Below are 114,537 nucleotides of genomic sequence, written 5' to 3' on the forward strand. Positions count from 1 at the left end.
GACGCGGTCATCCTGATCGCGCTTGCTGCTCTCGCCGCGAACTCGACGGATGCCGTCGACATCGCGACGAAGCTGCAGGAGGTCTCCGGTGGCTCCGGCAACGGCGAGAAGGTGACCGACTTCGCGTCGGCCGCCCAGGTGATCATCGATGGCGGCACGGTCGACTACGACGGTGCTTCCGGACCGATCACGTTCGACGACGCCGGTGACCCGACCGAAGCTACCATCGGTATCTTCCAGTACGGTGACGACAACATGCACACCCGCATCAACTAAGACGCGGTAGGTACAGGAAGGGCCCCGACTTCGGTCGGGGCCCTTCCCATGTCGTGGGGGCGTGGGAGAGGAGTTCTTCCTCCTCAGCTCAGACATTGAGGGTGTTCGACGGCCGCGAGGGCCGCCGAACACCCTCAAAACTCGACACCCCGGAAGAACTCCTCTCCCACACCCTAGTCACCGTTCCGACCGAAGTCGGGGGGAGAGAGGGACGGTGTTAGGCGGCGTCCTCGCCGAGGGTTCCGAGGTAGAGGTTGATGACCTTGGGGTCGTTCAGCAGCTCGCGCCCGGAGCCCGTGTAGGCATCCGTGCCCTGATCGAGCACGTAGCCGCGGTCGCAGATCTGCAGGCAGCGCCGGGCGTTCTGCTCGACCATGATGGTCGTCACGCCGGCCTTGTTGATCTCCGAGACCCGGATGAACGCCTCATCCTGTCGAACCGGCGAAAGCCCGGCAGAGGGTTCGTCGAGCAGCAGCACGTGCGGGTCCATCATGAGGGCGCGTGACATCGCGACCATCTGCCGCTCACCACCGGAGAGCGAGCCCGCGCGCTGTTTGAGCCGCGACGACAGCTCGCCGAAGATCGAGGTGATGAACTCGAGCCGCTCGGCATAGATGCGCGGGTTCTGGAACAACCCCATCTGCAGGTTCTCCTCGATCGTGAGCGAAGGGAACACGTTGTTGTTCTGTGGAACCATGCCCACACCCTTGGCGACGAGTCGGTAGGCCGCGAGCCCCGTGATGTCTTCGCCGAACAGGGAGATGGAGCCGCTCCGGATGTTCACCTGACCGAAGATCGCCTTGAGGAGGGTCGACTTGCCGGCGCCGTTGGGGCCGATGATGCCGATGAGCTCGCCCTCGCCGACGGCGATGCTGCAACTGTTGAGGATGTCGATCCCCGGCAGGTAGCCCGCCGTCAGATCGGTGACCTCCAGGACGGAGCGCGGTGCGGTACCGGTGGTCATTTCGTGCCCTTCTTCGAAGCCTTCTCGGCGGGAGTCGGCAGCTCGATTCGACCGGTGACGACACCGAGATCGACATCCTGGTGGCTGCCCAGGTAGGCGTCGATGACCGCCGGGTCCTTCATGACGATCGCGGGCGGGCCTTCGGCGACGATCCTGCCCTCGGCCATGACCACCACCCAGTCGGCGATGTGGCTCACCATCTGCATGTCGTGCTCGACGAAGAGCACGCTCATGCCCTGCTCCTTGAGTCCGAAGATGTGGTCGAGCAGCGACTGGGTCAGCGCCGGGTTGACACCGGCCATGGGCTCGTCGAGCATCACCAGGGTCGGATCGCTCATGAGGGCCCTGGCCATCTCCAGGAGTTTCCGCTGCCCGCCGGAGAGGCTGGCGGCGAAGTCGTCCGCTTTCGCATCCAGCTTGAAGCGCGCGAGCAGTTCCATCGCCTTGGACTCGATCTCATCGTCCTGAGCACGCCACAGCCAGGGGAACATCGCCGACCAAAGATGCTCCCCGAACTGGTCCTTGGCCCCGAGCTTCATGTTCTCCATGACGGAGAGCATGCTCAGCGCCTTGGTGAGCTGGAAGGTACGGATCTGGCCCAGCTGGGAGACCTTGAAGGAGGGGATCCCGGCGAGCGCGATCCCGTCGAACGACCAGGTCCCGGTGTTCGGTTTGTCGAAACCGGAGAGGAGGTTGAACAGTGTCGTCTTGCCTGCGCCGTTCGGCCCGATGAGCGCGGTGATGACCCCGCGCTGGATCTCCAGATGATCGACGTCGACGGCCGTGAGCCCGCCGAAGTGACGGGTCACATTGTCGGCGACCATGATCGGGTCGGTCTTCGAGACCCCGGGGACGAAGTCCCCCGTTGTGATCCCGGTCGACTTCTCGCGTGCGTTATTTGCGGGCATTGAATGACAGCTCCCTCTTGTCGCCGAGTATGCCTTGCGGGCGGTAGATCACGATGAGCATGAGCGCGAGCCCGATGAGGACGAAGCGCAGGATGCCGGCCTGCGACGGCGTGATCCCCGGCAGCCAGCCCGCGGCGGACAGGGCGGGGAGGAAGAGGCCGAGGAAGGCGTAGATCATCCAGAAGATGCCCGTGCCGAGCACCGGTCCCCAGATCGTCGCCGCGCCGCCCAGGAGCAGGATCGTCCAGAGGAAGAAGGTGAGCGACGGCAGATAGACCTGCGGCACGACCGCGGAGGGGAGAACCAGGACGACGCCGCCGAAGGTTCCCAGAATGCCGCCGATGATGAGCACCTGCATCTTGTAGGCGAACACGTTCTTGCCGAGGGCGCGCACCGCATCCTCGTCTTCGCGGATGCCGCGGACCACCCGTCCCCAGGGGCTGCGCATGAGTGCCCACACACCCCAGATCGCGAGGGCCAGGATGGAGAGTCCGAAGACCCTGATCCACAGCTCCGTCTCGTTGTAGGTCCATGGACCGAAACCGTAGGTCCCCTCGGGGAAGGGGTTGGCCTGGCGGAAGCCCTCGTGGTAGCCGCCGAGCCCGTCCGCGGAGTTGGTGACGTTATCCAGCAGCGTCGACTGGACGATGAGGCGCAGGGCCTCGGCGGCGGCGATGGTCGCGATGGCGAGGTAGTCCGCGCGAAGCCGCAGGGTCGGGATGCCGAGGATCAGAGCGAACACGATCGAGGCGCCGATGCCGACGAGGATGCCGGCCCACCAGGGCCAGTGGAGCGACAGGATCGTGATCGCATAGCCGTAGCCGCCGATGAGCATGAACCCGGCCTGGCCGAAGTTCAGGAGGCCGCCGTAGCCGAAGTGCACAGCGAGCCCGACGGTGGCGAGAGCGTAGGCGATCGTCTCCGGAGCGAGGATCCACGAGGCGGTCTGTAACAGGATGCCGAAGAAGTCCATTTATCCGACCCTCTCTTTCTGGCCGAGCAGGCCCTGTGGTCTGAAGAGCAGCACGATGATGAGGATCAGGAGCGGACCGACGTACTTGATGTCCGCCGAGAGCCACAGTGGCGTGAGCTCGACGAGGAAGCCGACGATGATCGAGCCGACCAGCGCGCCGAAGGCGGTGCCCAGCCCGCCGAGAACCACCGCGGCGAAGATCAGCAGCAGGATCTGCCAGCCCATGTCCCACTTGATACCGGGCCGGAAGTAGGCCCACAGGATACCTGAGAGGCCCGCGAGGACGGTGCCCAGGATCCAGACCAGTCGCACGACGCGGTCGACGTCGATACCGGATGCGGCGGAGAGCGACGCGTTGTCGTTGATCGCCCGGGTGGCCTTGCCGGTGCGCGTGTACAACAGCCAGTACGCGACAGCGACGAGCACGACCGCCGAGATGCCCATGCTGGCCATGTCGACGATGGACAGCGAGATCGGACCGAGGAGGGGGAGCTTCGCGGTCGTCGCCGGATCCGTGGGAAGAAGAGTCGTCCCACCGCCGATGAAGAACTGGAAGACGTACCGCAGGGTGAGGGAGAGCCCGATGCTGACGATCATCAACTGGACGACACTCAACCCCCGTTTTCGCAGGGGTTTCCAGATCACGACGTCTTGGGTGAACCCGGCGACCGCCAGAAGCACGAGTGTGATCGGGATCGCGAGCCACATCGGCCAGGACAGGAACACGCCGAAGGTGAGCGCTAAGACCGCCCCGAGCGTCACCATCTCGGCGTGGGAGAAGATCGCGATGCCGGTGGTTCCGAAGATGAGTGAGAGCCCGATCGAGGCGAGGGCGAGCATGAGGCCGAAGTTGAGGCCGCTGATGAGGCTTGAGATCAACTGGTCGATGAACGGTGTGACCGTGCGCTCGCCGGCGCCGAGGAAGAAGTTCACCGACTTCTTCTTGGTCAGCCCGAACTCGGCTTCGATCGTGGCACCACGATCGGTGATCGTGACCCGATCGTTGCCCTCCTCGCTCACGATGACGCCCTCGGGGAGGGTCGACTCGACGAGCGTGATCTTGTAGGTGGCCTTCTCGGGGACGCCGACCCGCCACTTGCCGTCGGCATCCGTCTTGACCTCGGCCTCGTAGCCGCTGCCCTCGACGATGAGCGTGACGTCATCGAGCGGCTCGCCGTTGTATTTGACGTTGCCGCTGAAGATGTAGTCGTACTTATCGGTGTTGGTCTCATCCGCCGTCGCCGGGGATACGGCGGTCATCGCGAACGCGAGTGCGGCGAATATCACTGCGAGGAGGAGAACGAGAGGGCGCTTTGCGAGCGACCGGGACCGTTGAGTTGTGACCACGAGACCTCCAAGACGGACCAGCGAAGAATCTTTGGGACCTCGGGTTCTGGTTGCCGTCATCGTTGACAGTACCTGCCGATTATGTCGCATGGAGCACTCTCAATTCCACACGAGGGCGCAGAGCTGCCGCGTCCTGGGCGGCTGAGCGCAACAAACGCTACGATTAATTACCGGATTCAGCGTGGCAACCGGCCTCTTATCGCGACGAGTAACAATTCGGAGACTCATGGAGCAGCCAGACCCGTTCGGATTCATCGGACTCACCTACGACGACGTCATGCTCCTGCCGGGGCATACGGATGTCATCCCGAGCGAAGCGGACACCTCATCCCGTCTGACGCGCAACATCCGGGTCGCCACACCGCTCATCTCGGCGGCCATGGACACGGTGACCGAGGGTCGCATGGCGATCTCGATGGCACGCCAGGGCGGGCTCGGCATCCTGCATCGCAACCTCTCCATCGAGGACCAGGCGACCTTCGTCGACAAGGTCAAGCGCAGCGAGTCCGGCATGATCACGAACCCGGTGACGACGACCCCGGATGCGACGGTCGCCGAGGTCGACGCGCTGTGCGGGCAGTTCCGGGTCTCCGGCCTGCCGGTCGTCGAGGGCGACGGCAAGCTCGTGGGCATCATCACCAACCGGGACATGCGCTTCGTGTCCCAGTTCGAGAAGCAGACGACACTCGTGCGCGACGTCATGACGAAGCTGCCGCTCATCACGGCGCCCACCGGGGTCGACCCGGATGCCGCGGTCGCGATCTTCGCGCAGCACAAGATCGAGAAGCTGCCGCTCGTCGACGCGAACGGCAGGCTCACCGGACTCATCACGGTCAAGGACTTCGACAAGACGGAGCAGTACCCGAACGCGACGAAGGACGATGAGGGGAGGCTGCGGGTCGGCGCCGCGATCGGCTTCTTCGGCGACGCCTGGCAGCGCGCCGGCGCGCTCGCCGACGCGGGCGTGGACGTCATCGTCGTCGACACGGCGAACGGCGACTCCGCGGGCGAGATCAACATCATCCGCCGGCTGAAGGGCGACTCGGCCTTCGACGGGATCGACATCATCGGAGGGAATGTCGCGACGCGTTCCGGAGCCCAGGCGCTCGTCGAGGCGGGGGCGGATGCGATCAAGGTCGGCGTCGGGCCGGGCTCGATCTGCACGACGCGCGTCGTCGCCGGCGTCGGGGTGCCCCAGGTGACCGCGGTGTACGAGGCGTCGCTCGCGGCGCGCGAGGCGGACATCCCGGTCATCGCGGACGGTGGCCTGCAGTATTCGGGCGACATCGCGAAAGCGCTCGTGGCCGGGGCGGAGTCGGTCATGCTCGGATCGCTGCTCGCCGGAACAGACGAGAGCCCCGGCGACATGCTCTTCATCAACGGCAAGCAGTTCAAGTCGTACCGCGGCATGGGGTCGCTCGGCGCCATGCAGACCAGGGGCAAGCGCACCTCGTACTCGCGCGACCGCTACTTCCAGGCCGACGTTCCGAGCGACGACGAGCTCATCGCCGAGGGCATCGAGGGCAAGGTGGCCTACCGGGGGCCGGTGTCCTCCGTCGTGTACCAGCTGCTCGGCGGCCTTCGGCAGTCCATGTTCTACACCGGCGCGCACACGATCGACGAGCTGCGGGCCAACGGAAAGTTTGTGCGGATCACGGCGGCGGGGCTCAAGGAGTCGCACCCGCACGATATCCAGATGGTGGTGGAGGCGCCCAACTACCGGCACTAGCTTTTGCGGGGGCGCGTCCGCAATTCCTGTAGTCTGGTCGGCTCGCCTGTGGTGGGCCTCCGGCATCCGGAGTCGCGTACCGAGGATCACACCCATGGGATACATCGACGTCAACGGCGTATCGCTGTCGCTGCCCGACGGGCGGCCGCTGCTCGACGACGTGAGCTTCCGCGTCGGTGAGGGCACGACGAGTGCGCTCATCGGGGCGAACGGCGCGGGCAAGTCGACGCTGCTGCGCATCATCCGGGGCGAGCAGAAGGCGGATGCGGGGGCCGTCTCGATCGACGGCGCGCTCGGCATCATGGACCAGTTCGTCGGTCACCTGCGGGACGCATCCACGGTGCGGGACCTCCTCGTGTCGGTCGCGCCGACCCGGATTCGCGCGGCATCCATCGGACTCGACCGCAGCGAGACCGCGATCATCGAGAACGACGCACTCGAGACGCAGATGGCCTACGCGAGTGCGCTCGCCGAGTATGCGGAGGCGGGCGGCTACGAGCAGGAGACGGTGTGGGACGAGTGCACGACGGCGGCGCTCGGCATCCCGTTCGAGCGCGCCAAATACCGCGAGGTCACGACCCTTTCCGGCGGTGAACAGAAGCGGCTCGTGCTGGAGGCACTCTTCCGTGGACCGGATGACCTGCTCCTGCTCGACGAACCGGACAACTACCTGGATGTGCCGGCGAAGCGCTGGCTGGAGGGGACGCTGCGTGCGTCGAAGAAGACCGTGCTGCTCGTGAGCCACGACCGCGAACTCCTCGCGCGTGCCGCTGACCGCATCATCACGCTCGAACTGGGTGGCGCAGGGGCGACGACGTGGACGCACGGTGGTGGCTTCGGCACGTACCACGACGCGCGGAAGGCGCGCATGGACCGGCTCGATGAGTTGCGACGCCGCTGGGACGAGCAGCATGCGAAGCTGCGCCAGCTCGTCCAGGCGATGAAGGTCAAGGCGGCGGCGAGCGACGAGTTCGCCTCCCGTTACCACGCGGCGATGACGAGACTACGGAAGTTTGAGGAGGCCGGGCCGCCGCTCGAGCGCCCCGTCGAGCAGGATCTCGCCATGCGGCTGCGCGGTGACCGCACCGGCAAGCGCGCTGTCGTGTGCGAGCAGCTCGAGCTCACGGGGCTCATGGCTCCGTTCGACCTCGAGGTCTGGTTCGGCGACCGGGTGGCTGCGCTCGGGTCGAACGGCTCCGGGAAGTCGCACTTCCTTCGGCTGCTCGCGCTCGGCGGGACCGACCCCGACCCGCGCGCCGGGCACCTGACGTCGGTCGGCGCGACCCTCACACCGGTCGCCCACACCGGCGCCGCGAAGCTCGGGGCGCGCGTCGTGCCCGGATGGTTCGCGCAGGTGCACGAGCATCCGTCACTCCTCGGGCGCACGCTGCTCGACATCCTTCACCGAGGCGACGACAACCGGAACGGGATGGCGCGGGAGGCGGCGAGCCGCGCCCTCGACCGGTACGGGCTCGCCGAGGCGGCCGAGCAGAACTTCGAGTCGCTCTCCGGCGGCCAGCAGGCGCGGCTGCAGATCCTGCTGCTCGAGCTCTCCGGGGCGACACTGCTGCTGCTCGACGAGCCGACCGACAACCTCGACCTCGTCTCGGCAGAGGCGCTGCAGGATGCCCTGGAGCGGTTCGAGGGGACCGTCATCGCCGTCACCCACGACCGGTGGTTCGCGCGGTCGTTCGACCGCTTCCTGGTGTTCGGTGCCGACGGCCGGGTCTACGAGTCGGATGCGCCGGTCTGGGATGAGAAGCGCGTCGTCCGTCCTCGCTGACCGGCGTGCGCGGGTCGGCTAGCGGAGGCCGGCCAGGCGAGCTACGGCCTCGGTGAGGGTTTCCGGCGAGCAGGCCAGGTTGAGGCGGGCGAAGCCGCGGCCGGGAGCGCCGAAGGGCGGGCCGTTGCTCAGCGCGACCTTCGCGTGCTCGAGCGCGTACTCCGCCGGGTCGTCGCCCCAGTCGAGCGCGCGGAAGTCGAGCCAGGCCAGGTAGGTGGCCTCCGGCATCCGGTACTTCACGGTGGGCAGCTGCTCGGCGAGCAGGGTCGTCAGCAGCCGTCGGTTCGCGTCGAGCGAGGAGATGATGCCGTCGAGCCACTCCGTGCCCTCGCGGTACCCGGCGATGCTCGCCTTCAGCCCCAGGATGCTCGTCCGCCAGTACACCTCGAGCGGCATCGAGCCGACGACCTGCTGGTTCGGCCCGCCCGCGGTGACCATGACCGCGCACTTGAGGCCGGCGAGATTCCATGCCTTGCTCGCGGCGGTGACGCAGACGCCGACCTCGCGCGCCGCATCCGAGACCGAGAGGAACGGGGTGAACGCGGCATCCGGGTAGGTGAGCGGCCCGTGGATCTCGTCGCTCACGATGGTCGCCCCGTACTTCGCGGCGAGGTCGGCGACGGCGCGCAACTCGTCGGCCGAGTGCGCGCGGCCCACCGGGTTGTGCGGGTTGCAGAGGAGGTAGGCGCGGGCTCCATCCTGGAATGCGCGCTCGATCCCGTCGAGGTCGAGCGACCAGCCCTCATCGAGTCCGCCGGCGAGCGGCACCTCGACGATGCGCGCGCCGGACTCGGCGACAAGGTCGAAGAACGGGAAGTACACGGGCGGGTTGACGATCACGCCCTCGCCGGGTTTCGTCACACGGCGCAGGGTCTCGACGATGGCGACCCCGACATCCGTCGTCGTCCAGACCTGGGCCGGGTCGACGGTCCACCCCCAGCGGGCGGCGGCGAAGGAGGCGAACGCCTCGGGCAGGTCGGACGTGGGCGGGGCGTAGCCGGTGTCCGAGTCGCGGATGGCGGCAGCCAGCGTCTCAGCGATGGGCGGGGCGAGCGGGTAGTCGGTCTCGGCGACGAAGAGCGGGAGCACGTCATCCGGGAACGCGCGCCACTTCATGCTCGTGCGCTGCCGGAGCTTCTCGATCGAATCTGCCTTCACATCCATGAGCCCAGCTTGCCACCTCCGTGACTGTCCCAAATGAAGGCATTGCGGATGCTGCGGCACGGCACCACGGGCATGCGCGGATGACGGATGCCGGATTGCCTTCATTTGGGACACGGAGCGGGAGCACAGCGGCAGGGCTCGGTAGGCTTGATGCGTGAGTGACATCGAGATCGGCCGGGCGAAGCGCGGGCGACGCGTCTACGCATTCGACGACATCGCGATCGTGCCCAACCGGCGCACGCGCGACCCGGAAGACGTGTCGGTGAGCTGGACGATCGACGCCTACCAGTTCGACATCCCGGTGCTCGCGGCCCCCATGGACTCGGTCGTCTCGCCGGCGACCGCCATCCTCATGGGCCGATTCGGCGGGCTCGGTGTGCTCAACCTCGAGGGTCTGTGGACCCGCTACGACGATCCAGAGCCGCTGCTCGAGGAGATCCGCGCGCTGCCGGCTGACAAGGCGACGAAGCGCATGCAGGAGATCTACGCCGAGCCGATCAAACCCGAGCTCGTGACGAGCCGCCTCGCCGAGATCCGTGCTGCCGGCGTCACGGTCGCCGGCGCCCTCTCGCCGCAGCGCACCCAGCAGCTCTACAAGACCGTCGTCGAGGCGGGGGTCGACCTGTTCGTCATCCGCGGGACGACCGTGAGCGCAGAGCATGTCTCCAGGAACCAGGAGCCGCTCAACCTCAAGAAGTTCATCTACGAGCTCGACGTGCCGGTCATCGTCGGCGGCGCCGCCGGTTACACGCCTGCGCTCCATCTCATGCGTTCCGGTGCGGCGGGCGTGCTCGTCGGGTTCGGCGGCGGGGCGGCGTCCACGACACGGGCGAGCCTCGGCATCCACGCCCCCATGGCCACGGCCGTGGCGGATGTCGCGGGCGCCCGCCGCGATTACCTCGACGAGTCGGGCGGCCGCTACGTGCACGTCATCGCCGACGGCGGGCTCGGCAGCTCCGGAGACATCGTCAAGGCGATCTCGGTCGGGGCGGATGCCGTCATGCTCGGCAGCACGCTCGCCCGCGCGACGGATGCCCCTGGCGGCGGCATGCACTGGGGAGGAGAGGCGCACCATCCGGAGCTCCCGCGCGGTCGCCGTGTCGAGGTCGGGTCGGTCGCGCCGCTCGAACAGATCCTGTTCGGCCCGTCGACGACGGCCGACGGGACCGTCAACCTCGTGGGCGCGCTCAAGCGCTCGATGGCGACGACCGGCTACTCCGACCTCAAGGAATTCCAGCGGGTCGAGGTCGTGCTCGCTCCCTACCACGCCTAAGGAAGACCATGGCGAAGAAGACCGTCACCCGCTCCTCGAAGCTCGGCCCCGCCGAGCGCGCCGCGGCGATCGCCGCGCTCAAGGAGAAGGAGCTCGACATCCTGGTGGTGGGTGGCGGCATCGTCGGCACCGGCAGTGCGATGGATGCCGTGACCCGGGGGCTTCGGGTCGGCATGGTGGAGGCGCGCGATTGGGGCAGCGGCACGTCGAGCCGGTCGTCCAAGCTCGTGCATGGCGGCATCCGGTATCTCGAGCAATTGAACTTCCGCCTCGTGCGGGAGGCCCTCATGGAGCGCGGCCTGCTGTTGCAGCGTCTCGCCCCGCACCTCGTGAAGCCCGTGCGCTTCCTCTACCCGCTGAAGACCCGCATCGTCGAGCGCCTGTACATCGGCGCCGGGATGCTCCTCTACGACCTGTTCAGCTACAGCGGCGGTCGCCCACCAGGGGTTCCGCACCACCGGCACCTGAGCAAGAGGCAGGTGCACCGGCTCATGCCGAGCCTGCGCGACGACGCCCTCATCGGCGGCATCACCTACTACGACGCCCAGGTCGACGATGCGCGCTACGTCTCGAGCCTGGCCCGCACGGCATCCTTCTACGGCGCCCACGTGGCTAGCCGGGTGCGGGTCGAGGGATTCCTCAAGGTGGGGGAGCGCGTCGTGGGGGTGAAGGCGCACGACCTGCTCACCGGCGAGCGTTTCGACATCCGGGCCCGCCAGGTCGTCAACGCGACCGGGGTGTGGACGGATGACACCCAGTCGATGGTGGGCGAGCGCGGCCAGTTCAAGGTGCGCGCGTCGAAAGGCATCCATCTCGTCGTGCCGCGGGACCGCTTCCAGTCGAAGGTCGGCCTGCTGCTGCGCACCGAGAAGAGCGTGCTCTTCGTCATCCCGTGGGGCCGGCACTGGCTCATCGGCACGACCGACACCGACTGGAATCTCGACAAGGCGCATCCGGCCGCGACGGCCGCCGACATCGACTACCTGCTCGAGCATGTCAACAAGGTCATCAACCTGCCGCTCACCCGTGAGGACGTCGAGGGCGTCTATGCGGGGTTGCGGCCCCTGCTGGCCGGCGAGAGCGACGAGACCTCGAAGCTCTCGCGCGAGCACATCGTCGCGCACAGCGTCCCCGGCCTCGTCGTGATCGCCGGAGGCAAGTGGACGACGTACCGGGTGATGGCGAAGGATGCGATCGATGAAGCGGCCGCCGCACTCGATGGCAGGGTGCCGGAGAGCACGACCGACGAGATCGCGCTGCTCGGTGCCGAGGGCTATCAGGCGGCCTGGAACAAGCGCTCCAAGATCGCGCGAGCCTTCGGGGTGCACAAGGTGCGGATCGAGCATCTGCTGAACAGGTATGGAACGTTGACGGATGAGCTGCTCGACCTCATCCGGGAGCGCCCGGAATTGAATCATCCCCTTCCGGGGGCGGACGACTACCTCGAGGCGGAGGTCGTCTACGCCGCCACCCACGAGGGCGCGCTGCACCTGGACGACGTGCTCGCCCGCCGTACCCGTATCTCGATCGAGGCGTGGGATCGTGGTGTCTCCGCCGCCCCCGTGGCCGCGCGGCTCATGGGCGGGGTCCTGGGTTGGGATGCCCCCCGAGTCGAGCAGGAGGTCAGCCACTACCTCAAGCGGGTCGCCGCGGAGCGGGCGAGCCAGGAGCAGCCGGATGACGCCTCCGCCGACCGGGTTCGGCTGGAAGCGCCCGACATCGTCGTCGCAGGGTAGCGATGCCGAGGAACGAGAACATCGCATGCTGAGGATCGCCCTGAGGCCGCGCTGGATCGCAGCCCTCGTGCTCGCGCTCGCGGTCGCCGCGGGGTTCGCCCTCCTCAGCCAGTGGCAGCTCTCCCGCAGCGTGAGCACCGGAACGGTCGTCGAACGGCCGACCGAGACGGTGCTGCCCCTCGCCGAGGTCGCGCAGCCGCAGGAGCCGATCAGGACCGACGCCGACGGCCAACTCGTCACCGCGAGCGGTGAGTACCTCGCCGGCGACACCATCGTCCTGAGCGACCGCATCAACGGTGGGCAGGCCGGTTACTGGGTCGTCGCGCACCTCAGGACCGCCGACGGCGCCGGCCTCGCCGTCGCACTCGGCTGGAGCGCCGACCGGAACGGGGCGGCATCCGTCGCCTCGTCGCTCGAGGGGGGAGAGGCGACCGTGACCGGGCGCTTCGTCGTCGACGAGGCGCCGCAGACATCCGATTTCGAGCACGGAGAGCTCAGTACCCTCGCGGCGGCCGCCCTCGTCAATCTGTGGCCGGATGCCGACCCGGCCGGAATCTACAACGGGTACGTCGTCGCGGGGGAGCCCTCCGGCGGCCTCGCGAAGATCGACTCGCCGCGCCCGGTGACCACCGTCGAACTCAACTGGCTCAACGTCTTCTACGCCGCCGAGTGGGTGATCTTCGCCGGTTTCGCCGTCTTCCTGTGGTGGAGGCTCGTGCGGGACGTGTGGGAGAAGGAACAACGCGCGGCGGCCCCAGACCCGAATCCGTAGACTTAGGTCATGCCCCAGCTGCCTCGTGTGACCGATATTCCCCGCATCCGCAAGACCGTCGCCGTCTACAAGGTGTCGGCCATCGTCACCGGGACTTTCCTGCTGCTCCTGTGCCTCATGATGGTGTTCCGCTACGTCATGAACGTCGACATCGAGCTCGGCGGCCCCGACGGGTTCCTCGCCCTCACTCCGAAAGAGGCGATCGTCGGGATCGACCTCTCCACCATCATCCTCATCGTGCACGGCTGGCTCTACGTGCTCTACCTCGCCTGCGACTTCCTGCTCTGGCGTTTCATGGGCTGGACGTTCGGGCGGTTCCTCCTCATCGCCCTCGGCGGAATCGTGCCGCTCCTGTCCTTCTTCTTCGAGCGCAGCGTGCCGAAGCGGGTCGCCGCGGAGGTCGCGGCCGTGGAATCCGGCGCTGCGGTGGCCGGCACGGAGGTTCCTGCATGAGCGGTCGCGGTCCGGTCCTCGTCGTCGACTTCGGTGCCCAGTACGCTCAGCTCATCGCGCGACGGGTGCGTGAGGCGGGCGTCTACTCCGAGATCGTGCCGCACACCATCACCGCGGCAGAGCTCGCCGAGCGGACGCCTTCCGCCGTCATCCTGAGCGGGGGCCCGTCGAGCGTCTACGAACCGGGATCGCCCTCGCTCGATCCCGGCATCCTGCAGCTCGGCCTGCCCGTGCTCGGCATCTGCTACGGCTTCCAGGTCATGGCGCAGCAGCTCGGCGGCGAGGTCGCCAACACCGGTCTGCGCGAATACGGGGCGACGGATGTCGTGCTCGCCGGCGACGGCGGCGTGCTGCTCGCCGGGCAACCCGCCAGCCAGGTCGCCTGGATGAGCCACGGCGACTCCGTCGCGACCGCTCCCGATGGCTTCACCGTGCTCGCCTCGAGCGCCTCCACCCCGGTCGCGGCGTTCGGCAGCGACGCGCAGCGCCTCTACGGCGTGCAGTGGCATCCGGAGGTGAAGCACTCCGAGTTCGGTCAGCGCGTGCTCGAGAACTTCCTGCACGAGGCCGCGGGGCTGCCCGCCGACTGGAACAGCGGCAACGTCATCGCCGACCAGGTTGCGCGCATCCGGGAGCGGGTCGGCGACTCGCGCGTCATCTGCGGGCTCTCCGGCGGGGTCGACTCCGCCGTCGCCGCCGCACTCGTGCACCGGGCGGTCGGCGACCAGCTCGTGTGCATCTTCGTCGATCACGGGCTGCTGCGGCAGGATGAGCGCCGCCAGGTCGAGGAGGACTTCGTCGCCTCCACCGGCGTCCGGCTGGTCACCGTCGACGCTGTTGAACAGTTCCTCGACGCGCTTGCCGGGGTCACCGATCCGGAGACGAAACGCAAGATCATCGGGCGCGAGTTCATCCGCTGCTTCGAGAACGCCGCCGAAGCGCTCGTGCTGGAGGCGGCCGCCGACGGGGCGCCCATCAAGTTCCTCGTGCAGGGCACCCTCTACCCGGATGTCGTCGAATCCGGCGGCGGCAGCGGCACCGCCAACATCAAGAGCCACCACAACGTCGGAGGTCTGCCCGAAGACCTCCAGTTCGAACTCGTCGAGCCACTGCGCGCCCTGTTCAAGGACGAAGTGCGTGCGATCGGCCGAGAGCTCGGCCTGCCAGAGCCGATCGTCGCCCGCCAGCCGTTCCCGGGTCCTGGCCTCGGCATCCGGATCATCGGCGAGGTCACCCGCGAACGTCTCGACCTGCTGCGACTCGCGGATGCGATCGTCCGCGCCGAACTGACCGACGCCGGCCTCGACGCCGACATCTGGCAGTGCCCGGTCGTACTGCTGGCGGACGTGCGGTCGGTCGGCGTGCAGGGCGACGGGCGCACCTACGGGCACCCCATCGTGCTGCGACCGGTGTCGTCGGAGGACGCGATGACGGCGGACTGGTCGCGGCTGCCGTACGACGTGCTGGCTCGCATCTCGAACCGGATCACCAATGAGGTGCCGGGGGTGAACCGGGTGGTGCTGGATGTGACATCCAAGCCGCCGGGCACTATCGAGTGGGAATGACGACCACGTTGTGGTGAAGGTTCATGAATTCAGGCGTCCGTGACGACATCCAGGCGCGCGAGCAACTGCTCGACCTGAGCCCGGATCCGGTCGCGGATGCGGCGCACCTCTTCCCTCGGAAGGCCGGCCGGGTCGTCGAGCTCCCAGTCCTCGTACCGCTTGCCCGGGTACACCGGGCAGGCGTCGCCGCATCCCATAGTGATCACGACATCCGCCGCCTGCACCACGTCGTCGGTGAGGGGCTTCGGGAACTCTTCGGCCAGGTCCAGGCCGAGCTCCGCCATGACCGCGGTCACGGTCGGGTTCAGCTCCCGGCTCGGCGCCGAGCCGGCGGAGCGCACGTGCACGCGGCCGCCACCGAGGTGGTTGGCGAAGACCGCAGCCATCTGTGATCGTCCGGCGTTCTGCTCGCAGACGAAGAGGATCTCGGGAACGGGTCTTTCGATCGAGCCTTTCGCCTGGGCCAGGGCGGTGAGGCGATCGCTCGCGAAGCGGGTGGTTCGCACGGCCAGGTGCGCGGTCACCGTCGAGGTGCGCAGCAGCGCCGTGTACGACTCGAGCACGTAGCGCTCGACCGTCTCCGTGTTGAAGACCCCGGAGAACCTGGACGCCAGCTCGGCGGCGAGACGCCGAAGATAGTCCTCGGGGTAGGCGAGCCCGGGTTGGCCGCGCCGGTCGCTGAGGTCCACGGGCGTCAGGCCTGAGCCGGGAGGATCTCGCTCAAGAGCCCCTCGATGCGCCGCTTGATGTCGTCGCGAATCGGCCGGACAGCGTCGATGCCCCGACCGGCCGGGTCGTCGAGCTCCCAGTCCTCGTACCGCTTGCCGGGGAAGATCGGGCAGGCGTCGCCGCAGCCCATGGTGATGACGACGTCGGAGTCCTTGACGGCATCCGTGGTCAGGATCTTCGGCACGTTGTTCGCGATGTCGATGCCCTCTTCGGCCATCGCCTGAATGGCGACCGGGTTGATCTCGTCCTTCGGCTCGGAGCCGGCCGAGAGCACGGTCACCCGATCGCCGGCGAGGGCGGCCAGATAGCCCGCAGCCATCTGCGAGCGGCCCGCGTTGTGCACGCAGACGAAGAGGACTGTGGGCTTGTCGGACATGGCTCCTCCGTCACGGCGTGCAGGGCATCGACAGATGTCGATGTAATAAGTATCGGGGTGTCACCGTGACGAGACAATCTGCGCGGGAATCGTTCACCAGATATTCACCTGGAGCCGATCCGCCGATCGCCATCTGCTCCATCGACATCTGTCGATGTAACGATAGGCTGACGCCCATGTCTGCAAGACTTCGCCGGGTCGTGGCCGAGTTCCTCGGCAGTGCTCTCCTGGCCGCTGTCGTCGTCGGATCGGGCATTGCGGCGGAGCGACTCTCGCCGAGTGATGTCGGGCTGCAATTACTGGAGAACGCCCTGGCGACAGCCCTCGCCTTGCCGGTGCTCATCCTGCTGTTCATCCACATCAGCGGCGCTCACTTCAACCCGGTCGTGTCTCTGGTCGACTCCGCGATCGGCCTGCGCGCGTGGCGGGACACCGCCGTCTACATCCCTGCCCAGGTCGCCGGCTGCATCGCCGGAGCCGTGCTGGCCAACCTGATGTTCGGCGCCTCCGCCGTCTCCTGGAGCACCAAGGAGCGCCTCGGCGCCGGCACCTTCCTCGCCGAGATCGTGGCCACGGCGGGGCTCGTCCTGGTCATCTTCGCCCTGGCCCGCACCGGTCGCGCATCCGTCATCCCGGCCGCGGTCGGCGCCTACATCGGCGCTGCCTACTTCTTCACGGCCTCGACCAGTTTCGCGAATCCGGCCATCACGATCGGGCGGATGTTCAGTGAGAGCTTCGCCGGTATCGCACCGAGTTCGTCGCTCGGCTTCATCGCGGCGCAACTGCTCGGCGGCGGCATCGGGTACCTGCTGGTGCGATACTTCTACCCGCGCGTCACCGTGTGAGGTGGTTGGGACCGGTGCGAAGGATGCCCGACCAGGTCACTCGCGGAGGATCGCCAGGAGGCGCAGGATCTCCAGATACAGCCAGACGACGGTGACCATGATGCCGAAGGCGGCCGTCCAGCCGTAGATGCGCGGTGCCCCACGCTCGACTCCGGTCTTGATGCTGTCGAAGTCCAGAACGAGGGAGTATGCGGCGAGAAGGATCACGAGGATGCCGAGAATCAAGCCGAGCGGGATGCCGAAGATCTCGGCACTGCGCAAGCCAAACGGCTGGTCGTTGACCCCGGTCAACATGAGCACGAGGTTCAGGACCGAGAACACGAGGTAGCCGATCATCGCGACCATGAAGACCTTCGTCGCCTTCTTCGATGCGCGCACCTTCCCGCTCGCGAAGAGAGCCAGCGTGACGCCGATCACGACGAACGTGCCCAGCACCGCTTGCACCGCGATCCCCGGGTACAGGAACTCGAAGAAGTTCGTCACCCCGCCGACGAAGACACCCTCCACCGCCGCATAGGCGAGCACGAGTGCGGGCGAAGGCTTCTTCTTGAAGATGTTGACCAGCGCCAGCACGAAGCCGACGATCATCGCCGGCAGGAAGAGCGATGGAATGAACCAGCCGACGGCCGCACCGACCAGCAGGATGCCGAAGCTCACGACGATCTTGACGATCGTGTCCTCGTAGCTCATCCGGTCGGTCTCGGCCGGCGTTGCCGACGGACGCGAGTAGAGCTCGGTCAACTGCTCGGCGGTGAGCTCGGGGACGGCGGGACGGGCGAGCTGCGCCGCCTTGGTCGCGCTCGCGGAGAAGGCGGGCGAGTTGCTGAAGGCCGGATTCGATGACGCCATGGGTTCCTCTGCTTTCGGGGGAATCGCTTTCACCAAATCTACCGGGTCGTGGCTGTGTTTCTCCCGCGCATCGCGGCCAGCGAACGTCCCAGCCAGGCGGCGCCCGCGAGCAGGGCGCCGGCGACCGGCAGCACCACGGCCCCCCATCCGTAGTCGGGGAACATCTGCGCGAGAAGCAGCCCGCCGACCGGCGGGAGCGCGAGGGTCAGGTAGCTCACGAGCGGCCTCTGCCGCACGAGCAGCCACGCTGCGAGGGTCACGGCGAGGAAGGGCGTCGCCTGGGCACCGTTCAGCAGGATGATCATGACGAGCACGCTCGCCCCGGATGCCAGGACGCGTCGCCAGCCGACCCCCGGCAGGATGCACCACCCCGCCACGTGCAGGAAGATCCCGATCGGCAGAACCCCGAGGGAGTACGTCGAAGTGAGCTGGATGAGCAGTCCGCCGGTGAACGCGAGGGTGAGCCCCCCGAGATACCGACCGCGGTAGGAGCCCCAGCGCGACGGGAGGAGCGAGGCCGGCTCGCGCCATCCGGACTGTGTCCAATCGGGCCCGGCCGGCGCAGGATCAGGCATACGAGGTGTAGATCTGGATGGCGGCGTAGACGATGAGGACGAGCCCGAGCGCTCCCATGCCGATGCCGACCCAGAACGGGGCGTCGTACTTCTTCGCCTCCTCCTCAGTACTCAGGTCGGGGCGGATCGCCGCGGGAATGGCCGCCAGCGCGGGTACGGCCCTGTGCATCGGGCGCCCGCAATAGATGCAGAACTTCCACGTCGACGCGAGCTCGCGGCCGCAACTGTCGCAGCGTTCCATAGGGAGCAGATTACCAACAGCGGGTATCGCGTAGCGTTGCACTGTGAAACTGCCTGCGGCGACCCGGCCTATCGTGATCGCACACCGCGGCGCGAGCGGGTACCGACCCGAGCACAGTCGTGCCGCCTACGACCTGGCGATCGACCTCGGGGTGGATGCCGTCGAGCCGGACATCGTCGCCACCGCCGACGGTGTGCTCGTACTGCGGCACGAGAACGAGATCTCCGGCACGACGGATGTCGCACATCGCCCCGAGTTCGCCGGGCGGCGGACCACGAAGGTCATCGACGGCCAGAAGCTCACCGGCTGGTTCACCGAGGACTTCACCTGGCTCGAACTGAAAAGCCTGCGGGTGCGCGAGCGCCTGCCGAAGCTCAGGAGCCGCTCCTTCGACGGTGAGGAAGGCATCCTGCGTCTCGGCGACCTCATCGACCTGCTCGACGAGCGCGGTGGCGTCGGCATGGTCGCCGAGATCAAGCACGCCGCGTACTTCGAGTCGATCGGACTGCCCCTCGATGAACTCGTCGCCGCAGAGCTGAGCAGCGCGGGCTGGGAGAACGACCCGCGGGTCACCGTCGAATGCTTCGAGACCCGGGTGCTCGGGCAGCTGCGGGATCGCGGGATCGCGGCGCAGTACGTCTTCCTCCTCGAGGCCGCCGGTGCGCCGGCCGACGAGGTCGCGGCGCACGGGCGAGCGGCGAAGCCTTACTCCGCCTATCTGACGGATGCCGGACTCGCCGGGATCGCGGCATCCGGGATCGACGGGATCAGCGTCGACAAGCGGCTGCTGCTCGCGGCGGATGCCTCTGGGCAGGTCACCGGGACCACCGACCTCGTCGAGCGGGCGCACGCCGCCGGGCTGCTCGTCTTCTGCTGGACGCTGCGCGCTGAGAACATCTTCCTGCCGAAGAACCTGCGGCGCGGGGGCGGGCCGCGCGAGTTCGGGGAGTGGCGCGACGAGTTCCAGCTCATCATGCGCAGCGGCCTCGACGGCGTCTTCGCGGATCAGCCGGATCTCGCGATCGAGGCGCGGGCCGGGCTCTAGCCCCTCCCCCCTTCCGGCCCACCTCGCGGCCGGTTGCGGCGGTGCGTGATGCGGGCGTGCCTCTGTCCCAAATGAAGGCATTGCCAAGGGGTCGCGCCACGCGAACGGGCGAGAAGTGGCTTTTGGCGTGGGAGTGCCTTCATTTGGGACAGGTACCAGACGGGGGCCGCGTTGTGGGCCAGTTGCTGGCGAGTCGAACTCAGAGGTGGTCGCCACGTGCGACCGAGGTGAGGATGGCGCGCTCAACTTCCGGCCAGCGGTAGATCACCTGGTTGTAACTGAATCGAAGAACGATGTAGTCGAGCGCGCACAACTCGGCATCACGACTGCGGTCCGCCTCGAAACGGACCGGGTCGATGTGGTAGGCAACACCGTCGACCTCGATGACGAGCCGGCGGCCCGCCAGGAAGTCGACCCGCTTCCCGTCGATCCACACCTGTCGCTGAAGGGGCAAGCGGTGTGGTGCGAGGCGCACCCAGGTGATGGATTCCGTACCGCTCTCACAGATTCCGTCCGCCAACTGAAGTAGACGAGCACGGGTGGGGATACCGTCGGCGATCAGCTGCCACTCATTGCGGGTGATGAGAGGGATGCTCCTCGTTTCGGACGGTCGTAACGCGGAATTGGCGATGGCGACCGCATAGTCGATGGGCTGGCAACGGGCTACCTCGGCGAGACAAGAAAGCGGGTCGAGCAGGAGTCTCGATCCCGCGCGGTGTTGGGCGTTCCAGTGCGTCGTCACCGCCAGTGAACCCCGCGGGAGTCGACGCCTCATGTTGTCGGGTGTGCGCAGCCGACAATCGTTATGGTCGAGCGACACGTGCAAGTGCTCGTCGGGCGGGCGCCACATTCCGTGCAGGGCCGCGCCGGAGATGCAACCGAGCCGCCCACCGACCCGGATGCCCTGCCGCAGAAGCGGGTGGACATCCGGTGTGCAATACCACCCCTGTCGAACCCGGATGACGATGCCATGATGTGCGGCCGCGGACAGCGCTCTCTTGTTGAAGCCGGCTGCGAGTAACTCGTAGGTGGCTGCGAGGCCGCCGTGGCTGTCGATCGTTTCAGTCAGGGAGAACATCCGGCAAGCGTGCCGCGTCGCGGAGGCCTGTGGTGGTGCGGAAGCCTCGCTCTGTGGATAGCCGGCGCTGTGCGGGTTGACAAACCCACACCCAAACCATAAATGGGTTTATGAGCAAGCAGGAGTTCTCAATCCCGAAGCTGGTAACCGACCTCAAGTCGGAAGCCGACGCTTACCTTTTGCTTGAACAACTCCGCTGGGGCGGCACCCCGGATGCATGCCCCAAATGCGGCACGGTTGGCCGCTGCTACTTCCTCAACCCCGCGAACGGTTCAACACGCAAAACCCGTACCGGTTCGGTTTCGGAGCGTCGTGTGTGGAAGTGCGGTGGATGCCGTAAGCAGTTCTCAGTCCTCACGGATACCATCTTCCACGGAACGAAGATCTCGATTCGTACTTGGTTGATGGTGATCCTCCAAGTGTGTTCGTCAAAGAACTCAGTGTCCGCGTGGGAGATTTCCCGCCAATACGGATTGACCCCCGAGAGTGCGTGGCACATGGTGCACCGCATCCGTGAAGCGATGAAGCGGGAGCCAGTCGCCGGACTCCTGCGGGGCGCTATTCAGGCGGACGAAACGTGGATTGGCGGGAACCCTGCTAATCGTCACCGCAACGACCCCCGCGAGCTGCCACGTAAAGCGGGCACCACGGACAAGCAGCCCGTGTTCGCTCTCGTGCACTACGAGACTCGCGAAGCACGCTCCACAGTTGTGAATGATGTGACCGCGAACACCTTGGGAGACAAGATCCGCGAATGGGCGGACATTGAGAACACGTATCTTCAGACAGACAAGCACACTGGGTACATCAAGATCGGCGCTGAGGCACCATCGCATGAGGTCGTTGATCACTCGATGGGCCAGTACAAATTGCTCGGTGGAGCGGGTACGAACCTGGTCGAAGGATTCTTCTCCGAGTTGAAGCGTTCCCTCGACGGCACCCACCGTCACGTTTCGATCGAGCACCTTGACCGGTATCTGGCCCAGTTCGACTTCATGTTCACGACCTGCAAACTGACTGACTCCCAGCGGATGCGGAAACTGATCGGAACCGTTGCTGGACGACGACTCACCTATATGCCACTTGTTGGAAACGCGTAGAAGAGCTATTAGTCCGGGTGAGAACCTGTTAAACTGTGGACCGGACGGGAATTGGACCCGCTAGGGAGAGTTCCAAATGCGCTCCTGGCAACCATGCCCCGGCCCAAAATTGAAGATTAGAGAGCGGTGGGCCGCTCGGGTTGACGCTCCAACGTCAACCCGAAACGACCCACCACCACTATGGCGGCGGCATACTTGTCACCTCCTTCCAGTTGTTCTCTTCGAGAGCCGACTCATCCGTCACGGGGGTCGGCTCTCGTGGTTCTATCGTACTGCACAACCGGGACAAGTCAGGCGACACACCGAGTTATTGCATTAACCTGTCCCAGAAATCGGGACAGCCCTGTAGACTCGTGACATGGAAAGTGACATGATCATCCGTGAACTCGAGGGCCGCGCGAATGAGCTTGAGTCGGAAGCGCAGCGATTGCGAGCAGCAGCCGAGGTTCTGCGTGGCCGATCTCCTATTTCTTCACCGACGAGGAAATCGTTAGTACCAGCAAGGCCAGGCACTCGCGGGGGCGGATCAATGGAATTGATTCTGACAACCCTTGACGAACTCGGGCCGTTGCAGAACACCGTGCTTACAAACGAGCTGTTGGGGCGCGGTTGGAAAACTTCTTCTGCATCGCCCAGTAACACCGTTCGGACAGCACTTGGCCGACTGATGGAGCGCGGTGAAGTGAGACGACTCAAGGACGGGCGCTTTGCCACAGCCTCATACTTCACGTCAAACGCGCAAGATGAGTGATAAAAGGGACAAGCCCGGAGTCAACCCCAAGGACTTCTTACGTGCGCTCTTGAATGTGAGTCGGGAGGATGCTGCCGAGGTCCGTGAGGTCGCGGACGTCAAGGCCAAACCAGACGCACAGCGCGAGAAAGGCGGAAGCCCCAACGCGGACGCTGGGGCTTCCTAAGAACCTGACGGGACTCGAACCCGTGACCTCCCGCTCCTAAAGCGGGCGCTCTAACCAACTGAGCTACAGGTAGTCGTAGCTGACTCTCCCAGTATCCAAGGGGACCGTCAAGCCCCAGGCTAGGGTTTGTCAACCCGCACAGCGCCGGATAGCCAGAGTCATCGTCCCAAGTGAAGGAGTAGACGAGTTCTACTCCCGCAATCACGGGGCACATTGCGAACTGATCGCCGGATTGCCTTCATTTGGGACAGTACCGGCGGCGCACGAGCGACGGGCGGGGTGCACGGGCGCGGCGCAGGGGGCGGGGGCGCAGGGGGAGGGGGTGCACGGGGCGAGGCGCAGGGAGCAGGGCGCGAGCGGGCGCGGCCGGCTCGTCGGCGCCCGCGCCTAGAATTGACGGGTCATGACGTTCATCCCCGAGCTGCCGGATCCCGCCCTCGAGTCGCGGCTGCTCGAGGGGCTCAACCCGCAGCAGCGCGAAGCCGTCGTCTATCGCGGAGAGGCGCTCCTCATCGTCGCCGGCGCCGGCTCAGGCAAGACGAGCGTGCTCACCCGCCGCATCGCGCACCTCATCGAGACGCGCGACGCCTGGCCGAGCCAGATCCTCGCGATCACCTTCACCAACAAGGCGGCCGCCGAGATGCGCGAGCGCGTCGAGACGCTCATCGGGCAGGCGGCGGAGGGCATGTGGATCTCGACGTTCCACTCGGCCTGCGTGCGCATCCTGCGCCGTGAGGCGGAGACCTTCGGCTACACGAAGAGCTTCACGATCTACGACTCCGCCGACTCCCGCGCCCTCATCAAGCGCATCATCAAGGACCTCGACGCCGACACCTTCGGCTTCACCGTGAGCAAGGTGGCCGGGCGCATCTCCAAGGCCAAGAACGAGTTGCAGGATGTCGAGAGCTACTCCCGCGACGCGAACTTCGCCGACCCCGCCGAGGCCGTCTTCGTGGAGATGTTCCGCCGGTACTCGAGTGAGCTTACGCGAGCGAACGCCTTCGACTTCGATGACCTCATCGCGCAGACCGTGTACCTCTTCCGAGCGTTCCCGAAGGTGGCGGCCCTCTATCAGCGGCGGTTCCGGCACGTCCTCGTCGACGAGTACCAGGACACCAACCACGCGCAGTACTCGCTCATCCGGGAGCTCACTCGCCTGCCGAAGCCCGAGCACCTCAAGGGCGCCGTCGGCTTCGACGGCATGCCGCTGAAGGAATACGATACGCCGCTCGGTCCCGCATCGCTCACCGTCGTGGGCGACTCGGACCAGTCGATCTACGCGTTCCGCGGGGCGGACATCCGGAACATCGTCGAGTTCGAGCGGGACTTCCCGAACTCGAAAGTCATCCTGCTCGAGCAGAACTATCGGTCGACGCAGAACATCCTGAGCGCGGCGAACTCGGTCATCGCCAACAACTTCGATCGCAAGGACAAGAAGCTCTTCACGACGATCGGCGACGGTGAGAAGATCGTCGGCTTCACCGGCTACAGCCAACATGACGAGGCGCAGTTCATCGCCGACGAGGTCGCCGAGCTGCGCGAGTCCGGCATCGACTACCGCGAGATGGCCGTCTTCTACCGCACGAACGCCCAGACGCGTGCGCTCGAGGACGTCTTCATCCGCTCCGCACTGCCGTACCGGGTGATCGGCGGAACCAAGTTCTACGAGCGCGCCGAGATCAAGGATGCGATGGCCTACCTCATCGCCGTCGCGAACCCCGCCGACCCGCTCGCGCTGCGTCGCATCATGAACGTGCCGAAGCGCGGGATCGGGCCGGCCACGGAGGCGGCACTGCAGAACCACGCGGACAAGGACGGCCGCTCCCTCCGCGAAGCGCTACGTGAAGCCGGGCGGCTCGGGCTCGGCCCCAAGGTCACGGCGGCGATCGAGGGGCTCGCGACGATCCTGGACGAGGTGGGGACGACGGTGGATACGGCCGCGCCCGCCGACATCCTCGCCGCCCTGCTCGAGCGCACCGGTTTCCTCGAGGTGCTGCGGGCGAGCCGCGACCCGCAGGACGAGGCGCGCGCCGAGAACGTCGAAGAGCTCCTCGCGGTCACGCGTGAGTTCCGTAGGAACAACCCGACCGGCACCCTGCTCGACTTCCTGACCGAGGTCTCGCTCGTAGCGGCCGCGGATGAGCTCGACGACTCGAGCGGAACCGTCTCGCTCATGACCCTCCACACGGCGAAGGGGCTCGAGTTCGAGGCCGTCTTCCTCACCGGCGTGGAGGAAGGGCTTCTGCCCCACCAGATGTCGGCCGGGGAGCCGGGCGGTCCGGCCGAGGAGCGCAGGCTCTTCTACGTCGGCATCACCAGGGCACGTCGGCGGCTCTACCTCTCGCTCGCGATGACGCGCGCCCAGTTCGGCGACGTCACGGTGGCGATGCCCAGCCGATACCTGCAGGAGATCCCGACCGAGCTCATCGACTGGCGGCAGTCGCCCGGCATGGCGAACTCGCGCGGAGGCACGGAGCCGCGGGCGCTCAACGCCCGGCGGGGAGGATTCGGGGCCGAGCGGTCGATCGCCGGCCACTCCCTCGGCGGACCAGGCGGATACGCGATCGAGTCGGGTGGTCCTGGCGCGACGGCGAGGGCGCGCGCGGCCGCCCGGGCGGCAGAGCGGCCCAAGACCGAATGGACGAGCCGCGTGACGAGCACGGTGCGCGACAACGGCGACCTGACCCTCGCGGTCGGCGACCGCATCCGGCACGTCGACTTCGGGGAGGGCAAGGTGACGGCGGTCACCGGTGTCGGGCCCAAATCGGTGGCGGAGGTGCAGTTCGACACGGCCGGGCGCAAGCGCCTCCTCATTAAAATCAGCCCAATAGAGAAGCTCGCATGACCCTCTCGACGGTGCGGCTCGGCACGGCGGATGGCGAACTCGCGAAGGCGCTCGCCGCCATCCGAGCCGAACTCGGGGTGAGCGAGGGGTTCCCTCCCGAGGTCGAGGCGGAGGCGCGGGAGGCCGTGGCATCCGCCGCCCATCCGGAAGACCACAGCGCCGAGTCGGCGGCCTACGAAGACCTTCTCGATGTGCCGTTCTTCACGATCGACCCCGCCGAGTCGATGGACCTCGACCAGGCGATGCACCTCGAGCGGGACGGCACCGGCTACCGTGTCCGCTACGCGATCGCCGATGTCCCCGCATTCGTGAAGCCCGGTGGCGCCGTCGACGCGGAAGCCCGCCGGCGTGGCCAGACGCTCTACCCGCCCGACGGGCGCATCCCGCTGCATCCGCTCGTCATCAGTGAGGAGGCGGCCTCGCTGCTGCCCGGGGTGGAGCGGGGCGCCTACGTATGGACCTTCGAGCTCGACGCGGATGCCCGGCTCGTCTCGACGCGCCTCACCCGGGCACGGGTGCGCAGCGAACGGCGGTTCTCCTACGACGAGGTGCAGGAGCTCGTCGACGACGGCTCGGCCCCAGAGAACCTCGCCCTGCTCAGGGAGGTCGGCCTTGCGCGCATCCTGATCGAACAGGAGCGCGGCGGCGCGAGCCTCGGCCGGCCGGACCAGGAGATCCGGGAGCATGACGGGCGGTACGAGCTCGTCCGCCGTCGCCCGCTCGAGGCGGAGGGCTGGAACGCGCAGATCTCCCTCCTCACCGGGATGGCCGCCGCGCAACTCATGCTCGACGGTGGTGTCGGCATCCTGCGCACCATGCCACCGCCGAGCGACGATTCGATCGTCTGGTTCCGCCGCCGCGCAACAGCGCTCGGGACCGCATGGGAGGAGGGCGTCGGCTACGGCGCCTACCTGCGGATGCTCGACCCTGCGGATCCGCGACAGCTCGCCATCCTGCATGCGGCCGCCTCGCTGTTCCGGGGCGCAGGGTATACGGCGTTCGACGGGGCACCGCCCGAGCATCCGGTGCAGTCGGCGGTCGCCGCCCCCTACGCCCACGCGACCGCTCCGCTGCGTCGCCTCGTGGACCGCTTCGTCCTCGTCGTCTGCGAGGCACTCGCCAACGGGCGTGAGGTGCCGGAGTGGGCCCGTGCCGCCCTGCCGGACCTGCCGGCGATCATGGCCTCCTCCGATGGGCTGGCCGGTCGTCTCGACTACGCGGCGACCAGCGCCGTCGAGGCCGCCGTGCTGCATCCCCGGGTCGGCGAGAGGTTCGCTGCGACCGTCATCAGCACCAGGAACGGCGGCGGAGAGCTCCAACTCGAGGACCCGGCCGTGACCGCTCCGGGGGAGGGCAGACTCGTCGCCGGCGAGCGGGTCGCGGCGACGCTTGTCACCGCCGACATCGCGACCGGCACGGTGCTGTTCCGCGTCGGAGAGTGAGCAGACGCGTCGCCTGAACACCCCGACCGCACCTGTTCCAGGACAGGCATCCGGTAAGGATCGACGCCTCTCGGACCCGGTCCGAATGCCTCTGGCCGAGCCCGCCCGCGAGGAGCGGTAGAGTTCTCTGTGGCAAAAGTATCTTGCCATCGAGCTATCTCGGCATCGAGATATCAGCCCCTCACACGTCACGGCACCCCGCGGATTGGACAGACAGCGTGGATCTTTTCGAGTATCAGGCCAGGGATCTCTTCGAATCCTACGGAGTGCCTGTGCTGGCCGGCATCATCGCGGACACCCCCGAGGAGGCGAAGGCGGCGGCCGAGAAACTCGGTGGAACCGTCGTCGTCAAAGCCCAGGTGAAGGTCGGTGGGCGCGGCAAGGCGGGCGGCGTGAAGGTCGTCCACAACCCGGATGACGCCGCAGCCGCCGCTGAACAGATCCTCGGCCTCGACATCAAGGGCCACATCGTTCGCCGGGTCATGGTCGCGGCCGGTGCGCGCATCGAGCGCGAGTTCTACTTCTCCGTGCTGCTCGACCGGGCCAACCGCTCCTACCTCTCTCTCTGCAGCGTCGAGGGCGGTATGGAGATCGAGGTGCTCGCCGTCGAGCGCCCGGATGCCCTCGCCCGCGTCGAGGTCGACCCGGCGATCGGGATCGACGAGGCCAAGGCGGCCGAGATCGCCCGCGCGGGGCACTTCCCCGAAGAGCTCATCGCCAAGGTCGCCCCCGTCATCGTCAAGCTCTACGAGGTCTACACCGGCGAGGATGCGACCCTCGTCGAGGTCAACCCGCTCGTGCTCACGGCCGACGGCGACATCCTCGCCCTCGACGGCAAGGTCACGCTCGACGAGAACGCCGCCTTCCGCCACCCGAACCACGCCGAGCTCGAGGATGCGGCATCCACCGATCCGCTCGAGGCCAAGGCGAAGGCCGCTGACCTCAACTACGTGAAGCTCGATGGCGAGGTCGGAGTGATCGGGAACGGCGCCGGGCTCGTCATGAGCACGCTGGATGTCGTCGCCTACGCCGGTGAGAAGTACGGCGGCGTGAAGCCGGCCAACTTCCTCGACATCGGCGGCGGAGCGAGCGCCGAGGTCATGGCCGCCGGCCTCGACGTCATCCTCGGCGACGCGCAGGTCAAGAGCGTGTTCGTGAACGTCTTCGGCGGCATCACCGCGTGCGATGCTGTCGCCAACGGCATCGTCGGTGCGCTCGCGAAACTCGGGGACAGCGCGAACAAGCCGCTCGTCGTACGGCTCGACGGCAACAAGGTAGAGGAGGGGCGGCGCATCCTGAACGACGCAGCGCATCCCCTCGTCACGCTCGCCGACACCATGGACATCGGCGCCGATACGGCTGCCGAACTGGCTTCGAAATAAGGATCGGGACATGTCAATCTTCCTCAACAAGGACTCGAAGGTCATCGTCCAGGGCATCACTGGCGGCGAGGGCACCAAGCACACCGCGCTCATGCTGGGGGCCGGAACGCAGGTCGTCGGCGGCGTGAACGCCCGCAAGGCCGGGACGACGGTCACACACGGTGCGGCCGAGCTGCCCGTCTTCGGCACCGTCGTGGAAGCCATGGAGAAGACCGGGGCGGATGTCTCGATCATCTTCGTTCCGCCGGCGCACGCCAAGGACGCCATGATCGAGGCGATCGATGCGGGCATCCCGCTGCTCGTCGTCATCACCGAGGGCATCCCGGTGCAGGACTCGGCGGAGGCCTGGGCGCACGCCAAGGCGAAGGGCGGCGCGACGCGCATCATCGGACCGAACTGCCCCGGCATCATCACGCCCGACGAGGCGCTCGTCGGCATCACCCCGGCGAACATCACGCACAAGGGGCCGATCGGGCTGGTCTCCAAGTCGGGGACGCTCACCTACCAGATGATGTACGAACTGCGGGACCTCGGCTTCTCGACCGCGATCGGCATCGGCGGCGACCCCATCATCGGGACGACCCACATCGACGCGCTCGCCGCGTTCGAGGCCGACCCGGAGACGAAGGCGATCGTCATGATCGGGGAGATCGGCGGCGACGCGGAGGAGCGCGCAGCTGACTTCATCAAGGCCAACGTCACGAAGCCGGTCGTCGGCTACGTCGCGGGATTCACGGCGCCGGAGGGCAAGACCATGGGCCACGCCGGCGCGATCGTCTCGGGTTCCGCCGGCACCGCGCAGGCGAAGAAGGAAGCGCTCGAGGCTGCGGGTGTCAAGGTCGGCAAGACGCCGTCCGAGGCCGCCGAGCTCATGCGCGGCATCCTCGCTGCCCTTTAGCCTGCCGCCCTTCGGCAAGAAGGGTCCCACAATGCCCTTCCGGTCACCGGTGAAGGGCAGTTCGGGGCCCTTTAGTGGTGCTGCTGTCAGTTGCTGAGCCCTCGCAGCAGGGAGTGGCGCGAGAGTGAGCAGCGGATGCGGCGGTAGGCTCCGACGCGTATGAACCGTCCGCTCACCGCCCTGTTCGCCGCCCTCGAGGCTCTCCTCGTCGTCGGTATCGGTATCGGCATCCCGCTCGTTCCGCTCACGTTCCTGTGGGCCTTCCAGTACGGGCTGCAACTCGACTGGACGGTGTTCTGGCGCGCCTCCGCAGACATCTGGATCCTCGGCCACGGCGGCGACGTTCTTCTGACCCTCGACCCGGTGACCGTGCTCCTCGTCGGGTTCGAGGGCGCAGGCAAGCCCTTCGTGGTCTCGATCGCCGCCCTCGGCTTCGCCCTGCTCACGGTGCTGCTGGCGATGCGCGCCGGCCGTCGCATCGCCGAGACACCGTTCGTCAGGTTCGGGACGGCCGTCGCCCTCGTCACGTTCGGGCTTCTCGCCCTCGGCATCGTGCTGAGCTCCCTGCACCGCTTCGCCCGCCCGTCCCTCTGGCAGGGGGCGCTCTTCCCCACGCTCGTGTTCGCGATCGGACTTTTCGTCGGCGTCGCCGTGACCCGGCACCGGCTCGAACGGATGCCCGCGATGGGAGGGGCGACGGGGAGGCAGGGGGGAGCTGCGACGCGGCCCGGCCGCATCCGAAGCCTGTGGCTCGACCAGCCGGTGGTGCAGCGCACGGTGCTCGCGCAGGGGCTGCGGGGAGGGGCCGCTGCGGTGACCGCCCTCGTCGCGGCGTCCGGCATCCTGCTCACGCTCATGATCGTGGTCAATTACGGGCAGGTCGTCGCGCTCTACGAGGGCATCCACGCTGGGGTGCTCGGCGGCATCGCGATCACACTGGGTCAGCTCGCGTTCCTGCCGAATCTCGTCATCTGGACCGCCTCCTGGCTCGTCGGCCCCGGCTTCGCTATCGGCACGGGGTCGTCGGTGGGTCCGCTCGGCACGAGCCTCGGCCCGCTGCCGGCGGTGCCGGTGTTCGGGGCGCTCCCCGCGGGCGATCTCGCGTTCGGTTTCCTGGGGCTGCTCGTCCCGGTCGTCGCGGGTTTCCTCGCCGGAGTCGCCGTACGGCCGGCGGTGTTGCGCGGCATCCGCAACAACCCGCCTGGCGCGTCGCCCCTCGGGTCGCTCGTCGTGACCGGCATCGCGATCGGAGTCGTCGGCGGAGTCCTGCTGGGCCTCCTCGCCTGGGTCTCCGGTGGCGCGGCAGGCCCCGGGCGTCTCGCCGACGTCGGTCCGGATGCCCTGCTCGTCGGCCTGTTCGCCGCACTCGAATTCGGCGTACCCGCGATCATCGGGCTCCTGGCCGGTCGCCCACCGCGCAGCAGGTAGGCCGCCCGCCCGTCAGCAAATAGGCTGGGGGCATGCTCTCCCTCGTCGTCCTGATCTCCGGGGGCGGGTCCAACCTGAGGTCGTTGCTCGACGCCTCGGATGACGCCGAGTTCCCCGCACGTGTCGTCGCGATCGGCGCCGACCGCGACGCGGACGGGTTCGCCCACGCCGAAGCATTCGGCATCCCGACCTTCTCGGTCGCCTGGTCCAGCTATCCCGACCGCGACAGTTGGGGTGATGCCCTGCTCGAGCAGATCGAGGAGTGGCAACCGGATCTCGTCATCCTGAGCGGCTTCATGCGCCTCCTGCCGGAGCGCGTCGTCTCGGCGCTGAGTCCGCGCCTGCTCAACACTCATCCGGCCTATCTCCCCGAGTTCCCCGGTGCGCACGCGGTGCGGGACGCGCTCGCCGCGGGTGCGGGAGAGACGGGTGCCAGCATCATCGTCGTCGACAACGGGGTCGACAGCGGGCCGGTCATCGCCCAGGAGCGGGTGGCGATCCTGCCCCACGACACCGAGGACACCCTGCACGACCGCATCAAGATCGTCGAACGGCGCCTGCTCGTGCAGGCCGTGCTCGACATCGCCAACGGAGACATCGACCTCGAGGAGTTCGCATGAGCGCCACCACCCCGCCCGGCCACCAGGCCGACTCCGCGAGCCCGGCCGCGCGCGACGTCATCCCGATCCGCCGCGCGCTCGTGTCGGTGAGCGACAAGACCGGGCTGCTCGACCTCGCAGCAGCGCTCGCCGCCGCCGGGGTGGAGATCGTCTCGACGGGGTCGACGGCGAAGCAGATCGCGGCGGCCGGGCATCCGGTCACCGAGGTGAGCACGGTCACCGGGTTCCCGGAGTCGCTCGACGGCCGGGTCAAGACCTTGCACCCTGCCGTGCATGCCGGCATCCTCGCCGACCTGCGCCTCGCGACGCATGAGGCAGAGCTCGCGGCGCTGGAGATCGCGCCCTTCGAGCTCGTCGTCGTGAACCTCTACCCCTTCGTCGAGACGGTCGCGAGCGGCGCGGCCCCGGATGCCGTGATCGAGCAGATCGACATCGGCGGCCCGGCGATGGTGCGCTCGGCCGCCAAGAACCACGCGAACGTGGCGATCGCCGTGTCGCCGGAGAGCTACCCGCAGCTGAAGAAGGCGCTCACCCTCGGCGGGACGACGCTCGCCCAGCGGCAGCGCCTGGCCGGTGAAGCGTTCGCGCACACCGCCGCCTACGACACCGCCGTCGCCGAGTACTTCGCCGCCAACGTCGGCCTGCGTGCGGATCGCGCCGCCGTGCCTTCGTCCTCGTCCCAAATGAAGGCAACTCCGCAACCCTCTGCCGGTAAGTCGGGGGTACTGAGTGCCGCCAATGCGGAAATGCCTTCATTTGGGACAGGGCCAGAGACAGCAGAGGTTGGCGGGGTGCTGGCGCTCGAGTACCGCGATCCGACGCCACTGCGGTATGGCGAGAACTCGCACCAGGCCGCGACGCTCTACCGTGCAGCAGACGGCCGCGGCATCGCGCAGGCCGAGCAACTGCACGGCAAGGAGATGTCGTACAACAACTATGTGGACGCGGATGCCGCCCTGCGCGCCGCCTACGACTTCGCCGAGCCCGCCGTGGCGATCATCAAACACGCGAACCCCTGCGGTATCGCGGTCGGCCCTGACATCGCCACCGCGCATCGCCGTGCCCACGAGTGCGACCCGGTCTCCGCCTACGGAGGGGTCATCGCCGCCAACCGCACGATCGATCTCGCCGCGGCCGAGTCGATCAAGGACATTTTCACCGAAGTCATCGTCGCCCCCGGCTTCACGCCGGAGGCGCTCGCGGTGCTCGAGGCGAAGAAGAACCTGCGCCTGCTGAAACTGCCGACCGACTATGCGCGGGAAGGCCTCGAGCTCCGGCAGCTCTCCGGCGGCATGCTCGCCCAGGTGCCCGACACCCACTTCGCCGCCTTCGATGACTGGACTCTCGTCTCGGGCGCCCAGGCGGACGCCGCCACACGCGCCGACCTCGAGTTCGCCTGGCGGGCCGTGCGCGCCGTGAAGTCGAACGCGATCCTGCTCGCGCATGCCGGGGCATCCGTCGGCGTCGGCATGGGCCAGGTCAACCGGGTCGACTCCTGCCGGCTCGCGGTCGACCGCGCCGGGGCGAGGGCTCGGGGCAGCGTCGCGGCATCCGACGCCTTCTTCCCGTTCGCCGACGGACTGCAACTGCTGCTGGATGCCGGGGTCACCGCCGTCGTGCAGCCGGGCGGCTCGGTGCGGGACACGGAGGTCGTCGACGCCGCGAAAGACGCCGGAGTCACCATGTATTTCAGCGGCGAACGGCACTTCTTCCACTGAGCCGGTAGGGCCGAGCCGGCAAGACCGGTTCACCAGGCGGTGCCGCTATCCAATAGTCTCGCAGCATGACATCTTCCACCGGTTCTCCCGCCATGATCCGCCGGATTGCCGGGGCGATCGGTGCCGCATTCGTCTCTGCCCTCGTGGCCCACCTCGCGACCGTTCTCGTGTTCTTCACGGCGAGTGGGGCGGATGCGACCTCGTTCAGCCAACTGGGCGACTACTTCCTCCCCTCCGCCCTCCTGCTGTTCCTGCTGATCGCGGTCGTCGCCGGGTTCGACGGGCTCCGCCGCTGGTACGCCGCGATCCCTCTCAGCATCCTCGCAGCGGTGCTGGCCGGGCTCTTCGGCAGTCTCATCACGGTCATCAACGGCGGTTCGACGCTGGATGGAGCGGCGATCGCCTTCGTGTTCGGCACGCTCGTCGGCCCCAAACTCGTCTTCGTGATCGCGGCGGTCGTCGCCACGGCCACCGTCGGTCGCCGGCTGTGGAGTCTCGTGACCGGCTCGAAGCTCGACGTCCCCCCTGCGCGCGACCGCCGCATCGCCCTCGTGCGGCTGCCCGCCGCGAACCTTGCGGAGGGCCAGGTCACGCACATCGCGCGTTCGGTCGTCGACGCCGAGAAGGCGGACGAGCAGTGGGACAACTATGTGGCGGCCCTCATCGAGCACGGCTGGGACACCATCGAGGTCCCGGTCGCAGCCGAGGCACCCGACTCGGTGTTCGTCGAGGACACCGTGGTCATCTTCGGCGACACGGCGGTCATCACGAGTCCGGGCCATGAGACCCGGCGCGGCGAGACGGCCGGCGTCGAGGACACCGTGCGCGAGTTGGGCCTGCGCATCGCCCGCATCGACCTGCCCGGCACCCTCGACGGGGGCGACGTGCTCAAGGTCGGCAGGACCGTCTACGTGGGGCGGGGAGGGCGTACGAATGCCGACGGCATCCGGCAGCTGCGGGCGATAGTCGCACCGCTCGGCTACACGGTGATCGCTGTGCCGGTCACGAAGGTGCTGCACCTGAAGAGCGGCGTGACCGCGCTGCCCGACGGAACCGTCATCGGCTACCCGCCGCTCGTCGACAACCCTGAGCTGTTCGACAGGTTCCTCGGCGTTCCGGAGGAGACCGGGGTGGCTGTCGTCGTGCTCGACGACGACACGGTGCTCATGGCGGAGTCCGCGCCGAAGAGCGCCGCGCTCATCAGCGACCTGGGCTACACGGTCGTGACGGTGGATATCAGCGAGTTCGAGAAGCTCGAAGGCTGCGTGACCTGCCTGTCCGTTCGCATCCGTTAGGACGCATCCGCCGGCCGGTGTCGGAGAGACCCGAGCCCGGTCGGCCGGTCAGCTGCCGGTGGGTGCCGCCTGCTCCGGCCGGTTGGCGCGCCAGGTGCGGAGCCCGGCGACGATCGATGCGGCGATGACGATACCGGCGACCACATAGGCGACGCTCTTCACGCCGGGAATGGATGCCGTATAGAAGCCGATGAGCGAGAGGCCGACTCCCCAGGCCAGGGCGCCGACGATGTTGCTGCTCAGGAACTTGTAGTAGTTCATCCGTCCGACGCCGGCGATGACCGGAATGAACACGCGCCCCCAGGGCACGAAGCGGGCGACCACGATCGACCACCATCCGTAACGCTCGTAGAAGGTCTCCGCGACCCGGATGGCTTTGCGGGTGCGTCGCCCGCCGTGACGGTCCAGGTAGCCGCGTCCGTAGTGGCGACCGAGGAGGAATCCGACCTGATCCCCGAGGAAGGCGGCGATGCCGACGCCGATGGCCAGGACGACGATGTTCAGGCTTGCGGAGGAGGCGGTGATGAGTCCCGCTGCGAACAGCAGGGAGTCGCCGGTGATGAAGGGGATGAACAGCCCGAGGAACACGGCGGTGCCGGCGAAGACGAGCGCCCAGACGATGACGTAGAAGAGGATGGGACCGAGGTGGACGAGGAGGTCGTTCATCTCGTCGCCGAGCGTCGCTGTGCGCAGCATGGTCAACGTGCCCGCTCGAGCAGGGCAGGGGCAGAGTGCACGGGAATCCATCCTGACGGTTGGTAAGGCGATCCTAACTTCAATCGTTCGATCCCGCCACCGCCCAGCACCGACCCCGGCTACCCGGTCGGCGGACTTTCCCGGCGGGTCAGACTTCGACGGCGAGCTCGTGCACCTCGTCCGCCGGATGCCCGGCCCTCTCGTGGATGCGCCTGACCGCCTCCTTGGACGGTCCCGTCGACAGGCAGAACACCTTGCCCGACTCCGGATCGAGCCAGGCCTTCTCGAAGTGCACTCCCTCCTCCGCCTCGATCGCCAGGTCGGCTGCGTGCGCCTCGGAGAGCTGCTCCGCGGTGACGCCCAAGAATCCATCGTGTACATCCATGAACCGGGCCATTGCCAGCTCCTTTCGTTTGGTGACTCCAGCGTGCGGCACCGCGGCACGGTGCGCATCGGTCATCCGACCGATGAAGCCGAACCCGACCAAGCCGAACCCGACCAAGCCGAACCCGACCAAGCCGAACCCGACCAAGCCGAACCCGACCAAGCCGAACCGGATGATCCGCCGTCGCAGGAATACCCCGCCCCTAGAATGACGGCATGCTCCCGCAGGACCCTCCGTCGAGGCGGCTCACGAGGCTCTGCCCGATCCTGATCGGGAGGGATGACCTGCTCTCGCTCGCGATGCGGCGGTGGAGCAGTGCCGAGGAGGGCTCCGGCCAGCTGTTGCTGCTTGCCGGGGAGGCGGGCGCCGGCAAGTCCCGACTGCTCGCCGAGTTCGAGGAGCGAGTCGGCGGCCGTGCCCGCGTGTTCTCCACCACGGCCTTCCCCCGCGACGCGGAGTCGGCGGGCGGGGTGTTCCTCGACCTGGTCGCTGCGCTGCGCCGGGCCGGTGCCACTGGGTTCGCTGCGCGACTGCGGAAGGCGCTCCACGAGATCGGGGACTCCAAGCCTGCGTCACGCCGGACGCTCGTCGCCGAACTCTGCGAGGTTCTCGTCGACCTGGTCGAGGGCGGTGCACCGGTACTCCTGATAATCGAGGACCTTCACTGGGTGGACGAGTTGAGCCTGGAGGTGCTCGGACGACTCGCGGTCGCTGCGCGCTCGACATCCCTGCTGCTCGTGGGGAGCTACCGCAGCGATGAGTTGTATCCCCGATCCCCCCTCCGGCTGTGGCGATCGCGACTCGTCGGCCAACGACTCGCGGAGGAGGTGCGCCTGCAGCGCCTGGATGCGGCCGACACGGCCGAGATGGCGGCAGCGATCACCGGCCGCCTGCCGTCGTCGACGTTCATCGACGCGTTATTCGATCGTAGCGATGGCATCCCGTTGCATATCGAAGAGCTCATCACCGGGGGGACCGCGGCCGGCGTTCCCGACACCGTCGCCGAGGCCATGCTCGCGAGGCTCGAGGCGCTGACCCCCCAAACCCGGTCGACGGTCACCGCGGCGGCTGTGATCGGTCGGTCCTTCGACATCGATCTCCTGGCGGCGGTCACCTCCGAGTCGCCCGATGCAGTGGATGCCGCGCTGCTCGAGCTGGCGGAGCGCCAACTCGTCCTCCCGAGGGCGGACGGCGTGAGCTTCGACTTCCGTCACGCGCTTATCCGGGATGCCATCTACGAGTCGATCCCGCCGAACCGGCGTCGCGCCCTGCACGCTGCGGTCGCCGCAGCGGCTTTGGCCGCCGGGTTCCGGGACTCGTTCCTCTCCGATCAGTTCGAGCGCGCGGGACAGAAGGGCGACGCGTATAGATCCGCTTGTGCGGCAGCGGTCGCCGCCGTGCACCTGTCGGCGCATCGCGAGGCGACCGAGCTGTATCGACGGGCGCAGCGCGTGATGCCCACCGGCATCCCGCTCCGGGAGCGTGCGGAGCTGCATGCAGCGGTCGCGGCCGAACTCGCGGCGACCGACGACAACGAGGGCGCGGAGGGGGAGTACGCGCTTGCGGTCGACCTGTATCGTCGGCTGGGCGATGAGGTGGAGGCGGCCGGCCTGGTTCCGGGACTCATGGCGGTACGGCATCTGTTCGGGGCGGACCTCGATGCGCGGGTCGCTCTCGCCCGGGACGCCCTGTCGAGGCTCAGCCGCCTCGCCGGCGGAGGCCCGGATCTCATCCGCGCCCGGCTGCTCGCCGCACTGGCGGCCGCCTACATGCTCGACCGCCGCCTGGACGAGTCGATCGATCTCGCCAGGCAGGCCGCACGTGTCGTCCCGGAATCGGCGATCGAGGAACGGGTGAACATCGACGCGACCCTCGGCTCCGTCCTGGTGTTCGCCGGCCAGCCGGCCGATGGCTGGAAGACGCTGGAGCGATCCATCGTCGTCGGCGAGGAGGCCAGGGCGGAGGCGGAGACGGCGCGGGCCTACCGGATGATCGGATCGAGCACCTCGGTGCTCGTCGAGTACGACCGCGGCGAGGCGTGGCTGCCGAAGGGCCTCTCCTATACCGCTCGTACCGAGCGTTGGAACGACCACCACTATCTCGCGGCGCACCTCGCGCACCTGCACTGGGCGACCGGTGACTGGACAGCCGCAGAGCTCGGTGCGCAGCAGGCACTGGCCGACGGGCGGGGCGGTATCACGACCCGGGTCACGGCGCTCCACGTCCTGGGCTATCTCGCGCTCGGCCGCGACCAGGCCGAGCGCGCGAGAACGTACCTCGAGGAGGCCAGGGAGATCGGCGAGCGGATGCGTGAGCTGCAGCGCCTCTCGCCCGCCCTCTGGGGTCTGGCGGAGCTCGCCATGCTCGAGGGGAACCCGGGGTCCGCCGTCGAGTTGTGCGAACTCGGTTATGACGGCTCCGCCGAGGTGTCCGACGCCGCCTACCTGTTCCCCTTCCTTCTGACGGGCGTGCGGGCTCTACTCGAACTTCGGGATCGAAAGGGGGCGGGGGAGTGGGTGCTGCGGTGCGGCGAACTGTTGCGGCTGCGCGGCATCCCGGGCACCCTGCCCGCCCTCGATCATGCGGATGGACTGCTCGAACTCGCCACCGGCAGTACAGGATCGGCACGGGTACTGCTGGAGAGCGCCGACGCCGGCTGGCGTCGCCATCGGCGGTTCTGGGAAGGCACCTGGGTTCTTGCCGACCTCGCACGGTGCGCGAAGCGATCGCGTCGTCCGGCGGATGCGGTCTCCCTCGTGGCACGGCTGCGTGCGGCCACCGATGCAGCGGGGGCGCGGGCGCTCGATCGAATCGTGGATGATGTCGGAACCGCTCCGTCGGGGCCTCCCGCGGGGCCCCTGACCGCCCGGGAGCTCGACGTCGCCGTGCTCGTGGCCTCGGGATCGACCAACCGCGAGATCGCGACGGCCCTGGACATTGCGCCGAAGACAGCGGCGGCGCACATTGAGCACATCCTCGCCAAGCTCGGGGCGGCCCGCAGATCCGAGATCGCTGCGTGGGCGGCGCGGGAGTTGCATCCGGGGAACCAGAGGCATAGCCTGTAAGGCTGCGCTGACGGACGGGACGAGGGCGCGTCCCGCCGTCGGCACTGCAGGCCCGCGTCGGCCTCCATCTTTTCTCGACTTTGTCGAGCCTGAACCACTCCAAGGAACACTGTTGTCTTCTGACGTCGAAACCAAGCGGCTCGGCACGTTCGCATCCATCATGCGCGTGTACCCGTATGCGAAACCCGCGATGCGCCGCATCTACCTCGGGATGGGCGCCGCCATGCTCGCCGCCCTCGTCGCGCTCGCCATCCCCCAGGTGCTGCGGTCGCTCATCGACGGCCCGCTCAAGGACGGCGACGCGAACGAGATCTGGTGGCCGGTCGGCATCGTGCTCTTCCTGGGCATCGTCGAGGCCATCATGATCTGGTTCCGCCGCTGGTTCGTGCTGCAGCCGGGCACCCACATCGAAGCGCGGATGCGCAACAGCCTCTACCACCAGCTGCAGGACCTGCCGGTGAACTTCCACGACCGCTGGCCGAGCGGCCAGCTGCTCTCGCGCGCCATCAGCGACCTCAACCTCATCCGCCGCTGGTTCTCGTTCGGACTCGTCCTGTTCGTCGTCAACACGATCACGATCCTCGTCGGCTTCGTCGTGCTCGTGAGCATCAACTGGATGCTCGGCGTGCTCTTCATGGTCTGTTCGATTCCGCTGTGGATCTACGGCTACCTGTTCGAGAACAAGTACTCGGTCGTCGCCCGCCGGAGCCAGGACCAGGCCGGGGACCTCGCGACGACCGTCGAGGAGTCGGTGCACGGCATCCGGGTGCTCAAGGCGTTCGGGCGCGGCAAGTACGCCCTGCGCAACTTCGAGGCGCAGGCCGAGCTCCTGCGGGGCACCGAGATCCAGAAGGCGAAGGCGATCGCCGGGATCTGGTTGTGGCTCCTGCTCGTGCCGGATGTCACCTTCGCGCTGTGCCTCGCGGGCGGCGTCTGGCTGGCGGGGCTCGGCCAGCTCACCGTCGGCGCGCTCGTCGCGTTCTTCGCCACGGCGACCGTTCTGCGCTTCCCGGTCGAATCGATCGGTTTCCTGCTCTCGATGACCTTCGACACGCGCACCGCGGCCGACCGGTTCTTCGAGGTGCTCGACGAGGAGAACACGATCGTCGACCCGGCGAACCCGAAGACGATCGCGAACCCCGAGGGACGCCTCGTCTTCCATGACGCCCACTTCCGCTACGTGGACTCCCCGGAGCGCTTCCCCGACCTGCTGAACGGCGTCGACCTCGAGCTCGAGCCGGGCGAGACCATGGCGCTCGTCGGGCTCACCGGCAGTGGCAAGTCCACGGTCACCGCGCTCACCACGCGGATGTACGACGTGACCGGCGGATCCATCACGCTCGACGGGGTCGACATCCGTGACCTCTCGCGTGAGGACCTGCGCAGCCACATCGCCATGGCGTTCGAGGATGCGACGCTGTTCTCGGCATCCGTGCGGGAGAACGTGCTGCTCGGCCGGCCGGACGCCTCGGAGGAGGAACTCGCCGAGGCTCTCGACATCGCCCAGGCCGACTTCGTCTACGAGCTTCCGGATGGGCTGGAGACGAAGGTCGGCGAGGAGGGCATGAGCCTCTCCGGCGGGCAGCGACAGCGCCTCGCGCTCGCGCGCGCGGTCGCGGCGAAGCCGGACGTTCTCGTGCTCGACGACCCGCTCTCCGCGCTCGACGTGGACACCGAGGCGCTCGTGGAGGCCGCTCTCCGACGGGTGCTCGCATCCACGACCGCCTTGATCGTGGCGCACCGGCCGTCGACGGTCATGCTCGCCGACCGGGTCGCGCTGCTCCAGGACGGGCGGATCACCGCCGTCGGCCGGCACTCCGACCTGCTCGCCTCGAGCGAGCACTACCGGTTCGTCATCTCGAGCCTCGAGGACGATGGGGAGCCGCCCCGGCGCGCATCCTCACCGCCGACGACCCCCGTTCCCATCGTCAGGAGCGGCGTGGGCCGCATGAGCACCGAGGTCGGATCATGAGTGTCACCGGGGTAGAGGGCGAAGAGCGCCAGGACTACACGAAGGCGGAGAGTCGGCAGATCCGCGTCCGCTCGCTGCGGCTGCTCGGCTCGCTCGTGAGGCCGCTGCGGGCGCGCATCACGCTGACCATCATCGTGGTCGTGGTGAGCACGGCCGCGCAGGTCGCCGGCCCCGCGTTCATCGCGTTCGGCATCGACAACGGCCTGCCGGCCATGCTCGAGCAGGACTGGATGCCGCTCGGGCTCGCCGTCGGCGCCTACCTGTTCACGGGCATCATCGGCGCGGTGCTCATCGCCTGGTACACCGTGCTGACCGCACGGATCAGCCAGGCCATCCTCATCGAGCTGCGCAAGCGGGTCTTCCTGCACACGCAGCGGCTGAGCCTCGAGTTCCACGAGAACTACACGTCGGGGCGCATCATCGCGCGCCAGACGAGCGACCTCGACGCGATCCGGGAGCTGCTCGACTCCGGCATCAGCCAGCTGGTGCAGGGCGGCCTGTACATGGCATTCATCGCGATCGCGCTGTTCTCGCTCGACTGGGTGAGCGGGCTCGTCCTGTTCGGTGCGCTCGTGCCGCTGTGGTTCCTCACTCGTTGGTTCCAGCGGAACTCGCAGAAGGTGTTCCGGGAGACGCGCACGACATCCGCCCGCGTCATCGTGCATTTCGTCGAGACCATGACGGGTATCCGCGCTGTGAAGGCGTTCCGCAAGGAGAAGCGCAACGAGAAGGAGTTCGGATCGCTCGTCGAGGACTACCGGTATGCGAACGAGCGCGCCATCAACCTGTTCGGGATCTACGATCCTGCGCTCGTGCTCATCGGCAACGTGACGCTCGCGGTCGTGCTCTTCGTCGGCGGCCTGCGGGTCGCGGGGGGCGGGCTCGCCATCGGCGTGCTGCTCGCGACGCTGCTCTACACCCGATCCTTCTTCGCTCCGGCGCAGGAGATCGCCATGTTCTACAACTCGTACCAGTCGGCGGCGGCTGCGCTCGAGAAGATCTCGGGCGTCCTGGAGGAGCGGCCGAGCGTCCCCGACCCGACCGGCCCGATCGACCTGTGGAAGGCGAAGGGTGCCGTGCGGTTCGACGATGTCGAGTTCGCCTACAAGGAGGATCGGGTGGTGCTGCCGAGCTTCGATCTCGACATCCCCGCCGGGCAGACGATCGCGCTCGTCGGCTCGACCGGGGCGGGCAAGTCGACGCTCGCAAAGCTCATCTCGCGCTTCTACGACCCGAGTTCGGGTGCGGTGACCCTCGACGGGGTGGACCTGCGACGGCTGCATCCGAAGGACCTGCGCCGGGCGATCGTGATGGTCACGCAGGAGGCCTACCTGTTCTCCGGAACCGTCGCCGACAACGTTGCGCTCGGCAAGCCGGAGGCCACCCGCGACGAGATCGTCGCGGCGGCGAAGGCTGTCGGCGCACACGAGTTCATCGAGGGCCTGCCGAACGGCTACGACACGGATGTGAACAAGCGCGGCGGGCGGGTCTCCGCCGGCCAGCGGCAGCTCATCTCGTTCGCGCGCGCGTTCATCGCGGACCCCGTCGTGCTCATCCTGGACGAGGCCACCGCATCCCTCGACATCCCGAGCGAGCGGCTCGTGCAGGAGGGCCTGCAGACCCTGCTCGCCGACCGCACGGCCGTCATCATCGCGCACCGTCTCTCGACGGTCGCGATCGCCGACCGGGTGCTCGTCATGGAGCACGGCCGCATCGTCGAGGACGGCACGCCGGCCGACCTCATCGCGGGCACCGGCAAGTTCTCGCAGATGCACGCCGCCTGGCGCGACTCCCTCGTCTGATTCCCGCGAGGGGTCCCAGATGGCCCTTCGCAGCGCCCGGGAAGGAAATTATGCGACCCTTCGCGGCCCGTGATGGGCGTATCGCAGGCTGAATCGGAGTAGGTCACCTTCTTTCGCATCCGCCCTCCAGGACGAATACGATTCTGCGCGTGGTGACGATTCATGAAGAGCCGGATTGCGGAAACGCCCCGCGGAAGGAAATCTTGCGAGACCTTGTGGTGGCCATCGCCGAGCGGGACGGAGAATCCATCGCCCCGCTTCTCGCCGACGACGTTGCCTGGACGTTCGTCGGAGAGCAGCACTTGACTGGTCGTGACACGGTACTGAAATGGGTCGACGATCTTCCACCCGTTGAGGAGGTGGCATTCGGGACATTCCTCACTCACGGACGCGGAGCAGGCGTCGATGGTGTACTCGATCTGGTCGACGGAGCCAGATTGGCGTTCTGTCACGGGCTGCGCTTCGCCGGCGCAGCCAGGACCACGAAGATCGTCAGCGTGAACAGCTACCTCATCAGGACTACGGCCGATGGCGGGCTAGGCGCAGGTTGATCCGGTAGCCGGATGCCGTGGGCACGAGCGGCGTTCCCTCGGCTTCGTAGTGGAGCAGGGCTTCATCGTCGTGGCAGAGCGGCGGCTGCCCGCTCGCGCGGATCACGCGCCACCAGGGAACGTCGCTGCCGTAGTGGGCCATGACCTGGCCGACGCCGCGCGGCGCGCGCGAGCCGATGGCCGCGGCGATATCGCCGTAGGCCATGACCTTGCCCGGCGGGATCGACTCGACGACCGCGAGCACGCGGCTCACGAAATCCTCTCCCTGCGGCATTTAGAGCGCCAGTACCCCGAACTTCTCGCCGTACTGCGTCTCCCGCTCGACCGCGAAGCCCATGTTCGTGAAGAAGGCCTCCGGCCCGTCGTCGCCGGGCTCCCACAGCGCGGAGAGTCTCGTGAACCCGCGGAGGCGGGCCTCCTCGGCGAGAGCGAGCACGGCGAACGTGCCGACACCCTGCCCCTGCTGGTTCGCGGCGACGTGGACGCGCCAGACGCAACTGCGGAACTCCTCCTCCGCGGCATCCTCGTCGAAATTGCCCCGGATGAACCCGACTACGACGTCATCCTTGAGCACGACGCGCGGCCAACTCGTCGTCGCATCGAGGTAGGCATCGGCGATCGCGTAGGTCGGCGGGATCACGAATTGTTCCTGCCCGCGCCGTAGTGTGAGCTTGTTCGCGGCGAGCGCGTTGCTCCCGGACAACTCTTCCAGTCTCAGGTTGGCCATGATGACAGGCTAACCACACGAAGCGACGCAAACCTAGAGATATCTCGATGTCGAGATACTTACGCGGTGCCTGTAAGCTGGTTCTCGGCCGAAATGGGCCCAGCGCGAAGCACCCAAGGAGAGACCCCGTGTCGAAGATCAAGGTTGAAGGGACCGTCGTCGAACTCGACGGCGATGAGATGACCCGGATCATCTGGCAGGCCATCAAGGACACCCTGATTCACCCGTACCTCGACATCGACCTCGAGTATTACGACCTCGGGATCGAGAAGCGCGACGAGACGGATGACCAGATCACGATCGACGCGGCCCACGCCATCCAGAAGCACGGCGTCGGCGTCAAGTGCGCGACGATCACGCCGGATGAGGCACGCGTCGAGGAGTTCGGCCTCAAGAAGATGTGGAAGAGCCCGAACGGAACGATCCGCAACATCCTGGGCGGCACGATCTTCCGCGAGCCGATCATCATCTCCAACATCCCGCGCCTCGTCCCCGGCTGGAACAAGCCGATCATCATCGGCCGTCACGCGTTCGGCGACCAGTACCGCGCGACCGACTTCCGCTTCGAGGGCGAGGGAACCCTCACGATGACCTTCACACCGAAGGATGGCGGCGAGCCGCAGAGCTTCGAGGTCTTCCAGGCTCCGGGTTCCGGCGTCGCCATGGGGATGTACAACCTCGACGACTCGATCCGCGACTTCGCCCGCGCCTCGCTCAGCTACGGCCTCGACCGCGGCTACCCGGTGTACCTCTCGACCAAGAACACGATCCTCAAGGCCTACGACGGCCGGTTCAAGGACCTCTTCGCCGAGGTCTTCGAAAACGAGTTCAAGGCCAGGTTCGACGCGGCGGGTCTCACCTACGAGCACCGCCTCATCGACGACATGGTCGCGTCGAGCCTCAAGTGGGAGGGCGGCTACGTCTGGGCCTGCAAGAACTACGACGGCGATGTGCAGTCCGACACCGTCGCCCAGGGTTTCGGCTCGCTCGGGCTCATGACGAGCGTGCTCACGACTCCGGACGGCAGGATCGTGGAGGCGGAGGCCGCGCACGGCACCGTCACACGCCACTACCGCCAGCACCAGGCCGGCAAGCCCACCTCGACGAACCCGATCGCGTCGATCTACGCCTGGACGCGCGCGCTCGCCCACCGGGGCAAGCTCGACGGCAACCAGGAGCTCATCGACTTCTCCCACACCCTCGAGGATGTCGTGGTGAAGACGGTCGAGTCCGGCAAGATGACGAAGGACCTCGCCCTGCTCGTCGGCCCGGACCAGGGCCACCTGACGACCGAGGAGTTCCTCGGAGCGCTCGCCGACAACCTCAAGTCGCGGCTGGGCTGACGGTCACCTTCGACACCTCAGGCACAGTTCGTCCGGAACAAAGGTCAGGCTCACCTAGCTGGAATCCGTGACCGGTTGCGGATAGTAATGAAGACATGAGCTGGCTGAAGTCCGCCATCCGGCGCTACCCGATCGTCGCGATCACCGTGGTGGTCGGCGTCGCCGGGCTCGGCCTCGCGCTCACCGGCAACGTCCTGATCGCGCAGTGGGTCATCAGCGGCTTCGCGCTCATCGTCGCAGCGATGCAGGCCTGGTCGATGATGCGCCGGCTCCTACGTGGGCAGTTCGGCCTCGACGTGCTCGCGGTCATCGCGATCGTCTCGACGGTCGTCGTCGGAGAGTTCTGGGCGAGCATCATCATCGTCCTGATGATCTCGGGTGGCGAGGCGCTCGAAGACTACGCTGCCGGGCGCGCCGAACGCGACCTCCGGTCGTTGCTCGACCGGGTCCCCCTGCAGGCGCACCGGTACACGGCTTCCGGGGGGATCGAGGATGTCCCTGTTGATCTGGTCGCCGTCGGGGACCGGCTTCTGCTGCGCCCGTCGGAGATCGTGCCGGTGGATGCCGTGCTCGAGAGCCCGGAGACCTCTCTCGATGAGTCGACCCTGACCGGCGAGAGCCTGCCCGTGGACAAGGTGCGCGGCGACCAGTTGTGGAGCGGCGCGATCAACGGGCCCGGAGCGGTCGACATCCGCGCGACGGCGGTCGCGAGCGCGAGCCAGTACCAGCTCATCGTCAAACTCGTGGCAGAGGCCTCCGCGAGCCGGGCACCCATGGTGCGGCTCGCCGACCGCTACTCGATCCCGTTCACGGTCATCGCGCTGGTCATCGGAGGGATCGCGTGGGCGATCTCGGGCGACCCGGTGCGGTTCGCGGAGGTGCTCGTCGTGGCCACGCCGTGCCCGTTGCTGCTGGCAGCGCCCATCTCGTTCATGGCCGGCATGAGCCGGTCTTCGAAGACGGGCGTCGTCGTCAAGGGGGCCTGGGCCCTCGAGCAACTCGCCGTGGCACGCACGGTCGCGTTCGACAAGACGGGCACGCTCACGAAAGGCGTGCCGGAGGTCGTCGCGCTGCATCCGGAACCGGGTTTCGGCCCCGATTTTGGCCGTGATGAGCTACTCGGCATCGTCGCGTCGGCCGAGCAGTACTCCTCGCACGTGCTCGCGGCGGCGCTGCGTCAGGCGGCGGCGGATCGCGGGATCCCCCTGCGCGAGGCGAGCCGGGCCGGCGAGGTGGCGACGCACGGGGTCGAGGCGACGATCGACGGCCGCGAGGTGATCGTCGGCAAGCCGGGCTTCGTGGCCGACCGCGCGACCGGCGTGCAGCGTCGCTCGCTCGCGAGTGGGGAAGCCGCCGTCTACGTCGCGGTGGATGGCCGCTTCGCCGGCACCGTGGTGCTGAGGGACGAACTGCGGGAGGAGGCGCCGGAGACGCTGGAGCGACTGCGTCGCAGCGGCATCCGGCGCTTCGTCCTCCTCACCGGGGATGTGGAGCAGACGGCGAGGCCGATCGCGGAGCAGCTCGGCATCGACGACGTCCACGCGGAGTGCCTGCCGCAGGACAAAGTGGATCTCGTCCGCTCGGCGACTCCGCGGCCCGTCATCATGGTCGGCGATGGAGTGAACGACGCACCGGTGCTGGCCGTGGCGGGTGTCGGGATCGCGCTCGGTGCGCGCGGCTCGACGGCGGCCAGCGAATCCGCCGATGTCGTCATCCTGGTCGACGACGTGTCGAGGGTCGCGGATGCCGTGGAGATCGGGCGGCGCACAGTGCACATCGCCCTTCAGAGCATCTGGCTGGGCATCGCGATCAGTGTCGGGCTCATGCTCGCCGCTGCCTTCGGATGGTTGCCCGCCGTTATCGGCGCCGCGCTGCAGGAGGTCGTCGACCTCATCACGATCCTGAACGCCCTCCGTGCGCTCCTGCCCGGCAGCACGCCTGGTCCCCGGAAGACGACGGTGCGGCGTCCCGCCAGCGATGCGCTCGTCTGAACGAGGGCGCCACCGGCGAAACGCCGCATCGTGAGCGTCAGGCGGCGTTGACCTCGACGGGGGCCGACGCGGCGCCGGACTGCACCGCGACCTTGCGCGGCTTCGCCTTCTCGCTCACCGGGATCATGACGCTCAGCACGCCGTTGTCGTAGTTCGCGCTGATGTGCTCGGTGTCGATTCCGTCGCCGAGGTTCAGCTGACGCAGGAACGAGCCGCTCGGGCGCTCGTGGGCGAGCCACTTGACGTCGTCGCTGCGGGAGGTGCGCTCAGCACGGATCGTGAGCAGCTGCCCGTCGACATCCACGTCCACCGAACCAGGGTCGATGCCCGGAAGGTCGGCGTTCAGGATATAGAGATCGCCGTCCTTGTGCAGGTCGATGGGCATGAGGCGGGGGCCTTGCCGAGCGTCCAGCAGGTTCGCGGCGACGCGGTCCAGTTCACGGAACGGGTCGAAGTACATGGCCAAGTTCATCACTCCTTCAATACTTGAGTCGGTCTGACTCAACTATTAAGAAATTAGCACTCTACCCATGAGAGTGCCAGCTCCTCGCGTTCGCCCTGCGCGAAGGGTGCAGGCCGATCCCGCCTGGGCACAGTTTGGTCACAGAATGGTAACGATGTGACCCCTACGGGGGTAGACCGGGTCTAACGTGAGTCCAGCGCAGACCCGACTGCAGCATCCATCCATGTTGCTCAGAAAGGGACACATCCGTGAGCATTCGAAGAATCATCGCGGGAGTCGCCACCAGCGCACTCATCGCGTCCGGCCTCGTCGCGCAGGGTCTCATCACAGGGCCTGCGCTCGGAGCCATCGCCGCCCCGACCTCCATCGGCGGCCACGGCCAGACATCGTTCGCACCGGGACGTTACATCGTCACCCTGGTCGACGCCTCGGCCGCAACCTACGAAGGCGGGGTCGACGGCTTCGCCCCGACCAAGCCGGATGAAGGTGAACAGCTCAAGGCGGATCGTCGCTCAGTGCAGAGCTACACCGCCTATCTCAAGAAGCAGCAGAAGGCGGTCGCCGCCTCGGTCGGCGCAACCATCGACTACTCGTACACCCTCGCGCTCAACGGCTTCGCCGCGCACCTGAGCACGAAGCAGGCGATCGAACTCTCCCAGAACAAGAACGTCGCGGCCCTGGCCCCGGATGAGCTGCGTCACGTGGCCGCCGTTCCCTCGACCTCGTTCCTCGGGCTCGACGGTCCGGATGGCGTCTGGGCATCCCTCGGCGGCGTGGGCAACGCGGGCGCCGGAGTCGTCGTCGGCATGCTCGACACCGGCATCGCGCCGGAGAACCCGTCCTTCGCCGGCGACCCGCTCGGCACGACGCCGGGCGCCGACCCGTATCTCTCCGGGTCCGCCATCACGTTCGCCAAGGGCGACGGCAACACCTTCACCGGCGAGTGCGTCACGGGTGTGCAGTTCACGGCGGCCGACTGCACCACGAAGCTCGTCGGTGCGCGCTACTTCGTCGACGGTTTCGGCGCCGGCAACATCGGTGGAACCGACCTCGGCGAGTACCTCTCACCGCGCGACGGCGACGGTCACGGCTCGCACACCTCGAGCACGGCGGCCGGCAACCCGGATGTCGCGGCCTCGATCGACGGCGTGAGCTTCGGCACCATCACCGGTGTCGCACCGGCCGCGAAGATCGCGGCGTACAAGGTGTGCTGGACCGGCCAGGACCCGACCACGACCGCGGACGACGGATGCGCGACATCCGACCTCATCGCCGCGATCGATGCCGCGGTGGACGACGGCGTCGACGTCATCAACTTCTCCATCGGCGGTGGCGCGGCCCAGACCACCGTCTCCGCGACCGACCAGGCCTTCCTCGGTGCGGCGGCGGCGGGGGTGTTCGTCTCGGCCTCCGCCGGAAACGACGGGCCGGGCGCTTCGACGCTCGACAACGCGTCACCCTGGATCACCACGGTCGCCGCCAGCACGATCCCGAGCTACGAGGCGACGGCCACGCTCGGCAACGGTGCGGCGATGGCCGGGGCATCCGTGACCCTCGACATGACGCCGGGCGCGCCTCCGCTCGAGGGTGACCTCGTGCTGGCTTCGGCCGTCGCGCTCTCGGGTGCGACGGATGCCAACCTGTGCTTCGCGAACACGCTCGACCCCGCGCTCACCGCGGGCAAGATCGTTGTGTGCGAGCGCGGTGTGATCGCCCGTGTCGACAAGTCGGCGGAGGTCGCCAGGGCCGGCGGAATCGGCATGATCCTGATCAACGTCGTCGCGGGGTCGACAGACCTCGACAACCACTCGGTTCCGACCATCCACCTCGACGTGCAGTTCCATGACGCGCTCATGGCCTACGCGGCGACGGCGGGGGCGACGGTGAGCATGGCCGCCGGCAACTCGACGGGCATCGAGCCCGCGACGCCGCAGGTGGCCGGGTTCTCCTCGCGGGGGCCGGTGCTGGCCGATGGCAGCGACATCCTGAAGCCGGACATCACGGCGCCGGGTGTGGCGATCATCGCCGACGGTGCGAACGCCGAGGGTGGCGATCCGACCTTCCAGTTCCTCTCCGGGACGTCGATGGCCGCGCCGCACATCACCGGCCTCGCCGCCCTGTACCTCGGCAAGTCGCCGAACGCGTCGCCGTCCGAGATCAAGTCGGCCATGATGACGAGCGCGTACAACACGCTCGACAGCGCGGGCGACGCGGTGACCGATCCGTTCGTGCAGGGCGCAGGTCATGTCGACCCGACGAAGTACTTCGAACCGGGCCTGCTCTACCTGAACGACCTGGACGACTGGCTCGCGTACATCCAGGGCATCGGCTACGACGTCGGGGTCGATCCCATCGACCCGAGCAACCTCAACCTGGCGTCGATCGCCATCGGCGCCCTCACGGCCCCGGAGACGATCACCCGCACGGTGACGGCGACTCAGGCGGGAACATTCACCGCAGCGGTCTCGATCCCGGGTATCGACGCGGTCGTCTCGCCGTCGACGCTCAGCTTCGCGAGCCCTGGTGACACGGCCAGCTTCACGGTGATGTTCAGCCGGACGGATGCTCCGCTCGACCAGTTCGCGACCGGTTCGCTCACCTGGACGAGTGGTTCGACCGTCGCCCGGTCGCCCATCGCGATCCAGCCGGTGACGATTGTGGCTCCGGCTGAGGTGAGCGGCACCGGTCTCACCGGTTCCGTGGACGTGACCGTCACGCCTGGCGGCGACGGAGTGATCCCGCTCAGCACGACCGGCCTGACCGCCGGAACGCTGCAGCGCGATCCGACCAACACGGAGAGGGACCACTCGGGATCCGGTGTGACTGGAGCCGAGTTCCAGTACATGGTGAAGGTCGCGAAGGGCACGGTGCTGGCCAGGTTCGACCTCAACTCGGTCGATGATTCTGCCGACCTCGATCTCACGGTCTACCAACTGGACAGCAAGGGCACTCCGGTCGCCGGCTGGCAGTCGGCGAGCGGGTCCGCGGACGAGCGGGTCGATCTCTACTCGCCGGATGCGGGCAAGTACCTGGTGTTCGTCGATGTGTTCTCCGCGAATCCGGCGACGGCGTTCGACCTGACGACGTTCTCGGTTCTGCCCGGTGGGTCACCGCTCACGCTGGATCCTTCGGAGATTTCCGGCCAGGCGGGCGTGCCGACGACCTACACCGCGTCCTGGTCGAAGCTCAGGGCGTCGACGAGTTACCTCGGTCTCGTGAGCTACGGGGACAGCGGGGCGTCGACGGTGGTGTCGGTGGCGACCGGATTCAGGCATTTGCCGGCGGACGTCAACTGACGATCGCGTAGCGTTCGCCCGGAGGGGGCCTGCAGGCAACTGCGGGTCCCCTTCGAGTTTCAGACCGCCGGTACTGGGGCTGCGTGGCGACCCCGGGCTTCGCCGTCCTGCGGCGCGAGCCGCCCGTCGTGCAGGTCGACGACGTTGTGGGCCCTCGCCACGAGAAGCGGGTCGTGCGTGGAGATGACCGCGGCGATCCCCCTGGCCTTCACGAGTTCCTCGATGAGGTCCATCATGGTGGCGGCCGTGCGGGAGTCCAGCTGGCCGGTGGGCTCGTCCGCGAGCAGGATGTCCGGCTCGCCCACGAGCGCCCGCGCGAGCCCGACCCGCTGCTGCTGCCCGCCGGAGAGTTCGTACGGCCGCTGCGCGGCATGGTCGGCGAGCCCGACCAGCTCGAGCATCTCGGCCACCTGCTGCTCACGGACGGCAGGGTCGGTGCCGCGGATCCGCAGCGGCACCTCGATGTTCTCCGCCGCCGAGAGCACCGGAATGAGCCCGAAGGTCTGGAACACGTAGCCGATCCTGCCGCGCCGCACCTCTGCGAGCTTTCCGTCGCTCAAGCTGGTGAGCTCCTGGTCGCCGATCCACACGTCCCCAGAGGTGGGGCGGTCGAGCCCGCCGAGGATGTTGAGCAGCGTCGTCTTGCCGCTCCCGCTCTTGCCGCGCACGACGAGCAACTCGCCCGAGTGGACCTCGAGGCTGATGTCGGTGCAGGCGTGGACCTCCCGCGCACCGGAGCCGAAGGTGCGGCTCACGCTCTCCGCGCGCAGCGCCGGGGCCGGCTCCTCCTGGACGCCGAGAAGTGCGCCCGGCGTCACACCGGCGTCGGTCATGCCTGAGTCGGTCATTGCCAGGCCTCCCCACTTTCGGATGCCGGTCCCGTTTCGGGTGCAGGCGCATCCGGGACTGCCGGCGCAGCCTTCGCCGGGCGGTGGCCAGGCCACACCCCGACGTGGTCGGTCTCGAGGGCCAGCCGCACCCGCTCGCGCAGGTCGAGCGTCTTGGTGAAGTCGTCGGGAAGCTGAAGACGGCCGACGCGGTCGAGCACCGCGAACTCCTCGGCGATGTGCTGCTCCTGCCCGTGCTCATCGACCTCACGGCGCCGCAACACCTCGGTGGAGGTGCGGCCGTCGCGAATCTGAATCGTGCGATTCACGTGCTCCGAGACCGCCGGGTCGTGCGTGACGATGAGCGTCGTGATCCCGAGCCCCTCGTTGACCCCGCGCATCGCCTCGAGCACGTCAGAGGATGTCGCCTCGTCGAGCTCACCGGTCGGCTCATCGGCCAGAAGCACCTGCGGGTCGTTGGCGAGAGCGACCGCGATCGCGGTGCGCTGCTGCTCGCCGCCGGAGAGCTCGGTGGGACGGCGGTCGGCGCAGTAACCGACCTCGAGCAGGTCGAGGAGCTCCATGATGCGACCCTTGCGGTCCTTGGTCTTGTTGCCGGCGACCGCCATCGCCATCGCGACGTTCTCGGCCGCCGTGAGGTAGGGGAGCAGGTTGCGCGAGGTCTGCTGCCAGACGAACCCGACACTGTGCCGCTGGTACTGCACGCGCTCCTTGCGTCCCATCGTGAGCAGGTCGCTGCCCGCGCAGCGTGCGAGGCCCGCGGTCGGGGTGTCGAGGCCGGAGAGGATCGTGAGCAGCGTCGACTTGCCGGACCCGGATGCGCCGACGAGCGCCACCATCTCGCCGCGGTCGACACGCAGGTTGAGCCCCTGGAGCGCCTGCACCTCGACACCCTCGGCGGCGAAGATGCGCACGAGGTCGGCGCACAGGATGTGCGGCTCGGCATGTGCTGGAACGGCGGTGGAGACGGTGCCCGTCGCTGGAGCTTCGGTCATGGTCCTATCCTTCCTCAGAGGTGCGCAGAGAGCGAGCCAGGCTCACGCGCCGCGCGGCCGCCATCGCGATCGCTGTCGCCACGACCACGAGCAGGGCGAAGCCGCCGACCACGATCCCGAGGAGTACGGGGTTGAGCGTGATGATCGGCTGCATCACACCGCCGGTGAACGGTCGCAGGTCGACACCGGCGAGCACGATGAGCGGAAGCGCAGCGCCCAGGATGCATCCGGTGACGATCGCGACGAGCGCTGTCGGCCCGATCTCCCACCCGGTGATGCCACGCGATTGACTCCGAGTGAGTCCGAGTGTGCGCAGCAGGGCGAGCAGGCGCTCGCGGGCCGGTCCGCTGATCATGAGTGCGAGCACGACCGTGCCGGCGCACAGCAGGGCGACGATCGCGATGAGGGCGAGCAGCGCGAGCTGGAGGCCGCCGGAGACCGGAGAGTCGTTGAGGAGCGCGGCGGCATCTGCGGGGCTCTGGATGGTGGCATCCGGGCCCGCGATCCGGGACAGCTCGGCCTTGACGGCAGCGATATCGGCTCCGGGATCGAGCCGTAGGAGGGTGATGCGCGGCAGGAAGGTGTAGATGCCGAATCCGTCGCTCTGCGCTGTATCGATGAGTACCCAGTCAGCGACGCCGCTGAGCGATGGCGATGTGCCTGGGTCGCCCGCGCTCACGATGTCCGCTTTGCCGAAGGTGGAGTCCTCGGTGATCGTGTACTTCGCAGCGAGGTCGGGGGACAGCAGTACGGGGATGCGGTCATCGCCACCATCGACCGTGACCGGCTTCGTCATGTCGAGGTCGATGTGCGCGGCGCCCGGCACACCTTCCTGAACGCGCGCGAGCGCAGCCGTGTCGGCGACCATGACCGGCACGGAGAGGTTCTCCTCGACCGACAGGTTCTGCAGGCGGCTGTACTGGTACAGCGAGACGGACTCCTCGACGCCCTTGACGGCGGCGATGTCGTCCAGCTGTTTCTGATCGAGGATGGGCGATTCGATGCGGAGATCCGCACCGATCGTCGAGTGCGCGGCCGTGCTGACGCCTCCGGTGACCGTTCCGAGCAGCACGCCGGAGAACACGGCGACCGCGAGGCCGACGACCATCGCGAGCACGGGGGCGAGGCCGGCGGCGGGGTCCCGGATGCTGCGGTTCGCGCCGAGGAACGCCACGATCCCCTTTTTGCGTTTCACAGAGCGGGCGAAGCCGAGGAGCGGAAGCGGATAGAGCCGCAGCACGATGAGCCCCGCGGAGAGTGAGAGCAGCAGGGGGGTTGCGGCCAGGAGCGGGTCGACGCCCACCGTTTCCGCGCTCGTCGCGAGGCCGCGCTGGAGCAGGAGGAACACTGCGAGAGCTGTCAGGGCGAGGACGATGATCTCGAGCACCCAGCGGTAGCGGCCGCGGGCACGCGGGTCGAGGTCGCCACGGGCGGCCCGCAGGCTCCGGGGCGACGCCGCGATCATGATGAGGATCGGCGGAACGACGGCGACGGCGGCCGCGAACCACGCAGCGACGGGGCTCGCGGACGAGGGGAACAGGAGGTACCCGATCGCGCCGCCGATCGCCGCGGCCGGGGCGGAGAGCAGGAGGACCTGGAAAGCTTGGGACAGGCGCAGCTGCGTATCGCTCGCCCCGCGCGCGGAGCCCAGGGCGAGCGAGTCGCGACGGCGCAGCATAATGAGTCGCGAGAGCAGCCAGAGGGTCGCAATCGCGACGCCGATCGGGCCGGAGGCGACCATCACGAGCACGGCGGTGGCCGTTGCCGCGCGAGAGATAGCCGTCCTGAGCGTCGTCTCGGCGTCGGATCCGAAGGTGAGGGAGGTCACCACCTGGGGCTTGGCGACGTTCGCCACCGATTGGGCGTTGCTCGTGAAGCCGCGCAATTGGGGGATGATCGCTTCATCCTCCTCCACGGTGAGCCCGGCCATGGAGAAGGGAATGGCGACCGTGGTCAGCATGGAAAGAGACGTCTGGTCCGCCATCGCCGGCCAGGACCCAGGATCGATGAAGGCGGCCCCGACGACGATGCGAGTGTTCGTCCCACCGAACGGGGTGTAGTCGATTCCGGGCTGGAGCGCGGAGGGCGATGCTGCCCAGAAGCCGTCCTTGGGGTCGACCGCCTCGAACGTGCCGGAAAGGCGTGCGTAGAAGCCATAGTTTCCGGATACGGCCACCCAGCGCTCTTCGCCCACCGCCCATCCGGCCTCTTCTGCGGTGTCGACCGAGAGTGCGATGTCGATCTGGGGGTCCTGAGGATTGCGGTCGAATGGATCGAACGGCCGTCCCGGATATTCGTTGTCGTCGAGGTCGACGACCTTCTCGAAGGGCGCGGGCGGTGTGCCATCAACCATCCGGATGTGGTCGGCCAGCCTGGGTGCGACGTTGATCGTGATCGGGGTCTGCGGGTCGTTCCATTCGACGTTGCGTCGGGCGACGTGCAGTCGATCGCTCGCGAAGGTGTACTCGGCCGTCGCGAAAGCCTTGTCGAGTGGCGATGGCGCCGATGCGGCAATCGCCGCGAGGGCTTCATCGAACTGCGCGAACGGTGCGACTCCCGGAGTGATCGCAGGAGTGCCGGGAGATCTGGCGATGAGGTCCCGCCGGGAGGCGGGGAGGTTCTCGAACTGGTAGGCGACCTCGGAGGACGCGAGCGAGCGCAGTGCGAGAGGCGCGGCAGACACGAGGGTGGCGACGACGAGAACGATCGCGGCCATCGCGAGCAACGGACCGAGATCGGCACGGAACTGCCGGGCGAGCACCCCCGGCAGCGATGTGCGGGATCGGCGGTTCATCGGGTCTCGAGCCGCTCGTCGGTGTCGAGTGCCTGGCGCCGAACGCGGCTCGCCGAGACAACGGCGATCCCGAGCATGATGACAAGTCCGATCAGGAGCAGGCCGGCACCGGGTATGACGGCGAACGCGAGGGTCGCCTGCAGCCCACTCGGGATGCCGAGGACGGCCGATCGGGCGAGGTTCGCGGATGTAAGCGCGGAGACCAGGAGCCCTCCGACCAGACCGAAGACGACCGAGATCAGGACGATCGCCGAGAACTCGCCGAGGCGCGATCGCGACTGCTGTCGCGCCGAGATGCCGACGGCGCGCAGCACGACGACCTCCCCTCTGCGCGCCCGCGCGACCGTGAGTGCGACGGCGCCGAGCGAGATCACCGCGAGCAGCAGGCATCCGATGGCCGCGATCCACAGGGCGAGCTCTGCGGGCGCCGCGAACGAGTTGTCGGTCGCGTTGGCCGGGGTGACGATGGTGGCACCATCCGGGAGCGAGGTGTCGAGCGCCTCGCTGTCGATGACGGTCGGCCCACCGGCCGAGAGCCAGACCTGGTTCGCGCGGGGGACCACGGGGCTCGCCCGCAGGAGGTAGTCGTTCAACTGGTTGAGATCGGCGAGCGCCTGGTTCGGCGAGGGGGCGCCGGGGAGGACGGGCGCGATAGCGGCGACGGTTGAGGTGACGACGAGTCCTGTGCCCGAGAAGCGAAGGTCGAGCTTGTCGTCGACGGCGAGATCGTAGGCGTCGGCGAATTCCTGGGTGACGACGACCGGAACCGAGCGCGGTGACTCGAATCGGACTCCCCCCGCTGCCAGCGCCTGCGCGCCGACATCCATCATGCGCAGCCGATTGCGCCCGTCCTGGGCCCCGGGAAGCCCCAGGGTGAGGCCGTCGGCGTCCATGAGCGTACTGTTCGCGAAGGCGGAGTACTGCAGATCCATCCAGCCCAGCGTGTCGAGCGCGACCGGCTGCGCCCCCGAGGGCGTCGTCGCCACGAGCCCGCCATAGTGCATCTCGAGCCAGTTGCTGTCCGCGCGGACCGAGTAGTCGATGGCGACGAGCCATCGGGTCGCCTCACTCGGAGCGAACTTCACGGTCAGTGGTGTCGTGAGCGACTTGCCCGCTTCGAGTGAATCGACGAAGAGCTGGGGCAGGGCGGTGCTGCTGATGCCGCCCTCCGAGTCCTGGAACCACAGCGTCGTCCCCGCATAGCCCTTGGTCGTCGCCGGCTCCCCGGTGGTGGGATCAATCACCGAGAGTGTGGCGTCGAGACTCAGCGACGTGGTCCCCGCCGGCAACTCGACCCCGCGCTGTTCGAAGCCGCTGAGCGTCGATTCGAGGGTCGCCACGTCGACGGTGCCCTCCGCGTCGTTCACGACCGCGCCGATGTCCGCGGCCGGAATCGCGGTGAGGCGGCCGGAGTCGTTGTCGCCGATCGTGACGGGAGTGGAGAGCACTGGGACGGCATCCGTCACGCCGGCGACGCCGAGGAAGTCCGCTCCGGTGACGGGTTCGGTGCCCGCGAGAGGCAAGTCGGATTGCGTCAGGGTGATCCTGGCATCCGCCCCTGCGGTGAGCTCGGCGTTGCGGTCGCCGAGCGATCGCCAGGAACCCGAGTAGCCGGAGGCGATCACGACCCCGCCGATCGCGAGCGAGACCACGAGCACGGCGACCGCATAGCTGCCGATGCCGCGGGCGACCTGGCGCGCCGAATAGGAGGGCTGCAGCCTGGGCCGTCGCGTCGCGATGCGCTGCCAGGCGGCGGTGAGCGGCCCGAAGACGACGAGGAGCACGAGAGCGATCGCGATGAGTGCGAGCGTGGGGGCGACGACCGCGAGTGGGTCGACGGTCGTTCCACCCTGGGCCGTGGTCACGATGGGCGAGCCGTAGAGAAGGGACTGCCAGACCGCGACCGCTGCCGCGGCGACCGCGAGAACCGCCGTGCCGATCGTCGCGGCGGCCCGTGTGCGGCCCGAGTCGTCGACGGCGTCGCGCTGGGCGAGCCGGATTGAGTCCAGGAAGGCCGTCGTCCCGTAGATTGCGAGCACCGCGACGGCGATGAGGGCGGCGAACTCCCATGGAGCGTAGGCCATGGCGCTCACCCCGAACAGCCCGACGAGAGCTCCGGAGCCGGCCGCGTAGCCGAGCGCGCATCCGATGACCGCGACGACCACGGCCTCGCCGATGCCGGTGGCCGTGAGCCACTGCGCCGACGCTCCGCGCGACCGCAGCAGGGCGTTCTCCGGGCGGCGGGCGAGGGAGAGCAGGCGCGCCAGCTGCACGAGCGCGATGAGGCCGATGAGCCCGGCCAGCAGGATGCCAACCGGTGTCACCCCACGTGCCGAGTTGAGGCCGCGTTGCACGGTCGTCGTGGTGTCAGCGAGCGAGCCGCTCACCAGGATGTCGCCCTTGCCGATCGTGTCGTCGTCGATGATGGCCTGGCGCAGGTTCGTCGCGACCTGCCCGAGCTGGGCGAGATCGCCCGGTGCGACCCGGTTCGCGTCGACGATGATCGTCCAGTGCACGAAGGGGACCGGACCGAGCGATGGGAGCACCGCCTCATCGACCATGAGAGGGCCGAAACTCTCCGTGCCGTCGCCGGCCGGATGGGCGTTGCCGGTCGTGGCCCCGGAGTCGGCGAACCAGCGCGGGTCGCCTGCATCCTTCGGCAGCCAGGTCCCGACGATCTCGACGGACTTCGCGGTTCCGGTTGCGCCGAGCTCGAGCACATCGCCGACCTTCAGGCCGAGCTGCCTGGCTGCGTCGGCCTGGAGGGCGCCGGGGATGGGGTTGTCGGCAGTCCCGGCATTGCCGTCGGTACCGGATGCCGCAGCCGGCCACGCGCCGTCGACGAGGGTCGCGTAGTCGGTGAGGCCGGCATCCGAGGCGGGGGTGATCCGTGCTTCGCGGCCATCGGCGAGGGAGAGCTGCTTGCTGCCGCTGCCGCTGCCGCTGCTGTCGTCGGTGTCTACGAGGGCCGCTGCGAGCGGGAAATCGGTGAGGGTCCGCGTGATCTCGACGGAAGTGCCGTCGAACTCGTGGGCGAACAGTTGGTCGGCTGAAGCGGACTGCGCGGCTGGGTCGTCGCCCAGCTTCGTCTCGACCTGCACACCGCGCGCGGTCGGCGAGGCACTCGCGAAGTAGTCCCGGGTGCTCGCGGCGGCGGAGAAGTCGAGGTACCCGGTCAGGCCGACGATGAGGGCGGTGAGCACGAGCGCGACGGCCCCGACCGTGGCCAGGAGACCTGCTTGCGCAGCGGATCGGCGCGCGGCCAATCGGGTGCTGTGCATGAGGACTCCTCCGTGGGGTCCCGTTGAGACTATCAATCGAGGTGCCGACCGGCGTGCCGATCGGGGGCGTCGTCGATCCACTGTCGATCCAATCTCGACCCACTGTCCCAAATGAAGGCAATCCGACGAATCTGGCGAGCACGCCCTATATATTTCGGCTGCCACCTGCCGGAGTGCCTTCATTTGGGACACACGAAAGGGAAAGGGCAGAAAAAAGTGCGCAAAGGCTGGACAGGAGTTTGTTTGTACGCTTTACTAACAAAATGACTGCAGCGGGAGCGCAGCGAAGCCTCCCCCCGAAGACCGCCCAGCCGACCAGCAGGGCGACTCGCGGATCCGGCTTCGCAGACCATACGAACCAGGGGTTCGCCTCCGGCCGTGCCCTGCGCCCGAGCGCCAAAGTGCTCCCGGAGCACGCCCGCAATCACAACCGCTCGCTCGTGCTCCAGACCCTCTACCGGGCCGGCCAGCAGAGCCGCGCCGACATCGCCCGCAGCACCGGCCTCACCCGCGTCACGATCTCCGACCTCGTCGGCGAGTTCATCGCCGAGGGTCTCATCGTCGAGACCGGCCAGCGCGAGGATGCCCGTCCGGGCAAGCCGGCCACCCTCCTCGACATCAACCGCTCGGCCTTCCAGATCGTCGGAATCGACTTGAGCGACTACGCCCTGTTCCGCGGCGCGCTCCTCGATCTCGAGGGGACCATCCTCGAGCGCAGGGAGGTCGCGCTCGCCGGTGCCACCGGCGACGAGGCCACCGCGAAGGTCGTCGACCTCGTCGGTCAGCTCATCGCGCTCGCCACGAGCCCGCTTCTCGGCGTCGGCGTCGGCTCGCCCGGCATCGTCGACCACGCGGGAACCGTGCTCTCCGCCCCCAACCTCGGATGGACGGACCTGCCGCTGCAGACGGAACTCGCCCAGCAGTTCTCCCTCCCGGTCATCGTCGGCAACGACGCGAACGCCGCCGTGCTCGCGGAGCACAGTTTCGGCGGCGCCGACCGCGACATGATGCTCGTCAAGATCGGGCACGGTGTCGGCGCCGGCCTCCTCCTCGGCGGCAACCCGCTCTACGGCAGCCGCTTCGCCGCGGGTGAGATCGGCCACGTCGTCGTCGGTACGGAGGGCGGCCTGCCCTGCGTGTGTGGCAAGTCCGGATGCCTCGAGACCTGGCTCGCCGCCCCGCGGCTGGACGCGGCGCTCGCGGCGGCTGCGGCATCCGGAAGCCCGGCAGAGGTCGAGAGCGCGCAGGAGGCCGTGCTCACCGAGGCCGGCCGCCACCTCGGCATCGCCCTCGCCTTCGTCGTCGGAGCGCTCAATCTCGCCGAGATCGTGTTGAGCGGTCCGACCCACCTGCTTGATGGCCCGCTCGCCGCGGCGACCATCGAAACACTCCGCAATCGCACGATGGCCGAATTCCACGGCGATCTGACGCTGCGGATGACAACGCTCGGAGAGGACATCGTCGTGCGCGGCGCTGCCGTGATGGTGCTCTCCGGGCAACTAGGGGTCTCCTGATCCCGCGCACCACGGGGTGTCCGGCAACTCGCTGGCACCATCGCCCTAGGAAAGGAAAACACAATGAGGAAGCTCAGCTTCGCGGCCATCGCGGCCGCCGCTGCGATCACCCTCGCGGGTTGCGCCGGAGGTGGGACCGACACTCCTGCCGCCGACGAGGGCCCGGCTGATATTCGCGTCTGGCTGGTGGGCACCGATACTCCGCAGGAGGCTCGCGACTACCTGAAGACCACGTTCGAGGCCGAGAACCCCGGTTCGACGCTCACGATCGAGGAGCAGTCCTGGACCGGGCTCGTCGACAAGCTCACCACTAGCCTGTCGGGCAGCGACAGCCCGGATGTCGTGGAGGTCGGAAACACGCAGGCGGCGGCATTCACGTCGTCGGGCGCGTTCCTCGACCTGACCGACCAGTACGAGGCGCTCGGCGGGGACGACCTGCTGCCCGGCTTCGTCGAGGCCGGCAGCTACGACGGCAAGTTCTACGCCGCACCGCTCTACTCCGGCTCGCGTCTCGTCTTCTACAAGAAGGACGCGCTCGCCGCATCCGGCCTGTCGGTACCGACGACCCTCGCCGAGTACATCTCCAACGCGGAGAAGCTCGCGGCGGACAACCCGGGCGACTCCGGGCTGTGGTGGCCGGGCCAGGACTGGTACAACGCTCTCCCCTTCATCTGGGAGAACGGTGGCGAGATCGCGACCTTCGCCGACGGCAAGTGGTCGGCGCAGTTCTCATCGGCGGGGTCCATCAAGGGTCTCGAGCAGGTCCAGGAGCTCATGACGAAGGCGTCGACCGCGCCGAAGGACGGCAACGAGACCAACCCGCAGGTCGGATTCTGTGAGGGCACGACCCTTCAGCTCTCCGCTCCGAGCTGGGTCAAGTGGTCGATCCTCGCCGCAGCGGATGCTGAAACGCCCGGATGCCCGGACCAGGAGTCGAACCTCGGCGTCTACGCGCTCCCGGGTGCGAACGGCGGGGCCGCGCAGGTCTTCGCCGGTGGATCGAACATCGCCGTCGCGGCGAAGTCGGCCCACCCCGGGCTCGCGACGAAGGCGCTCGCCATCATCCTGAGCGACGAGTTCCAGACGATCTACGGCAAGAACGGCCTCGTGCCGGCCAAGGTCTCGCTCGCGAGCACCGTCGGAACGGATGAGGTCGCGCAGGCGATCTCCTCGGCCGCCGGCAACGCCCGCCTCACCCCGGCGTCGCCCAAGTGGGCCGATGTCGAGGCATCCGGTGCGCTGACCGACTTCTTCGTGCAGATCGCGCAGGGCGGGGACATCCCGAGTCTCGCCAAGGCGCTCGACGAGAAGATCGACGGCATCCTGAACGGCTAGCCGAACCAACCAGCACAGGGATGCTCGGCGTGACCGTGCATGTCGCGCCGAGCATCCCTTCATACTGCCCATCGCCCTAGGAAAGGTCGGGGCACAAGGCTTATCTTAAGCGTCCATCGACTCATGCGGGAGGATCGACCATGTCGTCACTGACTGCTGCGCCTCCCGAGGCGCTGCCAGGACCTGGGCCGGATCGCGGGCCGGATCCCCAGCCGAAGGCATCCGCCGCGAAGCACCGCGCCGGGTTCACGCCTTACATGCTGCTCATTCCGGCATCCGTCGTGCTGCTCGTCGTCGTCGGCTGGCCGCTCATCCAGCTGTTCATCATCTCCTTCCAGGAGTTCGGCCGCGCCCAGGTCTTCGGCGCCCCCGCACCGTTCATCGGCCTCGACAACTACACCAAGGTGCTCACCGACCCTGCGTTCTGGAACGTCATGGTCCGCAGCATCCTGTTCTGCGTCGTCAATGTCGTCGTCACGATGGTCGGTGGCACGCTCGTCGCACTGCTCATGACGAGGCTGGGCAAGTTCTTCCGCGTGCTCATGTCGGTGGGACTGCTGCTGGCCTGGGCGATGCCCGCACTCACCGCGACGATCGTCTGGGGCTGGATGTTCGACACCTCGTACGGTGTCGTCAACTACGCGCTCACCAACTTCTTCGGGCTGGACTTCCACGCCCACTCCTGGCTCATCAACCCGCTGAGCTTCTTCTTCGTCGCCACGCTCATCATCGTCTGGGGCGCCATCCCCTTCGTCGCGTTCACGGTCTACGCGGGGCTCACCCAGATCCCGGACGAGATCATGGAGGCCGCCCAGCTCGACGGGGCGCGCAGCACCCAGCGGTTCCGGCTCATCACCTTCCCGTACCTCCGGTCCATCTTCCTCGTCGTCACGATCCTGCAGGTCATCTGGGACCTGCGCGTGTTCACGCAGATCTACGCGCTGCAGGGGATCGGCGGCATCCGGGAGCAGACCTCGACGCTCGGCGTCTACATCTACCAGGTTGCGCTCGGCTCCGGCGAGTACGGCATCGGCGGGGCGATCGCCGTCATCACCGTGTTCTTCATGATGGCCATCTCGCTCTACTACGTGCGACAGAGCCTCAAGGAGGAGCAACTGTGAGCACTGCATCCGCGTCCGTCTCCGTCTCGAAGTCGACTCCGGCTCCGGAGCCGGCCCGCGGCACGCCTGCTCGCAGCACCGCGAAGCTGCGCAAGCGCCTCATGTCGATCGTGCTGAGCGCGACCGCGGTCGTCGTGTTCGCGTTCTCGGCCTTCCCCGTCTACTGGATGGTGCAGACCTCGTTCCAGCCGAACAACGAGATCATCGGCTCCGAGGTCAACTTCTGGCCGGAGACCTTCACCTTCCGCAACTACGAGACGGTGCTGTTCGCGACCGACCGGGCGCAGTTCCTGCCCGCCCTCGGCAACTCGCTCGTCGTGACGATCGCGACCGTCGTCATCGCGCTCGTGTTCGCGTTCCTCGCTTCGCTCGCGGTCACCCGGTTCCGGTTCCGCAGCCGCAAGTCGTTCATTCTCACGATCCTCGTGGTGCAGATGATCCCCGGCGAGGCGATGATCGTCTCCACCTACCGGGTGCTCGACGACTGGGCGCTGCTCAACACGATCGCCGGCCTCACCCTCGTCTACGTCGCCACCGTGCTGCCCTTCACGATCTGGACCCTGCGCGGTTTCGTGAACGGCGTCCCCGTCGACCTCGAGGAGGCGGCGATGATCGACGGGCTCTCTCGCACCGGCGCGTTCTGGAAGATCACCTTCCCGCTCCTGGCTCCCGGCCTCGTCGCGACCGGCGTGTTCGGGTTCATCCAGGCCTGGAACGAGTTCCTGCTCGCCCTCGTCGTCATGTCGCGCCCCGACATGATGACCCTCCCGGTCTGGCTGCGCACCTTCCAGGTCGCGCACGGCACCACGAATTGGGCCGCCATCATGGCAGGGTCGACGCTCATGTCGATTCCCGTGATCGTGTTCTTCCTCGTCATCCAGGGACGGATGACGCAGGGCCTCGTGAGCGGGGCGGTCAAGGGATGAAGGGCGAAGAATCAGAATTGCACATCGGCATCGACATCGGCGGCACCAAGACGGATGCGGTCGTCATCGACGAGCGCGGCGCCATGCTGCAGCAACTGCGGCTCACGACGGGCTATGGTCCGGATGCCGTGCTGCAGACCGCCGTCGACGCCGTGACGCGCGTGGCCGAGCTGGCCGGCATCCGAGTGGACGAGGCCGTGTCGATCGGGATCGGGGTTCCAGGGCGGGTGGATGCCGCTGCCGGTCGCGTCGCGCACGCCGTCAACCTGGGTGTCGACGGCCTCGACCTCGGTGCGGAACTCTCCGCTCGCCTCGGCAGCCCGGTGCGTATCGAGAACGACGTCAACGCCGCGGCGCTCGGCGCCTACCATCTGCTCGAGGCGGAGGGCTGGCCGGCGGGGACCGGCACGGACTGGCCCGCAGGGCATGAGCACTCGATGGCCTACCTCAACCTCGGCACCGGCCTCGCCGCCGGCATCGTCGTCGCCGGCCGATTGTGGCGCGGATCGCGCGGAACAGCCGGTGAGATCGGGCACATCCCGGTGGACCCGGCCGGACCGCTGTGCCCCTGCGGCCAGCGCGGCTGTCTCGAGCTCATGGCCTCCGGGTCGGCGATCGCGAGGCAGTGGCCGACCGAGCACCCGCAGCCCGCGCAGCAGCTCTTCGAGGCCGCGGGGGCCGGCGATCCGCTCGCGATCGAGGTGCGGACGCGCCTGCTCGAGAACGTGGCGTCGGCGGTGCGCGTGCTCGTGCTGACGGTGGACGTGGATGTCGTCGTCATCGGCGGCGGCATCGCCTCCCTCGGCTCGGCCCTGCTCGACGGGGTGAGGTCGGTGCTCGCGCATCGCGCCCAGGAGTCGCCGTTCCTCGCTTCGCTCGAACTGGCCGACCGGGTGCGTCTCATGCCCACCGGCTTCCCGTCGGCGGCCGTGGGGGCGGCCTTCGTGGGTGCGAGCGCCGATGCCGACGCGGTCGAGTTGAGCCGATAGGGTCGACTTGTGGCTGAAGTGGTGATCGTCCGCGACGCGGAAGAGGCGGGCGTGATCGCCGCCGACGCGATCGAACGGCTCGTGCGGGCGACTCCGGATGCCGTGCTCGGTCTCGCGACCGGCTCCACACCGCTCACCACCTGGGCCGCGCTCGCCGCTCGCGGGCTCGACCTGTCGCGCGTGCGCGGTTTCGCCCTCGACGAGTACGTGGGGCTTCCTCCCGGGCATCCGGAGTCCTATCGCGCGGTCATCGACCGTGAGGTCGTCGCCACGCTCGGGCTCCCCCCTGGGCTCGTCCATGTCCCCGGTGACAGCGGCCCGATCGAGACAGCGGGCGACGACTACGAGAAGGCCATCCATGCCGCAGGTGGAATAGACCTGCAGGTGCTGGGGATCGGCCGCACCGGCCACATCGGCTTCAACGAGCCCGGCTCGTCCTTCGCCTCGCTCACCCGCGTCAAGACCCTCACCGAGCAGACCCGTCGCGACAATGCACGGTTCTTCCCCTCGCTCGACGCCGTGCCGACGCACTGCATCACGCAGGGGCTCGGGACGATCCTTCGCGCGCGCCACCTCGTGCTCCTCGCGTTCGGGGAGGGGAAAGCGGATGCCGTGGCCGGCGCGGTCGAGGGACCGCTCACCTCGAGCCTCCCCGGCTCGGCCATCCAGTTGCACCCGCGCGTGACCGTGATCGTCGACGAGGCCGCCGCGTCAGGGCTCGCGAACGCGGACTACTACCGTCGGGCCTGGGACAGCCGGCTGGACTGGGAGAAGAACTAGCGCTCCGCGAACTGCGGCAAGTTCGAGGTCGAAACCTCGGCGCACCCCGAAGTCGCCGCAGTTCGCGGGCTGCCACCACCGCACTTGCCTGGCCGGGCTCAGGAAACGGTGATCGGTGTACCGTTCGCCCACACGCGCTGCACGTGCAGGCCGCTGTCGAGGATGACGGCATCCGCCGCGTAGCCGGCTGCGAGGCGCCCCAGCCGGTGGTCGAGCCCGAGCGCGCGCGCCGGCACGGTCGTGAGCGCAGCAATCGCGTCGACCGGATGCACCCCCGCGAGTTCGACCGCGTTGCGCAGCGCGGCATCGAGCGTGAGTGTCGACCCCGCGATCGTGTCGGTTCCCCGCAGCACGGCGAGGCCATCCCGCACGGTCACGTTGAGCGTGCCGAGAGGGTAGTCGCCGTCGCTCGCCCCGGCGGCGGCCATGGCATCCGTGACGAGGGCGATACGCCCCGGCGCTCCCCGGAAGACCATGCCGGCGACATCCGGATGCACGTGCAGCCCATCGAGAATGAGCTCGATCGTCACGCGCTCGTCCTCGAACGCCGCGACGATCGGGCCGGGGGCGCGGTGGTGTATGCCGTTCATGGCATTGAAGGCATGGGTGAGGATGCGTGCCCCCCGGTCGAAGGACTCCTGGGCGAGTGCGAAATCCGCCTCGGTGTGCCCGATGGCGACGGCGACGCCGGCCTCGACGAGAACGTCGATGGCCTCGAGGGCACCTTCGAGCTCGGGGGCGATCGTGAGTTGCCGCAGTGTCTCGCGGCTCGCACCGATGAGCTCCTCAAGCTCGTAGGGGAGCGGTGCTCGCAGGTAGGCCGGGTTGTGGGCGCCGCGCTTGCCCTCGGCGAGGAACGGGCCCTCCAGGTGCGAGCCGAGGATGGTCGGGTCGGAGTCGGTGAGCTCGGCGATGACCGCGAGACTCGCCCGCAACTGGGCGAGCGGGTTCGCGACGAGGCTCAGCACTGAGCGCGTCGTTCCATGCGCGCGGTGGGTGGCGATCGCCGCAAGGATCTCGTCGGCGTCGTTGTCGAAGGAGTGGCCGCCGCCGCCGTGGCAGTGGAGGTCGATGAAGCCGGGAACCAGCCAGTCGCCCCCGACATCGATGCGCTCGACCGCGCCCACCGGCTCGGGATGCCTGCCGCTTCCGGTCTCGGTGATCGAGTCGCCGTCGACGAGCATCCAGAAGTCGTCGACCTGGCCGTCGGAGTCGAGCTTGCGCGCGCCGTGGAAGAGGATGGTCATGCCGACTCCTCGCGAGCGGTCTCCTTGCGGAGATTCACGATCCCGCTCACGAGCGCGACGACCGCGAACACGACCGCGACGATCGGCTGCCCGAGCATCGCCCAGGCGATCGCGGCGGAGCCCATGACGGCGATCTCGACGAGCGCCCGACCGACAGGATCGAGCGGCACCTTTGCCCGCGGCGAGCGGAACAGTCCCCAGACGACGATCGCGAAGAGCGGTGTGCCGATCATGAACAGCAGGCCCGGCCACGGAAACGGCCAAGCGAGATAGCCCCAGTAGCCGAGCGAGAAGAAGGCGAACAGCTCCAGCAGGAACCGCAGCACATCATTCGGTCCGATGCGGATGTCCGGGGCGCTCGTCGACACCGCTCCAGCCTAGCGAGGGGTCAGCGGAAGATGATCGTGCGCGCCCCGTCGAGCAGCACGCGATGTTCGGCGAACCACTTCACCGCCTGGGTGAGCGTGCGGCTCTCCTCGTCTTGGCCGATCGCGACGAGTTCTGCGGGGGTGCGCGAGTGGTCGACGCGCACGACGTTCTGCTCGATGATCGGCCCCTCGTCGAGGTCGCTCGTCACGAAGTGCGCGGTCGCGCCGATGAGCTTGACCCCGCGCGCGTGGGCCTGCCGGTAGGGGTTGGCCCCCTTGAACCCGGGCAGGAAGGAGTGGTGGATGTTGATGATCCGCCCCTGCAGCCGCTCGCACAGCTCGGGGGAGAGCACCTGCATGTAGCGGGCGAGCACGACGAGCTCGATGTCGTGCTCGTCGACGGCATCCAGGATGCGCTGCTCGAACTCCTTCTTCTGTGCAGCGGAGACGACGGCGTGCGATTCGAACGGCACCCCGTAGAACTCGGCGAGGCCGGAGAGTTCCGGATGATTGCTGAGCACGAGTGGCAACTCGACTCCCAGCTGTCCTGCGCGCTGGCGGAACAGGAGGTCGTTCAGGCAGTGCCCGGCCTTCGACACGAGGACGAGGGTCCGTAGCGGACGGCCCACGACATCCAGTGCCCAGACCATGCCATAGCGTTCGGTGATGGGCGCGAGCTTCGCCTCGAAGGCGCCGCGCTCGGTCGCGGCCTCCACCTGCAGGCGCATGAAGAACGTGCCGGTGTCGAGGCTCGCGAACTGCTGCGACTCGGTGATGTTGCCGCCGGCATCCACGATCGCGCCGCTCACCGCGTGCACGATGCCTGGACGGTCGGTGCAGACGAGCGTGAGCACCCAGTGCCTGATACCGGTCGCTCCGGCGGGCGTCGTCTCGGTCATAGCCCTCAAGCGTATTGGATCGGCGCGGGTAGGCTGGAGTCGATGGCGCTCACGTGCGGCATCCAGCGGGCGGCTTGACGCACCACGACACGCGAAGGATTCACCGGGCATGGGTGCGCCGAAGACCGACACTGCTTTTCCCTGGATCGGGTTGCTCACCCTCGCCGGCGCGATCTTCGTGTCGGTCACGAGTGAGTTCCTGCCCACCGGGTTGCTCCCCGAGATGGCGGAGGGCCTCGACGTCTCGCAGTCGCGCATCGGCCTGCTCGTCTCGGTGTTCGCCGGCACGGTCGTGCTGAGTGCCGCGCCGCTCACGAGCCTCACTCGGCGCTTGCCGCGCAAGCCCCTCATCGTCATCGTGCTCGTCGCGTTCGCGATCTCCAACTTCATCGGGGCGATCGCCCCAAGCTACGAGATCGTGCTGGCCTCACGCGTGCTCGGCGGTCTCGCGCACGGGCTGTTCTGGGCGGTCGTCGGCGCGTATCCGGGGCACCTCGTGCAGAATGGGCAGCTCGCCCGGGCGGTCGCGATCACTGCGGCGGGCGGATCGGCGGCCTTCGTGCTCGGGGTTCCGGCGGGCACCGCGCTCGGCCACCTGCTCGGCTGGCGACTCGCGTTCACGATCGTCGGTGTCGTGATCCTGCTGCTCGCCGTGCTCGTCATCCGGTTCCTGCCGCCGGTCGAGCACCGTCAACCGGTGCTGACCGGCGAGATCCCGGTTCCGCTCCGCAAGGATCCCACAGCGTTCGGTGTCGTCCTCGTCTGCACCATCACGCTCGTGATGATGATCGGGCACAACCTCTACTACACCTACATCGTCCCCTTCTTCACGACCATCAACGGGTTCCCGGATGATGCGGTCAGCCTGCTCCTGCTCGTCTACGGTCTCGCCGGTGCGGTCGGCCTGCTGCTCGTCGGACTTGTCGGTGGGCGCTTCCCGCGCCTCGGGTTGTTCTCGAGTGCCGCCTTCATCGTGGTCGCCGTGCTTGTCATGGGCCTCCTGCCGCACGCGCCGGTCGTCGTGGTCATCGCCCTCGTCGTGTGGGGTGCGGCGTTCGGCGGTGCGCCCGCGCTGTTGCAGACGCGGGTGCTGCAGTTGGCGTCGCCGCAACTGCGGGACGTCTCGGCGGCCTTCGTGACCACCTCCTTCAACATCGGGATCGGCGGCGGCGCGCTCATCGGCTCGCTCATGCTCGACGGCTGGGGCCTGCACACCCTGCCCTTCGCGGATGTCGTGATCACCCTCGGTGCGATCTTGCTCATCGCGGTCAGCGACCGGGTGATCCGCAGGAGGTTCACCACCGTGTCCTAAGCTCGAACCACGCGAGGCGGGAGGCAGCGGGTGCACGAGGGACGGTTCATCGCCGCGATCGACCAGGGCACCACCTCGAGCCGGTGCATGATCTTCGACCACGACGGCGAGGTCGTCGCGGTCGCCCAGAAAGAGCACGCCCAGCACTTCCCGAAGCCAGGCTGGGTCGAGCACGATGCATCCGAGATCTGGCGCAACGTGCAGGATGTCGTGGCCGAGTCGCTCGAGACGGCGAGTCTCGCGGCAGCCGACCTCGCCGCGATCGGCATCACCAACCAGCGCGAGACGACCGTCGTGTGGGACCGGGCCACCGGCGAGCCGGTCGCGAACGCGATCGTCTGGCAGGACACCCGCACCGACGCCATCGTCAGGCGCCTCGGCGAGGGCGACGGCGTCGACTGGTTCCGCGACCGCACCGGCCTGACACTCGCCACCTACTTCTCGGGGCCGAAGCTGGTCTGGCTGCTCGAGAACACCCCTGGGCTGCGCGAGCGCGCAGGGGCCGGCGAGGTGCTCTTCGGCACGATCGACTCGTGGCTCGTCTGGAACCTCACCGGCGGCCCGGATGGCGGCCGCCACACGACCGACGTGACGAACGCCAGCCGTACCCTGCTCATGGACCTGCGCGAGCTCGCCTGGGACGAGGACATCCTCGAACGCCTGGAGATTCCGCGGGGGATGCTGCCGGAGATCGCGTCATCCTCCGAGGTGTACGGAACGGTGGCCGGCCTGCGCGAGGGCGCACTCGAAGGAGTGCCGGTCGCCGGCGCCCTCGGCGACCAGCACGCCGCCCTGTTCGGCCAGACCGCCTTCGATGAGGGCGACCTCAAGAGCACCTACGGCACGGGCGCATTCCTGCTCCTCAATACCGGCGACACCCCGGTGGCCTCGCAGCACGGCCTGCTCTCGACACTCGCCTTCAAGCTCGGCGACGCGCCCGCGCAGTACGCGCTCGAAGGATCGATCGCGGTGAGCGGCTCGCTCGTCCAGTGGTTCCGCGACCAGCTGGGGGCGATCGACTCGGCGAGCGAGATCGAGGCCCTCGCGGCATCCGTCGACGACAACGGCGGATGCTACTTCGTCCCGGCCTTCTCCGGCCTGTTCGCGCCGCACTGGCGCAGCGACGCCCGCGGGGTCATCGCCGGGCTCACCGGCTACGTCACGAAGGCGCACATCGCGCGGGCGATCCTGGAGGCCTCCGCGTGGCAGACGCGCGAACTCATCGACGCGATGGTCGCCGACACCGGCATCGAACTGCACGAGCTGCGGGTGGACGGCGGGATGACGGAGAACTCGCTCCTGTTGCAGCTGCTCGCGGATGCCCTCGACGTCGAGGTCGTACGGCCGCACGTCGTCGAGACGACCGCTCTCGGTGCGGCGTACGCGGCCGGTCTCGCGGTCGGGTTCTGGCCGGATGTCGACGCCCTGCGCGCGAACTGGCGCGCGGATGCGACGTGGCGGCCGACCGTCGAGCCCGAGCGGCGGGAGCGCGAATACCGCCAGTGGAAGAAGGCGGTCGACCGCGCACTCGACTGGGTGGACTAGTCGGAGAGCAACGGGGTCAGCTCGGCGACGGGCTGCAGCCGGAACAGTCGCACCGTGCGCCCCGAGTCACGCTCGTAGGCGCGGTACCCGGGCCACTGCTCCTCGATGAGCTCCCAGGCGGCGTCCCGCTCGCCATCGTCGTCCGGTTCCGCGCCGATGAGGCTCGCCCGCACGGCGAGGCGACGTCCGCGGACGGTGATCACGGCATCCGGGTTCGCGAGCAGGTTCCAGGTCCAGCCCGGATGCCGGTCGCGCGCGAAGCTCGTCCCGGCGACGATCGCGCGGCCGCGGCCGTCCGGCGTGTACATGAGCTCGGTGTCGCGGGCCTCACCGGTCTTCGCGCCCGTCGTGCGCAGGGTGAGCGAGTGGACGAGCAGGCCGCTCACCTGGATGCGCCCTCCGCTCAGGCCCTTCGCGAGCAGTTCGAGGGGCGGGAGCATCCGCGGCCCGAGCCACCGGAACGCGCTCGTGCGGGTGAGCGGCGCGATGACGGCGCGCACGATCCGCACGACGGAGGAGGCCATGGCGACATTCTGGCACTCGGTCAGTGCGACCAGGGCACCCCGGGTGTGCGTTTGTAGGTGATGCCGGCCGCGTCGAGGTATGCGCCGAAGGTCCCGAGGCGCGGGGCGAACTCCTTGAAGGTGCGCTTCGCGCTCGTCGACCAGCCGATCTCCGCGATCGCGACGATGCGCGGGAACGCCATGTACTCGATCTCGGCCATGGTGTCCACCGTCTCGGTCCAGAGCGGCGCCTCCACACCGAGGATGCTTTCCGCGCCGTGCTTCGGGAAGATCGCCGCCGGATCCCAGCCGTAGGCCTCCTGAATCGTCGTCGGCGCCTGCGCCCACTTCGTGCCGAGCCTTTCACTGAGATCGTACTTCTGGTCAAGGTAGGCGACGTTCGCCGGCGCCATGATGAGTCGGCCATCGGCGTTCAGGATTCTCTGCGTGAGCACCGATGACGCGCCACGCGGTCCGGTGTAGTCCCAGTATTCGCCGACCGTTCCGGGGGGCAGCGTCGTGCCGTAACCGATGTCGTGCCAGCCGATCACCGTCTTACCGGTCGCGGCCACGATCGCGGTCACCCGGTTCACGAAGGAGATGTAGTCGGGCAGCGTCGTCGCACTCGACTCGTCGCCTCCGATGTGGATCCACGGGCCGGGGGTTAGCGCGGCGAGCTGGGTGATGACATCCGTGACAAAGGTGTAGGTGAGTTCTTTGCCGATGCACAGCGATGAGAACCCGACGCTCGTTCCGTGGTACGGGAGGCGGGTCCTCCCGTCGCAGTTGAGTTCGGCGTAGGAGGCGAGCGCGGCGTTCGTGTGCCCGGGCATGTCGATCTCGGGAACGATCGTGATGTACCGCGAGGCCGCATAGGCGACGATCTCCCGGTACTGGTCCTGCGTGTAGTACCCGCCGGCACCCCCGCCGACCTGGCTCGCGCCGCCGACCGCGGTCAGACGCGGCCAGCCGTCGATGGCGATGCGCCAGCCCTGGTCGTCGGCTAGGTGCAGATGGAGCACGTTGATCTTGAGCATCGCGATGTCGTCGATGTAGCGCTTGACGTCGTCGACGCCGAAGAAGTGGCGGGCGACATCCAGCATCGCACCGCGGTAGGCGAAGCGCGGTCGGTCGGAGATCGTTGTCGCCGCGATGCCCCATCGCGTCGTGGAGGGGGTTGCCGGTGGCAGCAGCTGGCGCAGGGTCTGGACGCCCTCGAACAGCCCGGCAGGGTCATCCGCGGCCAGCCAGATCCCGGATGTCGTGACCCGCAGGTCGTATCCACCCGGCGGGTGCCCCGGCTCGACGACGAGCACGATGTCGCCGCGGCCGGAGAGCGGCAAGGAGAACCCGGTCATCGGCCGCAGCAGGTTCACGAGGTATTCGGCGACCGGGCGCGCTTCCCCTCGTGCTTCGACGCTCGTCGTGCGGTCGAGCTGGAAGGCGCCCTCGCCGTCGACGCGATAGCCCGGTGCAGGGACGACGGTGCGCGCGAGAACGGATGCCGTGGGCGGTTCCGGTGCGACGCCGGCCGTCGTCGTGGTGTTGATGGCGCTGGCCGTCGCATTCGCACAGGCGAGGGCGATGGCGAGAACGCCGTACCATCCCATGCGGTGGATCAGTGCCACGAGTTCGTCCTCCCGCGCCGGATGCGGTTCCGACGAGACTATCGCGCTGTGCTGGTAACGCCTCTCGCCGCAGCTCCCTGACGGAAAAGGTCTACTCCTCCACAGGTTGCGACGGACTGACTTCTCCACAGATTCTCAGAATCACTGGGAATCTATCTTCTATTCTGGAAAAATATAGACATGCCAATATCCGCAGCTTCTTTCACCACCTCGCTCGAGGTGCTGACGGATGCTGCGGCCCGCGTGGGCGCGGAGGCGCCGGGTTCGCGTGCGCTCGGCGACGCCGCACTCCTGGCTGCACAGCGCGCCCTTGCCGACGTGAAGCGTCACGTCGACGCGTGCGCGGCGGTGCTGGCGGGGGAGACCGTCCGGCGCTCCTGCGCCGAGGCGGGGTTGGACGGGCTTGCTCGCAAGCAGGGTTTCCGCACCCCCGAGGCGCTCGTGCGCGGCATCACCGGGTCGACCTCGCGCGAGGCCAGCACTCTCGTGCGGGTCGGCAGCATGCTCAACGACGCCGACCTCCTGGCGCAGGCACGGGCCAACGGGGTCGATGACCCCTCGGAGGCGTTCCGGATCGCATCGAAGCCGTGGCTGGCCGTCGTGGGGGCTGCCGTCGCCTCCGGGAGTCTCAGCATTGCGGCGGCCGAGGCCCTGCGCAATGGACTCGGCGAGCCCGGCCCCGGCATCGACCGCGAGGCGCTCGCCGCGGCGGCCGCCCGCCTTATCGGGACGATCGCGAGCTGGAACTCGGCGGCTGAGACTGATGGCCCTGATACTGCAGCTGGCTCGGATGCGGCAGCCGGCGCGGATGCGGCGCCCGGCCGGGTGACCGTCGACGCGGACCGCGTGCTGCGCCTCGCACGGGATGCCCGTGACGAACTGGATGCCGCCGGCATCGCCGAGCGGGAGCGGCAGCGCCGTTCGATGCGTGCGTTCCGTCGGTGGCGTCGTCCGGACGGGATGACGCGTTACACCTGGGACCTCGACCCGGAAGGCGCCGCCCTCATCGACGACGTCTACGACAAGGTCACTTCTCCTCGGCGCGGCGGACCCCGATTCATCGCCGAGGGCGAGCGGGCACGAGCCGAGGTCATCGAGCGCGACGAGCGCACGACGGAGCAACTCGCCTCCGACAGCCTTCTCGAACTCGTCCAGCTGGCCCTCGACACCGATCCGACGACGATCGTCGGGATGAACCGCCCCGCTGTGCGCATACTCGTGGCGGCGAAAGACCTGCGGAGTGGGAGCGGCCGGGGCTGGATCGAAGGCCAGGACGCGCCGGTCTCCATCCCCACCGTCGAGCGCCACCTGTGCGCTGGTGGGAGTGAGACCATCGCCTTCGACGGCCGGATGCAGCCGGCCAACCTCGGTCGCACCGCGCGCTACTTCAACCGGGCGCAACGCCGACTGCTCTCCGCACGCGATGGCGGATGCCGGTGGCCCGGCTGCGAACGACCGCCCGAGTGGACCGAAGCACATCACGTTCGCTGGTGGGACCGCGACAACGGACCGACCGACATCGACAACGGCATTCTTCTCTGCCGACATCACCATCTGCTCCTGCACGACAATCACTGGGAGATCGAGATCGCCTCACGCGGTGGGCCATCGGGTGCGAGTGGTGGAGGCGGCGGAGGAGGTGGTGGTGGGGGTGACTACTGGCTCATCCCGCCACCGGATGTCGACCCCACTCGAACGCGCAGACCCATGCCGAGCAAGTCCCCTGCGCTCCACGACGCCCTCAGAACCCGCGAGCCAGTGCCCGCCTGACCAGTGCTCGCCTGACCGTGCCGGCCTGACCGTGCCGGCCTGACCGTGCCGGCCTGACGGACCGCTCCCTGAGGAGCACGCGAACACCAGAAATGGCCTTCGCCACTCTGCGCCGCGCGCTCCTCAGAGAACGGAATCAGGGTTCGTTGCCACCCCGCCGTCCCGTCGCAGGGAGAGTTCATCGGCGACCACCACAGCGAGCAGCACGAGGTTGCTCCCCCAGCTGACCGCGACAGGCGACAGCACCGGGTGAGTGAAGAACAGGGCGACGAGCGCCGCGAACCCCAACAGGTTGCTGAGCAACCACGGTCCGCCGGTCGCACGCCGGAACAACGCGATCCCGACCAGATACACCGCTGACCCCGCACAGACGAGCCCGACCGCCCAACTGCTGCCGACATCCGGACTCACGAGCACCGTGTGATCGGCGACCGCGGTCAGGACGATCCCCAGGACCATGGGAACCGGCACATAGGTGTAGGCGACCTGCGCGATGAGGCCACGCTCCGCGGCCTCACTGATGTACTCGCTGCCGCGCCGCTCACTGTGGCTGAAATACAGCAACCACATGAGTACAGCGCTCGCGAACGCGGCGAGGAACGCGCTCACGGTCGCCCCGTCCACCCCCAGGTCGCTGAAAGTCGAGCCCGACACGATGATGGACTCGCCGAGCGCGATGATGACGAACAAGCTCACCCGCTCGGCCATGTGCGCGCCGGACACATCCCAGCTGCTCAGCGGCGCACGGCCCATTCCGGGCACGAAGAAGCGCGCACGCGGACCCGTGTAATCGAGAAGGATCGCGGCAAGCCACAACCAGAGCTGCGCATCCGGCAGCAGTGCACCCGCAATCCAGAGAACCCCGGATGTCGCCAGCCAGATCGTGATGCGCACGAAGTTGCCGGCATGCTCGGGGCGCCGCCGCGCGAACGCGAACACGGTGAACAGGCTGCGCGCCACCTGTAGCGTCACGAAAGTCAGCGCAAACAGCAGGGCCTTGTCGCCGAACGCCTCAGGGATCGCACTGCTCATGAGCAGCCCGAGCAGCATGAGCACGACGAGCATGACCCGCACCGCGCCCTTCTCGGGGTTCAGCCAGTTCGTCACCCACGCGGTGTCGACCCACACCCACCAGATCGCGGCTCCGAGCATGAGGGTGTGGACGACACCGAGCGGGCTCTCGTCGCGGATGAGAAGGTGCGAGACCTGCGTGACGGCGAACACGAACACGAGGTCGAAGAACAACTCGATGAAGGTGACGCGGTGGGCGCCACCTCCGGTGTGCGGCCGCAACAGGTCGCCGCGGAAACCCATCATCGCCAGGCAACGCCGGATGCACGGAAATAGTTGATCCCGAGCGCGTCGAGGTGGGCGCCGAACGCGGCGAGCCGCGGTGCGAACTCCGAGAAGTCGCGGCGTCCCTGCTCAGGCTGAGGTGACCAGGCGATCTCGGCGATCGCGGCGATGCGCGGGAACGCCATCGACTCGAGGTCGGCCATGGTGACGATCGTCTCCGTCCACAGCGGCGCCTCGATCCCCAGCAACCGTGCGTCGCCGACCCCCGGGACGACCTCGGCCGGGTCCCATTCGAACGCCTCCTCGACGCTCGTCGGACCCTTCGCCCAGAGCAGCCCGAGCGGGCTCGACTCGTCGTACTTCATGTCGAGGTAGGCGACATCCGCGGGGGCCAGGACGAGCCGCCCGCCGCCGTCCACGAAGGTGCGGGCGAGTTCGGCGGCGTCGCCCTCGGGTGTCGTGAAGCTCCAGTACTCGCCGACCGAGCCCGCGGGCAGTGCGTCGCTGCGCCCCATCTCGTGCCAGCCGATCACGGTCTTGCCGGTCGCCGCGGCGATCCCGGATGCCCGCTCGATGAAGCGAAGGTAATCCGCCTCGGGCGTCGAGTGGGCCTCGTCCCCGCCGATGTGGATCCACGGGCCGGGGGTGAGCGCGGCGACCTGACCGAGGACATCCGCCACGAACTCATAGGTGCGCTCGTTGTCGATGCAGAGCGAGGAGAAGCCGACCTCGATGCCCTCGTAGAGCGCGGGTGCCTCGCCGTCGCAGGTCAACTCGGGGTAGGAGGCAAGGGCTGCGTTGGTGTGACCGGGCAGGTCGATCTCCGGCACGATCGTGATGAAGCGGCTCGCCGCGTAGGCGACGATGTTGCGGTAGTCATCCTGCGTATAGAACCCGCCGCCTCCGCCGCCGACCTGGGTCGAGCCGCCGTGCTCGGTGAGCCTCGGCCACCCGTCGATCTCCAGGCGCCAACCCTGGTCGTCGGTGAGGTGCAGGTGCAGCACGTTGAGCTTGAGGAGGGCGATGTCGTCGAGGTAGCGCTTGACGTCGTCGACGCCGAAGAAGTGGCGGGCGACATCGAGCATCGCCCCCCGGTAGGCGAAGCGCGGGTGGTCGGAGATGGTGGTCGCGGGAATCGCCCAGGCCGAGCGCCCGCTCGCCGAAACGGGAACAAGCTGACGCAGCGTCTGCACCCCGGCGAAAAGGCCGGCGGCGTCGTTCGCCGCGAGCCGGACACTCTCCGACGTGACCTCGAGGTCGTATCCGCCTTCCGGATGTCCAGGCTCGATCGCGAGTATGAGCTCGCCTTCGTCCTCGATCGGCAGGGGGAGCCCGGTCGCGGCGCGGAGCACGGAGGCGAGGTACTCGCCGACGGACCTGGCATCCGACGGCGCGACGATCGCGCTCGCCGGGCCGAGGTCGAAGGCGCCCTCACCGGCCGTCTGCGAGACAGGGGCCGGGATGACGGTGGCTGTGGTGGTGCTCACGGGTGCTCCGTTCACGTCGAGGTTCACGATAGTCGCGAGCGCGAGAGCACCGGCTGCGACTCCGATCGCGACACCCGTGATCGTGAAGAGCGCCGCTCGAGGCATCCATGCCACAGGGCCTCCTCGATCACCGGGAGCGCGAGTTTGTCAGGAGTCCTAACTAACTGATGATCCCATTCTGCCAGACGCTGCGGGCGGTGGCGAGCCCCGATGCCAGACTCGACCGGCGAAGACAGCTGGGCCGGCGAGGGCAGGGCCATCGCGTATCGGGAGAGGGCACGTGTCGGATGCCTCGGATCGCTCCGGGCTACGCTCCGGACGGCCCCGCCGCGGGCGGAGGAAGCTGCTCCTGATCGGAGCCGGCCTCGTCGGCCGCGGCTGCCGATGTGCCATCCGCAGGAGCCGTGCCATCCGCCGGAATGTCACCCGAGCTGCTCTGCTCGCCCGTCTTCGTGGCGCGGCTGAGCTGACGGAGAGTCCAGAAGCAGCCGAGGAAGCCGAACGCGATCGCGAGGATGAGGGTCAATAGGTTCGCCGGGTCGAACATCCAGCCGAAGGTGTCCTGCCAGAACTCAGGCACCCCGATGGCGACCGTCCAGGGCACCCCGTACTGTCGCTGCACCTCGGCGGCTATATCCCAGGCGAACCCGGCGACGAGGGAGAGCGCGAGCGTGACGATGGTCACCGCGACGACGACGATCACGCCGGTCCGCCCGATGCGTCGCGCGCCCAGCCGATAGAGCCAGGATGCGAGGAAGGCGATCCCCCAGGCCACGACCGAGGCGATGAAGCCGACATTCCACAGGATCAGCCAGGCGGCGATGCCGAGCGGGATGACGACGAGCGAGAACAGCAGTCCCCGCATCACCGCTTCGGGCGCGGGCTGCTGGGGTGTGCTCATGCGGCGATGCTATCCGGCGGCGCGCGCCTTCAGCAAGACTTCCTCGGATTGTGAGGACGGCGCAGGGTCGTGCCTGTCGGTGCGACCGGGTCGAGAAGGGTGAGAACGCGACCGCGGTGCGTTCCGGAATGCCCGTGGCCCAGCTTCGGGCTCTGCCCCACCGGGCCCGACCTCGCCGAGATCCATGGAGCAGTGGCGAAATCGCCCGCCCACATGTGTCTGATCTCTTTTGATCGAATAGGCGAAAAGTCAAGCAAAAACTTGCGAAGCGACCCTGCGGCACGCAAGGATCGAAGCATGACCCTGGCACGGACCTCCGAGCTCATCGAGAGCGCCCAGCGCGCCGCGATCGCGGTACCCGCGTTCAACGTCATCACGATCGAGCATGCCGAGGGCATCGTGGCGGGCGCCGAACGCGCGAATTGCGCTGTCATCCTCCAGGTGAGCGAGAACGCGGTGCGCTATCACGACGGGCGCCTGCGGCCGATCCTCGCGGCATGCAGCGAGCTCGCCGTCGCGGCCGAGATCCCGGTCGCCCTCCACCTGGACCACCTCGAGGACGAGGACCTCGTGCTCGCCGGAATCGTGCAATCCGGTGAACTCGGGGTGAGCTCCCTCATGATCGACGCCTCGCGAATGCCCTACGAGCGGAACGTCGAGGCGACGGCGTCCCTCGCGAAGCGCGCGCGAGAGGCCGGGCTCTGGGTGGAGGCCGAACTGGGCGAGATCGGCGGCAAGGACGGTGCTCACGCACCGGGTGTGCGCACCGACCCGGAGGAGGCCGCCGAGTTCGTCCGCGCGACCGGCGTCGACGGCCTCGCCGTCGCGGTGGGAAGCTCCCACGCGATGACCTCGCGCCAGGCGGAGCTCGATCTGGCCCTCATCGAGCGACTCGCGCAACGTCTCACGGTCCCGCTCGTCCTCCACGGATCCTCGGGCGTACCGGATGCCGTCCTGCGTGACGCCGTGAAAGCGGGGATTCGCAAGGTCAATATCGGCACGGCCCTCAACGTGGGCTTCACCGCGAGCGTCCGGGGCTTCCTCGCATCCGATCCGGGAGCGACGGATCCGCGCGCCTACCTCCGCCTCGGGCGGGAGGCGGTCGCCGCCGAGGTGTCCGAACTCTGTGCGGTCGTGGCCGGCTGACCGCTGCGGGCCGGGCTGGCTACCGGTCGGACTGACTGAGGGTCGGGTTGGCTACGGGTCGGACTGACTGAGGGTCGGGTTGGCTACGGGTCGGACTGACTGAGGGTCGGGTTGGCTACGGGCCGGGCCGACATAGCTAGGGCCGGCACAGCTTGGGCCAGCTCAGGACCGAACCGGCGGCTCACCCAGCCAGGCACCGCGCCTCATGACACTGGAGACGGCCAGGCCATCCAACACGACGAGATCGGCAAAACCGCCGGCGCGGATGCTTCCCACGTCCGACAGGCCGAGGGCGCGGGCCGGCGCGGTGGCCGTCGCCACGACCGCCTCGAGCAGCGAGAACCCCTGTCGTTCGACGAGCGCGCGGAACGCCGAGGCGAGCGTGATCGTGCTGCCGGCAAGGGAGCCACCGCCGGTGACCCGCGCGACACCATCGCGCACCGAGACGGCCGTCCCGGCAAGGGTGTAGTCGCCGTCCGGCTGGCCGGTGGCCGCGATCGAGTCCGAGACGGCGACCAGGCGACCCCCGAGGAGGTGAGCGGCGATGGCGACCAGCTCATCCGCAACATGGTGGCCGTCGAGGATGAGCTCCGCGAACACCCGATCGTCCAGGAGCGCGGCGCCGACCGGTCCGGGGCTCCGGTGGTGCAGAGGGGGCATCCCGTTGAAGAGGTGAGTCGCGACGGTGGCCCCGCGATCGAACGCGGCTCGGGCCGTGGCGAGGTCGCAGGAGGTGTGCCCGATCGCGGCGACGGCACCGGCCGAGACGACGGAGTCGATCGCCTCGAGACCGCCGGGCAGTTCCGGTGCGATCGTGACCATCCGAACCGCCGGCTCGGCGAGCAGCCCGCGAACCTCCTCGGCAGCCGGCGGACGCAGGAGGGACTCCTCGTGCGCCCCACGATGCGCGGGCGACAACCACGGTCCCTCGAGATGGATGCCGCCCAGTGCGCCTCCGCGCACGAGCGGGGAGAGCGCGGCGACCTGCTGCGCCAGCCGGGGAAGCGAATCCGTCGCGAGGGAGGCGAACAGCGTCGTCGTACCTCGCTCGGCATGCCAGTCGATTGCTGGCTGCATCGAGCGATCCACGGCATCCGCGAAGTGGACGCCCGCGGCCCCGTGAGCGTGGATGTCGACGAACCCGGGAATCACCGTGCCGCTGAGTCTGACCGGCGCAGGTTCGCCCGACGTGGATTCGCCCGTCGTTGGTTCGGGCGGCTTCCCCCTTCCGCAGTCGAGGATGCGCGCGCCCTCGACCCGGATCCATCCCGGGCTGAGGACGAGGCTGCCGGTGACGATGGTGTCCGCCATGATGATGGACACGGGCTCCGTGGTCATCGCAGGAGGTCGTGGGCGATGAGCCCGGCACCGACCATGGTGGAGAGGTCGCCGAACGCGGCCGCGGCGACGACGGGACGGCGCAGCACCCCGAGCCTCGCGTCGAGTCCCGCCTCGAGCGGGTCGAGCAGCAGGCGCCCGGCCGAGCCGAGTCCGCCGCCGACCACGATGATCTCCGCGCCCGTCACGCCGATCGTCCAGGCGAGGGCATCGGCCAGGGCGTCGACCGCCTCGGTCCACACCCGTACGGCGAGCGGATCGCCCTGGCGCACCTTCTCCGCCGCGTCGATCGCCGAGGTGCAGCCGGCACGGTTCGCGATCGCGGAGGCGGAGGCGAGGGACTCGACCGAGGGGCGATGCGCTTCACCGGGTCGCCCGACCGGAAGCTGACCGAGCTCTCCGGCCCAGCCGCCGGATGCGACGGGCACGCCGTCGATGACCGTCCCGATCGACACGCCCGTCCCGATGGGCAGGAACACGGAGACCGGGAATCCGCGCGCCGCGCCCAGCCGGGCCTCAGCCAGGGCGCCGGTACGGACATCCTGCCCGAAGGCGATCGGGCGGTCGACGTGCTGCTCGATGAGCGAGCGGAATGAGACATCCTGCCAGCCGAGGTTCACGGCGCTGATCACGGTGCCGGAAGGCTCGTCGACGATACCGGGGACCGCGAGGCCGATCGCGGCGATGTCGTGGTCTGCGAGGATGCGTTCGATCAGCCCGGTGACGACGGACGCGGTCTCCGAGCCGGACCGGTCGTCCTTGGGCGTCGGCATCCTGAGGACCTGCTGCGACTCGCCGGACGGGTCGATCGCCGAGCACTTGATGCTCGTCCCACCGACATCGATACCCAGCGTGAGTGGTTGGCTCATTCGGTTGTCAGGATAACCGAACGGCTCAGGTTGCGGGGGTGATCGGGGTCGAGCCCGCGCCGTTCGGCCTGGGCGACAGCGAACCGCTGCGCGATGACGAGTGCGGCCTGCGGGTCGAGGTCGAACTCGACGAAGCGCCCTCCCGTCCTCTCGACCTCGTCGCGAAGCCCCTCGGGGGATGGCCCGAGGCACCACACGAGCCGCCCCTGCTCGGCGATGGAGATCGGGCCATGCCGATAGTCCATGGCGGGGTATGCCTCGGTCCAGAGCTGGGCCGCCTCACGCGACTTCAGGGCCGCCTCGTGAGCGAGACCGACGGCGGGGCCGAGCCCCACGAATGTGACCTGGTCGGCATCCAACAGCGACTCGATGGGCTCTCCCAGGGCCGCCTCCGCCTGGACGGCGAGTTTCTCCACCTCCGCGCCCAGCAGGGCGCGAAAGAGGGAGAGCACGGTGGTGGCGAACCGGGTCTGGACCACGGACTTCTCGTCGGCGAAGGTGAGGGGAATGACCGCCCCGGCGAGCTGCGCGGCGGGCGAGTCGTCGACAGCGGTCACGAGGGTCGTCTTGTGCTTCGGGAGGCGGGAGAGGAGTTCGACGATCTCCGTGGTCGTTCCGGACCGGGAGATCGCGACGACGCGATCGTAGTCCCGGTCGAGCGGGAACTCCGAGCCGGCGAAGGCATCGGTCTCGCCGTGTCCGGCCTGCTCGCGCAGCACCGCACAGCTCATTCCGATGAACCAGGAGGTTCCGCAGCCCACGATGGCGACCCGCTCACCGCGCGAGGGGAGGGCGGGTGCGACGGCGTCGAGCAGGGCGGCCGCCGTGCGCCAGGATTCCGGCTGAGCGGCGATCTCTGCCGCGACGTATGTGTGGTTCATGAGCAGCTTTCTGTCAGTGAGAGAGTCGAACCTGCGAACACTCTTGATTGATACTAGCCAAAACGTGCAATTTCAATCAAGCCGCGCGGAGTCGACCTCGCTGTGCTTGGATGGTGCGGGCGGTGGGAAGACCGGCGCCCGGTTCGAGCGGAAAGGCTGGAGCGATGTCTCAGCAACAGAGATTGACCGCACTGCTCGAACTCGTGATCCTGCGCGGTTCGGTCTCCATCCAGGACATCGTCGACGAGTTGAAGGTGTCCGCCGCAACGGCGCGGCGCGATCTCAACAGCCTCGCCGAGCAACGCCTCGTCACGAGAACCCATGGCGGCGGGATGGCGCTCGGCTCGGGCTACGAACTGCCCCTCCAGTACAAGATCCCGCGCAACGCGGAGGCCAAGGTGGCCATCGCCGAGGCGGTCGTGGGCCTCGTGAACTTCGGTGACGTCATCGGCCTCAACGGCGGCACGACCACGAGCGAGGTGTCTCGAGTGCTCGGCAGGAGCGAGCATCTCATCGGTCCGGGCGACGAGCCCGGTGTGACGATCGTCACGAACGCCCTCAACATCGCGTTCGAGCTGTCGATCCGGCCGCAGGTCAAGATCGTCGTGACCGGCGGGGTCGCGAGGAGGCAGTCCTATGAACTCGTCGGCCCGCTCGTCGGGGACACGATCAAGGGGCTCACGCTCGACCTGGCGATTCTCGGGGTCGACGGGCTCAGCGCGGAGTTCGGCGCGACGACGATCCACGAGGGCGAGGCCGAGGTGAGCAGACAGCTCGCCGATGTCGCGAAGCGGGTGGTCGTGGTCGCGGATGCCTCGAAGCTCGGCAAGTCGACCTTCGCGAGGATCTGCCCGCTCGAGAACATCGACACCCTCGTGACGAACGCGCCGGTGGCCGACGACATGGCGCAGGCGCTCGATCGCGCCTCCGTCGAGGTTGTCGTCGCCCTTCGGGCGTAGGTCCTCTCGATTGCATTCTGGGATCGGTCTGTCTCGAAGGCTTGACAAATAGTGATCGATATGGGGCATAATCGTTCAAGATCACGCAAACAAGGATGTTGCTTCGATGAATTCGACTCACCGAGAACCGCCGCCGGGCGATGCGCTGCGGCTTGCCGTCGTCGGCATCGGGCAACGCGCGCAGATCCTCCACCACGCGACCGCGACCGGAGCTCGCGTCGTCGCCGCAGTCGATCCGACGGAAGAAGGCCGGGCGGCCGCCCTCGAACTCTTCGGGCCGGAGGTGGCGCTCTTCGAGAGTCACGAGCAGCTGGCCACCGTCGAAGGCCTCGACGCCGCCTTCGTGCTCACCCCGGACTGGACTCACGCGCGCATCACCATAGATCTGCTCGAGGCCGGCATCCCGGTCTACCTGGAGAAGCCGCTCGCCATCAGCGTCACCGAGGCGGATGAGACGCTCGCTGCCGCGAAGTCCTCCGGGACCACCCTCTATGTCGGCCACAACTTCCGGCTTTCCCCCGTCGTCCTGCTCATGCGTGAACTGATCGAGCGTGGCGAGATCGGCGAGGTCAAGGCCGTCTGGTGCCGGCACTTCGTCGGCAACGGGGGCGACTACTACTTCAAGGACTGGCACGCCGACCGGCGCAAGACCAACTCCCTCCTGCTGCAGAAGGCCAGCCACGACATCGACGTCATCCACTACCTCGCCGGCGGATACGGCAGACGGGTCGTCGGGATGGGCGGCCTCGTGCTCTACGGGTCGATCGCCGACCGGAGCGACCGGACCGGGCAGCGGATGACCGACTGGTTCTCGATGGACAACTGGCCGCCGCTGGCGAGCACCGGCCTCAACCCCGTCGTCGACGTCGAAGACCTCTCCATGCTCATGGTGGAACTCGACAACGGTGTGCAGGCGAGCTATCAGCAGTGCCACTTCACCCCCGACTACTGGCGCAACTACACCGTCATCGGAACCGAAGGCCGCCTGGAGAACTACGGCGACACCTCGGGAGGGGTCGTGAAGGTCTGGAACCGGCGTCACGAGTATGCCGAAACCGGCGACGCGGAGTATCCGATCCCCGGTGCCCACGACGGTCATGTCGACGCCGATATCGCGACGGTGCAGGAGTTCCTCGAACATCTCAGGACCGGCGCCCCGACCCGGATCTCGCCTGTCGCCGCACGCTACGCCGTGGCCGTCGGCGACCTTGCCGCGCAGTCGCTGCGCAACGGCTCCATTCCCCTCGAGGTCCCCGAACTCGACGCCGAGCTCGTGCGCTACCTCGAGCGGACCACGATCTCATCCTCTTCACCCAACCACCACCAAGGAGAAAGGCACCACCCATGAATCGCATATCCCCCCATGCCCGCCTGCGGCGCCGTGGCTGGCTCACCGGCATCGCCGCACTCGGTCTTGCAGGACTCCTCGCCGGATGCGCCGGCGGCGGAAGCCCGGCAGAACCCGACGGCGACGGCTATACACCCCCGGCCAAGGACTTCGCCGCCGAGATCACCTACGGGGTCTGGGACCAGACCCAGGTCGACGCGATCAACGCCAACATCGAGGGCTTCAACAAGGAGTACCCCAACATCAAGGTCAATGTGAACGTCACCCCGTGGGGCGACTACTGGACGAAGCTCCAGACGCAGGGATCGAGCGCGACCCTCCCCGACATCTTCTGGATGAACGGACCCAACTTCCAGCTGTACGCCTCCAACGGGATGTTCGAGCCGATCACCTCGATCGTCGACGGCGGGTACATCACGCCGGCCGACTATCCGAAGGCGCTCATCGACCTCTACACCCTGGACGGGGTGAGCTACGGTGTGCCGAAGGACTTCGACACGATCGCGGTCTGGTACAACAAGGCCCTGTTCGCGAAGGCCGGCGTCGAGGAGCCGAAGGCCGGCTGGACCTGGGACGACCTCCAGACGAAGGCCAAGGACATCTCCGACGCTCTGTCCGGTGAAGGCATCTACGGTATCGCCGCAGCCACCGACGGACAGTCCGGCTACTACGACACCATCCTGCAGGCCGGCGGCGACGTGATCTCCGCCGACGGCAAGACGACCGGATACGGAACCCCGGAGGCCGCAGCCGGCATCCAGTTCTGGACCGACCTCATCACGAGCGGCGCCTCGCCGAACATCCAGCAGTTGAGCGACACTCCTGCCCTCACCTGGTTCACCTCCGGCAAGGCCGCGATGTTCCAGGGGGGAAGCTGGCAGCGCACCGCCATGGTGCAGTCCGACATCAAGGACGACGTCCAGGTCGTCGAACTGCCGGCCGGCGAGCGGCAGGCCACCGTCATCCACGGTGTCGCGAACGTCGTCTCGGCCAAGAGCGCCAACAAGCAGGCGGCCCAGGCGCTGCAGGTATACCTCGCGAGCGAGGCCGCGCAGCAGCAGCAGGGCGAGATGGGTGCGGTCATCCCCGCGTTCAACGGAGCCCAGCAGGCGTTCGTCGATTCGATCCCGCAGTACGACCTGCAGGTGTTCCTCGACGCGATCGCCTACTCCTTCCCGTACCCGGTCTCGAAGAACACCTCGGCGTGGGCCGGGTTGGAGGCGGAGATCCTCCTCCCCGCCTTCAACGGCGATGTTCCGGTCGATCAGGCCAACGCGGACCTCGCGACCAAGGTGCAAGCGGCCCTGGACGCCGAGTGACCTTGTCCCTCCGCACCGTACGGACGCCGGTGGTCAGCACTCCTGACCGCCGGCGTTCGGCGGGCCCGTCCAGGACCGACGGGTGGTGGCCCTGGGCGTTCGTCGCCCCCCTCTTCCTCGGCGTCTGCGTCTTCTACCTCTGGCCCATCGCACAGACGGTCTACTTCTCGTTCACGAAGTTCGGGGTCTTCGGAGGGCAGACCTGGATCGGGGCGGACAACTGGGTCCGGCTGATCCAGGACCCCGACTTCTACCGCGCCATCCTGAACACCCTCATCTATTCGGGGATCGTGTTGCTCGGCATCCCGGTGGCGGTGTTCCTCGCGAGCCTCATCAACCGGCCTGGCCTGAAGTTCGCCTCCCTCTATCGCGTGCTGTTCTTCCTGCCCTACATCGCCATGCCGGTCGCCATCTCCCTCGTCTGGCGGATGATGTTCAACGGCGACTTCGGCATCATCAACTACGTGCTCTCCCTCGTCGGCATCGACGGGCCGCATTGGCTCTCGACCCCGGGTCTCGCCCTCATATCCGTCTCCCTCGTCGGGTTCTGGGGCTCGTTCGGGCTGGCCATCCTCATCCTCGGCGCCGGGCTCAAGAACATCCCGACCGAGCTCTACGAGGCCGCGGAACTCGACGGCGCGACCCCCTGGCGGCGCTTCCGTTCCGTCACGGTGCCGCTGCTGTCGCCGAGCGTCTTCTTCGTCACGATCATCACCATCATCGGCAGCTTCCAGCTGTTCGATGCGCTCTACGCCATGCTCGGGCCGAACAATCCGGTCATGCCGGCGACCCAGTCGCTCGTCTTCTACTTCTACGAGACCGGATTCATCAGGAACGACAAGGGTTTCGCCGCGACGATCGCGCTCGCCATCCTGGTCATCATCGGGATCGTCACCTTCCTCCAGTTCCGGCTCCAGAAGAGGTGGGTGAACTATGACTAGTCCCACGCTCCGGATGCCTGGCGCGCAACGATCGCCCGGGCGCGGTTCCGAGGCGAAACGCTACGGTTCCCACCTGTTCGCCCACATCGTCCTCGTTCTGGGCGGGCTCGCGATGGCGCTGCCGTTCCTCTGGCAGCTCATCATGTCGCTCTCCTCGAATGCCGAGGTCACGAGCGTGCCGCCGACGTTCATCCCTCGCGAGCTGCGCTTCGACAACTACCTCGCGGTGTTCGATGTCATGCCGTTCTTCTCGCAGCTGGGCGTCTCGATCTGGATCACCGTCATCCGGGTGGTCGTGCAGATCGTCCTGTGCACCTTCGCCGGCTACGCCTTCGCGCGCATGAGATTCCGGGGCAGAGGGCTCATGCTCGCGCTCGTGCTCGCGATCCTCATGGTCCCCTCGCAGGTGTACCTGCTGTCGCAGTACCAGATCGTGCAGAACCTCGGCCTGCTCGACACCGTGGCGGGCATCGTCGCACCCGGCCTGTTCAGCGCCTTCGGGACATTCCTCATGAGGCAGTTCTTCATGGGCCTCCCGGCCGAGCTCGAGGAGGCGGCGCGGCTCGACGGGGCGAACCCCTTCCAGATCTTCTGGAAGATCATGCTCCCGCTCACCGGTCCCGCCGTGAGCGCGCTCGCCATCCTCGTCGTCCTGTTCTCCTGGAACGAGCTGCTCTGGCCGCTCGTCGTCTCCACGAGGTCGGATGCCGCACCGCTCTCGGTCGGTCTCGCCTCGCTCGCCGGCGTGCCGACGGTGAACTACCCGGTGCTCATGGCGGCAAGCGTGCTCACGATGGCGCCGATCCTCATCCTGTTCATCGTGCTGCAGCGCCGGGTCATCGAGGGTCTCGCCTTCACCGGGATCAAGTGAGGCAACCGTGATCACGGTTGTCGCGTTGAGTCCGTCTGTCGACGTCACCTACGTCGTCGACGAGTTCGTGCTCGGCGAGGTCCATCGGCCGAGGTCGGTCCATCGCGAGGCGGGGGGAAAGTCCCTCAACGCTGCGCGGGCCGCCGCGGCCCTCGGCGCGCGCGTGAGTGCTGTCGCCGCACTGTCCGGGGCGACCGGAGAGTTCGTGGCGCAACGGCTCGCGGATGCCGGCGTCGAGTTGAGCCGGGTCGGCGGCGGTCTGGAGACCCGCACCTGCGTGTCGATCGCATCCGCCACCGAGGCTCGTATGACCGAGCTCTATGAGCGTGCGACCCCCTTGAGTGACGCCGAGTGGCAGTCGATCCTCAACGTCACCCGAGACCTCCTCCCTCAGCGGCCAGGCTGGCTCGCGGTTGCCGGGAGCGTGCCCTCCGGCCTCGACGATGGAGTGCTCGCCCGTCTGGTCGAACTGGGTGTGGATGCCGGCCTCTCGGTCGCGATCGACTCCCACGGTCCGGCGCTCGGTCCGGCTGTGGATGCAGGGGCGGCCCTCGTGAAGGTCAACCGTGCGGAGGCGGCCAGCCTCCTCGGCCGCGACGACGAGAGCGACATCCTCGAGTTCGCTGAGGCGATCCACGAGCGCAGCCGCGGCATCGTCGTCGTGACCGATGGGGTCGCGGGGTCGGCCGCGACGAACGGGCAGGCGCGATGGAGGGTATCGCCGAGCGAGGCCGTTGGAGCCTTCTCCGTGGGGAGCGGCGACTCGTTTCTCGGTGGGATGCTGTCCGCTCTCGACGACGGGGCCGATCTGGCCGGTGCCCTTCGGCTGGGGGCAGGATGCGCGACCGCGAATGCGCTCGAGCCGGGCGCCGCCCGCTTCGACCCGGAGCGCGCCAGGTCCATTGCGGCGGAACTGACCGTCGAGCAAGTGCGGTAGGGGGGTCTCGACGGGCTCGACCCAGTGAAGCGCCCCGATGCGCATCGTGGTCCTGACATCGGCACCGGCACCGACATCGGCACCGGCGTCAGGAGAACAGGTTCTCGAACAACTCCGTCAGCGACGGTTGGGCCGCGGTCCCTCCCGCGGACCTGGTGGAGAGAGTCCCGGCCACCACCGCCCAGTGCAGGCGAGCCTCCTCCTCGACCACCCCGTGCGCGACGGCGGCCAGATAACCGGCGTTGAAGCTGTCGCCCGCACCGGTCGTGTCGACGGCGTCTGCGCTGGGGGCGGGGCGGTGGTGGATCCCGGATGCCGTGACCGACCAGCCGCCCTCGGCGCCGGCCTTCACCACGACGGCAGGTCCCAGTTCGGCGAGGGCCAGCGCTGCGTCCTCGTCGCTCTCCCGGCGACCGACGACCGTCGAGCAGATTGCGCGCAACTCCTCGAGGTTGGGCAGCACGAGGTCCACGAGCGGGAGCACTGCCCCGAGCCCGGTCCAGCGGGTGGCCGGATCCCAGTTCGTGTCGATGCTGCTGGTGATTCCGGCCGCCCGCAGCTGGGAGAGCAGCGCCGGCAGCTCGGCGGCGAGCCGCGGCAGGAGGAAGTACGAGGAGAAGTGGACGTGATCCGGAGCGAAGCGGTGCAGAGCCGTACGCACTTCGGTCGGACCGATCAGCGAGACCGAGCCCGGCCGCGTCAGGATGGCGCGGTCCTCGAGTGTGGACAGGATGACGGAGACTCCCGTCGGAACGCCCGACGCTGTCGCGAGGGCCGCCGTCTCCACCCCGTTGGCCTGCAGGGCGTTGCGGGTGAACAGCCCGAAGTCGTCGTCGCCGACGACGGCGACCAGACCGGTGGGCACGCCCAGTCTCGCCAGGCCGTTCGCCGTGATGCCGGCGCTGCCGCCAGGGGCGAGCGCCGCATCCTCGAGCAATTGCTCTGCCTGGCCGAACCGCGGGACGATGTCGCCGCGGAGCACCAGGTCGACGTTGGCGTCGCCGACCACGAGCACCGAGCCGGTCATCCCTTCAGCCCGCTGAAGGTCATGGTCGCGATGAACTGTCGCTGGGCGGCCAGGAAGAAGAGGATGAGCGGCAGCGTCGCCACGACATTGCCTGCCATGAGCAGAGACCATTCGGTGCGGCGAACTCCCTGGAAGTTCGCGAGGCCCAGCTGCAGGGTGAAGGCGCCCTCGTCGTTGATGGCGATGAGCGGCCAGACCAGGTCGTTCCACGACCCGAGCAGGGTGAAGATGGCCAGCGTGGCCAGGGCCGGCTTGGCCAGCGGAAGCACGATCCGGAAGAATATCTGCCAGCGGTTGCAGCCGTCGAGCATGCCGGACTCCTCCAACTCGAGCGGGAGGGAGACGAAGAACTGCCGCATCAGGAAGATGCCGAAGGCGGAGGCGAGCCAGGGCACGATCGCCGCGCCGAGAGTGTCGATCAGCCCGAGCCGCGCGAAGAGGACATAGGTCGGGATCATGAGCAGTTGCGTCGGGATCATGATGGTCGCCAGGATCGCGAAGAAGCCGAAGCTCTTGCCGCGGAAAGTGAGCCGGGCGAAGCCGTAGCCGGCGAGCGAGCAGAGCACCAGATGCGAGACGATCGCCGTGCTCGAGACGATCACGGTGTTCAGCAGCCAGAGGAGCACGTCGGATTCGTTGAACAGCTTGATGAAGCCGTCCAGGCTGAGGTGCGAGGGTACGAACGGCGGCGGGTAGGTGGCCAGTTCCTTCTCCGGCGAGACCGAGGCGAGGAACATCTGCACGAACGGCAGCAGGAACAGCAGTGCGACCGGGAACAGGAACAGGTGCCATCCGCTCGGGCGCTTCCATTTGCGCCGCGGTCTGGTGGGCTTGACGATCGTCATCAGAACGCACCGACATTCCTGCGCCGGGAGTAGAGGACGACACCGATCGTGATCAGCAGGGTGACGGCGAACAGCCCGTAGGCGACGGCGGATCCGTAGCCGAACTGCAGGCTCGTGAACGCCTTCTCCCAGAGGTAGTAGACGACGGTCTTCGTGGCGTCGAGCGGGCCGCCTCGCGTCGTCGTGTAGACGAGGTCGAACAGCTGGATCGCGAGGATCGTCTGCCAGATCGCGATGAACACGGTGACCGGCGAGAGCTGCGGCCAGGTGACATGCCAGAACCCCTGCCAACGGTTGGCCCCGTCGATGCGGGCCGCCTCGAGGAGTTCGGCGGGGACGTCCTGCAGTGCGGCCAGATAGATCACCGTGGTGAAGGCCGCCTGTCCCCATAGCGACATGATGGCGATCACCACCATGGCCTGCCCCGGATCCTCGAGCCAGCCCTGCTGAGGCAGGTTCAGCACCCGGAGCACATTGTTGACCAGACCGAACTGCGGGCTGAACAGGTACGTCGAGAGGATGCCGGTGGCGGCGGCGGAGGCGACGAACGGGACGAAGATCGCGGTGCGATAGAAGCCGATGAACCGGATGCGGCGATTGAGCGCAACCGCGAGGAACACCCCCAGCAGGAGCGAGACGGGAACGAAGATCACGGTGTAGAACCCGGTGTGGATCACGGCGTCCAGCAGGTCCTGGTCGCTGAGCATCTCCGAGTAGTTGCGACCGCCGATGAACGTGGGCTCGCTGAAGCCGTCCCACTTCTGCAGCGAGAGCAGGAAGGCCCAGCCCGCGGGGAAGATGGAGAGGCCGAGGATGATGACCATCGCCGGCCCGACGAACAACCAGCCTCCGATCGATTGCACGAAGGAGCGGCGGCGGGCGCCGGAGCGATCCCGGGAGGGCGCCGGCATGGCACGCTCCCGGGATCCGTCTCCGCTCATCGGCATCGACCGTGGCATTCCGGCCTTGTCAGCTGTCACCCAGGGCCTTGTCCGCCTCTTCCGCTGCGCTCTTCAACGCGTCGGCGGGGTCGCCTTTGCCCTGCAGGACCTCGGAGATGGCTTTGCCGATCGCCTCGGAGAGTCCGACATAGCCGGGCACGGTCGGGCGAGCCTGCTTGGCGTTTTCCGCGTTCGCGGCCATGATCTCGTAGCCGGGGCTGGCTGCTGCGCGCTCCTGGTACGCCTTGGAGCCGACCGAGGACGAACGCAGGGGCAGGTTGCCGAGCGCGATGCTGAAGCGCTCATCCTGTGCTGCGGAGGTCAGCCATTCGGCGAAGGTGTATGCCCAGTACGCGCGGTTCGGATCCTTGTGGTCGAAGAGCGCCCAGAGGTCCGGGCCGGAGACCGTCTGGTGGTCGCCGTTCGTGCCGGGCAGGACCGTGACCCCGTAATCCGTTCCCGCCGTCTGCAGGCCGTAGAGCTCCCAGGGGCCGGAGGTCATCATGCCGATGCGATTGCCCTGGAACAGCGGGCCGATCTTGGTGTCGGTCTGGTCGAGGTAGACGCTCTTGTCCGTGACGGCCATGTCGCGCAGGAAGGTGAGCGCCTTGACGCCGGCATCGGAGTCGAACTCGGCCTTCGTGCCGTCGTCCGAGAGGATGGCGCCGCCGTTCTGCCAGAGGTGCGGCCAGAACTGCCAGGTGGTGGCCTCGGACCCGGAGACGGAGTAGGCGTAGCCATAGGTCTCGGTCGACGCGTCGGTGAGCTTCGCGGCTGCTGCGCGGAAGTCGTCCCAACTCCAGTTCTCGTTGGGGTAGTCGACTCCGGCCGCATCGAAGACGGTCTTGTTGTAGATCAGCGAGAGGTTGTCGACGACCGCGGGGAAGCCGATGATCTTCTCTCCGGTCGGCTGCACGGTGGCGCGGGCGGATCCGGCGAACTCGTCCCACGCGACGTCGGGATCCTTCACCTGCTCCCGGATGTCCAGGGTGCGTCCGGAACGCTCGAGTTGACTGGCCCAGGATCCGAAGGCATAGGACATGTCGGGATATTTGCCGCTTGCGAAGCCGGCCGACAGTTTCTGCAGAAGCTCAGGGGTGGAGGATGCGCCGGCCGACAGCTTGAGGGTGACGTTCTTGTGGTCCGCCATGAACTCCTGGGCCAGCGACTCCAGGATCTTGTGGGCCTCGCCCGACTGCCCGGTCCACACCGTGACGGTCACGTCGGCATCCTTGTCCAGGCCCGTTGCCGCCTGCTGCGGCGTGCAGGCGGCCAGCGCCGCGACGAGGGCGGCGGTCGCGAGCATTGCGCAGGTGGACCGCAATGCGCGCCGGCCGCGGCGATGATTCTGTTGGTTCATCGGTGAACTCCTTTGGTCTCAACATGGTGCAGGACACGTGCGGAGGCTATATTCCGCCCATTAGTGATCGGATGACAAGAAAACTGTCTAACTCGATCATTTTTTTTGAGCGAATTCCGAAAGGGGGTCAGAGGCCCAGGTCGACCCGTCCGCCTAGTTCGCGAGGGAGGACGTCGGCATGCGCCTCGGTCATGGCGTCGCACAGTGCCCAGATCTGCTCAGGGTCCAGGGTGGAGCTCGCGTTGGGGTCGACCAGCGCCGCCTGGCGGACCAGACGCGCGTCCCCCCGCCGCGCAGCCTCGACCGTGAGTTCGGCGACGGCCAGGTAACTGCGGTTGAGCGCCGCTCCCTGGGGCGGCAGCGAGCCGACCGCCTGCGGGTGGAGGCCGGCGGCATCCACCGTGCACGGAACCTCGACCACGGCCTGCGGGGGGAGGTTGTCGATCAGCCCGCGGTTCACGACGTTGGCGTGGATGAGGGACGGCTCGCCGGTCAGCACCGAGTGGATGACCTGGGGTGCGTACTCCGTGGCGCCGTCGCCGACCGCGAGCTGCTCGCCGGCGGCCAGTGTCTCCTTCGCCCGCGTGAACTCCGCAAGGTTCCGCTCGCTGATGCCGAGGTATTCCGAGGGGACCAGCCGGAATCTCTCGATCTGCCGGTCCGAGCGAAGGAACCAGGACAGGTACTCGGCCGAATGCTCGCTCGTCTCGGTCGGGTAGAAGCCGATCCTCCGGAAGATCTCGACCCTCGCGCGTCGGAGCAGCTCAGGATCGGCCTGGATCGCCTTGTGAAGCAGCGGGTAGAGGTCCCGTCCGTCCCGCGACCAGTCCAGCAACCAGGACTGGTGGTTGACTCCGGCTGCGCGATAGTGGGTGCCATCGAGCGGAACGCCCACGAGCTCGCAGAGGCCCCGCACTGTCCAGTACACGCTGTGGCACAGCCCGGCGACCTTCAGGGTCGGCGCCACCACGGAGAGCCACCACACGTTCATGACCATCGGGTTGGTGTAGTTGAGGAGCCAGGCGTCGGGGCATTCGACGGCCATGTCGCGCGCGATCGCCGAGAGCACGGGGAAGGTGCGCAGCCCCCGGAAGATCCCGCCGATGCCGATGGTGTCGCCGATGGTCTGCCTCAGCCCGTAGCGGGCCGGCAGCTCGAGGTCGATCCTGGTGGCGTCGATTCCGCCCACCTGCACCATGTTGACGACGAAGTCTGCACCGCTGAGCGCCCGGCGCCGATCGGTGCTCGCCTGGACCTCGACCGACCCGCTCCAGCGCGCCGACAACTGCTCGGCCGTGGCTCGGGCCACCGCCAGTCGCTCCTCATCGATGTCGTGGAGCACCAGGGTCAGCTCCGGCAGGTCTTCGAAGCGCAGGAGGTCGGCGACGAGCTGCCGGGTGAACACGACACTCCCTGCCCCGATGAAGACGATTCTTGGCATGGGTCGATCTTGGGACCGGATCGTCGAATCGCGCAACTTACTGAGCGTTGCGAGCCTAAAATGATCAGATAGTCTGTTCACTTCGCAAGTCGTTCGAGAGGCGCAGCATGACGATGAAGGGCGTTCCCCAGTTGCGTCACGCCGCGTCGGGCAAGCGGTCACGGCGGATGATCGCCATCCTCGAACTCCTCACCGAACGGGAACGCGTGTCGCTCACCGAGTTCTCGCAGACTCTCGGCGTATCGCCCGCGACCGTGCGGCGCGACCTCGCAGACCTCGACCAGCAGCGGCTGCTGCATCGAACCCATGGGGGAGCGGAGGTGATCGACTCCCAGGCCGAGCTCCCGGTGGCGCTGCGCAACATCCAGTATCTGGAGGCCAAACGCTCGATCGCCCAGGAGGTGGTCCGCCTGATCCCCACCCACCGTCACGCCGTCGCCCTGAGCGGCGGCTCGACCACCGCTCAGGTCGCCAGGGCGCTGGCATATCACCGTGACCTCACCATCATCACGAACTCCGTGACGATCGCGACGCTGGTATCGAGCTATCCGAACCTCAAGGTGATCATGACCGGGGGAACGCTGCGCCCGCAGTCCCTCGAACTCGTCGGCATCCTCGCCGAGAACACCTTCAACGCGGTCAATGTCGGTACGGCGATCCTCGGAACCGACGGCATCACGGCGGCGGGCGGCGTCACGACCCATGACGAGACGGAGGCGCGCACCAACCATGCGATGGTCGCTCACGCCCAGCGGACTGTCGTGGTCGCCGACGGGTCGAAGGTGGGTCGGCTCGCCATGGCGAAGGTGGCCGACACCGACCAGATCCACGCCCTCATCACGGACGACACGGCCGCCCCCGAGGAGCTCGCCGCGATCGAGCGAGCCGGGGTCGAGGTTCATGTCGTCCGCAGTCGCAGTGCCATCGTCCGGAACTGAGCCGGACGACAGCAGCTCGTCGGTCGCCCGAACGGTAGACTGACTCCATCGCGACTGGCGTTCGGGTGGATCACCACCGGGGAGCGATGCAAGCGAAACGGCCGTACGCCTGGGCCGTGAGCGGATACCGTTAGAGACATCCGATGAGCTTGTGAGGAGCCTGCCAGTGTCAAACCGTCTCCCATCCACCTTCACCGACCCGCTCTCGAGCGTCGACCCGGAGATCGCCGCCGTCCTGCAGCAGGAGCTGGGCCGCCAGCGCGACTACCTCGAGATGATCGCGAGCGAGAACTTCGTGCCGCGCGCCGTGCTCGAGTCGGCCGGCTCCGTGCTCACCAACAAGTACGCGGAAGGGTATCCCGGCCGCCGCTACTACGGGGGATGCGAGTACGTCGACGTCGCCGAGCAACTCGCGATCGACCGGGCCAAGGCGCTCTTCGGCGCCGAGTACGCGAACGTGCAGCCGCACTCCGGCGCGACCGCGAACGCTGCCGTGCTCTCCGCGATCGCCGAGCCCGGCGACACCATCCTGGGCCTCGAACTCGCCCACGGCGGCCACCTCACCCACGGCATGAAGCTCAACTTCTCGGGCAAGCTCTACAACGCCGTCTCCTACGGCGTCGATCCGAAAACCTTCCTGGTGGACATGGATGTCGTGCGGGCCAAGGCGCTCGAGCACAAGCCGGCCGTCATCATCGCCGGCTGGTCGGCCTACCCCCGGCAGCTCGACTTCGCGGCATTCCGTGCGGTGGCCGACGAGGTGGGCGCGAAGCTCTGGGTCGACATGGCGCACTTCGCCGGACTCGTCGCGGCCGGGCTGCACCCGAGCCCCGTGCCCCACGCGGATGTCGTGTCGAGCACCGTGCACAAGACGCTCGCCGGCCCGCGGTCGGGCTTCATCCTGAGCCGGGACCAGGAGCTCGCGAAGAAGCTCAATTCCAACGTGTTCCCCGGCCAGCAGGGCGGGCCGCTCATGCACATCATCGCGGCGAAGGCGACCGCGTTCCTCCTCGCGGGCAGCGACGAGTTCAAGGATCGTCAGGAGCGCACGGTGCGGGGGGCGAAGATCCTCGCCGACCGGCTCATGGCCGAGGACGCCAGGGCGAACGGCCTCGACGTGCTCACCGGCGGCACCGACGTGCACCTCGTGCTCGCCGACCTGCGGGAGTCGCCGCTCGACGGCAAGCAGGCGGAGGACGTGCTGCACGAGGTCGGCATCACCGTCAACCGCAACGCGGTTCCCTTCGACCCGCGCCCGCCCATGGTCACCTCCGGCCTGCGCATCGGCACCCCGGCGCTCGCGACCCGCGGCTTCGGCGACGAGGAGTTCACCGAAGTGGCCGATGTCATCGCGGCTGCTCTTCGACCCGATCCGGACCTCGCCGCGCTCCGTGCGAGGGTCAGGGCGCTGACCGATGCGTTCCCCCTTTACCCGGACCTGGAGCGGTGGTGACATTCGTCCTGATGGTTCGGGGTGAGCCCTCTTCTCCGGTTGAGCTTGCCGAAATCCGGTCTCGACGGGCTCGGCCTGGGAGAAATTCGGCGCGGCGATGAAAGCACAACTCCTCGACGGGCGCGCCACGGCATCCGCGATCAAAGCCGAGCTCAAGGAAAGGGTGGCGGTGCTGCGCGCATCCGGGGTCACGCCCGGGCTCGGCACGGTGCTTGTCGGCGACGATCCGGCATCCCGCCAGTACGTCGCGGGCAAGCACCGCGACTGCGCCGAGGTCGGGATCGCCTCGATCCGCCGTGACCTGCCTGCGGCGACGACCCAGGCCGAACTCGAGGCGGTCATCGACGAGCTCAACGCCGACCCTGCCACGACGGGCTATATCGTGCAGCTGCCGCTGCCGCCGCAGATCGACACGGACGCGATCCTCGAGCGGGTCTCGCCCGACAAGGATGCCGACGGCCTCCACCCCACGAACCTCGGTCGCCTGCTGCTCAACGTGAGTCGTCCCATCGACTCGCCGCTGCCCTGCACGCCGCGCGGTGTCATCGAGCTCGTCGAACGCCACGGGATGAGCTGGTCGGGTTGCGACGTCGTGGTCGTCGGACGCGGGGTCACGGTCGGTCGCGCGCTCGGCCCGTTGCTCACCCGTCGCGAATACAACGCGACCGTCACGCTTACCCACACCGGCACCGTCGACCTCGCCGAGCACCTGAGGCGTGCCGACGTCATCGTCGCGGCTGCCGGCGTCGCCGGGATCGTCACGGCCGAGAACGTCAAGCCCGGTGCGATCGTGCTGGATGTGGGGGTCAGCCGTGTCGCCGACGGGGACCGGAGCCGCATCGCGGGCGATGTGGCCCCGGATGTCGCGGAGGTCGCCGGCTGGATCTCGCCGAACCCCGGCGGGGTCGGCCCGATGACCCGCGCGATGCTGCTCAGCAACGTCGTGGACCTGGCGGAGCGCGCCGCTCACTGACGTCGCGTGCTCGGGGAACCGAGCCGGACAATGCTCAGCGGTTACTCCCCGCTGTAGCCGATCCCGCACGAGATGCCGGTCGCGGCGAGGCTCGGATCCCAACCGTCGACATCCATGACGCCGCTCTTCAGTCCGACCTCGGTGATCGTGACCTTGCAGGCCTCGATCGTGGTGCCTGAGGCGGGGTCGACCGCGAACCCATAGTGGCCGAAGTGCCACTGGTTCGGGTCCGGTGCGCCGTCCGCGTTCTCGAAGTCGGCGATCCCGCGCGCCTCACCGGAGTTCGCCCAGGCGAAGCCGTAGAAGCAGGGCTGGCCACCGGGTTCAGGGGTGATGCCGTCGCCGGTCGCCGACTGCGCGAAGTAGGGGCTGCCGAAGAACAGGTCGATCGGCGCGGCGAAGGTCAGCCCGGGCTCGCTCGAGGCCAAATCCACGCGCATGAGGGTGCTGCCGTTGTCCGCGAGGTACTCCTCGGTGATCGGTTGCGCACCGTTGCCTGCGCCGCACACGCCCAGGAACTCGGTGCGGAGGTCGGCGGCGGCGGCGTCCGTGCTGGCGAGGGGCGCATGGGCGGCCATCGAGATCGCGATGGTGCGTCCGTCGACGGCACGCACATTCGCGGTGATCGTGAACAGCACGTCGGCGTTGGGGTCCGGCTCCGGATCCGTCGGGGTGCTCGGGCTGCTCTCCGGGGCGGGTTCAGAGGATGTCGGGGCGGGTTTCAGCGTGCCGCCGCATCCTGCCAGAACGGTGATGAGGCAGAGCGACAGAACCGCGCTGCTCAGGAGTTTCGCCTTGTGGGCCCCCATGATCCTGCACCCTCTCCTGCCGGTGAGTCCGCACCCGATCCGGCGTCACGCATCCCGTCTGGCACCGACGGACGCCGTCACTCTGAAAATATCAGGTTGGCCGAATCCGTGTTCCGCAAACGCGCCATCGATAGCAACTCGTAACAGTGATTCGTGCTGCTGCGGAACGAGGGCGATCGCGGCGCCGCCGAAGCCGCCGCCCGTCATCCTGGCGCCGATCGCCCCGTTCGCGAGCGCGGTCTCGACAGCGAGGTCGAGTTCGGGTGTCGAGATGTCGAAGTCGTCGCGCATCGACCGATGGGACGCGTCGAGGAGGTCGCCGATCGCTCCCGCGCCCTGCTCGCGCAGGGTGCGCACGGTGTCGAGGACGCGCTGGTTCTCGGTCACCACGTGACGCGCGCGGTGGAAGGTCGTGTCGTCGAGCAACGCCTTGGCGCGGGGGAGAGCGTCGATCGTGAGGTCGCGCAGGGAGTCCAGCCCGAGCGTGCGCGCCGCGAGCTCGCAGGATGCCTTTCGGTCGGCATATCCGCCGCTCGCGAGGTCGTGGCGCGTCTCCGTGACGATGACGACGACCTCGAGGGCGGCATCCGCAAGACCGAGGTCGACCTGCTGGATGTCGAGCGAGCGGCAGTCGAGGAAGACGCCGGCGCCGGACTCCCCGAACAACGAGGCGACCTGGTCCATGATCCCGGTGGGGGCGCCGACGGCGGTGTTCTCGGCGAGGCGGCCGGCCTTCGCGAGCGTCAGCCGGTCGAAACCGAGACGCCAGGTGTCGGCGAGGGCGAGCGCGACCGAGCATTCGAGGGCGGCGGAGGAGGAGAGACCCGACCCGACCGACACGTCGGAGTCCACATAGAGGTCGACCCCGGGCACCGCCCCGAGGTCGGCTCCGAGCTGTCCGAGCGCCCAGGCGACGCCGAGCGGATACGCGGCCCAGCCGCCGAGCCGCCCGGGGGCGAGCCGCTCCGGGGTGAGCGTGGCGAGGTCGATCTCCACGAGCTCGCCGGCGTGCGCGCTCGCGACGCGCAGCATCCGGTCGTCTCTCACCGTGAGGGCGACGACGGTGCGGCGGTCGATCGCGAACGGGAGGACGAAGCCGTCGTTGTAGTCGGTGTGCTCGCCGATGAGGTTGACCCGGCCGGGCGCCGACCAGAGGCCATCAGGGGTCGCGCCGAAGACCTCCGCGAAGCTGGCCCTCGCGTCGTCGCGCAGGTCGCTCACGACGTGCGCTCCCCGGATGCGGCGCGTTCGCGCTCGAGACCGGCGCGAATCAGCTCCGCCGTGTGCTCGGGCGTCACATCGCTCACCCAGGCGCCCATGGCGGCCTCCGAGCCGGCGAGGTACTTGAGCTTGTCTGCTGCGCGGCGCGGCGAGGTGAGCTGCAGGTGGAGCCGGATGTCGTCGCGGTGAACGTTCACCGGGGCCTGGTGCCACGCCGCGATGTACGGCGTAGGGGTGTCGTAGACCCGGTCGAGGCCGCGCAGCAGCAGCCGGTACAGCACGGCGAGCTCGTCGCGCTCCTGGCCGCTCGTCGCCGCGAAGTCCGGCACCTGCCGGTGCGGCACGAGGTGGACTTCGAGCGGCCAGCGCGCCGCGAACGGAACGAATGCGCTCCAGTGCTCGCCACGCAGCACGACGCGCTCCGAGGCGAGTTCGAACGCGAGCAGGTCGGGGAACAGCCCCGGCATCCGCTCGACAGAGTCGATGAGGCGCAGGGTGCGCGGGGTGATGAAGGGGTAGGCGTAGATCTGCCCGTGCGGATGGTGGAGGGTCACCCCGATCGCCTCGCCGCGGTTCTCGAACGGGAAGACCTGCTGGATGCCGGGGAGCGCCGACAGCGCGGCCGTGCGATCGGCCCATGCCTCGATCACCGTGCGCGCCCGCGATACGGTCTGGCTGCCGAAGGAGCCGGAGCTCTCCGGGCTGAAGCAGACGACCTCGCAGCGGCCGATCGCGGTGCGGCTGCGCCCGATCCCCAGCTCGGCGAGGTCTGAGAGCCTCGCCGGGGAGGATGCGTCCTCGGGCTCCGCGAGGGCGGGACCGAACGACGGCGACCGGTTCTCGAACACGGCGACGTCGTAGTTGCTCGGGATCTCGGAAGGGTTGGCGGCGCTCGCCGGGGCGAGCGGGTCCTGGTCGTCCGGCGGAAGGAAGGCCCGGTTCTGACGCGCGGCGGCGACCGAGATCCAGTCGCCGGTGAGCACGTCCTGTCGCATGGTGGCGGTGTCGGGCCTTGGATCGAGCATCCGAGCATCCGCCGCACGCTCGCCCGACAGCGTGGTGTCGGTGTCGTCGAAGTAGATGAGTTCGCGACCGTCCGCAAGCCTGGTTGCGTGCTTCGTGACCAGAGCCGCCTCCCTTCCACGTTCTGGCTGGCCTTCTGCGTTTAAGCTGGGCAGGTGCGTGCTCCCACCGGTGAACAGTTCGAGTTGTCCTACTCACAGGGCACCCGGCGATCCCGGGCAATCATAACCGAGGTGGCTGCCGCGCTCCGCGTGCTCGAGGTCGACGGCGTCGAGATCGTCGATGCGCATCCGGAGGACACCACCCCGCCCTACGGTTCCGGCATCGTGCTCGCGCCGTGGCCCAACCGCATCCGCGACGGGGTCTGGCTGCTCGACGGCCGACCGCAGCAGCTCGACCTGACCGAGCCCGACAAGAACAATGCGATCCACGGTCTCCTGCGCTCGAGGCCGTACCGCGTCGGCGCGCGCGAGGAGCACGCGATCACGCTCGAGGCGACGATCTACCCGCAGCACGGCTATCCGTTCCTCGTCGACACGAGCGTTCGCTACGAACTCGTGGCCGACGGAATCGTCGTGACACACCGGTTCCGGAACGCGTCGGATGCGCCCGCACCGGTCGCGGTCGGCGCGCATCCGTTCTTCAGGGTCGGCGACGTGCCGATCGGCGAGCTCACCCTCACGGTCGCCGCGGCCATGCGATTCGTGACGGATGACCGGCTCAATCCGGTGGGCGAGGAACCGGTCGACGGCACCGGCTTCGATTTGCGCGAAGGCGCGAAGGTCGGCGAACTCGACCTGGACACGGCCTTCGGTGGCGTGCTGCACGGGAACGACGGGACAGCCCGGCACCGCCTCACGGCGCCTGACGGCAGCTACGCCGAGGTCTGGCAGGGCGCCGACTTCGGGTTCGTGCAGGCGTTCACCCCCCGTACTTATCCACGGCCGACCGAGGCCGATCCGGATGCGCTCGGCCAGGCCGTCGCGATCGAGCCGATGACGGCGCCCCCGAACGCGTTCAACAGCGGACTCGGTGTCCGCTGGCTGCAACCGGACGAGAGCTGGGCGGGTAGCTGGGGGGTCACGTATGGCCGCGCCTGAAGATACTCGCGCCGGCCTGGGTGGTGCCGCCCCCACCCCCGCGGAGGTGAAGCGCTGGCGCCAGTACCTCGCCGACGAGCGCGCCGAGGCCGCCGTCTACCGCGACCTCGCATCGCGTCGCGGCGGAGAGGAGCGAGAGATCCTGCTCGCACTCGCCGAGGCGGAGGGCCGACATGAGGCGCACTGGATCGGGTTGCTCGGAGACCGGGTCGGCGAACCGCGTAAGGGCGACATCCGCACCAGGATGCTCGGCTGGCTCGCCCGGCGCTTCGGGTCGGTCTTCGTGCTCGCCCTCGCGCAGCGGGCGGAGGCACGTTCCCCTTACGACGCCGACGATGATGCGACCCGGTCGATGGCGGCCGATGAGCGCATCCACGAGGAAGTGGTCAGGGGCCTCGCGGCGCGCGGGCGCAACCGTCTTTCCGGGACATTCCGCGCCGCCGTGTTCGGGGCGAATGATGGGCTGGTCAGCAACCTGGCCCTCGTGATGGGCGTCGGGGCGACCGGGGTCTCCGCGCAGTACGTGCTCATCACCGGAATCGCGGGGCTCCTGGCCGGCGCCCTGTCGATGGGGGCGGGGGAGTACGTTTCGGTGAGTTCGCAGCGCGAGCTGCTGGACGCGTCGAACCCGGGCGGTGACAGCCGCAGCGCGCTTCCTCACCTGGACGTCGACGCGAACGAGCTCGCACTCGTCTACCGCGCCCGCGGGATGACCGAGGCGGAAGCGGCCACCCAGGCCGCTGCTGTGCTCAAGGACAACAGCCTTGCTCCTGCACCGGCCGACGACACGCACGAGATCGTGGGGACGGGTATCGGGGCAGCGCTCTCCAGCTTCTGCTTCTTCGCATCCGGCGCGATCATCCCTGTGCTGCCCTACCTCTTCGGGGCGACCGGGTTGACGGCCATCATCATCTCGGCCGTGCTCGTCGGCGTGGCGCTGCTCGTGACCGGCGCGATCGTCGGCCTGCTGGCCGGCGCATCACCGCTGCGGCGGGCACTGCGCCAGCTCGCAATCGGATTCGGCGCCGCGGCGGTCACCTACCTCCTGGGTCTTCTCATCGGGAGCTGGCTGAACCAGGGCCAGTAGCGACGCATCTGGAAATTCCGCACTGACCGGCTCGAACCCTCATCGTAGGCTGAGTCCGAGAGGTGATGGAGAGGAGGCCGAGATGACCCAGACGACGATGACCGGGTCGACGGTGACCCAGTTGATGGCCGAACTGGCCGCGCTGGAGGATCCGAAGATCCGCGAGGTGAACGTCCGGCACGGTGACGACCACGGCGTGAACCTCGGAGCGCTACGGGCCGTCGCGAAGCGGCTCAAGGTCCAGCCGGACCTTTCCCGCGAGCTGTGGGAGACCGGCGACACCGCGGCGCGGCTGCTGGCGATCCTGATCTGCCGCCCGAAGCTGTTCGAGCGTGACGAGCTGGACGTCATGTTGCGCCAGGCGCGCGCTCCCAGGGTGCACGACTGGCTCGTGAACTACGTGGTGAAGAAGAACCCGCACGTCGAGGAGCTGCGCCTGGCCTGGTTCGCCGATCCGGACCCGGTGGTCGCGAGCGCCGGCTGGGCGCTGACCACCGAACGCGTGGCGAAGAAGCCCGAAGGCCTGGACCTCCCAGGGCTCCTCGACATCATCGAGGCGCAGATGAAGGACGCCCCGGATCGCCTCCAGTGGGCGATGAACCACTGCCTGGCCCAGATCGGGATCGAGCACCCCGGGCTGCGGGCACGCGCCATTGACATCGGTGAGCGCCTGGAGGTGCTCAAGGACTATCCGACGCCCCCGAACTGCACCTCACCGTTCGCGCCCATCTGGATCGCCGAGTTGGTGAAGCGCCGTGCTGAGTAGGCCACGAGCGCGCTCGAATGACCGGTTGACATCCGGAATGCCGCAATTCGGCGGCGTTCGCGCCGGATCTCTGACGCCGTGCTCGGCCCAGCTGAGATTCCGGATGCGGTGGGCCCCGCCGGGCTCGAACCGGCGACCCGCGGATTAAAAGTCCGATGCTCTACCAACTGAGCTAGAGGCCCGCGGAACAAATCTACCTGCGGCGCGAGCACAGACGGAACTGGCCCGCCAATCAGGAGGCGGACCAGTTCCGATTCTTGTGCGATCAGCCCTTGGCCGGGGGCATGAGCACGGTGTCGATCAGGTACACCGTGGCGTTGGCCGTGTGGACTCCACCGCAGATGACCTTGGCATCGTTGACCATGATGTTGTCCCCACTACCGGTCACGTCGACCGTCGCACCGTTGACCGTGGTTTGCATTCCGTCGATCTGGTCGGGAGCGATCTGGCCGGGAACAACGTGGTAGGTCAGGATGCTCGTGAGGAGCTCCGCGTTGGCCGGGTCTTTGAGCGACTCGATGGTCGCCGCGTCGATCTTGCCGAAGGCATCGTCGACCGGTGCAAAGACCGTGAACTCGGAACCGTTGAGCGTGTCGACGAGGTTCACATCAGGGTTGAGCTGTCCGGAGACCGCCGCGACCAGCGTCGTGAGCAGCGGGTTGTTCGAGGCAGCCTGAGCGACGAGGTCCTGACTCATCCCCACGATCGACCCTCCGCCATCCGGGTTGGCCTCGGCGTAGGCAGCGCAACCCGGGCCGACGAGATCAGCGGCGGGGTCGTTCTCCATGGCCGGCGGTGTCGACGAGGTGTCGGGCGTCTCCGGCTTCGTTGTGGTCGCGGAACACGCGGAAAGGCTGAACGTTGCAGCGGCGACGAGAGCCAGGGCTGCGACTGCTGTGCGATTGATGACTCGCATGAAAATTCCCCTTCATTGTCTGAAGGTCGAGGATCCGACCCGAGCCGACAGTGCTGTTCGGCTTCAACAGGTCGTTCGGCACGAGGGCGAAACCGGATTGGAACTTCGGTCGAAGTTGTGATCTGACCGGCAACGCAATCCTCATGGCAGATCGTTCCGAATGACTTGAGTGCCTCCGTGGCACGGACACCGGCCAAGACAACGCCAGGAGAGGCAAACATGATCACGCTCGCGCTCATCGGATTCGTCGGGGGTCTCATCACCGGGATATCCCCGTGCATCCTCCCCGTGCTTCCCGTGATCTTCTTCTCCGGTGGCACTCAGAGTGCGCGTGGGGAGGAGCGGGCGACCGTATCCCGATGGCGCCCATACCTTGTGATCGCCGGACTCGTCGTGAGTTTCAGCGTGTTCACTCTGGTCGGCTCTCTCCTGCTCGCACTGCTCCACCTGCCGCAGGACCTCATCCGATGGGCAGGGCTCATCGTCCTCGTACTGATCGGTATCGGGCTCATCGTCCCGAAGTTCGAGCACATCCTGGAGAAGCCGTTCTCCTGGATTCCGCAGCGCAGCGTGAGCACAGAACGCGGAGGCTTCCTCCTCGGAATCGCCCTCGGGGCCGTGTACGTGCCGTGTGCCGGGCCCGTCCTCGCCGCCATCACCGTCGCCGGCTCCACCGGGCGGATCGGCGTGGAGACGATCATCCTCACCGTGACCTTCGCCGTCGGCGCCGCGCTGCCATTACTGGCGTTCGCGCTCGCCGGCCGTCGCGTCGCGGAACGGGTCAAGACGTTCCGCAAACACCAGCGCGGCATCCGGATGACCGGGGGCATCGTCATGATCGCCCTCGCGATCGGCCTCGTCTTCAACCTGCCGCAGTTGCTGCAGCGCGTCATCCCGGATTACACGAGCGCGCTGCAGGACAGCTTCGGCGGCACATCGCAAGTGGAGGAATCGCTCAACCTCGGTGGATTGGTCAACGACCAGAACAAGGACCTCGACGAGTGCCACAACAACGCCACCATGCTGGAGAGCTGCGGGACGGCCCCGGATATCACCGGCATCCAGGAGTGGTTCAACACCCCCGAGAACGCGCCCATCGCGCTCGACCGGCTCAAGGGAAAGGTCGTGCTCATCGACTTCTGGGCGTACTCGTGCATCAACTGCCAGCGCTCGGTCCCGCACGTGACGGCCTGGTACGAGCGCTACAAGGACAGCGGCCTCGAGGTCATCGGTATCCACTCGCCCGAGTACGCTTTCGAGAAGGAACCCCGCAACGTGAGAGCGGGCGCAGAGGCGCTCGGCATCGAATACCCAGTGGCTCTCGACAACTCGCTCTCCACCTGGACGAATTACCGCAACCGATACTGGCCCGCGCACTACCTCATCGACGCTGCCGGTGTGGTGCGCAACGTACAGTTCGGCGAGGGAAACTACGACGCCACGGAGGGGTTCATCCGCGAGCTCCTCCAGGATGCCAACCCAGACCTGCAGTTGCCCGACCGCACGGATGTCGCTGACACGACCCCGACCGGATCCATCACCCGGGAGACCTATCTGAGCCCCAACAAAGTGGTCAACTTCGGCGGCGATGAAAAGTACTCTGCGCTGACCACATCCTTCACCTACCCGGCGACACTGCGCGCCGACTCGTTCGCCCTCGATGGCAACTGGATGCTGGATGGCCAGTTCATCACCCCGCGTTCGGGGGAGGCGGCGATCAAGCTGAGCTACCACGCTCGAGAAGTGCGCATCGTGCTGGCCGGCAGGGGAACCGTCACGGTGACAGCCGGCGGCACGACGCGCACCATCGAGGTGAGTGGAACGCCGGAGTCCTACCAGCTGGTGAAGACGGAAGGCCTCCTCGAAGGAAGCCTCGAAGTCCGGTTCGGTGCAGGCATCCAGGCGTACTCGTTCACGTTCGGATAGCAGGCGGCTCGCCTAGTGTGGAAAGGGTGACCGACGAGTTCCACAAGCCGACCCAGTTCTCGGGATCCAAGTTCGAGACCTTCGAGGGTGGGACGGACCCTGCCCAGATCAGCCGCGTCGCCCACGAGACGGCGCAGGCGCTTCTCACGCGCGTGCGCGAGCATCCGGAACCGCACATCGTCGAGCGGCTCGTCGCCTACACCGACGAGCACGGAATCGATGCGATCGCCGAACTCTGGTCGCAGTCGAGCCCGCGCAGCCTGCCCGGCGCGCTCTGGCGCATCTACCTGCTGCGCACGCTCATCCGGCAGGATGCGACCGGGGTGAGCTTCCTCTACCAGCGCGGCGTCGAGACGGCCGAGAACATCGATCACGTCGTCGCCGGTGCACCATTGCCGACCGGCCCGGAGGACGTCACCGCACTTGCCGACCAGATCCTGCGCGGGCTTTTCCAGGGGGACTTCGCCATCGCACTCGAGCGTGCGGCGGCATTCTGCCGGCTGAGCTCGGTGGGGGCGACGAGCCTCGCGGATGACGTGGAGACGACGAATGCCGACCGCGCCTCCGCGCTCACCGCGAGGGCACTGCGACTGGCCGAGACCGCGGCGGAACTCTCCTCCTGCGCGCGGCTCTGGCGCAGCGGCTCGCTCGACTGAGAGTCGCCTCAGCGTGCTCGCGAGGGAATGATCCTGGGAGCCTCGGCGGTTAGACTCGACGTGGTCCGCAAGGACCCCGCCGGGCCGCAGTAACCCCGGGCTCCAATATTCGCCGCTTCGAGCGGCCTCGCGCCGAGAGGCGTTCTGCGGCCCGGCTCCACCAATCCGAATGGCCGCGGGCTGCGAATGACAGTCATGCTCGTTGCAGCGATGCAGAAGACGAACCCACGGGGTAACCGAAACGGCCGAATATTTGGCAAGCTTGTGCTTGTGCCTCGACTGCCGAACTCCGACCTTGACGTGGGCGACGACATGGGCGAACTCCTTGTCAGGGTCGCCAGCGGTGATCAGGTGGCGTTCGGCGAACTTTACGATGTGACAGCTCCCAGGGTTCTCGGTCTGATCACGAGGGTTCTGGTGGACCGCGCGCAGTCGGAGGAGGTGGCGCAGGAAGTGTTTCTGGAGATCTGGCAGTCGGCAACGCGTTTCGACTCGTCGAAAGGCCGCGCGATCTCCTGGATGCTCACGATCGCCCACCGTCGCGCGGTCGACCGAGTCCGGGCGGCGCAGTCCGGGCGGGAGCGCGACCTGAAGGTCGGCATCCGGGAGTTCGCCGTCGAGTACGACGATGTCGCCGAGAACGCGGAGATCAGGATCGAGAATGAGAGGGTGAGACGAGCCCTGGAGGGGTTGACGGACCTGCAACGGCAGGCGGTCACGCTCGCGTACTATGGCGGCTACACCCAGAGCGAGCTGGCCGAGCGACTCGGTATTCCTCTCGGAACCGTCAAGACGCGGTTGCGCGACGGTATGACTCGATTGCGCAACGAACTGGGGGTGGCATCGTGAATCTGACCCCGCGCGAGCAGAACGATGTCGAGACCGAGCTCGGCCTCGCCGTGTTGCCGGTCGAGCCGTCGCCGGGGCTCAAGGCGAGCATCATGGCGAAGATCGCGGTGACGCCTCAGCTTCCGCGTGAAGCGGATGCTGTCCCGGGTCGCGCCGAAAGCGCGGCGCACGCACGCTGGTTCACCCGCCCCGTGACGATACTGGTCGCTGCCGCTGCGGCGATCCTGTTGTTCGCGGGCGGAGTCTTCGCTGGTAACGCTTTCGCGCCGCGACCGCTCGACACCCAGGCCGCCAGCCTGGCCGAGCTTTCGGCAGCGGGCGACCTGCAGCGGGCCTCCGCCGAGGTTGCGGGAGGGGGAGTCGCGACCCTCATCTGGTCGCTTGATCAGCGCCGGTCCGCCGTGCTCATCGATGGACTTTCCGCGCTTCCGGCCGGCAAGACATACCAGCTCTGGTACCTGGACGCAGAGGGGGCGGCGACTCCGGCCGGCACGTTCGAGGCATCTGCCACCGGCACGACCTGGCGAGTGCTGGACGGGGCCATGAGCGGCGGCGACACGGTCGGCGTGACGGTCGAGCCGGACGGGGGTTCCCCGGCCCCCACCACGGACCCGATCCTGGCGATCACGAGTTCCTGAGCCGCACCAAACCGCATCCGCGACCGTTCCGAATGCCTGTTGTGCGCGACATCCGCAGCACACGGATATTGGAGGAACATCGTGAGTAAGTCACCAAACCGCCTCGTCGGGATCGTGTTCGGGGCGGTCTACATCCTCGTCGGTCTGCTCGGGTTCACGGTCACGGGTGGTGTCGGCTTCTTCGCCACCAGCGGCGGACTCCTGCTCGGAATCTTCGAGGTGAACGCATTCCACAACGTCGCCCACCTGCTGATCGGTGTCGCGCTCGTCATCGGCGGGCTTGTGAGTACACGGGCCGCGAAGGGCATCAACGGCACTGTGGGCGCCGCCTACCTTCTACTCGGTATCGCAGGACTCTTCCTCGTGGGGACGCCGCTCAACGTGCTGGCGCTGAACTCCGCGGATCACGTGCTCCACTTCGCGAGCGCCGTCGTGCTGCTCGGAACCGCGCTGGGTACTGACAAGCGCACGCACGCAGCGATCGCCTGAGGCGGAGCAGGCAGGTGTCGCAGGTTACGCGGTGCTGGCTGGCGTTCGGCGCGGGACCAGATCGAGTTCGCAACGAGTAAAGGTGGCATCAGGGTCCGCCTCGGCGTGATCGGCGATGCGCGGTCCGCGTAGCATCGCATCCTTCACCCGTACCGCGTGAGTGACGACAACGGAGCTTGGGTGCCGGGTGCCGTACCCGGGCACAAAAGCGCAGGCCGGGGATGTCTCCCATTCGTGCTCGATCGCGGGTATGAGCACCCCGCCGACGCCCGGGGGCGATGTCACTCGCCCCCGGCAAAGGCCCGGGCGCGTTCGAGCAGTGCGGGCACACCGGCTTCGAGCGTCGGGGCGAACATGTCGCCCGGACGCTCTCCGCGTAGCCATCGAGTGTAGATGTCCTCACAGAAGATCGCGGCCTTCCACAGGGCGAGCGCCTGATACCAGGGCAGCGGCTCGAGGCAGAGGTGGGGCTGTCGCCGGTGGTACTCCTCGATGAGTTCCTGGCGGGTGAGGTAGCCGGGTTCGCGCGTGACGGAGGTAAGTTCGAGCGGGGTCACTCGGCTTCCCGGCTCCGCGTAGGTCGCCGTGAAGTATCCTAGGTCGGCGAGTGGGTCGCCGAGAGTGGCCATCTCCCAGTCCAGGATCGCGGTCACCCGTGCCGGCGGCCCCGCGGCGAACATGAGGTTACCCGCACGAAAGTCACCGTGCACGACCGAGGCGCGCTGCGAGGCGGGCATGTTGTCGGCGAGCCAGGTGCCGATCCGAGCGACCTCCGGCATGTCTCGCTGCGTGTAAGCGCTCCAGAGCGAGCTAAAGCGCTCGACCTGCCGACGCAAGTAGCCGTCGGGGCGGCCAAGGCGGGAGATCTCACCCTTGGTGACATCGACGTCGTGGAGCATTGCGAGCGTGTCGACGGCCGCAAGGCTCGTCGCGCGGCGCTCGTGTGGTTCGTTCAGGGATGCCGGAATCGCGTCTGTGACGACAATGCCGTCGAGGAACGACATCACGTAGAACGGCACGCCGAGTACAGACACGTCTTCGCACACCGCAAGGATTTCAGGTACCGGAATTCCCTCCTCGCGAAGCAGTCGCTGGATGCGCGCCTCTCGCACCATGTCGTGGGTCGACTTGGAAATGGGGGGGCGCGGTCCACGACGCAGCACGAACTCCTCGCGACCGCGCTCGAGCCGATAGGTGACATTGGACTGGCCGTCCCCGATACGCTCCCACAGGAGGCCACCGGTACCGAGCCCATGCGCGTCAAGAAACTCGATCACCGCGTCGACGACGAGCAGCGGCGGGATGGCGAGTGCCATGGCTTCGTTGCGAGTTGCCACCACCTCGGTGCCGTCCGGGGTGTGTTGCATCAACGTGGCGCATCCACGTCGGCGCGGTACGGCTCACCCTGCTCGACCTCGCGGCGGCGGTTTGAGGAAGCCCGACGAGCGATGGCCCACTTGTGGGTCTCGTTCGCGCCGTCGTAGATGCGGAACGGTCGTACCTCGTTCAGGTACCCTGCAAGCGGAAGCCGATCGGTCACTCCGTCGCCGCCGCACAGTTGGATGGACCGGTCGATCACCCGGAACACGGCATCCGATACATGGACCTTCGCCACCGAGGACAGCGACGAACCAGCGCGCTCGCCGATGGCGAGAAGTGCCGCCGTCTTGGTGATGATCGCATCGGAAGTCTCGATGTCGATCACCGACTCGGCGAGCATGTTCTGGGCGATCCCGAGCTCGCGCATCGGAGATCCGAAGAGCTCACGGCGCTCCGTGCGGTCCAGGGCGATGTCATGAGCACGACGCGCGAGCCCGAGCCAACGCATGCAGTGCGTCAGCCGCGCCGGCGCCAGCCGCGCCTGGGCATAGCGGAACCCTTCGCCGGGCTTGCCGAGAACTGCGTCGTCGGGCACAAAGCACCCTTCGAAGTGCACGTGAGGATGCCCGCCATCGATCGCGCGGTCGATCGCGTGAATCTCGCGTCCGATCCGCACTCCCGGATTGTCCATGTCCACGAGAAGCATGGTCGCCCCCGCGAGATGATCGTCCTCGGCGTCGTTGCGCGCCATCACGATGCAGAACCCGGCTCCGGCCGCGCCACTGATGAAGCGCTTCTCACCGTCGATCATCCAGCCGCCAGCCACCTTGCGCGCGGTCGTGCGCAGCGCATCCGGGTCGGAACCGGCGCCAGGGTGCGGCTCGGTCATGCCGAAGCACGAGCGCACCTCGCCGGCCGCAAGTGGGCGCAGGTAGCGTTCCACCTGCGCGGGCGTGGCGATGAGCTCGAGCATGTGCATGTTGCCCTCGTCGGGCGCCATGCAGTTCAGGGCGACGGCACCGATGATCGAATACCCCGCCTCTTGGAAGACCGGAGACCAGTGTGCGATGTCAAGCCCCTGCCCACCGAACTCCTTCGCGACGTGCGGTGCGAACACCCCGGCGGCCTTCGCTGCAGCCCGCAGTTCGGTGCGCACGGCGGGGTTGAGCCGCTCACCTGGTGCGGGCTCGTTCGGGATGACGGTGGTGCGGATGAACTCGCGCGTGCGGAGGCGGAGTTCCTCGACGGCGTCGGGAAAGAGGTTCATGATGCGTCTTTTCCGCCGACGGAGGAGCTGCGCAACTCTGCCCGGCGGATCTTGCCGGTCACCGTCTTGGGGAGCGCGTCGACTATGCGCACGCGCCGCGGATACTTGTAGGCGGCGAGCCGCTCTTTGGTGAAGGCGATGAGTTCCTCCGGCCCGACCAGGTGGCCCGGGTTGAGCGAGACGTAGGCCACGACCGTCTCGCCGCGATACTCGTCGGGTTCCCCGACGACGGCCGCTTCGAAGACGGCGGGATGCTCGTACAGTGCGTCTTCCACCTCACGCGGCCAGACCTTGAATCCGGAAGCGTTGATGAGGTCCTTGAGCCGGTCTACCAAGAAGATCCAGCCGTCCTCATCCTTCACCGCGACGTCACCGGTGCGCAGTCGGCCGTCGGGAAAGGTGCTCGCGGTGGCCTCCGGATTGCCCCAGTAGCCGGAGATGACCTGCGGCGCGGAGAATTCGAGCTCGCCCTCTTCGCCGGCAGGCACGTCTGCGCCGCTCTCATCGATGATGCGCACGGTCACGTTCTGCATCGCCATGCCGATGGACAGCGACCCGCTGCGGGGATCGACCGGCGCGACGGCACCGGCAGGGACTGCGATGCCGCCGGCGGTCGTCTCCGTCATCCCCCACACGTTGTGCAGGTAGTGCCCGAATCGTTCCTGGAAACGCGAGATGGTCGAGGGCGCGATCGGCGCCCCGCCTGAGTACAGAAGCCGCACCGAGCGGAAGTAGCTCTCGTCGACTTGGGGGAGCGCAAAGAACGCATTGAACGCGGTGATCGAGCCGATGGTGAACGTCACGCCGTGCTCTTTGAAGGCGTCCGCCACGACCTCGGCGTGGTAGCGCGCTGTGAGCACGAGCGTCGCACCGCCAAGCAGTGCGATTCCCGCGTTGATGACCATGCCGGTGATGTGGAACATCGGCGCGATCGCCAGCACGACGTCCTTCTGCCCCAGCCCGATCCACTCACTGAAGTTGTCGATGGCATGCAACACGTTGCGGTGGCTGTTCATCGCCCCCTTGGGTGGGCCGGTGGTGCCCGAGGTGTAGGTCAGGAACGCCGTGTCGTCCCCTGTGAGTTCAATCGCACGGAGCCGAGGTCGGCTTGCGCTCGCGGCTACGGCTTCCAGGTCGCCGTCGGGGGAGGTCTCGGCCGGCGGCAGCCCGTCGAATACTCGAGGGTCGTCGCGGGTCTGGAATGCGGTGTCGGAAGCGCTCAGCACCCAGCGCACACTACTGTCCTCGAGGGCGGCGCGAGTCTCGGCGAGGCTGCGCCGGCCGGCCACGATGCCGATCGCCCCGGAGTCGTCGATGAGCCGGCGCAACTCGCTGCCCCGATACATCGGATTGACGAGCACGCCGATCGCTCCGAGCTTCCACAGGGCAAGGAGCACCAGTGGGTGATAGGGGATGTTCTGGAGGTAGACCGCCACTCGATCGCCCTTGACTACACCACGATCCTCGAACTCTACGGCGAACTGGTCGGAGAGCCGGTCGACGTCGAGCGCGGTGAGCATCCCATCGAAGTATCTGATCGCGGGATGCTGCGGGTCGGCCTCGACTCGCGCTCTCCACGCATCGGGAATCGATGTATAGGCAGGCTGTGGAGTGCTCATCCTGCGGTCCACCCGCCGTCGATCGAGAGCACGGAGCCCGTTGTGTAGGCGGACTCGGGGGAGGCGAGAAAGAGAGCCGCGGCCACGAGTTCGTCTGGTGTGCCGAAACGGCCCATCGGGGTCCGTTTCGTGAGTTCGTCGTAGAGCCGCTCGGAACCGCGAATGCCCGCCGTGAGATCAGTCTCGAAGTACCCCGGCGCGAGCGCATTGACCCGGATGCCGAGCGGCACCCACTCGACTGCGAGTGTGCGCACGAGCGCTTCGATTGCTCCCTTGGAAGCACTGTAGGCCGCGAGCCGTTTGCCCGCAGAACGCGCGTGCACCGACGACAACGCGATGATGCTCCCGCCGCCCGTGGTGCTCATGGCGCGGGCCGCCTCACGCATGGTCCAGAAGGCGCCGTCCAGATTGATCGACAGGAGGTGGCGCCACTCCTCGTCGGGCACATCGACCGACTTTGTCAGGGCCGGACTGACTCCGGCTGCGGCAATGCATGAATCGAGCCGACCCCAGTCACTCTGAATATGCTCAGCTGCCGCCCGTACTTGACCCGAGTCGGCCACGTCGGCGGGGACAGCCAGCGCATTGACTCCGACTGCGCGGATCTCGTCGGCAACCTTCGCGAGCGCCGTGGTGTCCCTGGCCGTGACGGCGACGCGGTAACCGGCGCGCGCGAGACCGAGCGCAAGAGCGCGGCCGAGGCCGCGACTTGCTCCCGTGACCCAAGCGACACGTTGGTAAGTCTCGTTCGTCAAACCAGTTACCTCATGTCTTTCAAATACCACCCGATCGATCGGTCGGTTATCTTGGGTAAAGTCACTCTAGCTCAGGCGTGCCGCTCGCCTCAATCGTTTCGTTCAATAGTCTGTTCCGCGGTGAGGATGCGGCTGCAGCCATCCGACCTTGCCCGATTCGAACCGGTACGGCATGCTGATCCACAATCAGTCGGCGGGGAAGGTGGGAATGCGGACCAGCGCCCGAGCGGCGCATCCAGAGATCCACGCTTTCGCACGTCGAGTAGCCCGCGTTGAGAGATAGGCACTGAATGAACGAGACGATAGTTCCGGCACTTCTGATGGTCAGAACAGACCTTGACCCTGCCGGGGAA

The 114,537-nt window shown here is 67.9% G+C and carries 100 protein-coding genes, 2 tRNA genes and 1 riboswitch (2 of these 103 cut by a window edge); of the genes, 56 read left to right on the plus strand and 46 right to left on the minus strand.

Going from position 1 to position 114,537, the window contains the following annotated elements:
- Positions 1-276: the final stretch of an ABC transporter substrate-binding protein gene (locus ABD678_RS03240; protein WP_344753657.1), read on the plus strand. Its footprint begins 993 nt before the window's first position; the window shows 276 of its 1,269 coding nt (coding positions 994-1,269); the start codon falls outside the window, past its left edge; its stop codon occupies positions 274-276.
- Between the two features lie 217 nt (positions 277-493).
- Here ABD678_RS03240 and ABD678_RS03245 read toward each other — a convergent pair whose 3' ends face one another.
- From ABD678_RS03245 to ABD678_RS03260, 4 genes are read right to left on the minus strand one after another with little or no spacing between them, the layout of a single operon-like run.
- A complete protein-coding gene (locus tag ABD678_RS03245; protein ID WP_344753659.1) occupies positions 494-1,240 on the minus strand; it encodes an ABC transporter ATP-binding protein in 747 nt (248 codons plus the stop codon).
- Positions 1,237-2,148, minus strand: coding sequence for an ABC transporter ATP-binding protein (locus ABD678_RS03250; protein ID WP_344753661.1), 912 nt, complete (start codon positions 2,146-2,148; stop codon positions 1,237-1,239). Before ABD678_RS03250 ends, ABD678_RS03245 begins: the two co-directional genes overlap by 4 nt.
- Positions 2,135-3,121 carry a branched-chain amino acid ABC transporter permease gene (locus ABD678_RS03255; RefSeq protein ID WP_344753663.1) on the minus strand — a complete coding sequence of 329 codons (987 nt, stop codon included), beginning with the start codon at positions 3,119-3,121 and terminating at the stop codon, positions 2,135-2,137. The genes ABD678_RS03250 and ABD678_RS03255 overlap by 14 nt, the downstream gene beginning before the upstream one ends.
- Positions 3,122-4,408, minus strand: coding sequence for a branched-chain amino acid ABC transporter permease (locus ABD678_RS03260; protein WP_344753665.1), 1,287 nt, complete (start codon positions 4,406-4,408; stop codon positions 3,122-3,124).
- A gap of 286 nt (positions 4,409-4,694) precedes the next feature.
- Here ABD678_RS03260 and guaB point away from each other — a divergent pair, with 286 nt between their 5' ends.
- Both guaB and ABD678_RS03270 read left to right on the plus strand, forming a co-directional pair.
- Positions 4,695-6,197: an IMP dehydrogenase gene (guaB, locus tag ABD678_RS03265; RefSeq protein ID WP_344753667.1), complete on the plus strand. Its 1,503-nt coding sequence runs from the start codon at positions 4,695-4,697 to the stop codon at positions 6,195-6,197.
- 94 nt (positions 6,198-6,291) lie between these two features.
- Positions 6,292-7,980, plus strand: coding sequence for an ATP-binding cassette domain-containing protein (locus tag ABD678_RS03270; RefSeq protein ID WP_344753669.1), 1,689 nt, complete (start codon positions 6,292-6,294; stop codon positions 7,978-7,980).
- Positions 7,981-7,998: 18 nt separating this feature from the next.
- Here ABD678_RS03270 and ABD678_RS03275 read toward each other — a convergent pair whose 3' ends face one another.
- Positions 7,999-9,144, minus strand: a complete 1,146-nt coding sequence (locus tag ABD678_RS03275; protein ID WP_344753671.1) for a MalY/PatB family protein — start codon at positions 9,142-9,144, stop codon at positions 7,999-8,001.
- 154 nt (positions 9,145-9,298) lie between these two features.
- On the opposite strand from ABD678_RS03275, the gene ABD678_RS03280 reads away from it, so the two are divergent.
- Genes ABD678_RS03280 through guaA form a run of 5 tightly spaced genes read left to right on the plus strand, consistent with a single transcriptional unit; the run spans position 9,299 to position 14,943 of the window.
- Complete coding sequence (locus tag ABD678_RS03280) at positions 9,299-10,417, plus strand: GuaB3 family IMP dehydrogenase-related protein (protein ID WP_344753673.1); 1,119 nt, start codon at positions 9,299-9,301, stop codon at positions 10,415-10,417.
- 8 nt (positions 10,418-10,425) lie between these two features.
- A complete protein-coding gene (locus ABD678_RS03285) occupies positions 10,426-12,153 on the plus strand; it encodes a glycerol-3-phosphate dehydrogenase/oxidase (protein WP_344753675.1) in 1,728 nt (575 codons plus the stop codon).
- Positions 12,154-12,178: 25 nt separating this feature from the next.
- The gene (locus ABD678_RS03290; RefSeq protein WP_344753677.1) at positions 12,179-12,925 is read left to right on the plus strand and encodes an SURF1 family protein; all 747 of its coding nucleotides are present in this window, start codon (positions 12,179-12,181) and stop codon (positions 12,923-12,925) included.
- 9 nt (positions 12,926-12,934) lie between these two features.
- Positions 12,935-13,378, plus strand: coding sequence for a DUF3817 domain-containing protein (locus ABD678_RS03295; protein ID WP_344753679.1), 444 nt, complete (start codon positions 12,935-12,937; stop codon positions 13,376-13,378).
- Positions 13,375-14,943: a glutamine-hydrolyzing GMP synthase gene (gene guaA / locus ABD678_RS03300; protein ID WP_344753681.1), complete on the plus strand. Its 1,569-nt coding sequence runs from the start codon at positions 13,375-13,377 to the stop codon at positions 14,941-14,943. The genes ABD678_RS03295 and guaA overlap by 4 nt, the downstream gene beginning before the upstream one ends.
- Positions 14,944-14,972: 29 nt before the next feature.
- On the opposite strand, the gene ABD678_RS03305 is transcribed toward guaA, so the two are convergent.
- Together ABD678_RS03305 and ABD678_RS03310 are read right to left on the minus strand one after the other, a co-directional pair.
- Positions 14,973-15,632 (minus strand): arsenate reductase ArsC, encoded by a 660-nt coding sequence (locus tag ABD678_RS03305; RefSeq protein ID WP_344753683.1) that lies wholly within the window; start codon positions 15,630-15,632, stop codon positions 14,973-14,975.
- Positions 15,633-15,637: 5 nt separating this feature from the next.
- Complete coding sequence (locus tag ABD678_RS03310; protein WP_344753685.1) at positions 15,638-16,048, minus strand: arsenate reductase ArsC; 411 nt, start codon at positions 16,046-16,048, stop codon at positions 15,638-15,640.
- A gap of 176 nt (positions 16,049-16,224) precedes the next feature.
- Here ABD678_RS03310 and ABD678_RS03315 point away from each other — a divergent pair, with 176 nt between their 5' ends.
- Positions 16,225-16,893: an MIP/aquaporin family protein gene (locus ABD678_RS03315; RefSeq protein ID WP_344753687.1), complete on the plus strand. Its 669-nt coding sequence runs from the start codon at positions 16,225-16,227 to the stop codon at positions 16,891-16,893.
- Positions 16,894-16,929: 36 nt separating this feature from the next.
- Here ABD678_RS03315 and ABD678_RS03320 read toward each other — a convergent pair whose 3' ends face one another.
- Genes ABD678_RS03320 through ABD678_RS03330 form a run of 3 tightly spaced genes read right to left on the minus strand, consistent with a single transcriptional unit; the run spans position 16,930 to position 18,558 of the window.
- Positions 16,930-17,742, minus strand: a complete 813-nt coding sequence (locus ABD678_RS03320) for a Bax inhibitor-1/YccA family protein (RefSeq protein ID WP_344753689.1) — start codon at positions 17,740-17,742, stop codon at positions 16,930-16,932.
- A gap of 38 nt (positions 17,743-17,780) precedes the next feature.
- Entirely contained in the window at positions 17,781-18,317 is a 537-nt protein-coding gene (locus tag ABD678_RS03325; RefSeq protein ID WP_344753691.1) for a hypothetical protein, read from the minus strand.
- Positions 18,310-18,558: a zinc ribbon domain-containing protein gene (locus ABD678_RS03330; RefSeq protein ID WP_344753693.1), complete on the minus strand. Its 249-nt coding sequence runs from the start codon at positions 18,556-18,558 to the stop codon at positions 18,310-18,312. The genes ABD678_RS03325 and ABD678_RS03330 overlap by 8 nt, the downstream gene beginning before the upstream one ends.
- Positions 18,559-18,601: 43 nt before the next feature.
- On the opposite strand from ABD678_RS03330, the gene ABD678_RS03335 reads away from it, so the two are divergent.
- On the plus strand, positions 18,602-19,603 hold the full coding sequence (locus ABD678_RS03335; protein ID WP_344753695.1) for a glycerophosphodiester phosphodiesterase family protein: 1,002 nt from the start codon (positions 18,602-18,604) through the stop codon (positions 19,601-19,603).
- A 199-nt stretch (positions 19,604-19,802) separates the two neighbouring features.
- Here ABD678_RS03335 and ABD678_RS03340 read toward each other — a convergent pair whose 3' ends face one another.
- Entirely contained in the window at positions 19,803-20,681 is an 879-nt protein-coding gene (locus ABD678_RS03340; RefSeq protein WP_344753697.1) for an endonuclease domain-containing protein, read from the minus strand.
- Between the two features lie 110 nt (positions 20,682-20,791).
- On the opposite strand from ABD678_RS03340, the gene ABD678_RS03345 reads away from it, so the two are divergent.
- Both ABD678_RS03345 and ABD678_RS03350 read left to right on the plus strand, forming a co-directional pair.
- Positions 20,792-21,781, plus strand: a complete 990-nt coding sequence (locus ABD678_RS03345) for an IS1595 family transposase (RefSeq protein ID WP_344753699.1) — start codon at positions 20,792-20,794, stop codon at positions 21,779-21,781.
- A 358-nt stretch (positions 21,782-22,139) separates the two neighbouring features.
- A complete protein-coding gene (locus ABD678_RS03350) occupies positions 22,140-22,532 on the plus strand; it encodes a hypothetical protein (RefSeq protein ID WP_344753701.1) in 393 nt (130 codons plus the stop codon).
- A 165-nt stretch (positions 22,533-22,697) separates the two neighbouring features.
- Here ABD678_RS03350 and ABD678_RS03355 read toward each other — a convergent pair.
- Positions 22,698-22,769: transfer RNA gene (locus ABD678_RS03355), tRNA-Leu, on the minus strand.
- Between the two features lie 332 nt (positions 22,770-23,101).
- On the opposite strand from ABD678_RS03355, the gene ABD678_RS03360 reads away from it, so the two are divergent.
- The 8 genes from ABD678_RS03360 (at position 23,102) to ddaH (ending at position 34,326) form a co-directional block, all read left to right on the plus strand.
- Positions 23,102-25,543: an ATP-dependent helicase gene (locus tag ABD678_RS03360; protein WP_344753703.1), complete on the plus strand. Its 2,442-nt coding sequence runs from the start codon at positions 23,102-23,104 to the stop codon at positions 25,541-25,543.
- Positions 25,540-26,985 carry an RNB domain-containing ribonuclease gene (locus tag ABD678_RS03365; protein ID WP_344753705.1) on the plus strand — a complete coding sequence of 482 codons (1,446 nt, stop codon included), beginning with the start codon at positions 25,540-25,542 and terminating at the stop codon, positions 26,983-26,985. Before ABD678_RS03360 ends, ABD678_RS03365 begins: the two co-directional genes overlap by 4 nt.
- Before the next feature lie 218 nt (positions 26,986-27,203).
- Positions 27,204-28,367 (plus strand): ADP-forming succinate--CoA ligase subunit beta, encoded by a 1,164-nt coding sequence (sucC, locus tag ABD678_RS03370; protein ID WP_344753707.1) that lies wholly within the window; start codon positions 27,204-27,206, stop codon positions 28,365-28,367.
- A 10-nt stretch (positions 28,368-28,377) separates the two neighbouring features.
- Positions 28,378-29,265 carry a succinate--CoA ligase subunit alpha gene (sucD, locus tag ABD678_RS03375; protein ID WP_344753709.1) on the plus strand — a complete coding sequence of 296 codons (888 nt, stop codon included), beginning with the start codon at positions 28,378-28,380 and terminating at the stop codon, positions 29,263-29,265.
- A gap of 159 nt (positions 29,266-29,424) precedes the next feature.
- Positions 29,425-30,693 carry a cell division protein PerM gene (locus tag ABD678_RS03380; RefSeq protein ID WP_344753711.1) on the plus strand — a complete coding sequence of 423 codons (1,269 nt, stop codon included), beginning with the start codon at positions 29,425-29,427 and terminating at the stop codon, positions 30,691-30,693.
- Positions 30,694-30,725: 32 nt separating this feature from the next.
- Positions 30,726-31,313, plus strand: a complete 588-nt coding sequence (purN, locus tag ABD678_RS03385; RefSeq protein ID WP_344753713.1) for a phosphoribosylglycinamide formyltransferase — start codon at positions 30,726-30,728, stop codon at positions 31,311-31,313.
- Positions 31,310-33,031 carry a bifunctional phosphoribosylaminoimidazolecarboxamide formyltransferase/IMP cyclohydrolase gene (gene purH, locus ABD678_RS03390; protein ID WP_344753715.1) on the plus strand — a complete coding sequence of 574 codons (1,722 nt, stop codon included), beginning with the start codon at positions 31,310-31,312 and terminating at the stop codon, positions 33,029-33,031. The genes purN and purH overlap by 4 nt, the downstream gene beginning before the upstream one ends.
- Positions 33,032-33,096: 65 nt before the next feature.
- Complete coding sequence (gene ddaH, locus ABD678_RS03395) at positions 33,097-34,326, plus strand: dimethylargininase (RefSeq protein WP_344753717.1); 1,230 nt, start codon at positions 33,097-33,099, stop codon at positions 34,324-34,326.
- A 48-nt stretch (positions 34,327-34,374) separates the two neighbouring features.
- Here ddaH and ABD678_RS03400 read toward each other — a convergent pair whose 3' ends face one another.
- Together ABD678_RS03400 and ABD678_RS03405 are read right to left on the minus strand one after the other, a co-directional pair.
- Positions 34,375-35,022, minus strand: coding sequence for a DedA family protein (locus ABD678_RS03400; RefSeq protein WP_344753719.1), 648 nt, complete (start codon positions 35,020-35,022; stop codon positions 34,375-34,377).
- A gap of 148 nt (positions 35,023-35,170) precedes the next feature.
- On the minus strand, positions 35,171-35,419 hold the full coding sequence (locus tag ABD678_RS03405) for an SCO4226 family nickel-binding protein (RefSeq protein WP_344753721.1): 249 nt from the start codon (positions 35,417-35,419) through the stop codon (positions 35,171-35,173).
- A 70-nt stretch (positions 35,420-35,489) separates the two neighbouring features.
- Between ABD678_RS03405 and ABD678_RS03410 the strand changes: the two genes are divergently transcribed.
- The 5 genes from ABD678_RS03410 to ABD678_RS03430 all read left to right on the plus strand — a co-directional run bounded on the left by ABD678_RS03410 (position 35,490) and on the right by ABD678_RS03430 (position 42,797).
- Complete coding sequence (locus ABD678_RS03410) at positions 35,490-35,618, plus strand: hypothetical protein (protein WP_344753723.1); 129 nt, start codon at positions 35,490-35,492, stop codon at positions 35,616-35,618.
- A 4-nt stretch (positions 35,619-35,622) separates the two neighbouring features.
- Positions 35,623-38,472, plus strand: coding sequence for an ATP-binding protein (locus ABD678_RS03415; protein WP_344753725.1), 2,850 nt, complete (start codon positions 35,623-35,625; stop codon positions 38,470-38,472).
- A 160-nt stretch (positions 38,473-38,632) separates the two neighbouring features.
- On the plus strand, positions 38,633-40,444 hold the full coding sequence (locus ABD678_RS03420; protein ID WP_344754352.1) for an ABC transporter ATP-binding protein: 1,812 nt from the start codon (positions 38,633-38,635) through the stop codon (positions 40,442-40,444).
- Entirely contained in the window at positions 40,441-42,246 is a 1,806-nt protein-coding gene (locus ABD678_RS03425; RefSeq protein ID WP_344753727.1) for an ABC transporter ATP-binding protein, read from the plus strand. Before ABD678_RS03420 ends, ABD678_RS03425 begins: the two co-directional genes overlap by 4 nt.
- A gap of 149 nt (positions 42,247-42,395) precedes the next feature.
- Positions 42,396-42,797, plus strand: coding sequence for a nuclear transport factor 2-like protein (locus ABD678_RS03430; protein ID WP_344753729.1), 402 nt, complete (start codon positions 42,396-42,398; stop codon positions 42,795-42,797).
- Here the strand turns inward: ABD678_RS03430 and ABD678_RS03435 are convergent.
- Both ABD678_RS03435 and ABD678_RS03440 read right to left on the minus strand, forming a co-directional pair.
- The gene (locus ABD678_RS03435) at positions 42,766-43,071 is read right to left on the minus strand and encodes an MGMT family protein (RefSeq protein WP_344753731.1); all 306 of its coding nucleotides are present in this window, start codon (positions 43,069-43,071) and stop codon (positions 42,766-42,768) included. The two genes, ABD678_RS03430 and ABD678_RS03435, sit on opposite strands and share 32 nt — an antisense overlap.
- Positions 43,072-43,524 (minus strand): GNAT family N-acetyltransferase, encoded by a 453-nt coding sequence (locus ABD678_RS03440; RefSeq protein WP_104095499.1) that lies wholly within the window; start codon positions 43,522-43,524, stop codon positions 43,072-43,074.
- Positions 43,525-43,652: 128 nt separating this feature from the next.
- On the opposite strand from ABD678_RS03440, the gene ABD678_RS03445 reads away from it, so the two are divergent.
- A complete protein-coding gene (locus ABD678_RS03445; RefSeq protein WP_344753736.1) occupies positions 43,653-44,867 on the plus strand; it encodes an NADP-dependent isocitrate dehydrogenase in 1,215 nt (404 codons plus the stop codon).
- A 95-nt stretch (positions 44,868-44,962) separates the two neighbouring features.
- The gene (locus tag ABD678_RS03450; protein ID WP_344753738.1) at positions 44,963-46,858 is read left to right on the plus strand and encodes a heavy metal translocating P-type ATPase; all 1,896 of its coding nucleotides are present in this window, start codon (positions 44,963-44,965) and stop codon (positions 46,856-46,858) included.
- Between the two features lie 37 nt (positions 46,859-46,895).
- Here the strand turns inward: ABD678_RS03450 and ABD678_RS03455 are convergent, their stop codons facing one another.
- Positions 46,896-47,324, minus strand: coding sequence for an Hsp20/alpha crystallin family protein (locus tag ABD678_RS03455; protein ID WP_344754354.1), 429 nt, complete (start codon positions 47,322-47,324; stop codon positions 46,896-46,898).
- 245 nt (positions 47,325-47,569) lie between these two features.
- Here ABD678_RS03455 and ABD678_RS03460 point away from each other — a divergent pair, with 245 nt between their 5' ends.
- The gene (locus ABD678_RS03460; RefSeq protein ID WP_344753740.1) at positions 47,570-50,617 is read left to right on the plus strand and encodes a S8 family peptidase; all 3,048 of its coding nucleotides are present in this window, start codon (positions 47,570-47,572) and stop codon (positions 50,615-50,617) included.
- A 59-nt stretch (positions 50,618-50,676) separates the two neighbouring features.
- Here ABD678_RS03460 and ABD678_RS03465 read toward each other — a convergent pair whose 3' ends face one another.
- Genes ABD678_RS03465 through ABD678_RS03480 form a run of 4 tightly spaced genes read right to left on the minus strand, consistent with a single transcriptional unit; the run spans position 50,677 to position 58,535 of the window.
- On the minus strand, positions 50,677-51,465 hold the full coding sequence (locus ABD678_RS03465; RefSeq protein ID WP_344753742.1) for an ABC transporter ATP-binding protein: 789 nt from the start codon (positions 51,463-51,465) through the stop codon (positions 50,677-50,679).
- Positions 51,462-52,460, minus strand: coding sequence for an ABC transporter ATP-binding protein (locus ABD678_RS03470; protein WP_344753744.1), 999 nt, complete (start codon positions 52,458-52,460; stop codon positions 51,462-51,464). The genes ABD678_RS03465 and ABD678_RS03470 overlap by 4 nt, the downstream gene beginning before the upstream one ends.
- A gap of 4 nt (positions 52,461-52,464) precedes the next feature.
- Positions 52,465-55,254 (minus strand): FtsX-like permease family protein, encoded by a 2,790-nt coding sequence (locus ABD678_RS03475; RefSeq protein WP_344753746.1) that lies wholly within the window; start codon positions 55,252-55,254, stop codon positions 52,465-52,467.
- Positions 55,251-58,535 carry an ABC transporter permease gene (locus ABD678_RS03480; RefSeq protein ID WP_344753748.1) on the minus strand — a complete coding sequence of 1,095 codons (3,285 nt, stop codon included), beginning with the start codon at positions 58,533-58,535 and terminating at the stop codon, positions 55,251-55,253. The genes ABD678_RS03475 and ABD678_RS03480 overlap by 4 nt, the downstream gene beginning before the upstream one ends.
- A 263-nt stretch (positions 58,536-58,798) precedes the next feature.
- Here ABD678_RS03480 and ABD678_RS03485 point away from each other — a divergent pair, with 263 nt between their 5' ends.
- The 6 genes from ABD678_RS03485 (at position 58,799) to ABD678_RS03510 (ending at position 65,200) form a co-directional block, all read left to right on the plus strand.
- A complete protein-coding gene (locus ABD678_RS03485) occupies positions 58,799-60,049 on the plus strand; it encodes an ROK family transcriptional regulator (RefSeq protein ID WP_344753750.1) in 1,251 nt (416 codons plus the stop codon).
- Between the two features lie 63 nt (positions 60,050-60,112).
- Positions 60,113-61,384 (plus strand): extracellular solute-binding protein, encoded by a 1,272-nt coding sequence (locus ABD678_RS03490; protein ID WP_344753752.1) that lies wholly within the window; start codon positions 60,113-60,115, stop codon positions 61,382-61,384.
- A 140-nt stretch (positions 61,385-61,524) separates the two neighbouring features.
- Positions 61,525-62,505, plus strand: coding sequence for a carbohydrate ABC transporter permease (locus ABD678_RS03495; RefSeq protein WP_344753754.1), 981 nt, complete (start codon positions 61,525-61,527; stop codon positions 62,503-62,505).
- Positions 62,502-63,431, plus strand: coding sequence for a carbohydrate ABC transporter permease (locus tag ABD678_RS03500; protein WP_344753756.1), 930 nt, complete (start codon positions 62,502-62,504; stop codon positions 63,429-63,431). The genes ABD678_RS03495 and ABD678_RS03500 overlap by 4 nt, the downstream gene beginning before the upstream one ends.
- Positions 63,428-64,420, plus strand: coding sequence for an ROK family protein (locus ABD678_RS03505; RefSeq protein ID WP_344753758.1), 993 nt, complete (start codon positions 63,428-63,430; stop codon positions 64,418-64,420). The genes ABD678_RS03500 and ABD678_RS03505 overlap by 4 nt, the downstream gene beginning before the upstream one ends.
- 9 nt (positions 64,421-64,429) lie before the next feature.
- Positions 64,430-65,200, plus strand: coding sequence for a glucosamine-6-phosphate deaminase (locus ABD678_RS03510; protein ID WP_344753760.1), 771 nt, complete (start codon positions 64,430-64,432; stop codon positions 65,198-65,200).
- Positions 65,201-65,298: 98 nt separating this feature from the next.
- Here the strand turns inward: ABD678_RS03510 and nagA (ABD678_RS03515) are convergent, their stop codons facing one another.
- Genes nagA (ABD678_RS03515) through purU form a run of 3 tightly spaced genes read right to left on the minus strand, consistent with a single transcriptional unit; the run spans position 65,299 to position 67,714 of the window.
- Complete coding sequence (gene nagA, locus ABD678_RS03515; RefSeq protein WP_344753762.1) at positions 65,299-66,447, minus strand: N-acetylglucosamine-6-phosphate deacetylase; 1,149 nt, start codon at positions 66,445-66,447, stop codon at positions 65,299-65,301.
- On the minus strand, positions 66,444-66,815 hold the full coding sequence (locus ABD678_RS03520) for a YrdB family protein (protein ID WP_344753764.1): 372 nt from the start codon (positions 66,813-66,815) through the stop codon (positions 66,444-66,446). Before ABD678_RS03520 ends, nagA (ABD678_RS03515) begins: the two co-directional genes overlap by 4 nt.
- 20 nt (positions 66,816-66,835) lie before the next feature.
- Complete coding sequence (gene purU, locus ABD678_RS03525; RefSeq protein WP_344753766.1) at positions 66,836-67,714, minus strand: formyltetrahydrofolate deformylase; 879 nt, start codon at positions 67,712-67,714, stop codon at positions 66,836-66,838.
- A gap of 109 nt (positions 67,715-67,823) precedes the next feature.
- On the opposite strand from purU, the gene ABD678_RS03530 reads away from it, so the two are divergent.
- Positions 67,824-69,026 carry an MFS transporter gene (locus tag ABD678_RS03530; RefSeq protein WP_344753768.1) on the plus strand — a complete coding sequence of 401 codons (1,203 nt, stop codon included), beginning with the start codon at positions 67,824-67,826 and terminating at the stop codon, positions 69,024-69,026.
- 30 nt (positions 69,027-69,056) lie between these two features.
- Positions 69,057-70,571 carry a glycerol kinase GlpK gene (glpK, locus tag ABD678_RS03535; RefSeq protein ID WP_344753770.1) on the plus strand — a complete coding sequence of 505 codons (1,515 nt, stop codon included), beginning with the start codon at positions 69,057-69,059 and terminating at the stop codon, positions 70,569-70,571.
- Here glpK and ABD678_RS03540 read toward each other — a convergent pair.
- Entirely contained in the window at positions 70,568-71,095 is a 528-nt protein-coding gene (locus tag ABD678_RS03540; RefSeq protein WP_344753772.1) for a nitroreductase family deazaflavin-dependent oxidoreductase, read from the minus strand. The genes glpK and ABD678_RS03540 overlap by 4 nt on opposite strands.
- A gap of 20 nt (positions 71,096-71,115) precedes the next feature.
- A complete protein-coding gene (locus ABD678_RS03545) occupies positions 71,116-72,702 on the minus strand; it encodes a beta-N-acetylhexosaminidase (RefSeq protein WP_344753774.1) in 1,587 nt (528 codons plus the stop codon).
- 180 nt (positions 72,703-72,882) lie between these two features.
- Between ABD678_RS03545 and ABD678_RS03550 the strand changes: the two genes are divergently transcribed.
- Positions 72,883-74,472 carry an HNH endonuclease signature motif containing protein gene (locus ABD678_RS03550; protein WP_344753776.1) on the plus strand — a complete coding sequence of 530 codons (1,590 nt, stop codon included), beginning with the start codon at positions 72,883-72,885 and terminating at the stop codon, positions 74,470-74,472.
- A gap of 123 nt (positions 74,473-74,595) precedes the next feature.
- On the opposite strand, the gene ABD678_RS03555 is transcribed toward ABD678_RS03550, so the two are convergent.
- The 3 genes from ABD678_RS03555 to ABD678_RS03565 form a co-directional block, all read right to left on the minus strand.
- On the minus strand, positions 74,596-75,786 hold the full coding sequence (locus tag ABD678_RS03555) for a low temperature requirement protein A (protein WP_344753778.1): 1,191 nt from the start codon (positions 75,784-75,786) through the stop codon (positions 74,596-74,598).
- Positions 75,786-77,360, minus strand: coding sequence for a beta-N-acetylhexosaminidase (locus ABD678_RS03560; RefSeq protein WP_344754356.1), 1,575 nt, complete (start codon positions 77,358-77,360; stop codon positions 75,786-75,788). The genes ABD678_RS03555 and ABD678_RS03560 overlap by 1 nt, the downstream gene beginning before the upstream one ends.
- Positions 77,361-77,562: 202 nt before the next feature.
- A complete protein-coding gene (locus tag ABD678_RS03565; RefSeq protein ID WP_344753780.1) occupies positions 77,563-78,156 on the minus strand; it encodes a hypothetical protein in 594 nt (197 codons plus the stop codon).
- A 297-nt stretch (positions 78,157-78,453) separates the two neighbouring features.
- Between ABD678_RS03565 and ABD678_RS03570 the strand changes: the two genes are divergently transcribed.
- Complete coding sequence (locus ABD678_RS03570) at positions 78,454-79,302, plus strand: class II fructose-bisphosphate aldolase (protein ID WP_344753782.1); 849 nt, start codon at positions 78,454-78,456, stop codon at positions 79,300-79,302.
- 162 nt (positions 79,303-79,464) lie between these two features.
- Here the strand turns inward: ABD678_RS03570 and nagA (ABD678_RS03575) are convergent, their stop codons facing one another.
- The 3 genes from nagA (ABD678_RS03575) to ABD678_RS03585 are packed head-to-tail and all read right to left on the minus strand — an operon-like array spanning position 79,465 to position 82,390.
- Positions 79,465-80,640 carry an N-acetylglucosamine-6-phosphate deacetylase gene (nagA, locus tag ABD678_RS03575; protein WP_344753784.1) on the minus strand — a complete coding sequence of 392 codons (1,176 nt, stop codon included), beginning with the start codon at positions 80,638-80,640 and terminating at the stop codon, positions 79,465-79,467.
- A complete protein-coding gene (locus tag ABD678_RS03580; protein WP_344753786.1) occupies positions 80,637-81,509 on the minus strand; it encodes an ROK family protein in 873 nt (290 codons plus the stop codon). The genes nagA (ABD678_RS03575) and ABD678_RS03580 overlap by 4 nt, the downstream gene beginning before the upstream one ends.
- On the minus strand, positions 81,506-82,390 hold the full coding sequence (locus tag ABD678_RS03585; RefSeq protein WP_344753788.1) for an SIS domain-containing protein: 885 nt from the start codon (positions 82,388-82,390) through the stop codon (positions 81,506-81,508). The genes ABD678_RS03580 and ABD678_RS03585 overlap by 4 nt, the downstream gene beginning before the upstream one ends.
- Before the next feature lie 164 nt (positions 82,391-82,554).
- Between ABD678_RS03585 and ABD678_RS03590 the strand changes: the two genes are divergently transcribed.
- The 6 genes from ABD678_RS03590 to ABD678_RS03615 all read left to right on the plus strand — a co-directional run bounded on the left by ABD678_RS03590 (position 82,555) and on the right by ABD678_RS03615 (position 88,765).
- Positions 82,555-83,349 (plus strand): DeoR/GlpR family DNA-binding transcription regulator, encoded by a 795-nt coding sequence (locus ABD678_RS03590; RefSeq protein ID WP_344753790.1) that lies wholly within the window; start codon positions 82,555-82,557, stop codon positions 83,347-83,349.
- Positions 83,350-83,455: 106 nt separating this feature from the next.
- Positions 83,456-84,697, plus strand: a complete 1,242-nt coding sequence (locus ABD678_RS03595) for a Gfo/Idh/MocA family protein (protein ID WP_344753792.1) — start codon at positions 83,456-83,458, stop codon at positions 84,695-84,697.
- On the plus strand, positions 84,694-86,016 hold the full coding sequence (locus ABD678_RS03600; RefSeq protein WP_344753794.1) for an ABC transporter substrate-binding protein: 1,323 nt from the start codon (positions 84,694-84,696) through the stop codon (positions 86,014-86,016). Before ABD678_RS03595 ends, ABD678_RS03600 begins: the two co-directional genes overlap by 4 nt.
- A 29-nt stretch (positions 86,017-86,045) precedes the next feature.
- A complete protein-coding gene (locus tag ABD678_RS03605; protein ID WP_344753796.1) occupies positions 86,046-86,957 on the plus strand; it encodes a carbohydrate ABC transporter permease in 912 nt (303 codons plus the stop codon).
- Positions 86,950-87,828, plus strand: a complete 879-nt coding sequence (locus tag ABD678_RS03610) for a carbohydrate ABC transporter permease (protein WP_344753798.1) — start codon at positions 86,950-86,952, stop codon at positions 87,826-87,828. Before ABD678_RS03605 ends, ABD678_RS03610 begins: the two co-directional genes overlap by 8 nt.
- Before the next feature lie 7 nt (positions 87,829-87,835).
- Positions 87,836-88,765 (plus strand): 1-phosphofructokinase family hexose kinase, encoded by a 930-nt coding sequence (locus tag ABD678_RS03615; protein WP_344753799.1) that lies wholly within the window; start codon positions 87,836-87,838, stop codon positions 88,763-88,765.
- Between the two features lie 88 nt (positions 88,766-88,853).
- Here ABD678_RS03615 and ABD678_RS03620 read toward each other — a convergent pair whose 3' ends face one another.
- From ABD678_RS03620 to melA, 5 genes are all read right to left on the minus strand, one after another.
- Positions 88,854-89,792 carry a carbohydrate kinase family protein gene (locus tag ABD678_RS03620; RefSeq protein ID WP_344753801.1) on the minus strand — a complete coding sequence of 313 codons (939 nt, stop codon included), beginning with the start codon at positions 89,790-89,792 and terminating at the stop codon, positions 88,854-88,856.
- The gene (locus tag ABD678_RS03625; RefSeq protein WP_344753803.1) at positions 89,789-90,637 is read right to left on the minus strand and encodes a carbohydrate ABC transporter permease; all 849 of its coding nucleotides are present in this window, start codon (positions 90,635-90,637) and stop codon (positions 89,789-89,791) included. The genes ABD678_RS03620 and ABD678_RS03625 overlap by 4 nt, the downstream gene beginning before the upstream one ends.
- On the minus strand, positions 90,637-91,548 hold the full coding sequence (locus ABD678_RS03630) for a carbohydrate ABC transporter permease (protein ID WP_344753805.1): 912 nt from the start codon (positions 91,546-91,548) through the stop codon (positions 90,637-90,639). Before ABD678_RS03630 ends, ABD678_RS03625 begins: the two co-directional genes overlap by 1 nt.
- Before the next feature lie 58 nt (positions 91,549-91,606).
- On the minus strand, positions 91,607-92,938 hold the full coding sequence (locus tag ABD678_RS03635; protein WP_344753807.1) for an ABC transporter substrate-binding protein: 1,332 nt from the start codon (positions 92,936-92,938) through the stop codon (positions 91,607-91,609).
- A 127-nt stretch (positions 92,939-93,065) separates the two neighbouring features.
- Entirely contained in the window at positions 93,066-94,379 is a 1,314-nt protein-coding gene (melA, locus tag ABD678_RS03640; RefSeq protein WP_344753809.1) for an alpha-galactosidase, read from the minus strand.
- Between the two features lie 107 nt (positions 94,380-94,486).
- Between melA and ABD678_RS03645 the strand changes: the two genes are divergently transcribed.
- The 3 genes from ABD678_RS03645 to ABD678_RS03655 all read left to right on the plus strand — a co-directional run bounded on the left by ABD678_RS03645 (position 94,487) and on the right by ABD678_RS03655 (position 97,743).
- Positions 94,487-95,317, plus strand: coding sequence for a DeoR/GlpR family DNA-binding transcription regulator (locus ABD678_RS03645; protein WP_344753811.1), 831 nt, complete (start codon positions 94,487-94,489; stop codon positions 95,315-95,317).
- Between the two features lie 40 nt (positions 95,318-95,357).
- A riboswitch (ZMP/ZTP riboswitch) is annotated at positions 95,358-95,439 on the plus strand.
- Positions 95,440-95,483: 44 nt separating this feature from the next.
- Positions 95,484-96,770, plus strand: a complete 1,287-nt coding sequence (gene glyA / locus ABD678_RS03650) for a serine hydroxymethyltransferase (RefSeq protein WP_344753813.1) — start codon at positions 95,484-95,486, stop codon at positions 96,768-96,770.
- 97 nt (positions 96,771-96,867) lie between these two features.
- Positions 96,868-97,743, plus strand: a complete 876-nt coding sequence (locus tag ABD678_RS03655) for a bifunctional methylenetetrahydrofolate dehydrogenase/methenyltetrahydrofolate cyclohydrolase (RefSeq protein ID WP_344753815.1) — start codon at positions 96,868-96,870, stop codon at positions 97,741-97,743.
- Between the two features lie 41 nt (positions 97,744-97,784).
- Here the strand turns inward: ABD678_RS03655 and ABD678_RS03660 are convergent, their stop codons facing one another.
- Genes ABD678_RS03660 through galT form a run of 3 tightly spaced genes read right to left on the minus strand, consistent with a single transcriptional unit; the run spans position 97,785 to position 100,900 of the window.
- Positions 97,785-98,552 carry a hypothetical protein gene (locus ABD678_RS03660; RefSeq protein ID WP_344753817.1) on the minus strand — a complete coding sequence of 256 codons (768 nt, stop codon included), beginning with the start codon at positions 98,550-98,552 and terminating at the stop codon, positions 97,785-97,787.
- Positions 98,553-98,597: 45 nt separating this feature from the next.
- Entirely contained in the window at positions 98,598-99,773 is a 1,176-nt protein-coding gene (gene galK, locus ABD678_RS03665) for a galactokinase (protein ID WP_344753819.1), read from the minus strand.
- Positions 99,770-100,900: a galactose-1-phosphate uridylyltransferase gene (galT, locus tag ABD678_RS03670; protein WP_425561946.1), complete on the minus strand. Its 1,131-nt coding sequence runs from the start codon at positions 100,898-100,900 to the stop codon at positions 99,770-99,772. The genes galK and galT overlap by 4 nt, the downstream gene beginning before the upstream one ends.
- A 129-nt stretch (positions 100,901-101,029) precedes the next feature.
- Here galT and ABD678_RS03675 point away from each other — a divergent pair, with 129 nt between their 5' ends.
- The 3 genes from ABD678_RS03675 to ABD678_RS03685 all read left to right on the plus strand — a co-directional run bounded on the left by ABD678_RS03675 (position 101,030) and on the right by ABD678_RS03685 (position 103,749).
- The gene (locus ABD678_RS03675; RefSeq protein WP_425561940.1) at positions 101,030-101,896 is read left to right on the plus strand and encodes an aldose 1-epimerase family protein; all 867 of its coding nucleotides are present in this window, start codon (positions 101,030-101,032) and stop codon (positions 101,894-101,896) included.
- Positions 101,883-102,983 (plus strand): VIT1/CCC1 transporter family protein, encoded by a 1,101-nt coding sequence (locus tag ABD678_RS03680; RefSeq protein WP_344753825.1) that lies wholly within the window; start codon positions 101,883-101,885, stop codon positions 102,981-102,983. The genes ABD678_RS03675 and ABD678_RS03680 overlap by 14 nt, the downstream gene beginning before the upstream one ends.
- Before the next feature lie 82 nt (positions 102,984-103,065).
- Positions 103,066-103,749, plus strand: coding sequence for a DNA alkylation repair protein (locus tag ABD678_RS03685; protein ID WP_344753827.1), 684 nt, complete (start codon positions 103,066-103,068; stop codon positions 103,747-103,749).
- Positions 103,750-103,858: 109 nt separating this feature from the next.
- On the opposite strand, the gene ABD678_RS03690 is transcribed toward ABD678_RS03685, so the two are convergent.
- Positions 103,859-103,931: transfer RNA gene (locus tag ABD678_RS03690), tRNA-Lys, on the minus strand.
- Positions 103,932-104,014: 83 nt separating this feature from the next.
- On the minus strand, positions 104,015-104,665 hold the full coding sequence (locus tag ABD678_RS03695) for a fasciclin domain-containing protein (protein ID WP_344753829.1): 651 nt from the start codon (positions 104,663-104,665) through the stop codon (positions 104,015-104,017).
- A 219-nt stretch (positions 104,666-104,884) separates the two neighbouring features.
- On the opposite strand from ABD678_RS03695, the gene ABD678_RS03700 reads away from it, so the two are divergent.
- The 5 genes from ABD678_RS03700 (at position 104,885) to ABD678_RS03720 (ending at position 109,223) form a co-directional block, all read left to right on the plus strand.
- Positions 104,885-106,591 (plus strand): cytochrome c biogenesis protein DipZ, encoded by a 1,707-nt coding sequence (locus ABD678_RS03700; protein WP_344753831.1) that lies wholly within the window; start codon positions 104,885-104,887, stop codon positions 106,589-106,591.
- Between the two features lie 26 nt (positions 106,592-106,617).
- Positions 106,618-107,247, plus strand: coding sequence for a DNA-directed RNA polymerase subunit beta (locus ABD678_RS03705; protein WP_344753833.1), 630 nt, complete (start codon positions 106,618-106,620; stop codon positions 107,245-107,247).
- Between the two features lie 312 nt (positions 107,248-107,559).
- Positions 107,560-108,096, plus strand: coding sequence for an ECF RNA polymerase sigma factor SigK (gene sigK, locus ABD678_RS03710; protein ID WP_344754358.1), 537 nt, complete (start codon positions 107,560-107,562; stop codon positions 108,094-108,096).
- Entirely contained in the window at positions 108,093-108,734 is a 642-nt protein-coding gene (locus ABD678_RS03715) for an anti-sigma factor (RefSeq protein ID WP_344753835.1), read from the plus strand. The genes sigK and ABD678_RS03715 overlap by 4 nt, the downstream gene beginning before the upstream one ends.
- Positions 108,735-108,815: 81 nt before the next feature.
- Positions 108,816-109,223, plus strand: coding sequence for a DUF4383 domain-containing protein (locus tag ABD678_RS03720; protein WP_344753837.1), 408 nt, complete (start codon positions 108,816-108,818; stop codon positions 109,221-109,223).
- Between the two features lie 281 nt (positions 109,224-109,504).
- Here the strand turns inward: ABD678_RS03720 and ABD678_RS03725 are convergent, their stop codons facing one another.
- Genes ABD678_RS03725 through ABD678_RS03740 form a run of 4 tightly spaced genes read right to left on the minus strand, consistent with a single transcriptional unit; the run spans position 109,505 to position 114,184 of the window.
- Positions 109,505-110,590: a phosphotransferase family protein gene (locus ABD678_RS03725; protein WP_344753839.1), complete on the minus strand. Its 1,086-nt coding sequence runs from the start codon at positions 110,588-110,590 to the stop codon at positions 109,505-109,507.
- On the minus strand, positions 110,590-111,810 hold the full coding sequence (locus tag ABD678_RS03730; protein ID WP_344753841.1) for an acyl-CoA dehydrogenase family protein: 1,221 nt from the start codon (positions 111,808-111,810) through the stop codon (positions 110,590-110,592). Before ABD678_RS03730 ends, ABD678_RS03725 begins: the two co-directional genes overlap by 1 nt.
- On the minus strand, positions 111,807-113,429 hold the full coding sequence (locus tag ABD678_RS03735) for a class I adenylate-forming enzyme family protein (protein ID WP_344753843.1): 1,623 nt from the start codon (positions 113,427-113,429) through the stop codon (positions 111,807-111,809). The genes ABD678_RS03730 and ABD678_RS03735 overlap by 4 nt, the downstream gene beginning before the upstream one ends.
- Positions 113,426-114,184, minus strand: a complete 759-nt coding sequence (locus ABD678_RS03740) for an SDR family NAD(P)-dependent oxidoreductase (RefSeq protein WP_344753845.1) — start codon at positions 114,182-114,184, stop codon at positions 113,426-113,428. The genes ABD678_RS03735 and ABD678_RS03740 overlap by 4 nt, the downstream gene beginning before the upstream one ends.
- 290 nt (positions 114,185-114,474) lie before the next feature.
- Here ABD678_RS03740 and ABD678_RS03745 point away from each other — a divergent pair, with 290 nt between their 5' ends.
- Positions 114,475-114,537: the 5' end (the start) of a hypothetical protein gene (locus ABD678_RS03745; RefSeq protein WP_344753847.1), read on the plus strand. It continues 297 nt past the right edge of the window; 63 of the gene's 360 nt are visible here — the first part of the coding sequence; it begins with the start codon at positions 114,475-114,477; its stop codon lies beyond the right edge, outside the window.

Origin of the sequence: Leifsonella bigeumensis (genome assembly GCF_039537265.1) — a bacterium.
GTDB lineage: Bacteria > Actinomycetota > Actinomycetes > Actinomycetales > Microbacteriaceae > Terrimesophilobacter > Terrimesophilobacter bigeumensis.

Bases quoted from the DNA above. Each gene is read 5' to 3' on its own strand.
- ABD678_RS03245 (WP_344753659.1), bottom strand. From the start codon at position 1,240: ATGACCACCGGTACCGCACCGCGCTCCGTCCTGGAGGTCACCGATCTG.
- ABD678_RS03250 (WP_344753661.1), bottom strand. From the start codon at position 2,148: ATGCCCGCAAATAACGCACGCGAGAAGTCGACCGGGATCACAACGGGG.
- ABD678_RS03255 (WP_344753663.1), bottom strand. From the start codon at position 3,121: ATGGACTTCTTCGGCATCCTGTTACAGACCGCCTCGTGGATCCTCGCT.
- guaB (WP_344753667.1), top strand. From the start codon at position 4,695: ATGGAGCAGCCAGACCCGTTCGGATTCATCGGACTCACCTACGACGAC.
- ABD678_RS03270 (WP_344753669.1), top strand. From the start codon at position 6,292: ATGGGATACATCGACGTCAACGGCGTATCGCTGTCGCTGCCCGACGGG.
- ABD678_RS03275 (WP_344753671.1), bottom strand. From the start codon at position 9,144: ATGGATGTGAAGGCAGATTCGATCGAGAAGCTCCGGCAGCGCACGAGC.
- ABD678_RS03285 (WP_344753675.1), top strand. From the start codon at position 10,426: ATGGCGAAGAAGACCGTCACCCGCTCCTCGAAGCTCGGCCCCGCCGAG.
- ABD678_RS03290 (WP_344753677.1), top strand. From the start codon at position 12,179: ATGCTGAGGATCGCCCTGAGGCCGCGCTGGATCGCAGCCCTCGTGCTC.
- ABD678_RS03295 (WP_344753679.1), top strand. From the start codon at position 12,935: ATGCCCCAGCTGCCTCGTGTGACCGATATTCCCCGCATCCGCAAGACC.
- guaA (WP_344753681.1), top strand. From the start codon at position 13,375: ATGAGCGGTCGCGGTCCGGTCCTCGTCGTCGACTTCGGTGCCCAGTAC.
- ABD678_RS03310 (WP_344753685.1), bottom strand. From the start codon at position 16,048: ATGTCCGACAAGCCCACAGTCCTCTTCGTCTGCGTGCACAACGCGGGC.
- ABD678_RS03315 (WP_344753687.1), top strand. From the start codon at position 16,225: ATGTCTGCAAGACTTCGCCGGGTCGTGGCCGAGTTCCTCGGCAGTGCT.
- ABD678_RS03320 (WP_344753689.1), bottom strand. From the start codon at position 17,742: ATGGCGTCATCGAATCCGGCCTTCAGCAACTCGCCCGCCTTCTCCGCG.
- ABD678_RS03325 (WP_344753691.1), bottom strand. From the start codon at position 18,317: ATGCCTGATCCTGCGCCGGCCGGGCCCGATTGGACACAGTCCGGATGG.
- ABD678_RS03330 (WP_344753693.1), bottom strand. From the start codon at position 18,558: ATGGAACGCTGCGACAGTTGCGGCCGCGAGCTCGCGTCGACGTGGAAG.
- ABD678_RS03340 (WP_344753697.1), bottom strand. From the start codon at position 20,681: ATGTTCTCCCTGACTGAAACGATCGACAGCCACGGCGGCCTCGCAGCC.
- ABD678_RS03345 (WP_344753699.1), top strand. From the start codon at position 20,792: ATGAGCAAGCAGGAGTTCTCAATCCCGAAGCTGGTAACCGACCTCAAG.
- ABD678_RS03350 (WP_344753701.1), top strand. From the start codon at position 22,140: ATGGAAAGTGACATGATCATCCGTGAACTCGAGGGCCGCGCGAATGAG.
- ABD678_RS03360 (WP_344753703.1), top strand. From the start codon at position 23,102: ATGACGTTCATCCCCGAGCTGCCGGATCCCGCCCTCGAGTCGCGGCTG.
- ABD678_RS03365 (WP_344753705.1), top strand. From the start codon at position 25,540: ATGACCCTCTCGACGGTGCGGCTCGGCACGGCGGATGGCGAACTCGCG.
- sucD (WP_344753709.1), top strand. From the start codon at position 28,378: ATGTCAATCTTCCTCAACAAGGACTCGAAGGTCATCGTCCAGGGCATC.
- ABD678_RS03380 (WP_344753711.1), top strand. From the start codon at position 29,425: ATGAACCGTCCGCTCACCGCCCTGTTCGCCGCCCTCGAGGCTCTCCTC.
- purN (WP_344753713.1), top strand. From the start codon at position 30,726: ATGCTCTCCCTCGTCGTCCTGATCTCCGGGGGCGGGTCCAACCTGAGG.
- purH (WP_344753715.1), top strand. From the start codon at position 31,310: ATGAGCGCCACCACCCCGCCCGGCCACCAGGCCGACTCCGCGAGCCCG.
- ddaH (WP_344753717.1), top strand. From the start codon at position 33,097: ATGACATCTTCCACCGGTTCTCCCGCCATGATCCGCCGGATTGCCGGG.
- ABD678_RS03400 (WP_344753719.1), bottom strand. From the start codon at position 35,022: ATGCTGCGCACAGCGACGCTCGGCGACGAGATGAACGACCTCCTCGTC.
- ABD678_RS03405 (WP_344753721.1), bottom strand. From the start codon at position 35,419: ATGGCCCGGTTCATGGATGTACACGATGGATTCTTGGGCGTCACCGCG.
- ABD678_RS03410 (WP_344753723.1), top strand. From the start codon at position 35,490: ATGAAGCCGAACCCGACCAAGCCGAACCCGACCAAGCCGAACCCGACC.
- ABD678_RS03415 (WP_344753725.1), top strand. From the start codon at position 35,623: ATGCTCCCGCAGGACCCTCCGTCGAGGCGGCTCACGAGGCTCTGCCCG.
- ABD678_RS03420 (WP_344754352.1), top strand. From the start codon at position 38,633: ATGCGCGTGTACCCGTATGCGAAACCCGCGATGCGCCGCATCTACCTC.
- ABD678_RS03425 (WP_344753727.1), top strand. From the start codon at position 40,441: ATGAGTGTCACCGGGGTAGAGGGCGAAGAGCGCCAGGACTACACGAAG.
- ABD678_RS03435 (WP_344753731.1), bottom strand. From the start codon at position 43,071: ATGCCGCAGGGAGAGGATTTCGTGAGCCGCGTGCTCGCGGTCGTCGAG.
- ABD678_RS03440 (WP_104095499.1), bottom strand. From the start codon at position 43,524: ATGGCCAACCTGAGACTGGAAGAGTTGTCCGGGAGCAACGCGCTCGCC.
- ABD678_RS03450 (WP_344753738.1), top strand. From the start codon at position 44,963: ATGAGCTGGCTGAAGTCCGCCATCCGGCGCTACCCGATCGTCGCGATC.
- ABD678_RS03465 (WP_344753742.1), bottom strand. From the start codon at position 51,465: ATGACCGACTCAGGCATGACCGACGCCGGTGTGACGCCGGGCGCACTT.
- ABD678_RS03470 (WP_344753744.1), bottom strand. From the start codon at position 52,460: ATGACCGAAGCTCCAGCGACGGGCACCGTCTCCACCGCCGTTCCAGCA.
- ABD678_RS03475 (WP_344753746.1), bottom strand. From the start codon at position 55,254: ATGAACCGCCGATCCCGCACATCGCTGCCGGGGGTGCTCGCCCGGCAG.
- ABD678_RS03480 (WP_344753748.1), bottom strand. From the start codon at position 58,535: ATGCACAGCACCCGATTGGCCGCGCGCCGATCCGCTGCGCAAGCAGGT.
- ABD678_RS03485 (WP_344753750.1), top strand. From the start codon at position 58,799: ATGACTGCAGCGGGAGCGCAGCGAAGCCTCCCCCCGAAGACCGCCCAG.
- ABD678_RS03490 (WP_344753752.1), top strand. From the start codon at position 60,113: ATGAGGAAGCTCAGCTTCGCGGCCATCGCGGCCGCCGCTGCGATCACC.
- ABD678_RS03495 (WP_344753754.1), top strand. From the start codon at position 61,525: ATGTCGTCACTGACTGCTGCGCCTCCCGAGGCGCTGCCAGGACCTGGG.
- ABD678_RS03505 (WP_344753758.1), top strand. From the start codon at position 63,428: ATGAAGGGCGAAGAATCAGAATTGCACATCGGCATCGACATCGGCGGC.
- nagA (WP_344753762.1), bottom strand. From the start codon at position 66,447: ATGACCATCCTCTTCCACGGCGCGCGCAAGCTCGACTCCGACGGCCAG.
- purU (WP_344753766.1), bottom strand. From the start codon at position 67,714: ATGACCGAGACGACGCCCGCCGGAGCGACCGGTATCAGGCACTGGGTG.
- ABD678_RS03530 (WP_344753768.1), top strand. From the start codon at position 67,824: ATGGGTGCGCCGAAGACCGACACTGCTTTTCCCTGGATCGGGTTGCTC.
- ABD678_RS03540 (WP_344753772.1), bottom strand. From the start codon at position 71,095: ATGGCCTCCTCCGTCGTGCGGATCGTGCGCGCCGTCATCGCGCCGCTC.
- ABD678_RS03550 (WP_344753776.1), top strand. From the start codon at position 72,883: ATGCCAATATCCGCAGCTTCTTTCACCACCTCGCTCGAGGTGCTGACG.
- ABD678_RS03555 (WP_344753778.1), bottom strand. From the start codon at position 75,786: ATGGGTTTCCGCGGCGACCTGTTGCGGCCGCACACCGGAGGTGGCGCC.
- ABD678_RS03560 (WP_344754356.1), bottom strand. From the start codon at position 77,360: ATGCCTCGAGCGGCGCTCTTCACGATCACGGGTGTCGCGATCGGAGTC.
- ABD678_RS03565 (WP_344753780.1), bottom strand. From the start codon at position 78,156: ATGAGCACACCCCAGCAGCCCGCGCCCGAAGCGGTGATGCGGGGACTG.
- ABD678_RS03570 (WP_344753782.1), top strand. From the start codon at position 78,454: ATGACCCTGGCACGGACCTCCGAGCTCATCGAGAGCGCCCAGCGCGCC.
- nagA (WP_344753784.1), bottom strand. From the start codon at position 80,640: ATGACCACGGAGCCCGTGTCCATCATCATGGCGGACACCATCGTCACC.
- ABD678_RS03580 (WP_344753786.1), bottom strand. From the start codon at position 81,509: ATGAGCCAACCACTCACGCTGGGTATCGATGTCGGTGGGACGAGCATC.
- ABD678_RS03585 (WP_344753788.1), bottom strand. From the start codon at position 82,390: ATGAACCACACATACGTCGCGGCAGAGATCGCCGCTCAGCCGGAATCC.
- ABD678_RS03590 (WP_344753790.1), top strand. From the start codon at position 82,555: ATGTCTCAGCAACAGAGATTGACCGCACTGCTCGAACTCGTGATCCTG.
- ABD678_RS03595 (WP_344753792.1), top strand. From the start codon at position 83,456: ATGAATTCGACTCACCGAGAACCGCCGCCGGGCGATGCGCTGCGGCTT.
- ABD678_RS03600 (WP_344753794.1), top strand. From the start codon at position 84,694: ATGAATCGCATATCCCCCCATGCCCGCCTGCGGCGCCGTGGCTGGCTC.
- ABD678_RS03610 (WP_344753798.1), top strand. From the start codon at position 86,950: ATGACTAGTCCCACGCTCCGGATGCCTGGCGCGCAACGATCGCCCGGG.
- ABD678_RS03620 (WP_344753801.1), bottom strand. From the start codon at position 89,792: ATGACCGGCTCGGTGCTCGTGGTCGGCGACGCCAACGTCGACCTGGTG.
- ABD678_RS03625 (WP_344753803.1), bottom strand. From the start codon at position 90,637: ATGACGATCGTCAAGCCCACCAGACCGCGGCGCAAATGGAAGCGCCCG.
- ABD678_RS03630 (WP_344753805.1), bottom strand. From the start codon at position 91,548: ATGCCGGCGCCCTCCCGGGATCGCTCCGGCGCCCGCCGCCGCTCCTTC.
- ABD678_RS03635 (WP_344753807.1), bottom strand. From the start codon at position 92,938: ATGAACCAACAGAATCATCGCCGCGGCCGGCGCGCATTGCGGTCCACC.
- melA (WP_344753809.1), bottom strand. From the start codon at position 94,379: ATGCCAAGAATCGTCTTCATCGGGGCAGGGAGTGTCGTGTTCACCCGG.
- ABD678_RS03645 (WP_344753811.1), top strand. From the start codon at position 94,487: ATGACGATGAAGGGCGTTCCCCAGTTGCGTCACGCCGCGTCGGGCAAG.
- ABD678_RS03655 (WP_344753815.1), top strand. From the start codon at position 96,868: ATGAAAGCACAACTCCTCGACGGGCGCGCCACGGCATCCGCGATCAAA.
- ABD678_RS03660 (WP_344753817.1), bottom strand. From the start codon at position 98,552: ATGGGGGCCCACAAGGCGAAACTCCTGAGCAGCGCGGTTCTGTCGCTC.
- ABD678_RS03680 (WP_344753825.1), top strand. From the start codon at position 101,883: ATGGCCGCGCCTGAAGATACTCGCGCCGGCCTGGGTGGTGCCGCCCCC.
- ABD678_RS03685 (WP_344753827.1), top strand. From the start codon at position 103,066: ATGACCCAGACGACGATGACCGGGTCGACGGTGACCCAGTTGATGGCC.
- ABD678_RS03695 (WP_344753829.1), bottom strand. From the start codon at position 104,665: ATGCGAGTCATCAATCGCACAGCAGTCGCAGCCCTGGCTCTCGTCGCC.
- ABD678_RS03700 (WP_344753831.1), top strand. From the start codon at position 104,885: ATGATCACGCTCGCGCTCATCGGATTCGTCGGGGGTCTCATCACCGGG.
- sigK (WP_344754358.1), top strand. From the start codon at position 107,560: ATGGGCGAACTCCTTGTCAGGGTCGCCAGCGGTGATCAGGTGGCGTTC.
- ABD678_RS03725 (WP_344753839.1), bottom strand. From the start codon at position 110,590: ATGCAACACACCCCGGACGGCACCGAGGTGGTGGCAACTCGCAACGAA.
- ABD678_RS03730 (WP_344753841.1), bottom strand. From the start codon at position 111,810: ATGAACCTCTTTCCCGACGCCGTCGAGGAACTCCGCCTCCGCACGCGC.
- ABD678_RS03735 (WP_344753843.1), bottom strand. From the start codon at position 113,429: ATGAGCACTCCACAGCCTGCCTATACATCGATTCCCGATGCGTGGAGA.